96 protein-coding genes, 1 pseudogene and 2 riboswitches are annotated in these 94,849 nt (G+C 67.9%); of the genes and pseudogenes, 62 read left to right on the forward strand and 35 right to left on the reverse strand.

Going from position 1 to position 94,849, the window contains the following annotated elements; genetic code table 11:
• The first annotated feature begins 193 nt into the window (after positions 1–193).
• From ehuB to ehuA, 4 genes are read left to right on the forward strand one after another with little or no spacing between them, the layout of a single operon-like run.
• Entirely contained in the window at positions 194–1,078 is an 885-nt protein-coding gene (ehuB, locus tag AZG88_RS34830; protein ID WP_005245037.1) for an ectoine/hydroxyectoine ABC transporter substrate-binding protein EhuB, read from the forward strand.
• 22 nt (positions 1,079–1,100) lie between these two features.
• Positions 1,101–1,832, forward strand: a complete 732-nt coding sequence (gene ehuC, locus AZG88_RS34835) for an ectoine/hydroxyectoine ABC transporter permease subunit EhuC (protein ID WP_005245036.1) — start codon at positions 1,101–1,103, stop codon at positions 1,830–1,832.
• Positions 1,829–2,473 carry an ectoine/hydroxyectoine ABC transporter permease subunit EhuD gene (ehuD, locus tag AZG88_RS34840; protein WP_061700378.1) on the forward strand — a complete coding sequence of 215 codons (645 nt, stop codon included), beginning with the start codon at positions 1,829–1,831 and terminating at the stop codon, positions 2,471–2,473. Before ehuC ends, ehuD begins: the two co-directional genes overlap by 4 nt.
• A gap of 19 nt (positions 2,474–2,492) precedes the next feature.
• Complete coding sequence (gene ehuA, locus AZG88_RS34845; RefSeq protein WP_025431732.1) at positions 2,493–3,254, forward strand: ectoine/hydroxyectoine ABC transporter ATP-binding protein EhuA; 762 nt, start codon at positions 2,493–2,495, stop codon at positions 3,252–3,254.
• Positions 3,255–3,261: 7 nt separating this feature from the next.
• On the opposite strand, the gene AZG88_RS34850 is transcribed toward ehuA, so the two are convergent.
• Entirely contained in the window at positions 3,262–4,266 is a 1,005-nt protein-coding gene (locus tag AZG88_RS34850; RefSeq protein WP_005245031.1) for a bile acid:sodium symporter family protein, read from the reverse strand.
• An 83-nt stretch (positions 4,267–4,349) separates the two neighbouring features.
• On the opposite strand from AZG88_RS34850, the gene AZG88_RS34855 reads away from it, so the two are divergent.
• Positions 4,350–5,210 carry a LysR family transcriptional regulator gene (locus AZG88_RS34855; RefSeq protein ID WP_061700379.1) on the forward strand — a complete coding sequence of 287 codons (861 nt, stop codon included), beginning with the start codon at positions 4,350–4,352 and terminating at the stop codon, positions 5,208–5,210.
• A 39-nt stretch (positions 5,211–5,249) separates the two neighbouring features.
• Here the strand turns inward: AZG88_RS34855 and AZG88_RS34860 are convergent, their stop codons facing one another.
• Positions 5,250–6,824, reverse strand: a complete 1,575-nt coding sequence (locus AZG88_RS34860; RefSeq protein WP_005245028.1) for a hypothetical protein — start codon at positions 6,822–6,824, stop codon at positions 5,250–5,252.
• Positions 6,825–7,138: 314 nt separating this feature from the next.
• Between AZG88_RS34860 and AZG88_RS34865 the strand changes: the two genes are divergently transcribed.
• Positions 7,139–8,521 carry an MFS transporter gene (locus AZG88_RS34865; RefSeq protein WP_005245027.1) on the forward strand — a complete coding sequence of 461 codons (1,383 nt, stop codon included), beginning with the start codon at positions 7,139–7,141 and terminating at the stop codon, positions 8,519–8,521.
• Between the two features lie 3 nt (positions 8,522–8,524).
• Here the strand turns inward: AZG88_RS34865 and AZG88_RS34870 are convergent, their stop codons facing one another.
• On the reverse strand, positions 8,525–10,216 hold the full coding sequence (locus tag AZG88_RS34870; RefSeq protein ID WP_005245026.1) for a PucR family transcriptional regulator: 1,692 nt from the start codon (positions 10,214–10,216) through the stop codon (positions 8,525–8,527).
• 180 nt (positions 10,217–10,396) lie between these two features.
• On the opposite strand from AZG88_RS34870, the gene AZG88_RS34875 reads away from it, so the two are divergent.
• The 10 genes from AZG88_RS34875 to AZG88_RS34920 all read left to right on the forward strand — a co-directional run bounded on the left by AZG88_RS34875 (position 10,397) and on the right by AZG88_RS34920 (position 19,189).
• Positions 10,397–10,843: a GlcG/HbpS family heme-binding protein gene (locus AZG88_RS34875; RefSeq protein ID WP_005245025.1), complete on the forward strand. Its 447-nt coding sequence runs from the start codon at positions 10,397–10,399 to the stop codon at positions 10,841–10,843.
• A gap of 152 nt (positions 10,844–10,995) precedes the next feature.
• Positions 10,996–11,715 (forward strand): TenA family transcriptional regulator, encoded by a 720-nt coding sequence (locus AZG88_RS34880; RefSeq protein ID WP_005245024.1) that lies wholly within the window; start codon positions 10,996–10,998, stop codon positions 11,713–11,715.
• A gap of 68 nt (positions 11,716–11,783) precedes the next feature.
• A complete protein-coding gene (locus AZG88_RS34885; RefSeq protein WP_005245022.1) occupies positions 11,784–12,140 on the forward strand; it encodes a Rieske (2Fe-2S) protein in 357 nt (118 codons plus the stop codon).
• Positions 12,141–12,156: 16 nt separating this feature from the next.
• On the forward strand, positions 12,157–13,395 hold the full coding sequence (locus tag AZG88_RS34890) for an NAD(P)/FAD-dependent oxidoreductase (protein ID WP_005245021.1): 1,239 nt from the start codon (positions 12,157–12,159) through the stop codon (positions 13,393–13,395).
• Positions 13,392–14,834 (forward strand): aldehyde dehydrogenase family protein, encoded by a 1,443-nt coding sequence (locus AZG88_RS34895; RefSeq protein WP_061700380.1) that lies wholly within the window; start codon positions 13,392–13,394, stop codon positions 14,832–14,834. Before AZG88_RS34890 ends, AZG88_RS34895 begins: the two co-directional genes overlap by 4 nt.
• Before the next feature lie 29 nt (positions 14,835–14,863).
• Positions 14,864–15,226 (forward strand): Rieske (2Fe-2S) protein, encoded by a 363-nt coding sequence (locus AZG88_RS34900; RefSeq protein ID WP_005245019.1) that lies wholly within the window; start codon positions 14,864–14,866, stop codon positions 15,224–15,226.
• A complete protein-coding gene (locus AZG88_RS34905) occupies positions 15,223–16,815 on the forward strand; it encodes a gamma-glutamyltransferase family protein (protein ID WP_005245018.1) in 1,593 nt (530 codons plus the stop codon). The genes AZG88_RS34900 and AZG88_RS34905 overlap by 4 nt, the downstream gene beginning before the upstream one ends.
• Positions 16,808–17,248, forward strand: coding sequence for a RidA family protein (locus tag AZG88_RS34910; protein ID WP_025431734.1), 441 nt, complete (start codon positions 16,808–16,810; stop codon positions 17,246–17,248). Before AZG88_RS34905 ends, AZG88_RS34910 begins: the two co-directional genes overlap by 8 nt.
• 40 nt (positions 17,249–17,288) lie before the next feature.
• The gene (locus AZG88_RS34915) at positions 17,289–17,936 is read left to right on the forward strand and encodes a GntR family transcriptional regulator (protein ID WP_025431735.1); all 648 of its coding nucleotides are present in this window, start codon (positions 17,289–17,291) and stop codon (positions 17,934–17,936) included.
• A complete protein-coding gene (locus AZG88_RS34920) occupies positions 17,933–19,189 on the forward strand; it encodes an MFS transporter (protein WP_005245014.1) in 1,257 nt (418 codons plus the stop codon). Before AZG88_RS34915 ends, AZG88_RS34920 begins: the two co-directional genes overlap by 4 nt.
• A gap of 7 nt (positions 19,190–19,196) precedes the next feature.
• On the opposite strand, the gene AZG88_RS34925 is transcribed toward AZG88_RS34920, so the two are convergent.
• Positions 19,197–20,513 (reverse strand): M1 family metallopeptidase, encoded by a 1,317-nt coding sequence (locus tag AZG88_RS34925; protein WP_179443279.1) that lies wholly within the window; start codon positions 20,511–20,513, stop codon positions 19,197–19,199.
• Positions 20,510–24,400 carry a Pls/PosA family non-ribosomal peptide synthetase gene (locus tag AZG88_RS34930; RefSeq protein ID WP_061700381.1) on the reverse strand — a complete coding sequence of 1,297 codons (3,891 nt, stop codon included), beginning with the start codon at positions 24,398–24,400 and terminating at the stop codon, positions 20,510–20,512. The genes AZG88_RS34925 and AZG88_RS34930 overlap by 4 nt, the downstream gene beginning before the upstream one ends.
• 220 nt (positions 24,401–24,620) lie before the next feature.
• Between AZG88_RS34930 and AZG88_RS34935 the strand changes: the two genes are divergently transcribed.
• Together AZG88_RS34935 and AZG88_RS34940 are read left to right on the forward strand one after the other, a co-directional pair.
• Positions 24,621–25,322, forward strand: coding sequence for a YciI family protein (locus AZG88_RS34935; protein WP_005245010.1), 702 nt, complete (start codon positions 24,621–24,623; stop codon positions 25,320–25,322).
• The gene (locus AZG88_RS34940; RefSeq protein ID WP_061700382.1) at positions 25,322–26,557 is read left to right on the forward strand and encodes an RNA polymerase sigma factor; all 1,236 of its coding nucleotides are present in this window, start codon (positions 25,322–25,324) and stop codon (positions 26,555–26,557) included. Before AZG88_RS34935 ends, AZG88_RS34940 begins: the two co-directional genes overlap by 1 nt.
• Here AZG88_RS34940 and AZG88_RS34945 read toward each other — a convergent pair.
• From AZG88_RS34945 to AZG88_RS34960, 4 genes are read right to left on the reverse strand one after another with little or no spacing between them, the layout of a single operon-like run.
• A complete protein-coding gene (locus AZG88_RS34945; RefSeq protein ID WP_061700383.1) occupies positions 26,554–27,579 on the reverse strand; it encodes an agmatine deiminase family protein in 1,026 nt (341 codons plus the stop codon). The two genes, AZG88_RS34940 and AZG88_RS34945, sit on opposite strands and share 4 nt — an antisense overlap.
• Positions 27,576–28,574, reverse strand: a complete 999-nt coding sequence (locus AZG88_RS34950; RefSeq protein ID WP_061700384.1) for a nitrilase-related carbon-nitrogen hydrolase — start codon at positions 28,572–28,574, stop codon at positions 27,576–27,578. Before AZG88_RS34950 ends, AZG88_RS34945 begins: the two co-directional genes overlap by 4 nt.
• Before the next feature lie 2 nt (positions 28,575–28,576).
• Entirely contained in the window at positions 28,577–29,188 is a 612-nt protein-coding gene (locus tag AZG88_RS34955; protein ID WP_061700385.1) for a TetR/AcrR family transcriptional regulator, read from the reverse strand.
• A gap of 28 nt (positions 29,189–29,216) precedes the next feature.
• Positions 29,217–30,698 (reverse strand): purine-cytosine permease family protein, encoded by a 1,482-nt coding sequence (locus AZG88_RS34960; RefSeq protein ID WP_061700386.1) that lies wholly within the window; start codon positions 30,696–30,698, stop codon positions 29,217–29,219.
• A 296-nt stretch (positions 30,699–30,994) separates the two neighbouring features.
• On the opposite strand from AZG88_RS34960, the gene AZG88_RS34965 reads away from it, so the two are divergent.
• From AZG88_RS34965 to AZG88_RS34975, 4 genes are all read left to right on the forward strand, one after another.
• Entirely contained in the window at positions 30,995–32,242 is a 1,248-nt protein-coding gene (locus AZG88_RS34965) for an MCE family protein (protein ID WP_061700387.1), read from the forward strand.
• 80 nt (positions 32,243–32,322) lie between these two features.
• Positions 32,323–32,437, forward strand: a riboswitch (SAM riboswitch).
• 51 nt (positions 32,438–32,488) lie between these two features.
• Positions 32,489–33,784, forward strand: a complete 1,296-nt coding sequence (locus AZG88_RS34970; RefSeq protein ID WP_025431738.1) for an aminotransferase class V-fold PLP-dependent enzyme — start codon at positions 32,489–32,491, stop codon at positions 33,782–33,784.
• Positions 33,785–33,812: 28 nt separating this feature from the next.
• Positions 33,813–33,881 carry a putative leader peptide gene (locus tag AZG88_RS55815; protein ID WP_369325290.1) on the forward strand — a complete coding sequence of 23 codons (69 nt, stop codon included), beginning with the start codon at positions 33,813–33,815 and terminating at the stop codon, positions 33,879–33,881.
• A gap of 49 nt (positions 33,882–33,930) precedes the next feature.
• Positions 33,931–34,557 (forward strand): hypothetical protein, encoded by a 627-nt coding sequence (locus AZG88_RS34975; protein WP_005244993.1) that lies wholly within the window; start codon positions 33,931–33,933, stop codon positions 34,555–34,557.
• A gap of 5 nt (positions 34,558–34,562) precedes the next feature.
• Here the strand turns inward: AZG88_RS34975 and dszD are convergent, their stop codons facing one another.
• The 3 genes from dszD to AZG88_RS34990 form a co-directional block, all read right to left on the reverse strand.
• Positions 34,563–35,147, reverse strand: coding sequence for an NADH:FMN oxidoreductase DszD (gene dszD, locus AZG88_RS34980; protein ID WP_005244992.1), 585 nt, complete (start codon positions 35,145–35,147; stop codon positions 34,563–34,565).
• Positions 35,148–35,251: 104 nt separating this feature from the next.
• A complete protein-coding gene (locus tag AZG88_RS34985) occupies positions 35,252–35,725 on the reverse strand; it encodes a YbaK/EbsC family protein (protein WP_005244991.1) in 474 nt (157 codons plus the stop codon).
• Between the two features lie 34 nt (positions 35,726–35,759).
• On the reverse strand, positions 35,760–36,851 hold the full coding sequence (locus tag AZG88_RS34990; RefSeq protein WP_061700388.1) for a hypothetical protein: 1,092 nt from the start codon (positions 36,849–36,851) through the stop codon (positions 35,760–35,762).
• On the opposite strand from AZG88_RS34990, the gene AZG88_RS34995 reads away from it, so the two are divergent.
• Positions 36,844–37,554: a TetR/AcrR family transcriptional regulator gene (locus tag AZG88_RS34995; protein ID WP_005244989.1), complete on the forward strand. Its 711-nt coding sequence runs from the start codon at positions 36,844–36,846 to the stop codon at positions 37,552–37,554. The two genes, AZG88_RS34990 and AZG88_RS34995, sit on opposite strands and share 8 nt — an antisense overlap.
• Positions 37,555–37,556: 2 nt before the next feature.
• On the opposite strand, the gene AZG88_RS35000 is transcribed toward AZG88_RS34995, so the two are convergent.
• Complete coding sequence (locus AZG88_RS35000) at positions 37,557–38,624, reverse strand: alpha/beta fold hydrolase (protein ID WP_061700389.1); 1,068 nt, start codon at positions 38,622–38,624, stop codon at positions 37,557–37,559.
• 75 nt (positions 38,625–38,699) lie between these two features.
• Positions 38,700–40,019, reverse strand: coding sequence for a hypothetical protein (locus AZG88_RS35005; protein ID WP_061700390.1), 1,320 nt, complete (start codon positions 40,017–40,019; stop codon positions 38,700–38,702).
• Between the two features lie 82 nt (positions 40,020–40,101).
• On the opposite strand from AZG88_RS35005, the gene AZG88_RS35010 reads away from it, so the two are divergent.
• Positions 40,102–40,932: a crotonase/enoyl-CoA hydratase family protein gene (locus AZG88_RS35010; RefSeq protein WP_061700391.1), complete on the forward strand. Its 831-nt coding sequence runs from the start codon at positions 40,102–40,104 to the stop codon at positions 40,930–40,932.
• Between the two features lie 117 nt (positions 40,933–41,049).
• Positions 41,050–42,747 carry an MDR family MFS transporter gene (locus AZG88_RS35015; RefSeq protein WP_005244983.1) on the forward strand — a complete coding sequence of 566 codons (1,698 nt, stop codon included), beginning with the start codon at positions 41,050–41,052 and terminating at the stop codon, positions 42,745–42,747.
• Between the two features lie 88 nt (positions 42,748–42,835).
• Here AZG88_RS35015 and AZG88_RS35020 read toward each other — a convergent pair whose 3' ends face one another.
• Positions 42,836–43,327 (reverse strand): inorganic diphosphatase, encoded by a 492-nt coding sequence (locus AZG88_RS35020; protein WP_005244982.1) that lies wholly within the window; start codon positions 43,325–43,327, stop codon positions 42,836–42,838.
• 131 nt (positions 43,328–43,458) lie between these two features.
• Here AZG88_RS35020 and dacB point away from each other — a divergent pair, with 131 nt between their 5' ends.
• Genes dacB through hpt form a run of 4 tightly spaced genes read left to right on the forward strand, consistent with a single transcriptional unit; the run spans position 43,459 to position 47,449 of the window.
• Complete coding sequence (gene dacB / locus AZG88_RS35025) at positions 43,459–44,844, forward strand: D-alanyl-D-alanine carboxypeptidase/D-alanyl-D-alanine endopeptidase (RefSeq protein ID WP_061044544.1); 1,386 nt, start codon at positions 43,459–43,461, stop codon at positions 44,842–44,844.
• The gene (locus AZG88_RS35030; protein WP_005244978.1) at positions 44,844–45,890 is read left to right on the forward strand and encodes a zinc-dependent metalloprotease; all 1,047 of its coding nucleotides are present in this window, start codon (positions 44,844–44,846) and stop codon (positions 45,888–45,890) included. The genes dacB and AZG88_RS35030 overlap by 1 nt, the downstream gene beginning before the upstream one ends.
• A 19-nt stretch (positions 45,891–45,909) precedes the next feature.
• Complete coding sequence (gene tilS / locus AZG88_RS35035; protein ID WP_061700392.1) at positions 45,910–46,890, forward strand: tRNA lysidine(34) synthetase TilS; 981 nt, start codon at positions 45,910–45,912, stop codon at positions 46,888–46,890.
• Between the two features lie 4 nt (positions 46,891–46,894).
• On the forward strand, positions 46,895–47,449 hold the full coding sequence (hpt, locus tag AZG88_RS35040) for a hypoxanthine phosphoribosyltransferase (RefSeq protein ID WP_005244976.1): 555 nt from the start codon (positions 46,895–46,897) through the stop codon (positions 47,447–47,449).
• A 15-nt stretch (positions 47,450–47,464) separates the two neighbouring features.
• On the opposite strand, the gene AZG88_RS35045 is transcribed toward hpt, so the two are convergent.
• Positions 47,465–49,603: a serine/threonine-protein kinase gene (locus tag AZG88_RS35045; RefSeq protein ID WP_061700393.1), complete on the reverse strand. Its 2,139-nt coding sequence runs from the start codon at positions 49,601–49,603 to the stop codon at positions 47,465–47,467.
• Positions 49,604–49,767: 164 nt separating this feature from the next.
• Between AZG88_RS35045 and AZG88_RS35050 the strand changes: the two genes are divergently transcribed.
• The 18 genes from AZG88_RS35050 (at position 49,768) to AZG88_RS35135 (ending at position 68,160) form a co-directional block, all read left to right on the forward strand.
• Entirely contained in the window at positions 49,768–51,114 is a 1,347-nt protein-coding gene (locus tag AZG88_RS35050) for an amidase (protein WP_025431745.1), read from the forward strand.
• Positions 51,115–51,325: 211 nt separating this feature from the next.
• On the forward strand, positions 51,326–53,596 hold the full coding sequence (gene ftsH, locus AZG88_RS35055; RefSeq protein WP_061044542.1) for an ATP-dependent zinc metalloprotease FtsH: 2,271 nt from the start codon (positions 51,326–51,328) through the stop codon (positions 53,594–53,596).
• Positions 53,597–53,656: 60 nt separating this feature from the next.
• Complete coding sequence (gene folE / locus AZG88_RS35060; RefSeq protein WP_061700394.1) at positions 53,657–54,274, forward strand: GTP cyclohydrolase I FolE; 618 nt, start codon at positions 53,657–53,659, stop codon at positions 54,272–54,274.
• A complete protein-coding gene (gene folP, locus AZG88_RS35065) occupies positions 54,271–55,128 on the forward strand; it encodes a dihydropteroate synthase (RefSeq protein WP_005262143.1) in 858 nt (285 codons plus the stop codon). The genes folE and folP overlap by 4 nt, the downstream gene beginning before the upstream one ends.
• Positions 55,121–55,483 (forward strand): dihydroneopterin aldolase, encoded by a 363-nt coding sequence (folB, locus tag AZG88_RS35070; RefSeq protein WP_005262144.1) that lies wholly within the window; start codon positions 55,121–55,123, stop codon positions 55,481–55,483. The genes folP and folB overlap by 8 nt, the downstream gene beginning before the upstream one ends.
• Positions 55,480–55,992, forward strand: a complete 513-nt coding sequence (folK, locus tag AZG88_RS35075; protein ID WP_061700395.1) for a 2-amino-4-hydroxy-6-hydroxymethyldihydropteridine diphosphokinase — start codon at positions 55,480–55,482, stop codon at positions 55,990–55,992. Before folB ends, folK begins: the two co-directional genes overlap by 4 nt.
• Positions 55,993–56,012: 20 nt before the next feature.
• Positions 56,013–56,480: a DUF3180 domain-containing protein gene (locus tag AZG88_RS35080; protein WP_179443299.1), complete on the forward strand. Its 468-nt coding sequence runs from the start codon at positions 56,013–56,015 to the stop codon at positions 56,478–56,480.
• A gap of 70 nt (positions 56,481–56,550) precedes the next feature.
• Positions 56,551–57,537 (forward strand): DUF6779 domain-containing protein, encoded by a 987-nt coding sequence (locus AZG88_RS35085; RefSeq protein ID WP_197487986.1) that lies wholly within the window; start codon positions 56,551–56,553, stop codon positions 57,535–57,537.
• 147 nt (positions 57,538–57,684) lie between these two features.
• Complete coding sequence (locus tag AZG88_RS35090; protein ID WP_005244966.1) at positions 57,685–58,611, forward strand: Rossmann-like and DUF2520 domain-containing protein; 927 nt, start codon at positions 57,685–57,687, stop codon at positions 58,609–58,611.
• A 5-nt stretch (positions 58,612–58,616) separates the two neighbouring features.
• Complete coding sequence (panC, locus tag AZG88_RS35095; protein ID WP_025431748.1) at positions 58,617–59,552, forward strand: pantoate--beta-alanine ligase; 936 nt, start codon at positions 58,617–58,619, stop codon at positions 59,550–59,552.
• An 18-nt stretch (positions 59,553–59,570) separates the two neighbouring features.
• Entirely contained in the window at positions 59,571–60,017 is a 447-nt protein-coding gene (panD, locus tag AZG88_RS35100) for an aspartate 1-decarboxylase (protein WP_005262154.1), read from the forward strand.
• 3 nt (positions 60,018–60,020) lie between these two features.
• Positions 60,021–60,836 (forward strand): type III pantothenate kinase, encoded by an 816-nt coding sequence (locus AZG88_RS35105; protein ID WP_005244962.1) that lies wholly within the window; start codon positions 60,021–60,023, stop codon positions 60,834–60,836.
• A 122-nt stretch (positions 60,837–60,958) separates the two neighbouring features.
• Positions 60,959–61,492 carry a cysteine dioxygenase gene (locus AZG88_RS35110; RefSeq protein ID WP_005244961.1) on the forward strand — a complete coding sequence of 178 codons (534 nt, stop codon included), beginning with the start codon at positions 60,959–60,961 and terminating at the stop codon, positions 61,490–61,492.
• Positions 61,489–61,911: a rhodanese-like domain-containing protein gene (locus tag AZG88_RS35115; RefSeq protein WP_005244960.1), complete on the forward strand. Its 423-nt coding sequence runs from the start codon at positions 61,489–61,491 to the stop codon at positions 61,909–61,911. Before AZG88_RS35110 ends, AZG88_RS35115 begins: the two co-directional genes overlap by 4 nt.
• A gap of 69 nt (positions 61,912–61,980) precedes the next feature.
• The gene (gene lysS / locus AZG88_RS35120) at positions 61,981–63,492 is read left to right on the forward strand and encodes a lysine--tRNA ligase (RefSeq protein ID WP_005244958.1); all 1,512 of its coding nucleotides are present in this window, start codon (positions 61,981–61,983) and stop codon (positions 63,490–63,492) included.
• A 138-nt stretch (positions 63,493–63,630) separates the two neighbouring features.
• Positions 63,631–63,981: a histone-like nucleoid-structuring protein Lsr2 gene (locus tag AZG88_RS35125; RefSeq protein ID WP_005244957.1), complete on the forward strand. Its 351-nt coding sequence runs from the start codon at positions 63,631–63,633 to the stop codon at positions 63,979–63,981.
• Between the two features lie 100 nt (positions 63,982–64,081).
• On the forward strand, positions 64,082–65,017 hold the full coding sequence (locus tag AZG88_RS35130; RefSeq protein WP_061700397.1) for an esterase/lipase family protein: 936 nt from the start codon (positions 64,082–64,084) through the stop codon (positions 65,015–65,017).
• A 605-nt stretch (positions 65,018–65,622) separates the two neighbouring features.
• A complete protein-coding gene (locus AZG88_RS35135) occupies positions 65,623–68,160 on the forward strand; it encodes an ATP-dependent Clp protease ATP-binding subunit (protein ID WP_005244954.1) in 2,538 nt (845 codons plus the stop codon).
• A gap of 69 nt (positions 68,161–68,229) precedes the next feature.
• Here AZG88_RS35135 and AZG88_RS35140 read toward each other — a convergent pair whose 3' ends face one another.
• Complete coding sequence (locus tag AZG88_RS35140) at positions 68,230–68,811, reverse strand: TIGR03086 family metal-binding protein (protein WP_061044539.1); 582 nt, start codon at positions 68,809–68,811, stop codon at positions 68,230–68,232.
• 61 nt (positions 68,812–68,872) lie between these two features.
• Between AZG88_RS35140 and AZG88_RS35145 the strand changes: the two genes are divergently transcribed.
• Positions 68,873–69,823 (forward strand): helix-turn-helix transcriptional regulator, encoded by a 951-nt coding sequence (locus AZG88_RS35145; RefSeq protein ID WP_005244951.1) that lies wholly within the window; start codon positions 68,873–68,875, stop codon positions 69,821–69,823.
• A gap of 39 nt (positions 69,824–69,862) precedes the next feature.
• A complete protein-coding gene (locus AZG88_RS35150) occupies positions 69,863–70,300 on the forward strand; it encodes an OsmC family protein (protein WP_005244949.1) in 438 nt (145 codons plus the stop codon).
• Between the two features lie 10 nt (positions 70,301–70,310).
• Here the strand turns inward: AZG88_RS35150 and AZG88_RS35155 are convergent, their stop codons facing one another.
• From AZG88_RS35155 to AZG88_RS35175, 5 genes are read right to left on the reverse strand one after another with little or no spacing between them, the layout of a single operon-like run.
• The gene (locus AZG88_RS35155; RefSeq protein ID WP_005262166.1) at positions 70,311–70,646 is read right to left on the reverse strand and encodes an SH3-like domain-containing protein; all 336 of its coding nucleotides are present in this window, start codon (positions 70,644–70,646) and stop codon (positions 70,311–70,313) included.
• Entirely contained in the window at positions 70,643–71,332 is a 690-nt protein-coding gene (scnC, locus tag AZG88_RS35160; RefSeq protein ID WP_005244945.1) for a thiocyanate hydrolase subunit gamma, read from the reverse strand. The genes AZG88_RS35155 and scnC overlap by 4 nt, the downstream gene beginning before the upstream one ends.
• Positions 71,329–71,628 carry an SH3-like domain-containing protein gene (locus tag AZG88_RS55170; protein ID WP_025431751.1) on the reverse strand — a complete coding sequence of 100 codons (300 nt, stop codon included), beginning with the start codon at positions 71,626–71,628 and terminating at the stop codon, positions 71,329–71,331. Before AZG88_RS55170 ends, scnC begins: the two co-directional genes overlap by 4 nt.
• Complete coding sequence (locus tag AZG88_RS55175) at positions 71,625–72,068, reverse strand: SH3-like domain-containing protein (RefSeq protein ID WP_025431752.1); 444 nt, start codon at positions 72,066–72,068, stop codon at positions 71,625–71,627. The genes AZG88_RS55170 and AZG88_RS55175 overlap by 4 nt, the downstream gene beginning before the upstream one ends.
• 23 nt (positions 72,069–72,091) lie before the next feature.
• The gene (locus AZG88_RS35175) at positions 72,092–72,286 is read right to left on the reverse strand and encodes a CbtB domain-containing protein (RefSeq protein WP_005244942.1); all 195 of its coding nucleotides are present in this window, start codon (positions 72,284–72,286) and stop codon (positions 72,092–72,094) included.
• 236 nt (positions 72,287–72,522) lie between these two features.
• Here AZG88_RS35175 and AZG88_RS35180 point away from each other — a divergent pair, with 236 nt between their 5' ends.
• Positions 72,523–73,188, forward strand: coding sequence for a DsbA family oxidoreductase (locus AZG88_RS35180; protein ID WP_061700398.1), 666 nt, complete (start codon positions 72,523–72,525; stop codon positions 73,186–73,188).
• On the opposite strand, the gene AZG88_RS35185 is transcribed toward AZG88_RS35180, so the two are convergent.
• Positions 73,185–73,640, reverse strand: a complete 456-nt coding sequence (locus AZG88_RS35185; RefSeq protein WP_061700399.1) for a hypothetical protein — start codon at positions 73,638–73,640, stop codon at positions 73,185–73,187. The two genes, AZG88_RS35180 and AZG88_RS35185, sit on opposite strands and share 4 nt — an antisense overlap.
• A gap of 142 nt (positions 73,641–73,782) precedes the next feature.
• On the opposite strand from AZG88_RS35185, the gene AZG88_RS35190 reads away from it, so the two are divergent.
• The gene (locus AZG88_RS35190; RefSeq protein ID WP_061700400.1) at positions 73,783–74,724 is read left to right on the forward strand and encodes a DUF5996 family protein; all 942 of its coding nucleotides are present in this window, start codon (positions 73,783–73,785) and stop codon (positions 74,722–74,724) included.
• Positions 74,725–74,740: 16 nt separating this feature from the next.
• Here the strand turns inward: AZG88_RS35190 and AZG88_RS35195 are convergent, their stop codons facing one another.
• The 3 genes from AZG88_RS35195 to AZG88_RS35205 all read right to left on the reverse strand — a co-directional run bounded on the left by AZG88_RS35195 (position 74,741) and on the right by AZG88_RS35205 (position 76,242).
• Complete coding sequence (locus AZG88_RS35195; RefSeq protein WP_061044536.1) at positions 74,741–75,535, reverse strand: CbtA family protein; 795 nt, start codon at positions 75,533–75,535, stop codon at positions 74,741–74,743.
• Positions 75,526–75,720 carry a CbtB domain-containing protein gene (locus AZG88_RS35200; protein WP_005244930.1) on the reverse strand — a complete coding sequence of 65 codons (195 nt, stop codon included), beginning with the start codon at positions 75,718–75,720 and terminating at the stop codon, positions 75,526–75,528. The genes AZG88_RS35195 and AZG88_RS35200 overlap by 10 nt, the downstream gene beginning before the upstream one ends.
• Before the next feature lie 23 nt (positions 75,721–75,743).
• Positions 75,744–75,876, reverse strand: a riboswitch (cobalamin riboswitch).
• Positions 75,877–75,927: 51 nt separating this feature from the next.
• Complete coding sequence (locus tag AZG88_RS35205) at positions 75,928–76,242, reverse strand: antibiotic biosynthesis monooxygenase family protein (RefSeq protein ID WP_005244929.1); 315 nt, start codon at positions 76,240–76,242, stop codon at positions 75,928–75,930.
• A gap of 32 nt (positions 76,243–76,274) precedes the next feature.
• Between AZG88_RS35205 and AZG88_RS35210 the strand changes: the two genes are divergently transcribed.
• A complete protein-coding gene (locus AZG88_RS35210; protein ID WP_061700401.1) occupies positions 76,275–77,030 on the forward strand; it encodes an alpha/beta fold hydrolase in 756 nt (251 codons plus the stop codon).
• Positions 77,031–77,042: 12 nt separating this feature from the next.
• Here the strand turns inward: AZG88_RS35210 and AZG88_RS35215 are convergent, their stop codons facing one another.
• Positions 77,043–77,921 carry an A/G-specific adenine glycosylase gene (locus tag AZG88_RS35215; RefSeq protein ID WP_025431756.1) on the reverse strand — a complete coding sequence of 293 codons (879 nt, stop codon included), beginning with the start codon at positions 77,919–77,921 and terminating at the stop codon, positions 77,043–77,045.
• A gap of 100 nt (positions 77,922–78,021) precedes the next feature.
• Between AZG88_RS35215 and AZG88_RS35220 the strand changes: the two genes are divergently transcribed.
• Together AZG88_RS35220 and AZG88_RS35225 are read left to right on the forward strand one after the other, a co-directional pair.
• Complete coding sequence (locus tag AZG88_RS35220; protein ID WP_005244926.1) at positions 78,022–78,648, forward strand: carbonic anhydrase; 627 nt, start codon at positions 78,022–78,024, stop codon at positions 78,646–78,648.
• Positions 78,649–78,707: 59 nt separating this feature from the next.
• Complete coding sequence (locus AZG88_RS35225) at positions 78,708–79,466, forward strand: hypothetical protein (protein ID WP_061700402.1); 759 nt, start codon at positions 78,708–78,710, stop codon at positions 79,464–79,466.
• Here the strand turns inward: AZG88_RS35225 and AZG88_RS35230 are convergent.
• The 3 genes from AZG88_RS35230 to AZG88_RS35240 are packed head-to-tail and all read right to left on the reverse strand — an operon-like array spanning position 79,459 to position 83,326.
• Positions 79,459–80,421, reverse strand: coding sequence for an asparaginase (locus AZG88_RS35230; RefSeq protein ID WP_061700403.1), 963 nt, complete (start codon positions 80,419–80,421; stop codon positions 79,459–79,461). The genes AZG88_RS35225 and AZG88_RS35230 overlap by 8 nt on opposite strands.
• 14 nt (positions 80,422–80,435) lie before the next feature.
• The gene (locus AZG88_RS35235; RefSeq protein ID WP_061700404.1) at positions 80,436–81,881 is read right to left on the reverse strand and encodes an amino acid permease; all 1,446 of its coding nucleotides are present in this window, start codon (positions 81,879–81,881) and stop codon (positions 80,436–80,438) included.
• Entirely contained in the window at positions 81,878–83,326 is a 1,449-nt protein-coding gene (locus AZG88_RS35240) for an aspartate ammonia-lyase (RefSeq protein ID WP_025431758.1), read from the reverse strand. The genes AZG88_RS35235 and AZG88_RS35240 overlap by 4 nt, the downstream gene beginning before the upstream one ends.
• 221 nt (positions 83,327–83,547) lie before the next feature.
• Here AZG88_RS35240 and AZG88_RS35245 point away from each other — a divergent pair, with 221 nt between their 5' ends.
• Positions 83,548–84,267, forward strand: a complete 720-nt coding sequence (locus AZG88_RS35245) for a FadR/GntR family transcriptional regulator (RefSeq protein ID WP_061700405.1) — start codon at positions 83,548–83,550, stop codon at positions 84,265–84,267.
• A 15-nt stretch (positions 84,268–84,282) separates the two neighbouring features.
• Here AZG88_RS35245 and disA read toward each other — a convergent pair whose 3' ends face one another.
• On the reverse strand, positions 84,283–85,368 hold the full coding sequence (gene disA, locus AZG88_RS35250) for a DNA integrity scanning diadenylate cyclase DisA (protein WP_005244912.1): 1,086 nt from the start codon (positions 85,366–85,368) through the stop codon (positions 84,283–84,285).
• An 85-nt stretch (positions 85,369–85,453) separates the two neighbouring features.
• Between disA and AZG88_RS35255 the strand changes: the two genes are divergently transcribed.
• Entirely contained in the window at positions 85,454–86,017 is a 564-nt protein-coding gene (locus AZG88_RS35255; RefSeq protein ID WP_037179973.1) for a PaaI family thioesterase, read from the forward strand.
• Between the two features lie 20 nt (positions 86,018–86,037).
• Here the strand turns inward: AZG88_RS35255 and radA are convergent, their stop codons facing one another.
• Together radA and AZG88_RS35265 are read right to left on the reverse strand one after the other, a co-directional pair.
• Positions 86,038–87,420, reverse strand: a complete 1,383-nt coding sequence (radA, locus tag AZG88_RS35260) for a DNA repair protein RadA (RefSeq protein ID WP_005244907.1) — start codon at positions 87,418–87,420, stop codon at positions 86,038–86,040.
• A 46-nt stretch (positions 87,421–87,466) separates the two neighbouring features.
• On the reverse strand, positions 87,467–88,099 hold the full coding sequence (locus tag AZG88_RS35265) for a hypothetical protein (RefSeq protein WP_005244901.1): 633 nt from the start codon (positions 88,097–88,099) through the stop codon (positions 87,467–87,469).
• A 263-nt stretch (positions 88,100–88,362) separates the two neighbouring features.
• Between AZG88_RS35265 and carD the strand changes: the two genes are divergently transcribed.
• The 6 genes from carD (at position 88,363) to AZG88_RS35295 (ending at position 93,775) form a co-directional block, all read left to right on the forward strand.
• Positions 88,363–88,851 carry an RNA polymerase-binding transcription factor CarD gene (gene carD, locus AZG88_RS35270; RefSeq protein ID WP_005262216.1) on the forward strand — a complete coding sequence of 163 codons (489 nt, stop codon included), beginning with the start codon at positions 88,363–88,365 and terminating at the stop codon, positions 88,849–88,851.
• Between the two features lie 18 nt (positions 88,852–88,869).
• Positions 88,870–89,550 (forward strand): 2-C-methyl-D-erythritol 4-phosphate cytidylyltransferase, encoded by a 681-nt coding sequence (ispD, locus tag AZG88_RS35275; protein WP_082764796.1) that lies wholly within the window; start codon positions 88,870–88,872, stop codon positions 89,548–89,550.
• Entirely contained in the window at positions 89,550–90,026 is a 477-nt protein-coding gene (ispF, locus tag AZG88_RS35280; RefSeq protein WP_005244898.1) for a 2-C-methyl-D-erythritol 2,4-cyclodiphosphate synthase, read from the forward strand. Before ispD ends, ispF begins: the two co-directional genes overlap by 1 nt.
• An 11-nt stretch (positions 90,027–90,037) precedes the next feature.
• Positions 90,038–91,432, forward strand: a complete 1,395-nt coding sequence (gene cysS / locus AZG88_RS35285; protein ID WP_061044526.1) for a cysteine--tRNA ligase — start codon at positions 90,038–90,040, stop codon at positions 91,430–91,432.
• Positions 91,433–91,434: 2 nt separating this feature from the next.
• A complete protein-coding gene (gene rlmB / locus AZG88_RS35290; RefSeq protein WP_061700406.1) occupies positions 91,435–92,403 on the forward strand; it encodes a 23S rRNA (guanosine(2251)-2'-O)-methyltransferase RlmB in 969 nt (322 codons plus the stop codon).
• A 175-nt stretch (positions 92,404–92,578) separates the two neighbouring features.
• Positions 92,579–93,775 carry a fatty acid desaturase family protein gene (locus AZG88_RS35295; protein WP_005244895.1) on the forward strand — a complete coding sequence of 399 codons (1,197 nt, stop codon included), beginning with the start codon at positions 92,579–92,581 and terminating at the stop codon, positions 93,773–93,775.
• 4 nt (positions 93,776–93,779) lie between these two features.
• On the opposite strand, the gene AZG88_RS35300 is transcribed toward AZG88_RS35295, so the two are convergent.
• Together AZG88_RS35300 and AZG88_RS50885 are read right to left on the reverse strand one after the other, a co-directional pair.
• On the reverse strand, positions 93,780–94,661 hold the full coding sequence (locus AZG88_RS35300; protein WP_061700407.1) for a biotin-dependent carboxyltransferase family protein: 882 nt from the start codon (positions 94,659–94,661) through the stop codon (positions 93,780–93,782).
• A gap of 57 nt (positions 94,662–94,718) precedes the next feature.
• Positions 94,719–94,849 (reverse strand): annotated as a pseudogene (locus tag AZG88_RS50885) (alanine dehydrogenase); the annotation flags it as partial.

Below are 94,849 nucleotides of genomic sequence, written 5' to 3' on the forward strand. Positions count from 1 at the left end.
GGGCTTTCGGCATTCCCAGGGACTTTCGCCGACCGCAACTTGATAACGCTGCGGTAACGTCCCCTCGGTTCCCCTATGGCAGGTCCTTCGCCTGCGTAACGTGGCCCGGGCAGATCCGTTGGGATCGTGCCGTGCGGTGCGCGTCCTCCCGGATCACCCGAGGTGACGAAGGGAATCTGTGGTGACGAGCACGATGTCGAAACAACGTCCGGCGGTCAGAGCGGCTGTCGCCTTCGCAGGCATGATGGTGGCCGCCGGCTCCCTGGCGGGGTGCACGAAGACCGACACGACCAGCGGCGGATCGCTCCTCCAGCAACTGCAGGACAGCGGAACGGTGACCGTCGGCTTCGCCGGCGAGGCGCCGTACAGCTTCGAGCAGGACGGCCAGTTGACCGGCGCCACCGTGGCCCTGCACCGCGAGATCTTCAAGAACCTGGGCATCGACAACGTCGAGGGTGTGAGTACCGACTTCGGAGCGCTCATACCCGGACTGCAGGCCCGCCGCTTCGACGTCGTCAGCGCGGGTATGTCGATCCTGCCGCAGCGGTGCGAGCAGGCAGCGTTCAGTGAGCCGGAGTTCAACTACACGACCGCGCTGATGGTGCCCAAGGGCAATCCCGCGAACCTCACCGACATGCAGTCGGTGCAGCAGAGCGGGGTGCGGATGGCCGCGATGACCGGGGCGATCGAATCGGACTACGCGCAGCAGCTCGGGATCGATGCAATGCAGGTGGCGTCGCCGCAAGATGGAATGGACGCCGTCGCCAACGGGCGAGCCGATGTCTTTGCGCTCACCGGGATCTCGCTGAACTGGCTGGCGAAAAACAACCCACAGGCCCCGGTGGAGGTGACCAGCTCCTTCGTCGCCGAGATCGACGGGGTACCCCAGGTCGGTGCCGGCGGCACGGTCTTCCGTAAGGAGGACACCGAGTTGCGCGACGCCTACAACGCCGAGCTCGCCAAGATCACCTCCGACAAGGACAAGTACCTGTCCATCGTCGGACCGTTCGGATTCACCGCGGAGGAACTGCCCGATCCGAACCTGACCACCGCCAAACTCTGCGGAGGGGCCGGCTGATCGCCGTAGAGGTCTGCTGCCTGTGAAGGAGAACATCGACGCCTTCCTGGATGCGTGGCCGAGCATCCAGGAAGGCATCGTCGTCACGCTCCAACTGACGGCGGGAGGTGCCCTCCTCGCGTTCGTCCTCGCGCTCGCGCTCGGGTTGGCAGCCCGTGCGCACAACATCGTGATCAGAGGATCGGCTCGCGCGTTCATCGAATTCTTCCGGGGCACTTCGTTGTTGGTGCAGCTTTTCTGGTTGTTCTACGTGGTTCCGCTGTTCGGCTATCTCATCGACCCGGTGCTCTGCGGAATCCTTGCGCTCGGGCTGAACTACGGCGCCTACGGAGCCGAGGTGGTGCGCGGCGCGATCAACTCGGTGCCGCAATCACAATGGGAGGCGGCGACGGCACTGGACTTCAGTCACTGGCAGCGGTTGCGCCGGGTGGTCTTCCCGCAGGCCTGGGCCGAGATGATTCCACCGTTGACGAACCTCCTGATCCAGCTCCTCAAGGGCACGGCGCTCGCGAGTTATATCCTTCTGCAGGACCTGACCTTCGAGATCGACCAGCTCCGGCAGACGACCGGGAACACCCTCTTCGCGTTCGGCGTCGGGCTCGTCATCTACTTCGTCATCGGCTACGTGCTGACACTGGTGATGAACGCGCTGGAGGTGCGGGCGAAGAATCGCCTCGGCACAGGGCCGTCCCTGCGTGAGATCTTCAGCCTCGCGCCCTCCGATCCACGGGGACTGGAGGCCGCGAAGCAATGAGCGTCGAGTGGAGTTGGGACCGAGCGTTCGAGGCGTTGCCCGTGCTGCTCGAGGGTTTCAAGATCACCCTCATCGCCACCGTTCTCGGTTTCCTGATCTCTGTCGTTCTCGGACTCGTCATCGCATTGATCCGGCAGGCCGCGCCGCGATGGGTGAGTGTCCCGGTCCGCGCGATCAGTGAATTCATCCGGCTGACCCCGCTCGTCGTGCAACTTCTGTTCGTGTACTACACGTTCACCGGACTGTCGCCGCTGCAGATCGGTGTCGTCGTACTCGGAGTCCACTATTCGACGTACATGGCCGAGGTGTACCGGGCGGGTATCGAAGCAGTGCCCGTCGGCCAGTGGGAGGCCGCGCGGGCGCTGTCCATCGCGCCCACGCGGACGTGGCGGGCGATCATCCTGCCGCAGGCCATCCGTCGCGTCGTCCCCGCGCTGGGCAACTATGCGGTGTCGATGTTCAAGGACACCCCCTTCCTGTTCGCCATCACGGTGGTGGAGATGGTGACGGCTGCGCAACAGTTCGGTGCCCGGCATTTCCAATACCTCGAACCGTTGACGCTGGCGGGTGTGATCTTCCTCGTCGCCAGCTACCCGACGTCCCTGCTCATACGGCGATTGGAGAGACGTCTTGCCCGATGACGCGAGCGCAGCAACCCCGATGATCCGATTCGACGACGTCGTGAAGCAGTTCGGCGACCACGTCGTGCTCGACCACCTGGATTTTCAGGTCGCGCGCGGCGACCGGGTGACCCTGATCGGTCCGAGCGGATCGGGGAAGACGACGATCCTGCGGCTGCTCATGACGCTGGAGAAGGTGAACGAGGGTGTCATCTGGGTCGACGGGACACCGTTGACGCACGAGGAGAAGGGAAGCAAACTCGTGCCGGCGTCGGAGAAGTACGTGCGCCGGATACGACGCCGGATCGGCATGGTCTTCCAACAGTTCAACCTGTTCCCCAACATGAACGTGATCGAGAACATCACCGAAGCGCCGATCCACGTTCTCGGACTCGACAAGGCCGCGGCCGTGAAGCGGGCTCGCGAGTTGCTGGAGACGGTCGGGCTCTCGGACAAGGAGACCGCGCATCCGACGCAACTGTCCGGTGGCCAGCAGCAGCGGGTCGCGATCGCGAGGGCACTGGCCATGGACCCCGACATTCTGCTGCTCGACGAGGTCACGTCGGCGCTGGATCCGGAGTTGGTGGCGGACGTCCTCGACGTGCTGAGGAACGTCGCGCGCACCACGGACATCACGATGCTGATCGTCACGCATGAGATGCAGTTCGCGCGGGACGTGTCGAACCGGGTGATGATGTTCGACGCCGGGCGGATCGTGGAGGAAGGCGACCCGGCGACGATCTTCACCGCGCCGAAGAACGAGCGCACCAAGACCTTCCTGAAGGCCGTGCTGGCCGACTGATTCCGGGCTAGCTCGAACTGGTCGCGAGTTCCGTCTCCTCGGCTGCGGCGCGTCGGGCCAGCCGGCCCGCCATCCACGCGCACACCAGCAACTGCAGTTGGTGGAACAGCATGAGCGGCAGCACGATCAGGCCGATCGGCTGGCTGGCGAAGAGGACGGTGGCCATCGGAAGACCGGTGGCGAGGCTCTTCTTCGACCCGCAGAACGTGATCGTGATCTGATCGGCCCGGTCGAAACCGAGTCGCTTCGACCCGAACCAGGTGACGGACAGGACGATCGCGAGCAGCACCGCGCACACCGCGAGCAGAGCCAGGAGCCGGCCGGCGGACAGCGTGCCCCAGATCCCCTCGTTCATTCCCTCACTGAATGCGACGTAGACGACCAGCAGGATCGATCCCCGGTCGACGAGCTTGAGCGGTGCGCCGTGCTTCTTCACCCAGGGACCGATCCACCGCCGCACTGCCTGGCCGGCGATGAACGGGAGCAGGAGCATGACGAGGATGCCGATCGCGGAGGACGCGTCGAAGCCTGCCCCCTCGCTCGTCATCAGCAATGCGACGAGGAGTGGGGTGACGAAGATGCCGAGGATGTTGGAGAACGAGGCGCTGACGATGGCGCCGGGCACGTTGCCTCGGGCGATCGACACGAAGGCGATCGACGACTGGACGGTCGACGGCAGCAGGCAGACGTAGAGGAGGCCCAGGTACAGCGGTTGGGTCAGGATCGTCGGGACCAGCACGCGCGCAGCGATTCCGAGTAGCGGGAAGATCACGAACGTCGCCGCGAGGATGGTGACGTGCAGACGCCAGTGACGCAGACCGTGCAGCGCCTCCTGCGTGGAGAGTCGGGCGCCGTAGAGGAAGAACAGAATTCCGACGGCCACCTTCGTGGCCCAGGTGAACGCGGTCAGGGCCGTGCCGTCCGCGGGGACCAGGCTGGCGATCCCGACGGTGATCAGGATGCCGAGAATGAACGGATCGAGTCTTCTGAGCAGCGGAATCTTCGTCAGCATGGTTCGACCGTAAGGAACACGCGGATATTTCGAAAGACGATAGTTGCGTTTACTGTAATGCTGAACCGTGATAACAATGGGTGATGTTCGATCCCGTTCATCTGCGGAGCTTTCTCGCGGTCGCGCGCACCCGGAGTTTCACCGCCGCGGCCCGGCGACTGAACCTGCGGCAGTCGACGGTCAGCCAGCACGTCGGAAAGCTCGAACTGGCCGCCGGGCGCCGCCTGTTTCTGCGGGACACGCATTCGGTCGAGCTGACCGCGGACGGCTCGGTGATGGTGGGTTTCGCGACGTCGATACTCGAGCGGCACTCGGACGCCGAGCGCTACTTCACGCAATCCGGTGTGCGAGGACGCGTCCGGTTCGGGGCGTCCGAAGATCTGGTTCTGCACGAGCTTCCTCGGATTCTGGGTGAATTCCGCCGCAGCCATCCGCTCGTGGATCTCGAACTCACGGTGGCGTTGAGCGAAGTGTTGTTCCGGCAACTGCACGAAGGCCGGCTGGACCTGGTCTTCGGGAAGCGTCGCAGAGGAGACCGGCACGGCGAACTGGTGTGGACCGACCGGCTGGCGTTCTTCGCGGCACCCGACTTCGTTCCGGATGCAGAGGGGCCGGTGCCGCTGGTGGCGTATCCGCCGCCGTCGATCACGAGGGAAGCGGCGCTCGACGTCCTGGAGAAATCCGGACGCGGCGCGCGGGTGGCCTGTGTGACGGACAGTTTGAACGGGTTGCGGGCTGCCTGCCTTGCGGGTCTCGGCGTCGTGTTCCATGCGGAGACGCTGCCGCCGGCGGGGCTGGTGCCGGTGCGGATGCGCTCGCGCGACGAATGGGGGCCCAACGTCGACGTCGAATTCGTGCTGGAGGCCCGCCGGAGCGTTCTCAGCGAACCGGAGCAGGCGCTGCGTGCCGCCATCCTCGAGAATGCGGATCGACTGCGCGCGTGACCTCGGCGGGGAAACCGCCCCACCGAGGCCGCCGAGCTGTCAGAAGATGAGCACGGACAGCGCGGTGGACAGCACCAGGCCGGAGACCACGGGCACGAAACACTTCCGGGCGAGTTCGAGGACGGGCACACGGGCGAAGCCGGCCACTGCTATCAACGACGACCAGGCGACGAGCGTTCCGCCGCCGGACCAGATGTTCCCCATCTGACCGATCGCCGCCAGGGTTGCGGGGTCCATCCCGACGGCAGGCCCGAGCGCGCCCGCGAGTGAACCGGTGAGCGGCAGCCCGGTGAATCCGGAGCCCTCGAGACCCGCGATCATTCCGATGGCGAGAATGCCGAACGACGTGACGAACGCGTTCTGCGGCAGGTGGGACTGCGCGGCGTTCACCAGGTCGAAGAGCAGCGTCGGTCCGGTCGCGTCCGCGGGAAGTCCCAGAATGGCGGCGGAGAAATCACCGTTGCCGATGAAGAAGAATCCGGCGATCGGGATCACAATGCCCATGGCCTTGAACGCGAAGACCAGGCCGTCGATCAGATGCTCGGACGTCGTCTCGAGGAAGCCCTTCTTGTCGTTGGTCGCGGCCGCGGCGAACAGGATGAGCGCGGCGATCCCGCCGACCATCGCCGCCGCGTCGCCGCCCTTGAGGTCGGGCACCAGATCGGTGAACTTGCCGACCATGAGGTAGACGATGAACGCCAGATACGCGGTGGGCACGAGTACTGCGAAAGTCTTTGCGGCACGGATGCTCTTGAACGTGTCGTCGATGACCTGCCGGGCGGAGGCCGTGACGGGTTCGGCGAGGACGGCCGTCGTCGTCGGGGGAGCGGCACTCGTCGCCGCTTCGGCCGGTGCGCGATCGATCGCGCCGCCGCCGGTGGGGGTCGCACCGCCCTCGGGGGCGTCGCCGCCGGGCTTGCCGAAGTCGCTCTCCGCGCGTGACTCCCAGTCGGTGAGCAGTTCCGGTGCGGGGCGGCGCATGTGCCTGCGCTGCGTGAAGTAGGCGATGAGAAGCGCGGTGAGACCGACGATCAGGGACATCACCAGGGCGCGGTCCGCGACGACGTCCGGATCGACTCCTGCCGACTTCGCCGACAGACCCGGCGCCACCTTGATGATGTAGTCGGACGACAGCGCCATGCCCTGCCCGCAGATCGCGATCGCCATGCCGACCGCCATCGGGGGAAGGCCGGCGCGGATGGCGACGGGGATGAGGACGGCTCCGATCAACGGAACCGCGGGGGTGGGCCAGAAGAACAGCGAGATCGTGTAGGTGACGACGGCCAGGACGATGAAGCTGCTGGTACCGCCGCGCATGACGCGCCGGAACGGGGCGACCATCAACCGGTCGGCTCCCATCTGCCGGAGGGCGCCGAGCATCGCCGTCACCAACGAGATGATGAGGAAGATGTTGAACAGCTCGCGGGCGGCGACGAGGCTCGCGTTGAAAATCGACGCGAGACCGGTGACGAGGCTGTCGGAGAACACGAAGGCGGTCAGGAACGTGCCGATGACGGCGGGGACGACGATGTTCTTCCGCATGAGCATCGTCCCGAGGATGACGATGATTCCTCCGAGATACACCCAATGTGCGGCGGTGAGACTTACATCCACGGTGCGCCCCTTCGAAATAGGTACAGACTAGTGGCACTAGTCACAGTGCAGTGATACTGCGCGGGGCGTTTTCCAGGGTCAACGTCCAGAGTGCACATCGATAACCAGCGTATTTGTGCATTGTGCCCGGCATTTTTCGCCGGGATTGCTTGTTGTCACGCGCAAGTAAAGGAATGCTCGGCAGAGGCCGTTTCACGGAATCCTGTGTTCATAATTAGGCTTGCCTAACCAAATTTGGCGAGCGGGGTGCGGCAAGGGATCCCGGCGAGAACTGGCATCGCCGGAACGCGAATTCTCGAATGAAAGTGGACTCTATGAACACGGCGGTCGGTCAGGCTCAGAGTGCAACCGCGGGTGACGAACGCGGACCCGGCACGTCGCCCGCGCTGGCGGCGCTGCTCGCCGGAACGTTCGTCGGCACGGTCAGCAACAACATCGTCAACGTCCCGTTGAACTCGATCCTCACGGACTTCGACGCCGGTCTGGGCAGCGGCATCTTCGTCGTCGTCGGATTCCTCCTGACGTTCGCGGCGACGATGCCGCTGGCCGGGTGGGTCGGGGACCGGTTCGGTCGCCGGCGCGTGTACTGCGCCGCCTTGCTGGGAACCGCGGTCTGCTCGCTCGGCGCGGCGTTCGCGCCGTCCCTGCCCGTGCTCGTGATCTGGCGGTCGCTCGGCGGGATCGCCGCGGCCGCGTTCGCGCCCGCTGTCATGGGCCTGATCGCGTGGCTGTTCGGGCCCGCACGTCGGGCGCGTGCGGTCGGCGCCTGGGCGGCGGTGAACGGGATCGGTCAGGCCGTCGGTCCGTCGATGGGCGGAATCGTCAGCGACTGGTGGGGCTGGCGGTGGGCGTTCGTGCCACTGGTGCCGGTGGCGCTGATCGGGTTCGCCGCGACCCTCCGCTACATCCCGCGCTACCCCGGCAAGAAGATGCGGCTCGACGTGATCGGGGCGTTCACCGTCACGCTCGGCGCGGTTCTGCTGATCCTCGGCCTCACGACCGTCTCGATGGAGCAGGTTCCCGTCTGGGTCAGCATCGCGACGATCGGCGGCGGAGCGGTCGTCACGGCCGGGTTCGTGGTCCATTGCCGGCGGGCGGCGAACCCGTTCGTGCCCATCGACCTGGTGATCGAATCACGGTTCCTGCGTAGCGCTCTCGCCGCCTTCACCCAGATGTTCGCGCTGGGCGCGCTGTTGCTCGCGCTTCCGCTCTACCTGACGGGCTCGGGCAGTTCGACCACACAGGCGGGGCTGATGCTCTTCGTGCTGCCGGTCGTCATGACGTGCGTGGCGCCGGTCGTCGGGCGTCTCGTCGACAGGATCGGGGCCCGGGTGGTGATGCGGTCCGGTCTGGCGGTCTTGATCAGTAGTCAAGCCGCACTGGCGATCACGTTGTCCGCCGATGTCCGGAACCCGATCGCCGTCGGCGCCGTGCTCGTCGTCGCCGGAGTGGGGATCGGCATGGTCCAGACGCCCGCCGCGGCCGGTTCGACCCGATCGCCCGCGGGGGCCGTCGGAACGGGGCTGGGACTGTTCAACCTCATCCGCTTCGGAGGTTCGGCCGTGGGCGCCGCCTGGGTGGGCGTGGCCGCGCACCTGGCGGCCGATCCGTACGGACTGCTGTTCGCCGTGGCGGCACTCGTCGTGCTCGCCGGATTGGCCGGGACGTTCGCCGGCGAGAACCCGGTGGCCGTCTGAGGGTTAGTGGGTCACGATCTCGTGGTTGACGGTGTCCTGCACCTGGGAAAGCAGATCGAGACGGAGAGCCAGCCACAGGGTGAACTGGTTCTCGGGTTCCCGGATGTCCATGCCGATGAGCCGCGACGTGCGATCGAGCTTGGCGATCATCGTGTTCCGGTGGATCCGGAGGCGCCGTGCGGCCGCGTTGATGTTGCCGCCCTCTTCGAGGTAGGCGAAAAGCAACTCCTCGGTGTCGGCGTGCGAACTCGACGCCCGGAGGGGGCCGAGGACGTCACGGATGAGCCGTCGGCTCTCGTCGGTGTCGGTCGCGCGGGCGAGCACACTGAACCCGCGCAGGTCGTTGTACGCCACCGAACCGGACAGCCCGAGCCGCTGGGCGATGCCCAGAGTGATGCGGGCTTCGCGGTAGCTTTCCCCGATATCGCGGGCGCCCGCCGCGGGACGTCCGTGGGCCACCGGGATCCGCTGACCCAAACGGGTTTCGAGATCGAGCGACATGGCGTGCGCGTACTCGCTGATCTCGGATTCGACGCCGGGTGTGTCGACGGAACTCAACGAACGGATCACCACGAGCACGTCGCCGATGACGGTGACGTGAGAACGTACGCCCGGACGTGGGAGGACGCCGGCGGCGTACCGTGCCAGCCGGACCATGCTCGCGCCGGGACGTCCCGACGCCCGGTCGACGAGGCCGGGCGCGACGAACACGATGTAGTGCAGGTCCAGATCGATCTCGTGCAGCGCCGCCCGGGTGCGCAGGTCGTGGTCGTTGGCGAAGTTGCCGTGCACCAGAGCCTGGACGAAGTCGCCGCGCGCCCGCTCCTCGGCCTCGTCCACGCTCCGCTGCCGGAGCATCTCGGTGCCGATGATCGTCCCGGCCTGTTCGACGACCACCCGGTGCTGTGCGATGTCGTGCCTGCGGGGGTTCGCCCCGGGCACGACGACCACGATCCAGCCCTCGTAGCGACCGGCGAGTTGCATGGCCCCGGCGACTGCCGTCGTGGGCGCGAACAGTCCCTCCGGATGCTCCAGGCGGAACACGTGAACGTTGTGCATCCGTGCCGGTGGTGATTCCTCGAGCCGCGGCAGGGCGTCCGCGAGAGCCTCCAGCAGGGCGACGGTGCCCGTGTCCTCGGCGTCCGGGAGACCCGCATGGGCGAGGAGCCGCCCCCGGACGTCCAGAGCGACGGCGACGTCCGAGGTCAGCGTCGCCACCTCGCGGATCAGCATCGGCAGGCCCGCTCCGCGGTGCAGCAACCCCGCGAGCGACTGGTGCACCGTGAGGGCATAGCGCATCACGTGCGCTTCCTGGGTGAGTGCGCGCTCGGCGAGGAGCCGGTTGAGTGCGGTGAAACCGACGGGAAATCCCAGCTCCACGACCGTGAGTCCGGTCGGCCAGACCGTGCCCGCGGGCGCCGACCCGTCGACGAGAAGGACCCCGGCTCCCCGTGCCACCAGCGATTCGAGTTCGCGTCCGTGCGCGGACAGGGTTTCCGGCCGGGTGTACACAGCGACCTCGGCGAGGGAGTCGGGCCGGCTCATCACCTCACCCCACGGCAGGCACCACGTCACCGGGCCGCTCTGGGCGTCCGTGCCGGACAGCAGCCGGGCCGACGCGAGCAGGGGCTCTTCCAGGAGGCCGCGTAACGACAGTCGTTCGTCCTCCGCGTTCGGTGTCGTGGTGTCGTCCACTGCGGACCCTCCTCGGGTGGCATCGAAAAGTGCAGTATGGCGGAGCGCGCGCCTGCACTGCCTATGCACTATGCCCTGATTTCGCCGAGATTGCCGGATATTGTGACCATGGTTCCTCCGGCCATGCCGGTGATAGAAATCGGTGCATCACTTCCTCCCGAATACGCAACGGAGAAGACAATGCATCAGGTTCACCGAATCACGCTCGACGACGCACTCCCACTGCTCGCAGCGGGACGCGCGAAGGCAGAGGAAATCGGCGTCAAGCAGACCCTGTGCGTCTGCGACGACGGCGGTAACGTGCTCGCCCTGCACCGACTGCCGGGAGCGCGCCTCACCGGCGTCGACATCGCGATCGCCAAAGCGTTCACCGCTGCCGGCCACGAACGGGCGACGCACCTGTTCAACGAGGCTCCCGACGGTCCGGCGTTGCCCGGGAACGAAGCATTCGGCATCAGCCAGATGCTGCCGGGCAAGTTCGCGGTGTTCGTCGGCGGATTTCCCCTCGTCTTCGACGGCCAGATCGTCGGCGGCGTAGGTATCAGCGGCGGAAACGGCAAGCAGGACAAGGCAGTCGGAGCGGCGATGCTGGCCGAGTTCGAAGCCCTCGCCGCAGTACCCGGCTGAATGGCCACGATGTGCCGACAACGTGCACATCGAAACCCTTCCAACGCAGTCACTTCGACCGTGGTCGGGCAGGCCGCGAGTCGATAACGTCGAATTCACTCCAGTCGGAGCATCTCCAACCATTCTCATACTCGAGGAAGACGAGGCACATCATGACCGAACTTCTAGGCAGGGACGATTTCCGCGCAGCTCTGGAGAACGCCATCAAGGGCCGCGAGGCGAAGAACGCCTCGTTCAGCAAGGCGTGGGCCGAGGGCAAGCTCGAGAAGCACCATTTCGCGCGGTGGGCGGAGAACCACTACCACTACGTCGGCCCCTTCGCCGACTACCTCGCGAACATCTACTCGAACACCCCCGACACCTTCACCAATGCAAAGGATTTCACCCTCCAGAACATGTACGAGGAGGAACTGGCCGACATCCGGCACACCGACCTCCTCATCAAGTTCGCCGAGGCGTGCGGCACCACGAAGGAACGTGTCGAGGATCCGTCGAACATGAACGCGATCACCCGCGGTCTGCAGTCCTGGTGCTACGCGGTGTCGCAGCGTGAGCACTTCGTCGTGGCCACCGCCGCGCTCGTCGTCGGACTCGAGTCGCAGGTACCGAGCATCTACAAGAAGCAGATCATCCCTCTGCGTGAGGTGTACGGGTTCACCGAGGACGAGATCGAATTCTTCGACCTGCACATCACGTCGGACGTCGTGCACGGTGAGCGTGGATACCAGATCGTGCTCGATCACGCGGATACCCCGCAGCTGCAGCAGCGCTGCCTGCAACTCGTGCAGTGGGGAGCCGAGATGCGCTTCTCGTACACGAAGGGGCTCTACGACACGTACGTGGCAACCGACCTCGAGCTCGCGACCGCCTGACCGTGTGAAGGGAGGGGCCCGCATCGGGCCCCTCCGGACGCAGGCAACTCGCCCGACAGGAGAGAACGATGGAGACGAACTGGACCCGGCTGGTCACCGTGCGTGAGCTCGGCCGCCGCCGGAAGCTTCGCGTCGAGGTCGGGGACACCGCGGTCGCCCTGTTCCAGGCCGACGACCGGATCTACGCCTTTCGTGATCTGTGCATCCATCAGGATCGGTCACTGGCGAAAGGCACCCTGCTGCACGGGCGGGTCATCTGTCCGGGCCACCAGTGGGCGTTCGACCTCGACACCGGCTACGAGGAAGACCAGGACCTGTGCCAGCCGACCTACGCGGTGAAGGTCGAGGACGACGTCGTCTACGTGGATCTCACCCGCAGCCCCGATTACGCCGAGACCGCGACTTCGCCCGCCGAAGTCGACTGAGAGAGCGAGTGACCCCATGACGTTGAACACCATCGTCACCATCGGCGCCGGCCAGACCGCTGCCGTCGCGGCGCGCACCCTGCGGCGCCGAGGGTTCGACGGCAGGATCCTCCTCGTCGGCGACGAGCCGCACGCGCCGTATCAGCGGCCACCACTGTCCAAGGAATTCCTTGCCGGGCAGGAGGATCGCGAGTCGTTGATGCTGCTTCCCGACGCGTGGCGAGACAAGCAGAACGTCGAACTCCTCACCGGCACGACGGTGACCCGGATCGACGCGAGCGGCGGATCGGTCGAACTGTCCGACGGGCGGAGCATCGCGGCCGACGCGGTGCTCGTCGCGACCGGCGGCAGACCGCGCACGATGCCGGTGAACGGGCCTGCATCCGAACGGGTGCACTACCTGAGGACGATCGACGACGCCGAACGGCTCGCCTTCCAACTTCGTCCCGGCGTCGGTCTGGTCCTGATCGGCGGAGGCTTCGTCGGGCTCGAAATTGCCGCCACTGCACAGGCGCTGGGAGCAGAGGTGACCGTTCTCGAGGCGGACGCGGTGCCACTCGCTCGAATCGTCGGAGCCGAGATGGGCGACGTCTGCACGCGATTGCAGCGGGAGAACGGAGTCACCGTCCGCGCCGGCGTCCGGGTCGACACCGTGACGACCCGGCCGGACGGCGTGCTCATCGCCCTCGACGGCGGAGAGGTGCTTCAGGCCGACGTCGTGGTGGTGGGCATCGGGATCGTCCCCAACGTCGAGGTCGCGCAGGCCTCCGGACTGGCCGTCGACGGCGGAATCCTCGTGGATGCACAGGGGCGGACATCGATTCCACACGTCTACGCCGCCGGCGACGTGGCAGCGCGATTCTCCGACGCGGCAGGCAGGCACGTTCGCGTCGAACACTTCGACAACGCAAGCAAGCAGGGGGCGGCGACTGCGAACCTCATGCTCGGACGCGTCGGGGTGGTGGACCCCGCGCACTGGTTCTGGTCCGATCAGTTCGGCAAGAACATCCAGTTCACCGGCACCGCCCGCTACACCGACCTGGTCTTCCGCGGCAGCACCGACGACGGCGAGTTCACCGCCTTCTATCTGGACAGCGGTGTTGTGCGCGGCGCCTTCTCACTCGACCGCGGCGACGAGATCAGCGCGGCCAGAGAACTGATCGGCCGGTCGATCGCGCCGGCCCGGTTGGCGGATCAGGACGTCGACCTGTTCGACCTGATGGACGACGACGAGGAATTGGTGACGGTGTCATGATCGAGGGACTCAATTTCATTGACGGGCAGTGGGTCCCGTCATCCTCCGGAGCAACGTTCGAGCGGCGCAATCCCGCCGACCACGACGACGTGATCGGCGTGTTCCCGGATTCGACCGAGGCCGACGTGGATGCCGCCGTCAGCGCGCTGGCCAAGGTGGCGCCGCAGTGGGCCGCGACGCCCCCGGAACGCCGCGCGGCAATCCTGGAGGCCGCGGCCGCACACCTCGAGACGCGGGCAGGCGAACTCGTCGACGAACTCGTCCGCGAGGAGGGCAAGACCCGGGCCGAGGCGACCATGGAAGTCGGTCGCACACCGATGAACCTGCGCTTCTACGCCGGTGAAGCGCTCCGCACCACCGGCAGTACATACCCCACCCCGGGTGAGGGACTCGTCATCACCCTGCGCGAACCCGTCGGAATCGTCGGGGCGATCACCCCCTGGAACTTCCCGCTCAACATTCCGTCGCGCAAACTCGGACCGGCGCTGGCTGCCGGCAATGTCGTGGTGTTCAAACCGTCGGAACTCACGCCGCTGATGGGACAGCGACTGGTCGAGGCGCTGCTGGCCGGGGGACTTCCGGCCGGTGCCCTCGCCCTGGTCCAGGGTTCCGGTCGTGCCGGTGCCGCGGTCGCGGCGGACGAACGCGTCGATGCCGTGACGTTCACGGGTTCCACCCACGTGGGCCGCGCGATCCACGCGGCAGTGGGTCCGTCTCGCCGCAGTCAGCTCGAGATGGGCGGCAAGAACCCTGTGGTGGTCCTCGACGACGCCGACGTGGACAAGGCGGCCGCACTGATCGTCAAGGGCGCCTTCGGCTTGTCCGGGCAGGCGTGCACGGGCACCAGCCGGGTGATCGCGGTGGACGCGATCCACGACCGGTTGCTGGACCGCGTGGTGGAACTCGCCGAAGGGATCACCGTCGGCCCGGGCGCCGACCCGGGTGTGGGCATGGGGGCTCTCGCGAGCGCGGGGCAGCTCGCCAAGTTCCTCGAGTACGTGCAGGTTGGCCGCGACGAGGGAGCCGAACTGGTCTGTGGCGGAGTAAGTCTCGACAGTGGAAACGGCTATTTCGCCGTCCCGACCGTGTTCGCCGGTGGCAGCCCCGGCATGCGGGTGGTCACGGAAGAAGTGTTCGGGCCACTGCTGGTCTTCCTGCGGGCGTCCGGCTTCGACGAGGCGGTCGCACTCGCGAACGACACGGAATTCGGGCTCAGCGCGGGAATCGTCACCAACGACGTGACCAAGGCGCTCGCGTTCGCGGGCCGTTCCGAATCGGGTCTGGTGAAGATCAACCAGCCCACCACCGGCATGAGCATGAACGCGCCGTTCGGCGGTTACAAGGCATCGAGCACGCAGACCCACAAGGAGCAGGCGGGCGACTCGATGATGCAGTTCTACCAAGCCGAAAAGACCGTCTACCTCAGCCCTTCGGCCTGAGACCTACCTGTCGACAGAGGGAGAAGACCATGGAATTCACTCGAGTTGCGCGCTCCGGACAGGTTTCCGAAGGCATCGTGCGCCGCTTCTTCGCCGGCGAACACGAGTTCGCCGTGGCCCGCCTGAACGGGAAGGCCTACGCCACCTCCAACTACTGCACACACCTGGACTGCCTGCTCTCGTCCGGGAAACTCGTCGACGACGGCATCGGATGCTCCTGCCACGGAAGCGTATTCGATCTGGAGACCGGGGAACCCGTGTGCCCACCGGCGACGGTGGCCATCAAGACCTACCCGGTCGAGGAACGTGACGGCGAGATCTTCGTCGGCATCGACCCCGACGACACCAGTTCCATCCCGCGCCGGCGGGCCGCGCGGGGGTGCATGAAGTGAACCGTCGACCGTCCACTCTCTCCGCCGACGGCATGGTCTCGTCCAGTCATCCCGCGGCGAGCACCGTAGGTGCCCGCGTACTGGCCGACGGAGGCAACGCCATCGACGCGACGTTGGCCATGGCCGCGATGACCTGGCTGACGTTGCCGGGGCAATGCGGGATCGGCGGTGACGCGTTCGCCGTCGTCCGCGAACCGGACGGATCGGTGTGGACAATCGGGGGCAGCGGCTTCGGGCCCGACGGCGGTGACGTGGACTTCTACACCGAACGCGGGCTGCGGTCGATTCCCCTCGACGGGGCACTGGCGGTGGCGGTTCCCGGGGCGCCGGCCGCCCTCGGTGCGTTGCACGCGGGTGGCGCCACGCGCTCGCTGACGGACCTCTGGGCACCGGCCGTGCGTGCGGCGGAGAAGGGGCTTCCCTGCTCGGCCAAGACTCGCGACGACGTGCGAGAAGCGCAGACCGCGATCGCCGCCGACCCCGGACTGCGTGCGGTGTATCTCCCCGGCGGGCGGTTGCCGCAGGTCGGGGAGCTGCTGCCGCAGCGCGACCTGGCCCGGTCCATTCGTGCACTGGCGCGCGACGTGCATGGTTTCTACACCGGTTCGTTCGCTCGGCAGGCTGTCGAGGCGCTCCGCGCCGGTGGGGCGCCGTTCGGCGGGGACGAGTGGGCGGCAGGCGCCGACGTGCGACCGGAGGCCGCGATCAGCGGAAACTACGCCGGTGCTGTCGTTCACCAGACACCCCTGCCCACCCCCGGATGGATGGTGCTCCAGCAGGCGGCGCTGAACGACGGCGTCGTCGGCTTCTCCCCGTGGCTCACCGCTCCGGCCGTCGATCGCATGGCGAGAGCAGCCCGTCTGGCCTTCGAGGATCGGTTCGCGACGTGCGGTGCCGGCAACGACGGGTGGAGGGACGTGCTCCAGCCGGCCGCGATCGGGGAGGCGAGAGACCGGCTGGACGGCCGGCGGGCGTCGTCGGGCGCCTTCAGCGTCAGCGCCGGAGACACCACCTCGACCGTCGCGGTGGACTCCGACGGCCGTGCCGTCAGCTTCATCCACTCGCTCGCCTTCACGTTCGGCGCCAAGATGACCGTCCCCGGCACCGGAGTGGTGCTGAACAACCGATACGGCCGCGGGTCCTACTTGATCCCGGGACATCCCAACGCCGCGGCGCCGCGGCGTAAACCGCTGCACACCCTCAATGCGTGGGTGATCACCGATACGTCCGGGAATCTCCTGCACGTCGGGAACACCCCGGGCGGGGACGGGCAGGTGCAATGGAACATGCAACTGATCTCGCACCTGCTCGATCACGGGCTCGACCCGGCGGAGGCCGTCGCGGCACCCCGCTTCACCGTCTTCCCCGGCAGTGACGCCGATGTGGTCGGTCGCCCGGCGGAGCTGCGCTGCGAGTCCCGCATTCCGGAGGAGGTGCGCACCGAGTTGGAGCGCCTGGGTCACGACGTCGCACTGCAGGGTCCGTGGGCCGCCGGTGGAAGCGCGCAGATCATCACCCTCGACGCCGCGCGCGGCCTGCTGTCCGGCGCCGCCGACCCCCGCCAGGAAGGAATTGCACTCGGTGTCTGAGCAGGAATCCGTCGCCGCCGCCCCACGGCCACAGGGCCGCTACATTCCCGCTGTCGTGCACGACGGGATCGCGTACAGCGCCGGCATGACGCCACGCCGCGACGGGGTGCTGACGGTTACCGGCATCGTCGGACGGGACCTGGACATCCCGCGGGCCCGGGAGGCGGCCGGGGTGGCGGCGAGAAACGCGATCGCCGCCGTCGCCGCGGCTGTCGGCGGAACGGCGGCCATCTCCCGGTGCCTGCGCATGAGCGTCTTCGTCGCGTGTACCCCGGACTTCCGCGAGCTGTCCGCGGTGGCCGACGGCGCGTCGGACGTGCTGGTCGAATGCCTGGGACTCGACGCGTTGCCGGTGCGCAGCGCGATCGGCGTGTACGCCCTGCCGTCCGGCGCACCCGTGGAGATAGAGCTCACAGTGGCTGTTCGCGCATAGACCCGCACCCGCCTCCGGAGTATAAATACATCTTGTGTCTATGTTGTATTCCGCCGCGGAGCAGGCCTATCGCGAGGTCAAGGAGCTCATCCTGTCGGGCGGTCTGCCCGGCGGTGAGCTGATCAGCGAGGGCGAGATCGCCGGGCGCATGGGGCTCAGCCGTACCCCGGTGCGCGAAGCCTTCCTCCGGCTCGAGTCCGAGGGCTGGATGCGGCTGTACCCGAAGCGGGGCGCGCTCATCGTGCCCGTCGCGGACGGCGAGGCGGAACACGTGGTCGACGCCCGGCAGCTCGTCGAGACGCACAGCGTCCGGGTGCTGGCCGACCAGCCCCACGCCCGCGAACTCCTCGTCGCCCGCCTGCGCGAGAACCTCGTGGAGCAGCGGGAGATCGCCGAGCGCGGCGACGTCGCCGCCTTCAGCGCCGCCGACGCCGACTTCCATCGGATGATCGTCGAGGCGGGCGAGAATCCGCTGCTCGCGACGTTCTACTCCAGCATCCGCGAGCGTCAGCGCCGCATGACGGCACACTCGATCACCCGTGATCCGGGACAGCTGCCCAGGATCATCGCCGACCACCAGCAGCTGACCGAACTCGTCGAAGCGGGCGACGCCGCCGGGTTCGACGCCGCGGTGCTCGTCCACATGCGCCAGGTCCACGCCCTCAACCCGAGAGGAGTTGCGCGATGACCGTCGTCCGCGAATCCCCGATGGAGGTGCCGGAGGCCCTCGCGTCGCCGCGCGCCTGGCTGCTGGTGGCCGCGACCATGTTCGCGGTCGCGTGGGGCGGCAACGAATTCACGCCGCTGCTCGGCATGTACCGCGCCGATCACGGCTTCTCGCCGGTCACGGTCGATCTGTTCCTGTTCGCCTACGTTGTCGGGATCGTCCCCGCCCTGCTCCTCGGCGGACCACTCTCCGACCGACTGGGACGGCGGCCGATCCTGCTCCCGGCACCGTTCCTGACGATCGCCGGTTCCGCGCTCCTGGCCCTCGGCGCCGACTCCGCGGCGATGCTCATCGTCGGCCGCGTCCTGTGCGGTATCGCGCTCGGCCTCGGCATGGCCGTCGGTGGCAGCTGGGTGAAGGAACTGTCCTCCGCGCCGTGGGATCCCGCGGCCACGGAGGGTGTCGGTGCGCGACGGGCAGCGATGAGCCTGACCGGCGGATTCGGCCTCGGCGCGGGCGTCGCCGGCGTCCTCGCGCAGTGGGCGCCACTGCCGAGTGTCCTGTCCTACGTCGTGCACAGCGCGATCGCCGTCGCCGCTGCCGTCGCACTGTGGCGGGCCCCCGAGACCCGGGCGGCCCAGCCGGTCTCCGAACGCGTCTCGCTCGCCCGCGACCTCGCGATCCCGTCCGCCGCCCACAAGCGATTCCTGTTCGTGATCGCACCGCTCGCACCATGGGTGTTCGGTACGGCGGCCGCCGCCTACGCGGTGCTGCCGTCGCTGATGTCCGGGAACACCGGTGGGCTGCCGCTCGCGTTCTCGGCGCTCATGTGCATGGTCGGTCTCGGGGCGGGATTCGCGATCCAGGCACTCGGCCGCAAGATCGACACCCCCCGCAACGCGCGTGCCGTCGTGGTGTCACTCGTCGTCGTCCTCGCCGGAATGGGCGTCGCCGCCGTTGCCGCATCGGCGCTGACCGTTCCGCTCGCGCTCGCCGCCGCCGTCGTGCTCGGCTGCGGATACGGCATGGCCATGGTGTCGGGACTGCAGGAGATTCAGCGGATCGCAGGACCGGACGACCTGGCCGGACTGACCGCCGTCTTCTACTCGCTCACGTACCTGGGATTCGGGACGCCCGCCGTGATGGCCTATCTGTCCGAGACGTTCCCGGCGGTGACGTACCCGAGAATGTTCGTCTTCGGCACGGTCGCGGCCGCGGGCTGTCTTGCGCTCGCCCTCACGAAGTGGCGCGCGCACCTGCCGCACCCGGAGTGAGCGCAGCTCACATCGGCGGCAGAGTCTTCTCGCCGAGCCAGGAATCCCACAGCCGGCGCAGCGGCTCGTCGGTGAAGTGGGTGGCCAGGTCGGTGAATTGCTCGCTCGTGACGGTGGAGTGGCGATGGGCCAGCGTCCACTGCCGCAGCAACCCGAAGAACTTGTCGTCGCCGAGCCGGCGTCGCAAGGCGTGGAGTGTGAGAGCGCCGCGCTTGTAGACGCGGTCGTCGAACATCAGCTGCGGTCCCGGATCGGCGATCACCAGGTCCTGCGGTTTGCGGGCCAGGCCCTGATGCGCCTGCAGGGCGAGCTGGTGCGCGGAATGTCCACCGGAGTTCTCCGACCAGATCCACTCCGCGTAACAGGCGAAGCCTTCGTGCAGCCAGATGTCCCGCCACTGGCCGAGCGTCAGGCTGTTGCCGAACCACTGATGGGCCAGTTCGTGCGCCACCAGACGTTCGGACCAGCGCCGCCCGGTGCAATGGTTGGCGCCGAAAATCGACAGTCCCTGCGCCTCGAGCGGGATCTCCAGCTCGTCGTCCGTCACGACCACCGTGTAGTCGGCGAACGGGTAGGGACCGAACAACCGGGAGAACACGTCCATCATCTGAGGCTGCCGGCCGAAGTCCACGTCGAACGTCGGACGCAGCCGCGGCGGATGGACGGCGAACATGGGAACACCGCCGGAACCGAGGCTCCGGCGTTCGTACGGTCCGATCTGGATGGTGGCCAGGTAGCTCGCCATCGGCTCGGTCTGCTCGTACACCCACGTCGTCTGGCTGGCCCGAGTCTGCTTGCTGACCAGCGCACCGTTGGCCACCGTGTAATACGGCGAATCGGTCGTGATCGCGATGCGGTAACTCGCCTTCGAACTCGGGTGGTCGTCGCACGGGAACCAGGACGCCGCCCCGTTGGGCTGACTGGCGACGAGCGCGCCCTCGGACAGCTCCTCCCAGCCGACCTCGCCCCACACGCTGCGGATCGGTTTCGGCGAACCCCCGTACTGGACGGTGAGCACGAGGGCGCCGCCCGCGGGGATCGCCTGCGCAGGCGTGACGATCAGCTTGCCGTTCCGGTGTAACCACTTCGTGTTGCGGGAACCGTTGGTCGCGACCTTCGTGACGTGCAGGTTGGACGCCAGATCCAGGGCGAATCGGGATCGAGCCTCCGTGGTGACCGCGGTGATCGTGGCCTTGCCTGTCAGCCGGTTGCTGTGAACCTTATAGGTGAGGTCGAGTTCGTACCGGGACACGCGGTATCCGCGGTTGCCGTTCTGGGGGAGGTACGGGTCGACCGGCTCGTCGATCCCCTTCTCGGCCTTCACGTCGCCGCCCAGGGGGCGATCGGATTCCCCTGCCAGCGCGTGGACTGCGGCACGGTGTCGCCGCGCATGACGAGTGAGGCAGGGCCGACCGTGGCGCCTTCGCCGATCCGGGCGGCGGGCAACGCGACACAATGCGGCCCGAGGGTGGCGCCGGCTCCGAGGATGACGGTGTCCATGGACATGATCCGATCATGGAACAGGTGAGTCTGCACGACACACCCCCGTTCCACGGTCGCGCCGTCGCCCAGCGTCACCAGATCCGCCTCGGGGAGCCAATAGGTTTCACACCACACACCCTTGCCGATGGTGGCGCCGAGACCCCGCAACCAGACGTTGAGCACGGCGGTGCCGGTGGCGGCACGGGCGAACCAGGGTGCGGCGACGGTCTCCACGAAGGCGTCCGACACCTCGTTCCGCCACACGAACGAACTCCACAGCGGGTGTTCGATCTTCCCGATCCGACCCACCACCAGCCACTTCGCGATCACGGAGATCAGCCCGGCGACCGCGCCCGCGACGAGGAGGACGACACCGCTGGCCAGCGCCGCGAGCCAGAAGCCGATGTGGTGAGCCATCACCTGCAGCGCGAACAGCACGCCGAGGCCGATTCCGAACGTCACCGTCACCGGGATGAGGCGGCACGTCTCCACGACCGCACGGGCGATCTTGAGCCGGACCGGGGGACGGAACGTGCGGGAGGCGTCGGTGTCGCCGGGCGCCCTGCGGAGACGGACCGGGGGACTGCCCAGCCAGGAGGAACCGGATTTCGCCTTCGACGGCGTGGCCGAGAGCACCGCGACGAGACCGTTCTTGGGCACGCGCCGACCCGGACCGGTCATTCCGGAGTTGCCGAGGAAGGCGCGCTTGCCGACCTTCGCGTGTTCGATGTGCATCCAGCCGCCGCCGAGTTCGTAACTCGCGATCATCGTGTCGTCGGCGAGGAATGCGCCGTCCGCCACGGTGGTGAACTTCGGCAGCATGAGGACGGTCGACGCTTCCACGTTCTTGCCGATCCGGGCGCCGAGCAGCCGCAGCCATCCCGGCGTCAGGAGACTCGCATACAGCGGGAACAGGAACGTGCGGGCGGAGTCCATGAGTCGTTCGGTGGCCCACACCTGCCAGCCGATGCGACTGCGGACCGGGTGATACCCCTCGTGCAGCCCGATGGACAGCAGCCGGACGGACACGACCGTGAGGAGGGCGAATACGGCGAGGCTGACGAGCGTCGCGACGGGAAGGATCACCAGCGACTGGAGTACGGCGGATCCGATCGTGCCGGCGTCGCGGATCCACCAGCCGATGACTACGATGCCGGCGACGAGGGCGAAGATCGGCAGTCCGGCGATGAGCATCGACGTCACGCCGAACGCGGGAACCCAATAGGCCGCGCGGCGCGGGGTCTCCTCGGGCCACGGGTGGACGGCCTTGCCGACCTTGACCGCCGGTGAACCGGCCCAGTGCTGATTGGCCTTGACGCGTCCGAACACGGCGGAACCGGCCTCGACTTCGGCGTTTCGCCCGATGGTGGCGCCGGGAATCAGCGTGGACCGGGCGCCGACCGACGCACCCGGACCGATCTTGATCGCACCGATGTGGACGACGTCGCCGTCCACCCAGTGCCCGGACAGGTCGACCTCGGGTTCGATGGAGCAACCGTCGCCGAGCTCGAGCATGCCGGTGACCGGAGGGAGTGTGTGCAGGTCGACCCCCTTGCCGACCTTGGCGCCGAGCGCCCGCGCGTAGTAGAGCATCCACGGCGCGCCAGACAGGTTCGCGGCGCCGCTGGCCTCGGTCAGGCGCAGCGCCACCCACAGTCGCAGGTGTTCGCTGCCGCCTCGGGGATACGTTCCCGGCTCGAGTCCGCGCAGCAGGATCCGTGAGCCGATCACCGAGATCGCCATCCGGCCGACCGGGCTGATGAACGCGAAGAACGCGAGCAGAATCCACCACCACGACACCGTGGGCGCCCACGACACCGTCGTGAACCACGAGAAGACGTTGTTGGCGATGGCCAGCCACGTGACCCACTGCAGGCCGGTGAGCGTGGTGAGCGGAACCGTGGCCGCGATCTGCGCGAGCTGGCTCCGACGCGGAGTCGGCGTGACGATGCGGGGTTCGGCGGCGTCGATCGGCGCCAGCTCGTCGAGGTACTCCGCGAGCGAACCGAGCCGCGGATGGTCGTAGAGTTGCGCGACCGTCACTTCGGGGAACCGTTCGCGCAGTGCCGTGACCAGCTGGGCTGCCGAGAGGGATCCGCCGCCGAGCTCGAAGAAGTCGTCGTCGGAGCCCGTGATCTCGGCGCCGAGAATCGCCGTCCACAGCCCCGCGACCCAGGCCTGCGTGCCCTCGAGACCCAGTTTCTCCGCGGCGTCGTCGATACCCGGCGGGGGCCAGGGCAGGGCGTTCCGGTCGACCTTGCCCGACGTGCGGGTGGGCAGTTCGTCGACCAGGACCAACCGGGGAACCAGCGCCCCCGGCAGCTGCTCGGTGAGCGCCGCGTGCGCCGCCTTGAGGTCGAAGTCGGGGTTGGTGCTGACCAGGTAGCCGACGAGCACCTGGTGACCGGCTCCGGTCCGGCGCACGGCCGCGGCGGCGCCGCCGACGCCGGGAAGGTTCTGCAGAGCGTTGTCGACCTCGCCCAGTTCGATCCGCCTGCCGCCCAGCTTCACCTGATCGTCCGCGCGGCCCTGGAACAGCAGTCCGCGTCGGTCGAGGCGGACGAGGTCGCCGCTGCGGTAGGCGCGATCCCAGCCGAGGGTCGGCATCGGCGCGTACTTCTCGGCGTCCTTCGCGGGGTCCAGGTAGCGGGCCAGGCCGACACCACCGATCACCAGTTCGCCCACCTCGCCCTCGGGTACGGGTTCACCGGATCCGTCGACCACTGCGAGATCCCAGCCGTCCAGCGGCAGACCGATGCTGACCGGACCCCTGCCGTCCATCAGGGCGCCGCACGCCACGACGGTCGCCTCGGTGGGGCCGTACGTGTTCCACACCTCGCGTCCGTCGACGGCGAGGCGTTCCGCCAGCTCCGGTGGGCAGGCCTCGCCGCCGAAGATGAGCAGGCGCACGGCCTCGAGGGCCTCGGCGGGCCACAACGACGCGAGGGTCGGCACCGTCGAGACGATGCTGACGTCGCGCGCGACGAGCCACGGGCCCAGGTCCATGCCGCTGCGCACCAGGGACCGGGGCGCGGGCACGAGGCAGGCGCCGTGACGCCACGCCAGCCACATCTCCTCGCAGGACGCGTCGAACGCGACCGACAGTCCGGCCAGCACCCGATCGCCGGGCCGGATCGGGTCTTCCTGCAGGAACATCCGGGCTTCGGCATCCACGAACGCCGCCGCGTTGCGATGGTTCACCGCGACACCCTTGGGGGTGCCGGTGGAACCGGAGGTGAAGATGATCCAGGCGTCGTCGTCGACGGTGGGCGGGCGGGCGCTCGGCGAGTCCTCCCGGGCCGGCGCGGTGCCGGCGGTGATGCCCGACCCGGTCATCACACACCGGACCAATGCCTCACCGAACACGAGTTCGGCGCGTTCGTCGGGGTCGTCCGCGTCGACCGGCACGTAGGCGGCGCCGACGGCGAGAGTCGACAGAATGGCGACGTAGAGCGAGCAGGACCCGGACGGCATGCGGATTCCGACGCGATCGCCGGCCCCGACTCCCGACTCGGCCAGGACCTCCGCGGTCTGCCGGATCTCCTCGAGCAGTTCCTGGTAGGTGAGCGACGTCGAGCCGTCGTCGATCGCCGTGGCTTCGGGGTTCGCCTCGGCCGTCGCGAACAGGATGTCGACGAGGGTGCGCGGCGCCGGTGCGAATTCACGGCGGAGGAATTCCCGGGGTATACGGAGCGACAGGTCCGAATCCGTCGGCGACTGGAGAGACAATCCAGAATTCCTTCTCTGAGCGGGTGGTGGTGCGTACGGCTCGTTATCTCACGATCAAGTGGCCAGATGGTGAACAGTTGGTGGTTCGTAGGGCTTCGTCGTCCATTCTTCACCCGGAGGTGCCGGTTCTCTCGCCGCACGTGTCGAAGTTCGTCCCTCTTCTTCGTCGTCTGGTCAGAAGGAGCACCCGAGTTCCTTCTTTTCGAGGAAGGATGACCTCATGTACTACCTGGCATTGCTGGCGGACGAGAAGAACGCCACCGAATGGGCACCGGACAGTCCGGAGTTCGCGGTGGCCGTTGCGCGCCACGAGGCGTTCACGGAGAGAGCGGGCTCCGCGATCGTCGGAGGTGGTGCCCTGTATCCGAGCGCGGAGGCGGCGACCATTCGGAACGAGGGCGGCCGGACGCTGATCACGGACGGTCCGTTCGCGGAGACCGCGGAGGTGATCGGCGGTTACTACGTCCTCGAGGGATCGGACCTGGACGAGGTGCTGAATGTCGCGCGGCACATCCCCGAGGCGATCATCGAGTTGTGGCCGATGTTCGAGTGGATGCCCGTGACCGATCAGAAAGGCTGCTGGATGGCGCTGCTCCGCGAACCGGTGGCGGCGGCGGTGGCGCCGGGCACACCCCAGTGGGACGAGGGAATGGCCGAGCACGAGAAGTTCGGTCGGCTTGCCGGGTCCGCGGTGCGTGGCGGCGGAGCCCTCTATCCGCCGGACTCCGCGACGACGATCCGCGTTCGCGACGGGGAACTCCTTCTCACCGACGGCCCCTTCGCCGAGACAGCCGAGGTCGCGAACGGCCTGTACGTGCTCGCAGCCGACGACCGGGAGAGTGCGATCGCGTTGTCGGCGAAGATCCCGGTGACGCCGAAGGGCTGCATCGAACTCCGGCAGATCGTCGCCTACTCCGAGTAATGGACGGCGACACGCTGAGCCGCGTCTTCCGGGAGGAGTCCGGTCGGGCGCTGGCCACCGTGGCACGGATGGTCGGCGACCTGTCCCTCGCGGAAGACGCGGTGCAGGAGGCGTTCGCCGAGGCGATCCGCAGCTGGCCGGAGGCGGGTCTGCCGAAGAACCCGGGAGCCTGGATCACGACCGTCGCCCGCAACCGGGCACTGGACCGGTTGCGCCGGGAGTCGTTGCGCGGCGACAAGGAGCACGATGCGGCGCGGCTCGTTCCGCCTCCGGACGAGGAAGAGGTGTGGCCGGTGCGTGACGATCAGTTGCGGCTCATGTTCACCTGCTGCCATCCCGCGCTGTCCCCGGAGTCGCAGGTCGCGTTGACTCTCCGCCTGGTGGCCGGGCTGCGGCCGGCGGAGATCGCCCGGTTGTTTCTCGCCCCGGAACCGACCGTGTCCCAACGGCTCAGCCGTGCAAAGTCGAAGATCCGGACGGCCGGTATCCCGTTCCGGGTCCCGCCCGACCATCTGCTGCCCGAGCGCACCCCGCAGGTGCTCGCCTGCATCTATCTGGTGTTCACCGAGGGCTATTCGGCGACGTCCGGCGACACCGCGATCCGGGACGAACTCTGCGAGGAGGCGCTGCGGCTCGGCCGGTTGCTGTGTGAGCTGATGCCGGACGAGGGTGAGGCGTGGGCGCTGATGGCGCTCATGCTGTTTCACGACAGCAGGCGCGCTCAGCGAACGGACGTCGTGGGTGATCTCGTCCCCCTCGAGGAGCACGACCGTCGGCGCTGGAACCGGGCGAAGATCGAGGAAGGTGTCGTGTGCCTGCAGGCCGCACGGCGCAGGGGAGGTGGTCGGTACGGCGCGCAGGCCACGATCGCGGCCGCCCACGCGACGGCGCCGAACTGGGCGGCCACCGATTGGAACGCCGTCGTCGCCGGATACGACGAACTCGGCACGTACGGTGACTCGCCCGCCGTTCGTCTCAATCGCGCTGTCGCAGTGAGCTTCCGCGACGGCCCCGACGCCGGCCTCGCCGAGTTGGACGCGCTCGCCGGTGAGCCGAGGCTGGCGCGAACGCACACCGTGCACGCGACCCGCGCCGACCTGCTGCGCCGAGCGGGCAGGCCCGCGGAGGCGAGCGCGGAGTACCGCGCCGCGATCGGCCTGGCGGCGAACGAACCGACCCGGCGATTCCTGGCGAGGCGGCTCGCGGAAGTGGACAGCGAGAACGGTGCCCGCTAGATCCGCCCGCGAGGCTGGTGCTGGGTGATGCAGTGGATGCCGCCGCCCCGCGCGAAGATCTGCCGGGCATCGACCGTGACGACGCGGCGACCGGGGTAGACGCTCGACAGGATGTCGCGGGCGAGGGCATCGTGAGGGTCGTCGAAGCCGCACACGATGACGCCGCCGTTGACGACGAGATGATTGATGTAGCTGTAGTCGACCCAGCCCTCCTCGTCACGCAGGACCGTCGGGGCAGGCACCTCGACGATCCGCCACGGCGCACCGGAACGGTCACGGCTGTCGGACAGAACTTTCAGGATCTCGGCGGACACCTCGTGGTCGGGGTGGGATCGGTCGCGCTGGGAGTGCACGAGAGCCACACCGGGTGCGGGCAGCGCTGCGACGATGTCGACGTGCCCCTTGGTGCCGAACTTCTCGGAATCTCGCGCGAGGCCGCGGGGGAGCCAGACGACGTGCTCGGCGCCGATCGTGCGCGCGAGTTCCGCCTCGACTCCCGCCGCGTCCAGGCCGGGGTTGCGCAGCGGGTCCAGTTGCACGGTCTCGGTGACGAGCACGGTTCCGCGACCGTCGACCTGGATCCCGCCGCCCTCGTTGACCATCGACGACGGGACCGCTTGCGCACCGGACCACCCGGTGACGGCCGCCCCGATCGACCGGTCGCGATCCCAGGTGGCCCACTCCTGCTGTCCCCAGCCGTTGAACGTCCAGTCGACGGCACCGAGTCGGTCGTCCTCGTCGAGGACGAACGTGGGTCCGATGTCGCGCATCCAGGCGTCGTCGAGGGGAGCCTCGACCACATCGATGTCCGCGGACAGATACTGCCGGGCGACGTCCCGATCCGCCGGATCGACGACCATGGTGACCGGCTCGAATTCGGCGATCGTGTGGGCGACGGCCGTCCACGCGGTCCGCGCGTCGTGCGCGTCGTCCGCGGTCGCGGTCATCGAGGCCCCGAGGGGCGGGAACGCCATCCACACCCGTTCCTGCGGTTCGGTCTCGCTCGGCATCCGCCAGGTCATGACCGGGTCTCCGCGGCCGATACCGTCGTCGGAAGGCCGTAGGGGTGCTCGTGGTCCACGGGATCGGTCAGCCGGGTGTAGGTGTCCGGCCTGCGGGTGGTCAGGAACGGGAAGAGATCGAGCCAGTCCTTCCGCTGATCGAGGTCGAGATCGGCCACCAGGACCGCCTCCTCGTCGCGGGGAGCCGACACGAGCACGCGGCCGTACGGGTCGGAGATGAACGAGGAACCGTAGAAGTCGATGCCGCCCTCGTTGCCGCAGCGGTTCGGGACCACCATGAATGTGCCACTGGTGATGCCGTTTCCGACGATCACGTGCTGCCAGATCGGCTGGGTGTCGAAGGACGGGGCGCTCGGCTCCGACCCGATCGCCGTGGGGTAGACGAGGATCTCGGCGCCGCCGAGCGAATACATCCGCGCGACTTCGGGGAACCATTCGTCCCAGCACGTCGGCAAACCGAGTGCGGCACCGTCCAGTTCGGCCGGGCGGTAGACGGGGTAGGCGTCGTGGGCGGGACCGCCGCGGAAGTAGGTGTCCTCGTAGTAGCCGGCGCTGACCGGGATGTGCAGCTTGCGGGTCCGGGAGAGCAATTCACCGGACGGGGCGACGAGGATGGCGGTGTTGAAACCGAGACCGTCGGGGCCGTCGGCTCGTTCGTAGAGGGAGGCGTGGACGCAGACCCCGTGCCGGGCAGCAGCCGCGGCCGCGAAACTGTACGTGGGTCCGGTCGTGAGGTCCTCGGCTTCGCGGCCGGGGGTCCCGGTCGCGCGGGTGTCGGCGGGGTACTTCGACAACGTGAGTTCCGGCAGGAACACCACCGCAGCGCCGAGTGCGGCCGCCTCGCCGATCGCGTCGGTCAATTCGGTGCGCAATGCGTCCGCATCGGGACGCCAGCGGTGCTGCACCAGCCCGACCCGCAGCGGCGTGCGGGCAGATTCGGTGAAGCGCGCCGGTGAGGACGGCGCGGGCAGTGCGGTGATCGTGCGAATGGTCATCGTTATTCCTTCGGTCTGGATGTGATGGGAGTGTGGGGGGTGGGCTCGGACATCACGACGTCGATCGCGCCGAGCAGATGGGAGCGGGCGTCCTCGGTGGAGATCTCCTTGCAGAGCCACCGCCCGGACAGGCCTTCGACGAGGGCGGTCATCGTGACCGCGGTGGGCTGGGGGTCGAGCGAGCGGGAGATCTCGCCGGTGACCTGCGCCTGCGCGATCGCGTCGGCGATCTCCGACACCCACGCCGCGGTGGTCCGTGCGAGCGGCTCCCGCAGCGCCTCCTCGTACACGGCGGAGGCGCGTAACTCGTTCCAGGCCAACGAGTTCTCCACGACCTCGGGGCGGTCCTGGATCTCGCCGAGGAGGGAGCGGGTGAGCCGGTCGCGGGCGGAGTCGCCGGATCCCTCACCCTCGCTGCGGTAGGCGCGGGCACGGTCGTTGATGTAGTTCAGGGCGGCCTCGAGGAGGCCGATGCGATCCTTGAAGTGGTAGTACAGCAGTCCCGGCGACACGCCCGCGACCTCCGCGACATCGTTGACGCGAAGCCCGCGGATACCTCGTTGGGCAACGGCGGTGGCGCTGGCCTTCAGAATCGCATCGCGTCGCTCGCTCATCGGTGAATCTCCTTCGGTTCGTGTCGTCCTAGGACGTCGGCGCCTCGACCGGGGCCACGTGTTCGGGCCACAGTCGCAGCGCGACGAGGTAGCCGGCCACTGCGATGGCCGACGATCCGACAAGACTGACATCGACACCGTGCGCGATGTCGGCAAGGGGCCCGGAGTACAGCGACGTGTCGACGGCGAGGACGCCGAACACCGACCCGGCCGCCCACGGGAGGACGGCGCGCAGATTCCAGCCGCCGGTGAACCAGTACCGCCCGCCCTTGCGGCCCAGGTTGAAGACCTGGAGGTCGACCGCGTCGTACTGCCCTCGCCTCGCAACCAGGAAGCCGGCGACGTTGATCGCCACCCACGGCGCGGCGAAACCGTTGAGCACCAGGGTCATCGCGGTGATCGAATCGACGGCGTCGACGACGAACACGCCGATGTAGAGCAGGGCGACCGCGAGCGCCGACGTGATCAGCGTGGTGTGGACGCGGCGCAACCGGGGGATCAGCGCTTCCAGGTCGAGGCCGCTGGCGTAGACGTTGAGGACGCCCTGCCCGAGTCCTCCCGCGAGGGCGACGAGGACGATCGGCAGCACGTACCAACCGGGCGCCTCCGCCACCAGGTCGGCAACGTAGGAGTCGCTCAGCGTGGTGAAGGTCGACGCGGTGAACGATCCGAAAGCGGCGGTCAGGAACAGCCCGAAGAAGATGCCTGCCATGGTGGCCGCGACGATCGAACGGTCGCTGAACCGCGCCCGGGAGATCCGCCTGCTGTAGTCGCCGAGCGTCGGGGCGTACGACAGCGGACCGCCGACGGCGAGGACCACGGCCAGAATCCAGGTGGGCCAGAATCCGCCGAGGAGATAGTCGCCGCTGCCCGCCCCGCCGTCGAAGCGACCACCGAACGCGAGCACACCGAGCAGGAGCAGCGCGGCGACGACGGGCAGCACGAACTTCTGGAGCGCGACCACCGTGCCGTGGCCGAACAGCGCGACGGCCACGATCTCGGCGGCGATGATGCCGTAGCCGAGGGCGAGCATGCCGTTGTCGACCGGTGTGCCGAGTAGGCGGTGAGCGGCGGCGATCAGCGCGTCACCCGAGGTCCAGACCGCGATCGCGGCGTACGCGAGGGCGAAGAGCAGGGTGAGCCCCGAGCCGATCATCCGTCCGCTCACTCCGAAGTGCGCACCACTCGACACGGTGTTGTTCGTGCCGGTGCGCGGGCCCAGGAGTGACAGGGGCGCGATGAGGAGCGTGCCGAGCCCGATGCCGACCGCGCTGGCCGCGATCGCGCTGCCGAACCCGAGTCCGAACGTGATGGGGAGCCAGCCGAACACGATCACCGAGAACGCCAGGTTGCCGCCGAAGAACACGGCGAGCAGGTTGAGCGGTCGCGAATCGCGTTCCGATTCGGGGATGTATTCCACGCCGATCGTCTCGACGTGTCCGAAGCGGTCCTCCGGTGGGGAGGGGGCGGTGTCGTCGAGGGCCGTCGTCGGGTCGAGATTCGTGGACACTGCGGACCTCACATTCCGGGGCGGAGGTGACTGTCATCACGTCCTGGTGGGTACCGAAGATATTCCAAACTGAAAATTCAGTCAAGACCGGTGAGTGACGTGCGCCACCGAGCGTGGTTCGGAGTTTGCGCTGCTACGGCGACCGGACTAGATATATGTGTGACCGCTTGTCTCATGTATCCCTCTGTCATCGGAGTGCCTGTGTCTGCCGCCGCCATCAACAGTCGTTTCGCGAACCGGTGCCGGCTCGCCGCCGCGGGGACGGCGTTCGGGCTACGCGACGTCGAGGGTGGACGGTGAGGTCGCCGCTCGTCCGGTGGCAGCTGATCGGCTTCGTTCTCGTGGCCCTCATGGGCCTCGTCTACGTGGGTGCCAACTACGTGCGCCTGGGCAATCTCCTCGGATTCGGCGAATACACCGTGCACCTCGAATTGGAGACGTCGGGCGGCATCTTCACCAATGCGGAAGTCACGTACCGCGGCGTGCCGGTCGGCCGCGTCGGGGCCATGTCCCTGACCGCGGACGGCGTCGTCGTCGAACTGAGGATCGACACGAGCACGCCCGACATTCCCGCCTCCGCGAAAGCCGTCGTGGCCAACAGGTCGGCGATCGGCGAGCAGTACGTCGACCTTCAGCCTGCCACCGATCGCGGGCCGTACCTGGCGGACGGATCCCGTATCGCCGCCGTCGACACGTCGACGCCGGTTCCCGTCGAAGAATTGCTCGCCGGCACGCAGGGATTGACGGAATCCGTGCCGATCGACGCGCTCCACACCGTCGTGACGGAACTCGGGGCGGCGTTGGACGGCAAGGGCGAAGACCTTCGGTCGCTCGCGGATTCGTTGTCCGGACTGTCGGCGTCGGGCGCCGAATCGCTCGATCGAACAGTGGCTTTGGTGCGCGACGGCCGCAGCGTTCTGGGAACGCAGTCCGAACAGTCTTCGGCGATCAAGGGTTTCAGTGCCGACCTGGACTCGCTCGCGGACCGGCTGCGCAGCAGCGACCCGGACGTGCGGCGGCTGATCGACAACGGCAATCCGGCGAGCGATCAACTGGGGCAACTCGTCTCGGAGGCCGGGCCGGGTACCACGACGAACCTCGCCAACCTGTCCGCTACGGCGAAGGCGGTCTCGGTGCAGGCCACGGCCCTGCAGACCCTGTTCGTGTATCTGCCGGGGGTGGCGGCGGCGTCCTCGACCATTGCGCCCGACGACGGAACCGTGCACCTGGGTCTGGTGGCAGAGACCAACAATCCGCCGTCGTGCACCGTCGGCTACGAGGGCACCCAGGCGATCCTCCGGGAGATGAAGCGGAACGATCCGAACTTCGACGACACGCAGCAGGACTTCCCGCAGAACACTGCCGCGTCCTGTGCGGCTCCGCCGGGCAGCCTCACCGGTGTCCGCAGCGCGAACCGGATCGTGTTCGGAGACCCCGCCACCGTGCAGCCGTGGGACTCCACACCCAAGAAGGACCCGAACAAGTTGGACCTCAACCCGATTGCGAATCAGCTCGCCCCGCTCCTCGGGGTGACCCCCAACTGACGCGAGTTCTCGGCCCGGATCCAGGACCCTCCCGGGCTCCGGGTTGACAACTGCGCGTCGATCCTGCAATCTTCGAAACAGGTCACGAGTACCAGCGTCAAGCCCCGGCTTGCTGGTCGGCAACCCTCCACCGCGGCGGGGTGCTCCGGGTGACGACCAGGCTGAGGTCCATACCGGACCCGGCAAGCGCGGACTCCGAGAGGGCACCGACCCTGCGACGAGTCCCTGACTACGAGGGATGTCGTGATGACTGCTGTATTGACCGCCGACGTGTGTGTTGCCCCCCTGGCTCAGGTTTCGGGCTCCGACCTGCGGGTTCCGCTCGTCCAGGGCGGCGATTGCACCTACGTCAACTTCGACTACGCCGCCAGCGCGCCAGCGTTGGCGCAGGTGACCGACCGAATCGGGGCACTGCTCCCGACGTACTCCAGCGTGCACCGCGGCGCCGGCTACGCGTCGCGGGTGTCGACCGAATGCTACGAGAAGGCCCGCGACTCGGTCGCCCGGTTCGTCGGAGCGGGTGAGGACCAGGTGGTGGTCTTCACCCGGAACACGACCGACTCGCTGAATCTGCTCGCCGGCTGCGTCCCTGGCAGCACCGTGGTCCTCGACATCGAGCACCACGCGAACCTGCTGCCGTGGAAGAACTCTCGCGTCGTGCGGGCGGCGGACACGCTGGACGAGACCGTCCGCCTGCTCGTCGCCGAACTGTGCTCCAAGCCCACCGCCCTGCTCGCGGTGACCGGAGCGTCCAACGTGACCGGCGAGGTGCTGCCGATCGCAGCCCTCGCCGAGGTAGCGCATCGTTGCGGCGCACGGATTCTCGTCGACGCCGCTCAGCTCGCACCGCACCGCCGCATCGACGTCGAGGAGTGGGGCGTCGACTACCTCGCCTTCTCCGGGCACAAGTTGTACGCGCCCTTCGGCGCCGGCGTGCTGGTCGGCCGCCGGGACTGGCTCGACGCCGCCGAGCCCTACCTCGCAGGCGGCGGCGCGGTCCGGAACGTGACCGTCGAATCCACCCAGTGGGCGCCCGCCCCGGCCCGGCACGAGGCGGGCACCCCCAACGTGCTCGGCGCAGCAGCGCTCGCCGCCGCGTGCGATGCGCTGTCCGAGCTGGACTTCGGCACGGTGGCCGAACACGAGGCGGCGCTCACCGGCCGCCTCCTCGACGGCCTCGGCTCCGTCGACGGCCTGGAGTTCCTGCGGCTGTGGTCGGACGCCCCCGACACCGTGGGGATCGTGACGTTCACGATCGACGGGTTCGAACCGGGAGAGATCGCCGCCTACCTGTCCGCCGAACACGGAATCGGAGTTCGCGACGGGCGTTTCTGCGCCCATCCGCTGCTGGGACGCCTCGGCAGGCCCGACGGCGCCGTGCGGGTGAGTGTGGGTCTCGGAAGCTGCTCCGAGGACGTGGATCGGCTGGTCGACGCGGTGCGCACGCTGGTGGCGGGGCGCCGGAACTGGACCTACGCCAAGGAGAGCGGCCAGTGGAATCCGGTGCCGGAGACGCGTTTTTCGCGGGACGCGCTAGTATGACCGCATGGCATCGCAGGCTGGGAGCGCAATGATTGCTCACTGGTGCCGTCGGCATGTCGATCTGTGCCGAACCGCCTCGGGTATGTGTTCGAGCTGACCGTTCTTCCAGCTCCGTTTCATTCACACGTCATTCCCGAGGAACCCTTATGTCTCGAGACAATGCCTTCGTTTCCCGTCCCCTTCGCGTCGCCGTCGAACTGACCGGCTCCGGCCACCACCCGGCGGCCGAGGGTGCCCCGGGCACGCGGCCGATCAACGGTGCGGACTACTGGGTGGACCTGACCGCCGACTCGACGGATCAGCTCGACCTCACGTCGTTCCCGCCGAACGTCGTCCGGATCCGGGCGTCCGATCTGCGTGAGGCGCAGCAGGAACGCGCGCGGATCCGCGCCGAACTCGTCGCCGACGGGCGCGACCCCGACAGCGTCACCGTCCTGGTGGACCTCGAGGTGCTCATCGCCGGAGAGGCCCGCGCCGCGCGCAAGGAGCTGGCCCTCCTCGACAGCGCACTGGATGCACCGCGTGCTCCGGTGTCGTTGCAGTACATCGGAACTCCGGTCGGCCTCGCCGGGCTCATCGCCGACATCCAGGCGGCCGGCGTCGCCGACGGCGTGACCCTGCTGCCGCTGTCGCTGCCCAGGGTTCTGGAGCAGCTCGTCGACGGCACCCTCCCGTGGCTGGAGGAGCGAGGTCTCGTCACCTCCGCCGACGCCGTCGACGAAGCGCTGCGCCGCTTCGGCCTCCCCCTCCGCGAGCGGGTACTGGCGTCCTGACCAGGTCAGTTGCCGTTGTTCGCTGAACCGAGCGGAGTGGGCCGGTAGTACCGGCCCTCGTGATACAGCAGGGGAGCCGAAGCGGAATCGTCGTCTGCCTCGGCATGGACGCGGGTGACGAGGCCGATGACGAGTGTGTGATCGCCGACGGGAATCAGCTGGTCCACGATGACCCGCAACCAGCTGGGAGTTCCGTGGAGGACCGGTTCGCCGGTGTCGAGTCGCGCCCAGAGCGACTCGTCGGCGAACCTCTGGTCGGCGCTTCGGGAGAATCGCTGAGCCAGGTGCTGCTGGTGCTCCCCGAGCAGATGGATCACCAGCGAATCCGCGGAATGAAGTGCCTCGATGCTGGACGAGGTGTTCGCGATGTTGAACGACACCAACGGCGGGTCCAATGACACGGACGAGAACGAGGACGCGGTGAACCCGACCGGGCCGGACCCCGAGTCGAGAGTCACGATGGTGACGCCCGCCGGATGACGACGCAGGGCTGCGCGGTAATCCTCGGCGCAGATTCCGGGGGCGAGTTCAGGGTCGCGGGGGAGGTCCGAACCATCGACGGTTTCGGCGTTCTCGGCTCTGTCGGACAAATCATTCTCCGGGTCGGCCCGTGTGGGCACTGTGTCATTCTCGTTCACGTCACCCTTGTTCACGAGATCTGACGTCAACTATAGGGGCGTGAACCGCCCGGGATTCAGTCGACGTCGATCGCCAGGCCCGCGGTGATCCGCACCAACTCCGAGAAGGACGTGCGGAAGACCGTGTCCGGGTGCCCGGCGGCCGCCCACAGTTCCGCGTACTCGGACAGGGCGTTGTCGACGTACGTCGGAAGGTTCGTGGGATGTCCGAGCGGAGCGATACCCCCGATCGGCTGGCCGGTCGCGATCCGCACCATGTCGAGGGGCGCCCGGGTCAGATTTCCCTGCAGCCGTTTGCCCGTGTTCGCCAGATCCACCTCGTGCGCCCCCGACACGAGGAGCAGGATCGGGTCGTCGTCCAGGAGGAACACCAGCGACTTGGTGATGGCCCCGATATCGACCCCCAGCGACTCCGCCGCCTCGGCCGCGGAGTGGGTGGAGTCGGGCTGGGTCACGATCACCCCATGGTGCCCTCGCGCGATCAGAGTCTCGGCGACATGCGCGGCGTGGGGGTGCAGGGGCGTCGGCATGAACCAAGAGTAGGTCCATTCCCCCGGTACGACATCAAGAAGCGTCGTCCGACACGACATCGGAACGGGGCGTAGTCGATTCCGGCTTCCGGAGACGCCGGGCGGTGAACCCGAACAGCAGTCCGAGCCCGACCGCCGAGTAGAGCGCGAGGGCGAGCGCGGGCTGTCCGAGCCCCACGTCGTCGAAGTACACGATGCTGCGAATTCCCTCGGTGCCGGCGCCCGGGGTGATCCAGCGTCCGATGGCCGCGTAGAAGGCGGGGATGACGTTCGAACCGAACGCCCCGCCGGCGCTGGGATTGCCCAGAATGACGAAGACGGCGATCGCGAGAGGGACGGCGAGGATGCCGACCGAGGCGCGCAACCCCAGCGTGAACACGGCGGTGCCGAAGACGACGCCGGTTCCGAGGAGCCACAGCGGGAACCAGTGTCCTGCGAACGTGCCGAGCACGTGAGTGGTGATCAGGGCGCCGAGGGCGCCGGACAGCACGGCGTACCCGAGCAGGACAGCCGTGTGCGCGGACGCCTGACGCAGGGTTCGCGGGGCGCCGATGAACAGGCCGATCGCCGCCGCGAGCAGGTAGCCGCCGACCACCCAGCCGACCGCCAGATAGAAGCCGGAGAGTCCACGGTTGTCGTGCGCACCGACCGGAATTTCGTCGCGGACCGTGAACTGACGGCCCTGACTGTTCTCCACCTGGGCGACGACCGATTCGAGCGCGCTGGAGATGGAGCTGCCGCCCGCGCTCGCCGTGATCAGGGTGTCGGGGCCGACGGGGTTCACGACGAACGCACCCTGGATCTCGCGGTCGTGAAGGAGCCGCCGGGCTTCCGCGGTGTCCGAGACGACACGGGCCCGCAGCGGCCGGCCGTCGATCGCGTCGAGCCGGTCGGCGACCTGCTGGTCCGTGCCTGTGGGCAGTCCCTCCGCTGCGACGACACCGATCTCGATGTCGCGGGGCGTGGGCTGATGGAACGCGGCCACGTAGCTGAGGATGAAGCCGAGCTGGAGGAGCAGAACGCCGAAGACCAGCGCGACCATCACCTTGGGCGCGCCGTACTTCGACACCGGACTGTCGTGGTGCACGGGAGCCTGGGTGGGGGATTCGCTGTCGGTCATGGTCATCGGACGTCCTCGATCCTTGTCGATACCGTGGGTATTGAATACCCTAGGTATCGTGACTGAAGATCGTCAACGGGACAGTCGTCACACCGAATGGGCGCCCACGCCGCGTCCCGGTCGTGACGTCGTGCGTCAGCGCCTCCTCGACGCGGCGGCGGAGGAATTCGCGGAACGGGGCTTCAGCGCGGCCAGGCTCGCCGAGGTGGCGCGCCGGGCCGGGTTCACCAAGGGGGCGGTCTATTCGAACTTCGAGTCGAAGCAGGACCTGTTCGCCGAACTCTTCGCGGCACGCTCACTCGAACTGGCGGGACGGGTCCTCGCCGAGATCGCCGGCATGAACCCCTCGGACGCCGCGGGCAAAGGCGGCGAGGCCGTCGCGTCGTGGATGGTGCGCGAACCGGGCTGGTCGCTGCTGGTGCTCGAATTCGGCGTGCTCGCCGCACGCGACCCGCAGATCGCCCAGGCCTACCTGCGGGAGCGGCGGCAATTGCGGGGAAAGCTCGTCGAATTGATCGGCGAGCGCGCGCGGGAGTGGGGGGTCGACGACACGTTCGACGTCCGCACCACGGCCATCTCGCTGATGGCGCTCATCTCCGGCCTCGTGCTCGAACACTCCGTCGACCCCGAGGAAGTGGATCAGTCGACGATGGGCGCCGCGGTCACCGCACTGTTCGCGGGCGCCGTCGCCAGGGCCGGGCTGACCTGATCTCAGGCGGTCTGGGCGACGACCCCGTCGAGGAAGCCGTCTATGTGGGCCCACGTGGAGTCCTTGGCCTTCGGGCCCGCGACGAGCCCGAGGTGGCTGCCCGGCGCGGACTCGAACCGCACCGACGGAGAACCTGTGAGCACGTCCGTCGCCGCCCGGACCGACGGGATCGGCGCGATGACGTCCTCGGTGCCGCCGATCGCGAGAACCGGCACCGCGAGATCGGCCAGCGCGATCGCGCCGTTCCGGGTCTGGAAACTCCCCGCGGCGAGCGCGTTCCCGAGGATCAGCTCGGTGCAGACCTGGCGGAAGAACCGCGCGGGATAACCCGGCATGTCGGCCATGAACCGGTCGATGGACTCCATGCGTGCCAGGGTCTCGGTGTCGTGCAGGTTCCGGGCGATGAACCACGGCTTGGTGAGCTCGCGCTGCAGTGCGGTGAAACGGTAGCTCGCCTGGACCAGCGGCGCGGGCAGCCCGCCCATCGCCCGCGTCGCGGTGGTGAGGGGGCGATCGCCCGTGAACCGGCCGACCATCCGCAGCGGCGCGATCATGGTCACCGACTCGTAGTCGATCGGCGTGCCGATCGCCGTCACCGAACCGATCGGCAGATAGTTTCGGCCCGCCGCCGTGAGCAGCGACATCGTTCCCCCGAGGCTCCAGCCGATCAGGTCGACGGGTGCACCGTCGTGGAGTCGGGACACGCGATCGACCGCCGTCGGGATGAAGTCGTCGATCCAATCCTCGAACCCGAGGCCGCGGTCCGAGTAGCCCATCGTGCCGTAGTCGACGAGATACGCCGCCTTGCCCGAACTGACCAGATGCGCGGCCAGGCTCTGGCCCGGCCGGAGGTCGAAGCAGTGTGCGGGCGCCGCGAGCGGGGGCACGAGGAGGACGGGCCGGCCGCCGTCGGTCTCGGTGCTGTCGAATCGGTACAGGTCCTGATGGGGCGCCTCGTGGATGCGCGTCGACGGGGTTCGCTGGACCGGTGCGATTCCGCCGCCGAAGGACAGTCGCCAGGCGTTGCGGGTCAGCGTGTTCAGCGTCGGGTTCCAGGCGATGTCGAGCACTGATTTCCTCTCGTGGCGGCGCAGATCCTTCAGGTATCTGTGACGTCAACATACAGGTAATATCGCGGTCGTCCGTCAGCGGGAGGCGAGCAGAACCCGCAGCACCGTCGCGGGCCGGAGCAGCGCCCCCGGGCGGTCGAGAAGATGTGTCACCCGGAGGAACGCGGACCCCACGGCCGGGTCGACGGACGCCGCCCGATCGAGCCGGGACGTGTACGCATTGACCAACCGGACCCGCGCCGACCGCCGACCGGGCACGGCCGGGATCCGGAGGTCGTTGTCTACGGTGAGCGTCCACGCGGCATCGATACACCGGTTCGCCCCGCGGAGGAACCGGCGAGCGAGATGCGCGCGCCCCGACTGCAGGCAGTCCCGCAGGATCGTCGCCTCCACCGCGGCGACGCTCATGCCCTGGCCGTAGATCGGGTTGAACGAGCAGATGGCGTCCGCGAACGGCAGGTAATTCGACGGCAGATCGTCCGCGGAATAGTGCCGGCGGACGGTCCTCGGGATCCGGTAGCGCACGCCGTCGTCCACCGGCTCGGCCGTGCGCAGCGCGTCGTACATGTCCGGGGCGGGAAACGACTTCACGAAGTCGAGGAAGCCGTCCGGATCCAGCGGCGGCACGTCGTCCCCGTACCCGGCGAGAGTGACGATCCAGGTGCCGTCCTCCTGCACGCCCATGAAACCGCTGCGCGGACTCGACGGTCCCGGCGCCATCCCGATGCCGGAATCCCCGTCCAGGTGCGGCGGGTCGAGCCGGAAATGCCTCGTCGCGTAGCTGACGTCCACAGCCAGCTGCGACTCGGATGGCGGCGCGAAACCCAGCTCGCCGAGCCGGGCGACAGTCTGCGAACTGCGGCCGGACGAGTCCACGACGAGATCGGCCGGGGCGACCTCCGGTGGGACGCCGCCCCGGTGCTGCACGGTCACGCCGGTCACCCGCCCGCCGTCGACGGTGAGACCCGTGACGTCGGAACGGTCCAGTATCCGCACATTCGGCAGCGCCTCGACCCGCCTGCGCATCTGCCACTCGACGAGCGGCCTGCTCGCGAGAATGCCGGGAACCCCACTGATCTCGCGGGCCATCCGGTGCCCGTCGACGATCCACCGGATGTCGCCCAGTGCGTCGCCTGCGGTGGCGCCGAGGGCCAGGAGCTCGGACGCGAATCCCGGCAGGAGGTCCTCCATCGCGGCCTGCCCGCCGGCGAGAAGGGCGTGCACGTGCCGGGCCTGCGGCACGCACCTGCGTGGGGTGGCCGTCTCGGGCAGGACGTCGCGGTCGAGGACGACGACGCTCCGGAACGCTCCGGCGAGAGCCGCCGCGGCAAGCAGTCCCCCCATTCCGGCGCCGACGACCACGGCGTTGCCGGCCGGGGTCGTCTGGTGCGTCATGGCGGCTGTCCGTTCACAAGACGGTGCAGAGACCTCCAGGGTATTTCGCCTGACCTCGAACAGCGGTGGTTACTCTGGAGTAATGACCGAACAGAAGACCTGGAATGCGTTCACCGTCGAGCGCAAGGATCACGTCGCGCAGGTGACGCTCATCGGACCCGGAAAGGGCAACGCGATGGGCCCGGATTTCTGGAGCGAGCTCCCCGAGATCTTCGGTGAACTCGACGCCGATCCGGACGTGCGGGCCGTGGTGATCGCCGGCTCCGGCAAGAACTTCTCCTTCGGTCTCGATCTTCCCGCCATGAGCAGCAGCTTCGGTTCCGTCCTCGCCGACAAGGCGCAGGCCGGCCCGCGTACCGCGTTCCACGACATGATCAAGCGGATGCAATCCGGGATCAACGCGGTCGCCGACTGCCGCAAACCGGTGGTCGCGGCCATCCAGGGCTGGTGCATCGGCGGTGGCGTCGACCTGATCTCTGCGTGCGACATCCGCTACGCCAGCACCGACGCGAAGTTCAGCATCCGTGAGGTCAAGGTCGCGATCGTCGCCGACATGGGCAGCTTCGCCAGGCTTCCCGCCATCATCGGCGACGGCCATCTGCGGGAACTCGCGCTCACCGGCAAGGACATCGACTCCGGGCGCGCCGAGAAGATCGGTCTCGTCAACGGCGTCTTCGCGGACGCCGACGCCGTCCTCGCCGCCGCGCAGGAGACCGCGGCCGAGATCGCGGCGAACCCGCCGCTCGTCGTCCACGGCATCAAAGACGTCCTCGACCACTCCCGCGCGGCCGCCGTCGACGACAGCCTGCGCTACGTCGCCGCATGGAACGCCGCGTTCCTGCCGTCGCAGGACCTGACCGAGGCGATCACCGCCGTCTTCGAGAAGCGCGCCCCCGAATTCACAGGCGAATAGTCCGTCCGTCGGTACAGCCGCACTTCCGGAACGGGTGCGGTTGTACCGGTCGCAGAGGATTATCCGCAGGTAAAGCCCAGTTCATCAGTTGCCCGAAACCTCGCCGCGCTCGCATACTTGCGGACTACAAGTAAACGACAGCGCAGCGAGGAAACAGTGTCGAATTCGGTCGAAACGCCGGTGGCCTACACCCACCGGCAGATCCTGGCTGTACTCAGTGGGTTGATGCTCGGCATGTTCCTCGCCGCGCTCGACCAGACGATCGTGGCGACGGCGATCCGCACCATCGCCGACGACCTCGACGGGTACTCGCTGCAGGCGTGGGCCACCACCGCGTACCTCGTCACCGCCACCCTGGCGACGCCGCTCTACGGCAAACTGTCCGACATCTACGGCCGCAAGCCGTTCTTCATGTTCGCGATCACGGTGTTCGTGATCGGCTCGGTCCTGTGCACGTTCTCGACGTCGATGTACATGCTCGCGGCCTTCCGTGCGGTCCAGGGACTCGGTGCGGGCGGCCTGTTCTCGTTGGCGCTCACCATCATCGGCGACATCGTCTCCCCGCGTGAACGGGCCAAGTACCAGGGCTACTTCCTGGCCGTGTTCGGCACGTCCAGCGTCCTCGGTCCGGTCCTCGGCGGAGTGTTCGCCGGACAGGACGAGCTCCTCGGAATCGACGGCTGGCGTTGGGTTTTCCTCGTCAACGTGCCGGTGGGACTCGTCGCGCTCACGGTCGTCTCCCGGGTGCTGCACCTGCCGCGACGACCGAGCGGAAGCCGGCGGATCGACTGGTGGGGTGCGATCGCCCTCGCGGTGGGTGTGGTGCCGTTGCTCGTTGTCGCCGAACAGGGGCACAGCTGGGGATGGGAAAGCTCGAAGTCGTTGGCGTGCTATGTCATCGGCGTCATCGGCGTGCTGGCCTTCGTGCTCGTGGAACTGGCGATGAAAGACGACGCGCTCATCCCGATGCGCTTCTTCCGCAACAGCACCTTCGCGCTCGGCGTCGTGATCAGCCTCGTCGTGGGCGCCGTCATGTTCGGCGGCATCACCCTCCTACCTCAGTACCTGCAGGTGGTGAAGGGCTCGAGCCCCACCCTCGCCGGGTTCCAGATCCTGCCGATGGTCCTCGGTCTCATGGCCGGCTCGGTGGTCAGCGGTCAGATGATCTCGCGGACCGGACGGTACCGGTACTTCCCGATCCTGGGCACCGCCCTGATCGCGGTCGGCGCGTTCCTGCTGCACACGCTGGCCGCCGACACCCCGATGCCCGTCGTGATGGTGTTCATGCTGATCCTCGGCCTCGGTCTCGGAAACTTGATGCAGCCCCTCACCCTCGCCATTCAGAACGCGCTGCCCCCACAGGACATGGGGGTGTCGACCGGGGCGGCCACGTTCTTCCGGCAGATCGGCGGCACCGCCGGCGTCGCGATCTTCCTGTCGATCCTCTTCTCCCGCCTCACCCCGGCCATCGGCGAGCGGGTGACGGCCGCCGCAGGCACATCCGACTTCCGTCGAGCCGTGGCGGCAGCCGCGCAGAGCAACGACCCGGCCGAGGCCGCCATGGGCCAGGGAATGCTCAGCCCCGACCACGCCGGCGTCAGCGGAGTCCTCACGGACAGTTCGGTGATCGGGAAACTCGACGACGTGCTGGCCCTGCCCTTCCGGGAAGGATTCGCCGACGCCATCGGATCCGTCTTCCTCAGCGTGTCGATGCTCGCCGTCGTCGCCTTCGTCCTCACCGTGCTGTGGAAGGAAGTACCGCTCCGGAGCGAGTCCGGACTCCAGGCCGCAGCGCGGGGAGAAGCGGAGGAGTGAGAGACCACAACGGCGCCCACCCCCCGCGGGGGATGGACGCCGTTGCCGTGAACGTCGGGAGGCTCAGTGCCAGACGTTCGCCGCCGGCTCAGTGCCCGCCGTTGTCCTTCAGTCGCTTGAGCGAAGCCTCGACCTCGGCCTTCGCCTCGGCGAGCCCGACCCAGTCGGCTGCCTCGACGTGCTTGCCCGGCTCGAGGTCCTTGTAGTGGACGAAGAAGTGCTTGATGGCGTCCAGCTCGAACTGCGGGACGTCGCCGATGTCCTGGATGTGGTCCCAGCGCGGGTCGCCGGCCGGCACGCACAGCACCTTGTCGTCGCCGCCGGCCTCGTCGACCATCTTGAACATGCCGACGGGACGTGCCTCGACGATGACGCCGGGGAACACGGACTCGGGGAGCAGGACCAGCGCGTCCAGCGGATCGCCGTCCTCGCCGAGGGTGTTCTCGATGAAGCCGTAGTCGGCCGGGTAGCCGAACGCGGTGTAGAGGTAGCGGTCCAGTTTCACGCGACCGGTCACGTGGTCGACCTCGTACTTGTTTCGCTGACCCTTGGGGATCTCGATGGTGACGTCGAACTCCACGCCGATTCCTCGCTGTCGTGTCGATGATGATTCGGGGAGAGGATATCGGGTCGAGGATAAGGTTGGTTGTCTGACCACCCACGAATCACAGTGAAGACGGAGGCGCGTTGCCGGGCCAGGGAAAGAAGAAGATGGGCTCGTTGGCGGGACGCCACCGTCGGAACATGCGAATTCTGTTCGCGTCGGTCGTCGTCGTGGTGCTCGCGATGGCGGCTGTTCTGGTGGTCGCGGTGACGGCGAACAACGCGTCGGCGGGCCGCGGTGAACTGACGATCGCGCCCGAACCGGCACCGATCACGGCGGCCCCGCAGGTCACGCCGGTGCCGGACGACGCGCCGATGCCGACGGCGCAGGGGATCGCCGCCGCGGTCGGTCCGGCCGCCGCCAACCCCGACCTCGGCAAGTTCAGCGGAACGGTCGCCGACGCGGTCACGGGTCAGGTCCTGTGGAGCGTCAACCCGCAGACCCCGATGACCCCGGCGTCGACCACCAAGGTCCTCACCGCGGGATCCGCGCTGCTGGCGCTGCCGTCCGACCGTCGTGTGACGACGAAGGTGGTGCAGGGGGCGACTCCCGGCGAGATCGTCCTCGTCGCCGGTGGTGATCCCACTCTCACCGCGAAGCCGGTCGGGGAGAACGGCTACTACCCGGGTGCGGCGCACATCTCGCAGCTGGTCGATCAGATCCGGAACGCGGGCGTCCAGGTGACGAGCATCGTGGTCGACACCAGCATCTACTCGGGCGACACCATGGCGCAGGGGTGGTTCCCGACGGACGTCGGCGCCGGATTCATCACCCCCACCGAACCGATCATGATCGACGGCGGGCGGGCCGACCCGCTCGTGGACGAGTCGCCGCGCAGTTCGACACCCGCGCTCGACGCCGGGCGGACGCTCGCCGGTGCGCTCGGCGTCGCCCCGTCGGCGGTCACGTCGGGGGTCGCGGCGCCCGGTGCGGCTACCGTGGCGAGTGTGCAGTCCGCGCCGCTGCGCGACCGGTTGCGGCAGATGATGGAACACTCGGACAATGTGCTTGCCGAAGCGATCGGGCGGGAGGTTGCCATGAATGCCGGCGCGGAAGCATCGTTCGAGGGCGCCGTCGCGACCATCGGCCAGACGCTGACCGCGGCAGGATTCGATCTGTCGGGGTTCACCCTGCACGACGCGAGCGGGTTGTCCGTCGACGACCGCATCGCGCCGCACACACTCGACCAGGTCCTCACGGCGGCCGCGGGCGACGGCAATCCCGCCCTGCGGCCGATGCTCGACTACCTGCCGGTGGCCGGCGCCACGGGCAGCCTGTCCGACCGCTACGCGTCGGGGAACCGCACGGGCGCCGGGTGGGTGCGGGCGAAGACCGGCACCCTGTCCACGGCCAGCGCGCTCGCCGGCTACGTGGTGGACCAGAACGGGCGGGTGCTGACGTTCGCGCTGATGTCCAACGACCGCCCGCCGGAGGTCAGCCGTCCCGCACTCGACGCACTTGCCGCTGCGCTCCGCACGTGCGGGTGCCAGTGATGGCCGCCGAGGGAAACGCCTTCAGTGGTGCCGTCGACTGGAAGCTCGCAGCCAGGACGGGGGTGAAGCTCGCGCGCAGCGGACCGGTGACGTCGCGGTACACGGCCGAAACCGTGGTCGCGGAACTGGCCGACGCGTCGATGCGCGCGGAACTGCCCGTCCGGGAAGTCACCGGCCTCGCCGACGGACTTCCGGTGCCGACCGCCCAGATTCTCGACCGGGCCGGGTGGATCCACGCCGCCGCGCATTCGATGTCGCAACTCACGGGCGGCGACGCCGCTCCCGGCATGCTGCTCGGCAAGCCGGCGGGCCTTCAGGCCGGGGCGATGCTCGCGTACTTGTCGTCGGCGATCCTCGGCCAGTACGACCCGTTCACCGGCGACAACGGAACCCTGCTGCTGGTGGCGCCCAACGTGGTGTCCGTCGAGCGCACGTTGCGGGTGCGGCCCAGCGACTTCCGGCTCTGGGTGTGCCTCCACGAGGTGACGCACCGGGTGCAGTTCTCGTCGTCACCGTGGCTCACCGGGTACATGCAGGAGTCGGTGGAGACGCTCGGATCCGCCGAGGACGAGTCCGTCACCGACATGGTCGGCCGGTTGTCCTCCGCGCTGCGCGACCGCGGGCGCACAGAGCCGGACGAGTCGGGCGCACCGGGCGGCATCGTCGGGCTGCTGCGCGCCACCCAGGCGGAGCCGCAACGCGAGGCACTCGACCGTCTGCTGGTGCTCGGCACCCTCCTCGAGGGACATGCGGACCACGTGATGGATGCCGTCGGACCTGCGGTCGTGCCGTCGGTGGCCGCGATCCGGGCCGCGTTCGATCAGCGGCGCCGCCGCAAGAGCAACCCGGTGCAGCGTCTCGTCCGGGCGCTGCTCGGGATGGACGCCAAGATGGCGCAATACGTGCGCGGCAAGGCGTTCGTCGATGCCGTCGTGGACAAGGTCGGGATGGACCGGTTCAACGTCGTGTGGACCGGCCCCGACACGTTGCCCCGGCTCGCGGAGATCGACGCGCCGGACGCCTGGGTGTCCCGGGTACTGGGCTGATTCGAGAAGGGCTGAGCCGGTGACGCTGCTTCCCGAGGAGCCGGCGATCCTCGAGGTTCGTCACGCCGTGCGGCGCTGGATCGCGGCGCACGCCCCGGACGGCGAGATCGCGGTCGCGTTGTCGGGCGGTGCCGACTCACTGGCGCTGACCGCGGCGGCCGCCGCGGAGGCGCGTTCGGTGTGTGCCCTCGTCGTCGACCATCGGCTGCAGCCGGGGTCGGCCGACGTGGCCGACGAGGCCGCGGCCCGTGCCCGGGCGCTCGGCTGCGCGTCCGCCGAGGTGCTTCCCGTCGATGTGACCGGGTCGGGCGGGCTCGAGGCGGCGGCCCGGCAGGCCCGCTACCGCGCCCTCGACGCGGCGCGCGGAACCCGCCCGGTGCTGTTGGGACACACCCTCGACGACCAGGCCGAAACAGTGCTGCTGGGGTTGTCGCGCGGTTCGGGTGGTCGATCCATCTGGGGGATGAGCGCGTACGACAGCCCGTGGGGGCGACCGCTGCTGGACGTGAAACGCGCGGTGACCCGGCAGGCCTGCGCGGAACTGGCACTCAGCCCGCACGAGGATCCGCACAACGCCTCACCCGACTTCGTGCGGGTGCGGCTGCGCACCGAGGTGCTGCCGCTGCTCGAGGACGTCCTGGGCGGCGGCGTCGCCGGGGCCCTCGCCCGCACCGGGGAACACCTGCGCGAGGAAGGGGCGGTCCTCGACGCGATGGCCGCCGACGCCGAGGCGAAAGTCGTGGTGAACGGCGAAATCGACGCGGCCCTACTCGTTCTGTCGGCGCCACCCGTCCGCAGGCGGGTGCTGCGCAGCTGGCTCCTCGCAGCCGGTGCGCGCGGTCTCGGAGACAGACAATTGCGGGCCGTGGACGACCTCGTCGCACGGTGGCGGGGACAGGGACAGGTGGCGATCGGGGGCGGAACACCGGACGCGAGGTTGGTGGTCCGCCGACGACGTGGCAGGCTGAACGTCGGATTGGACGACCGACGAAGGGTTTGATCGCGTGTACGAAGGCGACATCGCATCGGTACTGATCTCCGAGGACGAGATTCGTCGACGTACCGTCGAACTGGCCGAGGAGATCGCCAAGCGCTACCCGGAGGGTGCCCCGGAAGGGGATCTGCTCCTGGTGGGTGTCCTCAAGGGCGCCATCTTCTTCATGACCGACTTCGCGCGGGCCCTTCCCATCCCCACCCAGATGGAGTTCATGGCCGTCAGCTCCTACGGGTCGTCGACGTCGTCCTCCGGCGTCGTGCGCATCCTCAAGGACCTCGACAAGGACATCGCCGGCCGGCACGTGCTGATCGTCGAGGACATCATCGACTCCGGTCTGACGCTGTCCTGGCTGATGCGCAACCTGTCGAGCCGCAACCCGGCGTCCCTCGAGGTCGTCACGCTGCTGCGCAAGCCCGACGCCATCAAGGTCGACGTCAACGTCGCGAACGTCGGCTTCGACATCCCCAACGAATTCGTCGTCGGGTACGGCCTCGACTATGCCGAGCGGTACCGCGACCTGCCGTACATCGGGACCCTCGAGCCTTCCGTCTACGGCGGCTGATCTCCCCGCTGCTCGTCAGCGGACGGGTTCGTGCGACACGGCGAGCTCCAGTGCCCGCAGGTCCTGCTCCAGTTGCCGGAACAGCCAGTACACGCCGACGAACGCGAAGATGCCGCCGACGCACAGGATGCGGACCGCGATGATCACGAGCGTGATCTCGTCGGGCGACAGGAACGTCACCCCGGCCACCCCGGCCAGCGGAACCGAGGCGGCCACCGCGAGATAGAGCGTGCTCCGGCGGTCGAGGCCCCGCAGTTTGTGCGCGTCGGCGCTGCTGGCGATGTCCTGAGGCAGCAGGGTCGGGTAGATGCAGCGCACCGCGAAGAACGCGACCACGAAGAACGGGTACGCCACCGAAACGGCACCGCACACGATCAGTGACGCGATGAAGTGCACGTACGCGCCCGGCGGAACGTTCCCCGCCGCGAGTTGCAGGGAAATCGGATAGGCGATGCCCGCGATGACCCACAACCCGAACACCACCAGCACGACGCGGTCGCCGAGCAGCAGCGTGTCGGTGCGGGCCCGGGCCAGGGTCTGGCGGTCGTACGTTTTCCCCTTGCGCAGACCACGCGGAACGAGCAGCGGATATCGGCACCAGTAGAGCAGCATGATCGCGCCCAGTGGGAACGCAATCGAATTGATCACCAATTGGATCGATTCGAACGAGTGCTGGGCCTCCGGCGTCAGATTGCTGATGATCAGCATCTTGTTGTGGTGGTAGTTGTAGGCGCCGGCGAGAGCGTTCGGCACCGCGATACCGATCACCAGAATCGGGAGCGCGAAGCGGCGCAGCCGCATGCGCCAACTGTTCGGCGGCGGATCGACGAGGTCGCGGGCCCGGGGATTCAGGCACAGGTCGAATTGCTGGGCCAGTTCGGCACCGGACGACCACCGGTCCTCCGGCTTCGGTGCCAGACACGTCAGGAGTACCCGTCGTAGCGACGGCGGGCAGTCGTAGGGCAACTGGTCGAGAAACTCCGGGTCGATGTCGCGGCTGCGGCGGTCCAGCATCGCTTCCAGTGCGACGAGCGACTCGCTCGACACCTCCTCGTCCTCGAACGGACGCCGCCCGCACATCAGCTCCCACAACATCACGCCGAGCGCGAAGATGTCGCTGCGGGTGTCGAGGTCCGCCGCCGTCCCCGGCATTCCGCGGTGACACGCCTCGAGTTGTTCCGGGGACATGTAGGCCAGGGACCCGCCGAAGTAGGCGAGCGGTGACGCCCCGGTGACGGTGTCGCTGAAACTGATGTTGAAATCGGCGAGCTTCGGCACACCCTCGGCCGTGAGCAGGATGTTGGCGGGCTTGATGTCGCGGTGCAGGACGCCGCGCTTGCCGGCGTAGTCGAGGGCTTCGGCCAGTCGCCGCCCCAGCCACGCGATCGTCTCCGGCCAGGTGAGCGACGCGATCTCGTCCCGCACACTCGAGTCGGTGGGCCTGATCTCGCCCTTCTCCCGCATCTCCTCGTCGACCACGTCCAGCAGCAGGCTGCCCGTCCGGTCTTGTTCCGGGGTGACGCGTACGCGGCGCAGAACCCGCAGCAGGGTGCCACCCGGCAGGTACTGCATGTAGAGAAGGCGCAGTTGGCGGTCCTCGAGCAACCGCTGGTCGAACACGCGCACGATGTAGTTGTGGTCGAGCTGAGCGAGGGTCTGCGGCTCGTTCCCCTTGTCGTGCGAGATCTTCACCGCGACGAGTCGCTGCATCGACCGCTGCCGTGCCAGGAACACGCGGCCGAACGCGCCGCTGCCCAGGCCCATCAGCAGATCGAAGTCGTCGACCTGCTGTCCGACCTCCACATCGTCGAGCGCCGCATTGCCCGGCGGCGTGGTGATGAGCGTGTCCGGCTGCCGGGCGGTCACGGTCGGACTGGCGGCCGCGGTCTGGTCGGCGGGTGCGGTGTGCTCAGCGGCGGCGGTCTGCTCGGCGGGTGCGGTCTGCTCGGCCGCCGCGGTGTGTTCGGCGGCGGCGGTCTGCTCGGCGGTCATCGTCCGTGCGGACATGGTTTGCTCAGCAACCACCGTCGACGGTCCGGCCGCGACCGTCGCTTCGCTGCTCTCGTGTTCGGAGTTCGTGACTCCGACGGTCCGTTCGGCAGAGTCCGATCCAGCGGCCGATCCGTCTCTGCCCGACCCGTTTCCTCTGGTCATTGCACATCGAGGGTTCTACTGGGCGGGTTCTCTGGGCACATCGAGGTTGTCTGGAGCGGTGTGAAGAGTCCCATCCAGGGACAAGCGAATGGTAACCCCGCAGACCTACTGTATCCAGCGCGAATACTCGAAATGACTGCTTCCCTGCACCATATACTCGGGTGATGGGGGACTCCCCGTTCACCTCAGCCGTCGTCGTCGCCGAGCAGGTTCGCTCGGGCGTCTCGAGCCCGATGGAGCATGTCGAGGCCGCGCTCGCGGCCATCGAAGAGCGTGAACCGAAGATTCAGGCGTTCGTCGCCGTCCTCGCCGAACAGGCCCGAGCCGACGCTCTCGCCCTCTCTCACCGGCCGGATCTGTCCACACTCCCGCTGGCAGGAGTGCCCGTCGCGATCAAGGACGTCATTTCCGTGGCCGGACTGCCGATGCGCGAGGGATCGGGTGCGACCAGTGCCGAACCGAAGGTTTCCGATCACCCGGTCGTCGCGCGACTGCGGGCGGCGGGAGCGGTGGTCGTCGGCCTGACCACCCTCCCCGAACTGGCGGTGTGGGGAACCACCGACGCGCCCGGCCACATCACCCGCAATCCGTGGAATCCGTCGCGGACCTGCGGGGGTTCGTCCGGGGGAGCGGCCGCCGCCGTCGCCGCGGGGATGGTGCCCCTGGCCCACGGGACCGACGGTCTGGGGTCGATCCGCATCCCCTCGGCGAACTGCGGAGTGTTCGGTATCAAACCGGGCAGGGGAGTGGTGCCGTCCGAACTCGGCGCCACCTCGTGGTTCGGGATGGCCGAGAACGGGCCCATCGCCACGACCGTCGACGACGCCGCTCTCATGCTGTCCGTCCTCGCCGACCGGCCCGAACTCGCGCGGATCGGTGCGTCGGAACCACTGCGGATCGCGGTGGCGGCAGGGTCGCCGACGTTCCTGGCCACGGTCGACCCGCAGTGGCGGGATGCGGCCGTGCGCGCGGGCAGGGAACTGACCGGCTCGGGCCACGACGTCGAGCCTGCGACGTTGCCGTACCCGGTCAACCTGCTTCCCGTTCTCGCCCGCTGGACCGCGGGAACGGCCGCCGACGCGAAGGGCCTCGATCTGCGGCTACTGCAGCCCCGGACGCGCAGGCACGTCGCGGTGGGCCGCGCGCTGGGCCGGTTCGTCCGCCCCGAGCAGGTGGGCAGGCTCGAAGAGTCGCTGCGCGCATTCTTCGAGAACTACGACGTGGTGATCACACCCGCTCTCGCGCAGCCGCCGCTCGCAGCGACGACGTGGAGCGAGCGGTCGTGGCTGTCGAACATCGTGGCCAACGTGCGGTACGCCCCGTTGAGCGCGCTGTGGAATCTCGTCGGGTGGCCTGCGGCGAGTGTGCCCGTCGGCACGCACTCGCACTCGGGCACCCCGCTGGCCGTGCAGATCGCGGCACCGCCCGGAGGAGAGGCCAGGATTCTGGCCCTGGCCGCTCACATCGAGCGGGTGGGCGGCGGCTGGCCGAGGGTCGCGCCCGCGCGGTGAACTCCCGCACATTCGGACCCGGATCGAGTCCGAGGGAACCGATGGGCAACCGCATGCGTTGAAAAGAAAGAGACCGCTCCCAACAGCGGTTGGCTGCTACCTGGAGTCGCCGGGGTGCCTTCGCGGTAACCTGGTTTGTCCGGTTGGCAGCCGGAAGGCGCACCCGGAAGACCCGCACTCTCGAAAGGACCGGCCATATCGGCCGACCTGTATGAACCGTAAGACTGTGTTTCGAAACCTGGCGATAGTTGCCGGCATCCTGCTGGTGATCTACGCCTTCAGCTACTTCGGCAACGACACGCGCGGATTCAAGGGTGTCGACACCTCCGTGGCGATCGCGCAGCTCGACGCGAACAACGTCGACAAGGCGCAGATCGACGACCGGGAGCAGCAGGTCCGCCTGTGGCTGAAGGACGGCAACGACGCGACCGACGGCAAGACCGAAATCCTCGCGAAGTATCCGGCATCGGCGTCCGAGCAGATCTTCAACGAGATCTCCGACAAGGGCCTTCAGAGCTACAACACCACGGTCACGCAGGAGAGCTGGCTCACGTCCATCCTGCTGTTCGTCCTGCCGATGGTGATCCTGCTCGGCATCTTCTTCTTCGTGATGAGCCGCATGCAGGGCGGTGGTCGCGGCGGCGTCATGGGCTTCGGCAAGTCGAAGGCCAAGCAGCTCAACAAGGACATGCCGAAGACCACGTTCGCCGACGTCGCGGGTGCGGACGAGGCCGTCGAAGAGCTGTACGAGATCAAGGACTTCCTGCAGAACCCGATGCGCTACCAGTCGCTGGGAGCGAAGATCCCGCGCGGTGTGCTGCTGTACGGGCCGCCCGGAACCGGTAAGACCCTCCTCGCCCGCGCCGTGGCAGGCGAGGCCGGTGTCCCGTTCTTCACGATCTCCGGTTCGGACTTCGTCGAGATGTTCGTCGGTGTGGGTGCGTCCCGCGTGCGCGACATGTTCGACCAGGCCAAGCAGAACAGCCCCTGCATCATCTTCGTCGACGAGATCGACGCCGTCGGACGCCAGCGTGGCGCCGGCCTCGGTGGCGGTCACGACGAGCGTGAGCAGACCCTCAACCAGTTGCTGGTGGAGATGGACGGTTTCGGTGACCGCACCGGCGTCATCCTCATCGCCGCCACCAACCGCCCCGACATCCTGGACCCGGCGCTGCTGCGCCCGGGCCGCTTCGACCGGCAGATCCCCGTCGGCGCCCCCGACCTCGCCGGTCGTCGCGCCATCCTGAAGGTTCACTCGCAGGGCAAGCCGATCGATCAGCACGCCGACCTCGAGGGCCTGGCCAAGCGAACCGTCGGAATGTCGGGTGCCGATCTGGCCAACGTCATCAACGAGGCCGCGCTGCTCACGGCACGCGAGAACGGCACCGTCATCACGGAGGCCGCACTCGAGGAGTCCGTCGACCGTGTCGTCGGCGGTCCCCGCCGCAAGAGCCGCATCATCAGCGAGCACGAGAAGAAGATCACCGCGTACCACGAGGGTGGGCACACGCTCGCCGCGTGGGCGATGCCCGACATCGAGCCCGTCTACAAGGTCACAATCCTCGCCCGCGGCCGCACCGGCGGTCACGCGATGACGGTGCCCGAGGACGACAAGGGCCTGATGACGCGGTCCGAGATGATCGCTCGACTCGTCATGGCGATGGGTGGCCGCGCGGCCGAGGAACTCGTGTTCCACGAGCCGACCACCGGTGCATCGTCCGACATCGACATGGCGACGAAGATCGCCCGGTCGATGGTCACCGAGTACGGCATGAGCGCCAAGCTGGGTGCGGTGCGGTACGGCCAGGAGGGCGGAGACCCGTTCTTGGGCCGGTCGATGGGTCAGCAGTCCGACTACTCCCACGAGGTCGCGCGCGAGATCGACGAAGAGGTCCGCAACCTCATCGAGGCCGCGCACACCGAGGCGTGGGCGATCCTCAACGAATACCGCGACGTGCTGGACATCCTGGCCACCGAGCTGCTCGAACGTGAGACGCTCACCCGCAAGGATCTCGAGAAGATCTTCCACAGTGTCGAGAAGCGCCCGCGCATCACCGCGTTCAACGACTTCGGCCACCGGACCCCGTCCGACAAGCCGCCGGTCAAGACGCCGCGAGAACTCGCAGTCGAGCGCGGCGAGCCGTGGCCCCAGCAGCCCGAGCCGGTGTTCGCCCAGCAGCAGTCGCAGCAGGCTCCGCAGCAGCAGCAGTACCCGCAGCCGGCACCCGCCAACGGTTACTCGCAGCCGGCACCGGCCAGGCCGCAGGGTGGGATGACGCAGCCGCGTCCGGACTACGGCGCCCCCGCGGGTTGGTCGGCTCCGGGCTGGCCGCCTCGCGATCCGGGCAACCAGAATCCTGAGGGTCAGTACTCCGGAAACCAGGGTCCGGGGAACCAGTGGAACCCACCGCACGAGCAGCGTGGCACCGGCGACGACGACGCGCAGACGAGGGCCTGGAAAGGACCGGACGGATCGAACTGATCCGCCCGACACTAGGCTGTTGCTTCGGGACGATCGGTCCCGGTACTGGAGGAGTTTCGGTTGTCGGTGAATCATCTCGATAGTGAGCCCGTGGCACTCGAGACAGGCCGGGTGTTCGATCAGCCGCGTGCCGAAGCTGCGGTGCGCGAACTGCTGATCGCGATCGGTGAAAACCCGGACCGTCCCGGACTCCGGGATACGCCCGCCCGCGTGGCGCGGTCGTACCGCGAGGTCTTCGCGGGCCTCTACACCGACCCGGACACCGTGCTGAACACGACGTTCGACGAGGGGCACCAGGAGCTGGTGCTCGTTCGCGACATTCCGTTGTACTCCACGTGTGAGCACCATCTCGTGTCGTTCCACGGGGTCGCCCACGTCGGGTACATCCCCGGTAAGACGGGCAAGGTGACCGGCCTGTCGAAGCTGGCGCGCGTGGTCGACCTCTACGCCAAGCGGCCGCAGGTGCAGGAGCGTCTGACCAGCCAGATCGCCGACGCCGTCATGCGCAAGCTCGACCCGCGGGGTGCGATCGTGGTCATCGAGGCGGAGCACCTGTGCATGGCGATGCGGGGGATCCGCAAGCCTGGTGCGAGTACCACCACCTCCGCGGTGCGTGGTCTGCTCCAGTCCAGCGCGGCCTCACGTTCCGAGGCTCTGGACCTTATTCTGCGGAAGTGACCGTGATCGAGTTGCCCGCGCCAGGCCGAACCGTGGTGATGGGCGTCCTGAACGTCACCACCGATTCCTTTTCCGACGGCGGACGTTTCCTCGATCGTGACGCGGCGCTCGCGCGCGGTCTGGAACTGAAGCGTCTCGGCGTCGACATCGTCGACGTCGGCGGCGAGTCCACCCGGCCGGGCGCGGCGCGGGTCGATCCCGACGTCGAAGCCGGTCGCGTCGCACCCGTGATCGCGGACCTGGTGGGCGAGGGCATCTGCGTCAGCGTGGACACGATGCGGGCGTCGGTCGCGGAGGTCGCGATCGAGGCGGGTGCGTCGATCATCAACGACGTCGCCGGTGGCCGTGCGGATGCCGCGATGGCATCGGTCGTCGCGGACGCCGGAGTGCCGTGGATCCTGATGCACTGGCGTTCGGCTGCCGACTACGTGCACCGCGGCACCGCCGACCACTACGAGGACGTGGTCCGTGAGGTCCGGGACGAACTGATGACCCAGGTCGACCTGGCCGTGAAGGCCGGGGTGGATCCGGGTTCCCTGGTGCTGGATCCGGGTCTCGGTTTCGCGAAGAACGCCGACCACAACTGGGCTCTGCTGAAGGCGCTGCCCGAGTTCAACGCGCTGGGATTCCCCGTCCTGATCGGCGCGTCCCGCAAGCGGTTCCTGGGTTCGCTGCTGGCGGATGCGGACGGGGAACCGCGCCCGCCCGCCGGCCGGGAGATCGCGACCGCCGTCGTCTCGGCGCTCGCCGCGACTCACGGAGCGTGGGGCGTTCGCGTGCACGACGCGCAGGGTTCTCTGGACGCCATCGCGGTCGCCGAGGCCTGGGCAAAGGGTGCAGCCGGACGTGAGTGATCGAATAGAGTTGCGCGGCTTGAAGGTTCGTGGCAATCATGGCGTGTTCGAACACGAGAAGCGGGACGGTCAGGACTTCTACGTCGACATCACCGTGTGGATGGACCTCGCCCCGGCGGCCGCGTCCGACGACCTCGACGACACCCTCGACTACGGCGGTTTGGCCGAGCGCGCGGCCGCGATCGTCGCGGGACCCTCACGGGATCTCATCGAGACCGTCGCCGCGGAGATCGCGGACGGGGTGATGACCGACCCTCGTGTCCGGCGCACCGAGGTGGTGTTGCACAAGCCGTCCGCGCCGATCCCGCTGACCTTCGCGGACGTCGCGGTGGTCGCGCACAGGTCGCGGCCATGAGTCGCGCGGTGTTGTCGATCGGGTCGAACGTCGGCGACAGCCTTGCCCATCTGCAGTCCGTTCTCGACGTTCTGGGCGACGCGGTCGTGGCGGTCTCTCCGGTGTATTCGACGGCGCCGTGGGGCGGTGTCGAGCAGCAGGACTTCCTCAACGCCGTCCTCGTCGTCGACGATCCCGCCCTCGACGGTTACGACTGGCTGCGGCGCGGGCAGGAACTCGAGACCGCCGCCGACCGGGTGCGGATCGAACGGTGGGGCCCGCGCACGCTCGACGTCGACGTCGTCACGTGCGACGACATCCGCAGCGACGACCCGGAACTGACGTTGCCGCACCCGAGAGCGCACGAGCGTGCCTTCGTGCTGATTCCGTGGCTGGACGTCGAACCCGACGCCGTGCTGCCGGTCGCCGGGACGACGACCCGGGTGGACGCGCTGCTGCCACTGCTGGGCGAAGACGAACGGGCCGGTGTGCGCCGGACGCAGCTCGTTCTGGACCGGCGGTCGCGATGAAGCCGGAACCGACGGGCACGATGAAGCCCACCCGGATCTGGGATCTGCTGTTCCTGGCCGCTCTCGCCGTCGCCGCCACCTGGATTCTGGTCCGTGTGTTCTACGGCTCGTTTCCGCCGATTCCCGTGTACGCCGGGGCGTCGCTGTACCCGGTCGCGCTGATCGAGGTCGTCCTCGCGTTCATGGTGCGATCCCGGGTCAGCAATCATCAGGTGGGCGACGGACCGCGTCAGCTGCACCCGATCACCGCCGCCCGGGTGGCGGCGCTCGCCAAGGCGTCCGCGCTCGTCGGTGCCGCGACGGCCGGGGTGTGGGGCGGCTTCCTGCTGTACCTGCTTCCGCAGCGTTCGGTGCTCCGGGCCGCGGGCTCGGACACTCCCGGCGCGTGGGTGGGCCTCGTCGCCGCACTGGCCCTCGTCGGCGCGGCACTGTGGCTGGAACACTGCTGCCGCACCCCCGACGACCCCACGGACGAGCCGGCGCATTGAGGACATGGAGGATCGCCGCAGGTCCGATGGAATGTGCGGTGCACCCTTCGCGGCCAAGTACCCTGGCACCATGACGAATCCTGGTCGCCTCAAGTCTGCGCGCCGCAACAAGCGCAGCGCGAGCCAGATGATCGTTGCGGGGTTGCTCGCCCTCGCGGTGATCGCGTCCCTCTTCCTGATCTTCAGCGACAGCGTCCAACTCCTGCGGGTGGGCCTGGTTGCCGCGCTGTGGGCTGCCACGGTCGGTGCCATCGCCATGACGAAGTACCGGCGCGAGTCGGCGCTCGACAAGGCGAAGGTCAACGACTTGCAGACCGTCTACGAGTTGCAGCTCGAGCGGGAGATCTCGGCACGGCGCGAATACGAGCTCACCGTCGAGAAGCGGGTGCGCAGCGAGGTGCGCGCCGACGCCGAAGAACTCGCGGCGCTGCGTGCCGAACTCTCGTCGCTCCGCAAGAATCTCGAGGCCCTGTTCGACGGCGCGATGCCGACCGAACGGATCGCTCTGCGGGCGGATTCGACGCGTGTGCAGGAACTCGCAGGCGGGTCGTACGGCAGCTACCAGCCTGCTGCGTCGGGCCTGTACATCCCGGGAGCAGGGCATGCCGCCGGGGCGGGGCATCAGAGCGGTTCCGCCCAGACTTCTCACCATTTCGCGAATCCGGACGACGATCCGGTCACCGCCGAGACGTCCATCGTGGAACCTGCGTACGCCGGACACACCGAACCCGAGATCGAGGTCGAACCGGAACCGGAACCGGAGCCCGAGCCGGTTGCCGAGACCCGGCCGGCACCCGAGCCTGTTGCCGAGGTCGGGCCCGAACTGGTCCCCGAGCCCGAACCGGTCCCCGAGCCCGAGCCTGTAGCGGAGTCCGAGCCCGACTCCGAGGCGGAGGCAGAGCCCGAAGCGCGGCGGGGCCGCCGACGGGCGCCCGAGGACGACGAATCGTCGGGTGCGCACTCGAACGGGCTGTCCGTCGCCGAGATCATGGCCAACATGCAGTCGGCATCCGGAACCGGCCAGAGCGCCGGAGGCAGGCGTCGCCGGGCCGAATAAGGCCGGACGCGCCCGAGGATCAACCCGCATCGTGTGAGGCATATATCACTCTGCAGGCACATGGCGGGGTGCGTTCGAGCCGGGCTATCCTCACTCGAGAACGTCTGGTACCCGCCGAGCGGGACTGGAACGAACGAGAGGACGAAGGTGACCTCTTTCGGGATCACTAATGGCCCTGCGCCTGCGAGGTTGACGGTGGGAATCGTCTCCGCCGGCCGGGTCGGTACAGCAATCGGTGCCGCGTTGGAGCGGGCAGGTCACGTCGTCGTCGCCTGCTCGGCTGTCTCCGACGCGTCACGTCACCGGGCACGGACCCGGCTTCCCGAGACCGAGATTCTGCCGGTGGCAGAGGTCGCGGCCCGCTCAGAACTGCTCGTTCTCGCCGTCCCCGACGCCGAACTGCCGTCACTGATCGCTGGGCTGGCCTCCACCAGCGCGGTGCCGAGTCGCGCGATCGTGGCTCACACCTCCGGCGCGAACGGCATCGGGATCCTCGACCCGCTCACCGAGCAGGGCGTCGTTCCGCTCGCGATTCACCCCGCGATGACGTTCACCGGGCACGACGAGGACACCGTCCGTCTCGCGTCCGCCTGTTTCGGCATCACCGCCGCCGACGACATCGGTTACGCGATCGCACAGTCGCTGGTCCTCGAGATCGGCGGCGAGCCCGTCCGGGTCCGCGAGGACATGCGGCCGCTGTACCACGCCGCTCTCGCGCACGGCAGCAACCACCTGGTGACGCTCGTCGTCGACGCCGTGGCCGCGCTGCGCGTCGCCCTCGAGGGCCAGGAATTGCTCGGCCAGGAGCTGATCGGCGACGATCCGAACGGCCTGGCCGAGCGAGTCCTCCAGCCGCTGCTCTCCGCAGCGCTCGACAACGCCCTGCGGCGTGGGCCGTCGGCACTGACCGGGCCGGTCGCGCGAGGCGATTCGGAAGCGGTTGCCACGCATCTGCGGGTACTCGAAGAGGTCGATCCGCGGATCGCGGCCGGCTACCGTGCCCTGTCTCTGAGGTCGGCGCAACGCGCCGGCGCCACACCTGAACTGCTGGAAATCCTGGAAGACCGGAGGTGAGTTCCGTGAGCGATCTGCAGGGCGGATACAAGCGCGGCGAACTGACCGTGCACCACGACCCGAACGTGCTGACCCGGGTCTCGAAGGCGCTCCGCGGTGTCGGCCGCCAGGTCGCGCTCGTGCCGACGATGGGAGCCCTCCACACGGGTCACCTGGAACTGGTGCGGCAGGCCAAGCTCACCGGCGCGGTGGTGATCGTCTCGATCTTCGTCAACCCGTTGCAGTTCGGCGCCGGCGAAGACCTCGACGCCTACCCGCGCACCCTCGACGCCGATCTCGAACTGCTGCGCGAGGCCGGAGTCGAGCTGGCGTTCGTGCCCACCGCAGCCACCATGTACCCGGCAGGACCGCGGACCACGATCCATCCCGGACCGCTGGGTGCCGAGCTGGAGGGCGCGTCCCGGCCGACACACTTCGCGGGCATGCTCACCGTCGTCGCCAAGCTGCTGCAGATCGCAGCGCCGAACGTCGCGTATTTCGGCGAGAAGGACTACCAGCAGCTGACGCTGATCCGGCAGATGGTGACCGACCTGAACTTCGACGTCCGGATCTTCGGCGTGCCCACGGTGCGTGAGCACGACGGGCTGGCACTGTCCTCGCGCAACCGCTACCTCGACGAGGCGCAGCGCAACGCGGCGACGGCACTGTCCGCGGCCCTGATCGCCGGGGCCCACGCCGCCGCCGGTGGCGCCGAGGCGATCCTGGCCACCGCGCGCGAGGTGCTGGCGTCCGTCCCGGAAGTGGAGGTCGACTACCTCGAAGTGCGGGGCGTCGATCTCGGTCCCGCCCCCGAACGAGGCGACGGCCGGCTGCTCGTCGCCGCCAAGCTCGGAACCACCCGATTGATCGACAACGTCGGTGTCGCCGTCGGCACCGGTTTCCTCGAACGCGACGCCGAACCACCGTCGGGCGCGGCCACAGACGAACTTCTTTCCCGCTAGAAGAGTAAGGACCGGAACATGTTTCGCACCATGATGAAGTCGAAGATCCACCGCGCCACCGTCACACACGCCGACCTGCACTACGTCGGCTCGGTGACGGTCGACCAGGATCTGATGGACGCCGCCGACCTCCTCGAGGGCGAGCAGGTGTGCATCGTCGACATCGACAACGGCGCGCGGCTCGAAACCTATGTGATCGCCGGCGAGCGGGGAAGTGGTGTCATCGGGATCAACGGTGCGGCAGCGCATCTGGTCAAACCCGGCGACCTCGTCATCCTCATCGCCTACGGCGTCATGAACGAGCAGGAGGTGCGCGACTACGAGCCGCGCGTCGTGTTCGTCGACGCCGCCAACTCGCCGATCGAGCTCGGTGCCGACCCGGCGCACGCGCCGGAGGGCTCCGGTCTCATCACCCCGCGCATGCTGTCGACGCTCGACGCCGAGCGCGAATCCAGTTTGGTGTAACCCATGCTCCTCACCGTCGACGTCCGGAACACGAACATCGTTCTCGGGCTGTTCACCGGTACCGGTGAACACTCGAAGTTGGTGCAGGACTGGCGGATGCGCACCGACGCGAGGATGACGGCCGACGAGCTGGCCCTCATCTTCCGGGGGCTCCTCGGCGCGCACACCGATCAGATCACCGGTGTATCCGCGCTGTCGACGGTGCCGTCGGTGCTGCGGGAGATCCGCGTGATGCTGACGCGGTACTGGGGGCACGTCCCGCACGTGCTGGTGGAACCCGGGGTGCGAACCGGTGTTCCGCTGCTCGTCGACAACCCCAAGGAGGTGGGCGCCGACCGGATCGTGAACAGTCTTGCGGCGCATCACCTCTACGACGCACCGTGCATCGTGGTCGACTTCGGGACGTCCACGTGCGTCGACGTCGTGTCCGCCAAGGGTGAGTTCCTCGGCGGCGCCATCGCGCCGGGCCTCGAGATCTCCTCGGACGCACTCGCGTCGCAGTCGGCGGCTCTGCGCAAGGTCGAACTGGTGCGTCCCCGCTCCGTCGTCGGTAAGAACACCGTCGAGTGCATGCAGTCGGGTGCGGTGTTCGGTTTCGCCGGGCTCGTCGACGGGCTGGTACGCCGCGTGCGCAAGGAACTGCCCGCCTTCTCCGGTTCCGACGTGGTGGTGATCGCGACCGGTGACCGCGCGCCGCTGATCATGCCCGAGACGGAAACCGTCGACGAGCACGAACCGGATCTCACGCTCGAAGGGCTGCGCCTGGTCTACGAGCGGAATCAGGCTCGCCGGGGGGCGCGTCGCAGCCCGCTCGAGTGACGGGTTCCCTCTTCGCGGAAGTTATGTCAGAATGGTCCCCGTGAATCTCTGCACGAGTGCTCAGGAGTGTTGTCGAGGCTGAACGCCGCCTTGACCAATTCACACTTCTGGGAGTCTCTCTCGTGCTCGCAACGTATTCTTCTGCATCTGTACCCACCCGTCTTCGCCCGGCTGACCTGCTGCGCATCACCGACCAGGGTGCTTCCGAGGTCCTCGACGGCCGCCACGACGTCCTGCTCCCGCAGAGCTGGCCCACCGACGAGCGCTGGTCGACCCGGCTCTACTCGGATGACGACGTCGACGTCTGGCTGATCAGCTGGGTTCCCGACCGGAACACCGAATTACACGACCACGCAGGCTCTTTCGGCGCGCTCACCGTTCTCAGCGGCGCGTTGTCCGAGTTCCGTTGGGCGGGTGACCGTCTGCGTCACCGCACTCTCGAGGCAGGCGATCAGGCCTCGTTCCCGCTCGGCTGGGTCCACGACGTCGTGCGGGCGCCGGACGCACCCGGGGCGGAGGTGGTGACGCCGACCCTGAGCGTGCACGCCTACTCGCCGCCGCTATCGGCCATGTCCTATTACGAGGTCACCGACCACGGCACGCTGCGCCGTACCCGGACCGAGCTCACCGATCTCCCCGAGGGTGGTTCGAAGTGAACATCGACCAGATGCTCGAAGAGGCCCGCACCCAGATCGACCGCATGTACGCATTCGAGCTGCCCGAGGCCGTGGCGCGCGGCGCGATCGTGGTGGACATCCGCCCGCAGGCGCAGCGAGCGATCGAGGGAACGCTGCCCGGTGCGCTCGCCATCGAACGCAACGTCCTCGAGTGGCGTTGCGATCCCACCAGCTCGGCGCACCTGGCGCTGGCAGTGGACCACGACGTCGAGTGGATCATCGTCTGCTCCGAGGGCTACACGTCGAGTCTCGCCGCGGCGGCGCTGCAGCAGCTGGGCCTGCACAAGGCGACCGATCTCGTCGGCGGGTACAAGGCGATCAAGGCGGCGGGACTGCTGGGCTCGCTCATCGCCACGCAGCACTGCGTGCGGGAGCTGGCCACCGTCTCGGCTCACTGACGGCGAGCCGTCTCATGACACTGACCTCTGAATAGGGGCACGGTCGGCTGTCGATTAGGCTGGTGACCCGTGAGTGAAGTAGCAGCCCAGCCAGTCGACGACACCCCCGAGCAGCTTCGGATCCGCCAGGAGAAGCGTGAGCGCATCCTCGCGGAGGGACGCGAGGCGTACCCGGTGTCGGTGGCGCGCACCCACTCGCTGGCGGAGATCCGGGCCAAGTACCCGGAACTCGAGCCCGACACGGCCACCGGTGACCAGGTCGGTGTCGTCGGCCGGGTGATCTTCGTGCGCAACACGGGCAAGTTGTGCTTCGCGACGCTGCAGGAAGGCGACGGCACCCAGCTGCAGGCGATGATCAGTCTCGCCGCTGTCGGCGAGGACGCTCTCGCGTCGTGGAAGGCCGATGTCGACCTCGGCGACTTCGTGTTCGTGCACGGTGAGGTGATCAGCTCCCGTCGCGGTGAGCTGAGCGTGATGGCCGATTCGTGGCAGATCGCGTCCAAGTCGCTCCGGCCGCTGCCCGTTGCGCACAAGGAGATGAACGAGGAGTCGCGGGTCCGGCAGCGCTACGCCGATCTGATCGTGCGCTCCGAGGCGCGGGAGAATGCGCGTAAGCGGGTGGCTGTCGTCCGTGAGCTCCGGAACGCGCTCGAGCGTCGCGGGTTCCTCGAGGTCGAGACGCCGATGCTGCAGACGGTGGCGGGCGGCGCGGCGGCCCGTCCCTTCATCACGCACTCCAATGCCCTCGATATCGATCTCTACCTCCGTATCGCGCCCGAACTGTTCCTGAAGCGGTGCGTCGTCGGCGGTATCGAGAAGGTCTTCGAGATCAACCGGAATTTCCGCAACGAGGGTGTCGACTCGACGCACTCGCCGGAATTCGCGATGCTCGAGACATACGAGGCGTACGGCACGTACGACGATTCTGCCGTCATGATCCGGGAACTCGTCCAGGAAGTGGCGCAGGCCGCTTTCGGTTCGCAGGTCGTCACTCTCGCCGACGGCACCGAATACGACTTCAGTGGTGAATGGAAGACCCTCGAGATGTACCCGTCGCTGTCGCAGGCGATCGGTGTCGAGGTCACTCCTGATTCCACCGTCGAGGAATTGCTGGCGCTCGCCGAGAAGGTGGGCCTGGAGGTCCCGAAGGACAAGGGTTACGGGCATGGGAAGCTCGTCGAGGAACTGTGGGAGCACCAGTGCGGCGACCAGTTGTTCGAGCCGACGTTCGTCCGTGATTTCCCGGTCGAGACCTCGCCGCTGACTCGTGACCACCGCAGCAAGGCCGGGGTGACGGAGAAGTGGGACCTCTACATCCGCGGGTTCGAGTTGGCCACGGGCTATTCGGAATTGGTCGATCCGGTCATCCAGCGTGAGCGGTTCGTCGATCAGGCGCGTCTCGCGTCGGCCGGCGACGACGAGGCGATGGCCCTCGACGAAGAATTCCTCGCCGCAATGGAGCAGGGAATGCCGCCGACCACCGGTACCGGAATGGGAATCGACCGTCTGCTCATGGCTTTGACGGGATTGGGAATCCGCGAAACAATCCTCTTTCCCATTGTTCGGCCTTCTACTCGCTGATTCACCAGGGTGAATTCGCGCGGATAAATTCGATCCATTCCTCGTATTCCGAATCGGAAGAACAGGGGTATGGTTACCTCCGGGTCGTAGCTCACGTTGACGATGAGACGTCGCTTCATTCGAGAGGAATTTCATCCCATGGCTAAGAAGGTCACTGTCACCCTGATCGACGATGTCGATCAAGAGGCGTCTGCCGACGAGACGGTCGAGTTCGGACTCGACGGTGTCCAGTACGAGATCGACCTTTCCTCGGAGAATGCGGCGAAATTGCGCGAGCAGCTCGACGTGTGGGTTTCCCACGCGCGCAAGGTGAGCTCGCGCAAGCGCGGCAAGGCCGTGGCGGCTCCGGCCGCCACCAAGTCTCGAGTTTCGGTCGATCGGGAACAGAGCGCCGCTATCCGGGAATGGGCGCGCAAGAACAACAAAAAGGTTTCTGCGCGCGGGCGTATCTCCGCGGAAATTATCGACGCCTACAACAAGGCGAACTGAAAGTTAGCTGGGAACAGAATTCGCTGATTCGCTACGCGACGTGACCTGGACTGTTACCGTCCCGCACTGATCCGTTAATCGGGAAGTCTGGGGGGTAGCTGTGCGGCGCTGCGTGACCGTTTCAGGGATTCTGTTCCTGGCGTTCGTGATGTGGTCCGGGGTGGCGTCCGCAGCGCCGACCTATCCGGTGCCGGATTCGTTCCTCGCCGGCGTGCCCCTCGAATTGGGAAATCCGGGCGGTTCGGCCCCGGGTTCGAACGACTGGTCCTGCCTGCCGAGTGACGCGCATCCCGAACCGGTGGTCCTCGTCCACGGCACTGGAGGCGCACGCCAGACCAACTGGGCGGTGTACGCACCACTCCTCGCGAACGAGGGCTACTGCGTGTATTCCCTCACCTACGGCAACTTCCCCGAACTGCCGTGGCCGCTCGATGCGATCGGCGGGATGACGCCCATCGACAGCGGCACCGCTCAGATCGCCACGTTCGTCGATCAGGTGCTGTCGAGCACGGGGGCCTCGAAAGTCGATCTCGTCGGACATTCCCAGGGCACCCTGCAGGCGAACAACTACGTGAAGTTCTTCGGCGGCGCAGACAAGGTCTCGAAGATCGTGTCACTGGCACCGCCGTGGCACGGTACGTACGGCAACGATCAGATCAGCGTCGGGCGGTCCATGCGGGCGCTCGGCGTCGACGACGAGGTGGCGGCAGGTTTCCCCGTCTGCGGGGCCTGCCCCGAGATGTTCCAGGGGTCCGCGTTCATCGACCGCATGCGGGCGGACGGGGTCTACGTCCCCGGCATCGAGTACACGAACATCGCCACCCGCTACGACGAACTGGTCGTCCCGTACACGAGCGGCATCGAGCCGGGCCCGAGCACCACGAACATCGTCGTCCAGGACGGTTGCGAGCAGGACTACTCCGACCACGTCGCCGTCGCCGGTTCGGCACGGGCCGCCGGATTCGTGCTCAACGCGCTCGATCCCGCCCACCCGCGCGACGTGCCGTGCCGTTTCGTCGCCCCCGTCGCGGGGTAGCCCTTTCCCGCCTCGTCGCCGGTTACCGGGGGAGTCCTGAGGAACCCGCTGGGTATCGCCGCCGACGCCGGATGGAAACGTATGGGTGGCGAACTCACAGCTCATCGACATACCCTGTCCGGACACGCAGGTCTCGCTTCCTTCGAGAAACGGGTCGCGAACTTCGCGGGCAAGAGGTTGTCGCATTTCTGCGACACCACGGTCACGACGTGCCCGCAGGGTCCCGTCCAGGAACGTCTGGATGGTGAACAACTGGAAAGAAGTGTCCATTCGAGCCAGTCCCGGCGGCTACGAAATGGTGGTCCACATCGGCATCGCGGAACCTGTTCGCTCCAGGCGTACAGCGAAGGGGAAACGATTGCCGGAGCTGGGGCGTTAAATACGGGTAAGCAGGCCTGCTCTTCCACCTAAAGGGGTGGAGGGGCAGCAGGTCGATCGGCAGCCAACTAGAGTAATAGCTGGGGTCGTGGAACCTTCGTCGGTTCGGGGCTTCTGCCCTCCGAGCAGGCGCTGGCGATCTGCTTGTAGTGCCGGAGCGAAACGCGGCGAACAGGGACGAGACACCCGGTCTCGTGACTGCACGTCGGAAAGTGTGAGGGAGAGCGATGTTCGAGAGGTTCACCGATCGCGCACGGCGCGTTGTTGTCCTGGCTCAAGAAGAAGCCAGGATGCTCAACCACAACTACATCGGTACGGAGCACATCCTGCTCGGCCTCATTCACGAGGGCGAAGGTGTCGCTGCCAAGTCGCTGGAGTCGTTGGGCATCTCCCTCGAAGGAGTGCGCAGCCAGGTCGAGGAGATCATCGGCCAGGGCCAGCAGGCCCCGTCCGGCCACATCCCCTTCACCCCGCGTGCCAAAAAAGTCCTGGAGCTCAGCCTGCGCGAGGCACTGCAGCTCGGACACAACTACATCGGCACGGAGCACATCCTGCTCGGCCTCATCCGCGAGGGTGAAGGCGTCGCAGCGCAGGTGCTGGTCAAGCTCGGTGCCGACCTCAACCGGGTGCGTCAGCAGGTCATCCAGCTGCTCTCCGGCTACCAGGGCAAGGAGCCGGCCGAGGCCGGCGGCACTCGTGGCGAGGCGGGCACCCCGTCCACGTCGCTGGTGCTCGACCAGTTCGGTCGCAACCTCACCCAGGCCGCCCTCGAAGGCAAGCTCGACCCCGTCATCGGCCGCTCGAAGGAAATCGAGCGCGTCATGCAGGTGCTGTCGCGCCGTACCAAGAACAACCCGGTGCTGATCGGCGAGCCCGGTGTCGGTAAGACCGCCGTCGTCGAGGGGCTCGCTCAGGCCATCGTCAACGGCGAGGTGCCCGAGACGCTCAAGGACAAGCAGCTGTACACGCTCGACCTCGGGTCGCTCGTGGCCGGCAGCCGTTACCGCGGTGACTTCGAAGAGCGACTGAAGAAGGTCCTCAAGGAGATCAACACCCGCGGCGACATCATTCTGTTCATCGACGAGCTGCACACCCTCGTGGGTGCAGGCGCGGCCGAGGGCGCCATCGACGCGGCCTCGATCCTCAAGCCGAAGCTCGCCCGCGGTGAGCTGCAGACCATCGGTGCCACCACCCTCGACGAGTACCGCAAGTACATCGAGAAGGACGCCGCACTGGAGCGCCGCTTCCAGCCGGTGCAGGTCGGCGAGCCGACAGTGGAACACACCATCGAGATCCTCAAGGGCCTTCGCGACCGTTACGAGGCGCACCACCGCGTGTCCATCACGGACGGTGCACTCGTCGCCGCGGCCACCCTGGCCGATCGCTACATCAACGACCGCTTCCTGCCGGACAAGGCCATCGACCTCATCGACGAGGCCGGAGCCCGGATGCGCATCCGCCGGATGACCGCACCGCCGGACCTCCGCGAGTTCGACGACAAGATCGCCGACGCCCGCCGCGAGAAGGAGTCCGCGATCGACGCGCAGGACTTCGAGAAGGCCGCGAACCTGCGCGACAAGGAGAAGACCCTCGTCGCTCAGCGTGCGGAGCGGGAGAAGCAGTGGCGTTCCGGTGACCTGGACGTCATCGCCGAGGTCGACGACGAGCAGATCGCCGAGGTCCTGGGTAACTGGACCGGCATCCCCGTGTTCAAGCTCACCGAGGAGGAGACCACGCGTCTGCTCCGCATGGAGGAGGAGCTGCACAAGCGGATCATCGGTCAGGAAGACGCGGTCAAGGCGGTCGCCAAGGCGATCCGTCGTACCCGTGCCGGCCTGAAGGACCCGAAGCGTCCGTCCGGTTCGTTCATCTTCGCCGGCCCGTCCGGTGTCGGTAAGACCGAGCTGGCCAAGTCGCTCGCCAACTTCCTGTTCGGTGAGGACGACGCACTCATCCAGATCGACATGGGCGAGTTCCACGACCGCTTCACGGCGTCGCGGCTGTTCGGTGCCCCTCCCGGCTACGTCGGCTACGAAGAGGGCGGCCAGCTCACCGAGAAGGTGCGCCGCAAGCCGTTCAGCGTGGTGCTGTTCGACGAGATCGAGAAGGCACACCAGGAGATCTACAACACGCTCCTGCAGGTGCTCGAAGACGGCCGTCTCACCGACGGTCAGGGCCGGACCGTGGACTTCAAGAACACGGTGCTCATCTTCACCTCGAACCTCGGTACCTCGGACATCTCCAAGGCTGTGGGTCTCGGCTTCACGTCCGGTAAGGGCGACGAGTCGAACTACGAGCGGATGAAGCTCAAGGTCCACGACGAGCTGAAGAAGCACTTCCGTCCCGAGTTCCTCAACCGCATCGACGACATCGTCGTGTTCCACCAGCTCACCACCGAGCAGATCGTTCAGATGGTGGACCTGATGGTGGCACGCGTCGAGGTGGCCTTGAAGAACAAGGACATGACGATGGAGGTCACCGACAAGGCCAAGTCGCTGCTGGCCAAGCGTGGCTTCGATCCGGTCCTGGGTGCGCGGCCGCTGCGTCGCACCATCCAGCGCGAGATCGAGGACCAGCTGTCGGAGAAGATCCTCTTCGGCGAGGTCGGCCCCGGTCAGATCGTGTACGTCGACGTCGAGAACTGGGACGGCGAAGGCGCGGGCGAGGACGCGAAGTTCACGTTCCGCGGCGAGACGAAGCCGGTCACGGTTCCCGACGAGGTTCCGGTCGACCTGGCCAAGTCCGGCGCAGCCGACTCGGAGTAGACAGGCAGCAATCGCACGACAACGGGCCGCCGGTGGTTTTCCACCGGCGGCCCGTTCGTGTGTGCAGGGTCAGATGCTCTTGCGTCCCGACCAGTTGGCGAGGCGCTCGGTGGGACCGGCGGTGGGGTGTGGCTCGACCACGTCCGCGAACGGCACGTGCCCGCCGCGCGTCTCCGCCGGGATCGCATGCCGTGCGACGGCGAGCATGGCCTCGGCGAGTTCCGGGCGAGTTTCGGAGGGTTGGCCGGTGGCGACGGCCAGGTCCCAGCCGTGCACGAGGGTCTCGTTGATGTAGCCCCAGATGGCGGCACGGCCGGGGACGGTGCCCCACGGCGCCGTCACCGTCGCGTCGAGCCGGCTGTCGTCGGTCCAGACGGGCCACATGCGGTCCGTGGCGGACCGGTAGGCGTCCGCGTAGCCGTCGCCGGAGATGTCGGTGACGACGAGCGGAACGGTGCTCGGGTCGCCGCCCTCACCGATCACGCGGGCACGCTCCACGGTGGCGACCAGGTGGCCGAGCAGGGTGCGGACGTCGAAGTCGGCGCACGGAGTGGATGCCGTCAGCTGGTCCTCGCGGACTTTCTCGATGAGGCCGGTCGTCCAGGTGAGGGCTTCGCGGTACAGGGGCCGGGGATCTGTCGTGTTCGTCATGAGGCAACTATCGCCGCAAAACATGACATCTCCTGTCATGTATTTCTGACAGACTTCTCCCATGCGCGCCGATCGCCTGCTCTCGCTCGTCCTCCTGCTCCGCAACCGCGGGCGCATGTCGGCGTCGGCGTTGGCCCGCGAACTCGAGGTGTCCCCGCGCACCGTGCTGCGGGACATCGACGCATTGTCCACGGCGGGGATACCGGTGTACGCCGAACGCGGCCGTGACGGCGGCTTCGAGTTGCTGCCTGGATTCACCACCGACCTCACGGGCCTGACTGTCGACGAGGCCAAGGCCCTTCTGGCGGCAGGCTCTGCGGTGACGTCGGAATCGCTGGGCATGGCACCGGCGTTCGCCTCGGCCATGCGCAAGGTGGTGGCGGCGATGCCCGACGCGCACCGGGCGGCGGCGACGAAGGTGGCGGAGCGGGTGTTCGTCACCCAGGGAACGTGGCTGACCGATCCGGAGCCGGTCGACGATCATCTCGGGCTGATCCAGCAGGCGGTGTTCGTGGGCCGGCGGCTGAGCATCCTCTACCCGTCGCGGGGCAACGATGCGGTGTGGCGCGTCATCGACCCGCAGGGCCTCATCCATGCGGCGGGACGGTGGTATCTGGTGGCGACGGACGCCGGCCGCGACCGGACGTACCGGCTCGAGCGGATCGAGGACGTCCGCGAACTCGACGAGCCGGCGCAGAGATCGGCCGACATCGACCTGGCCGCGATCTGGGAGCGTCGCCGTTCGGCGTTCCGGGCGCGCGGGACACCGGTGGTCACCGACGTTCTCGTGCGCCGTGAGCGCCGCGACGACCTGGTGGAGCGTGCCTATGCCGTCCGATCCGAGCAGTCGGTCGACGGCGACCGGGTGCGCCTGGAAGTGGTGTTCGGCGACGACTCCCACGCACGCGGGGTTCTGTGGGCGTTCGGCGAGGACGCGGAAGTGCTGGCACCGGACGCTCTGCGGGCCGCCCTGCGTTCCCGCGCGCTGCGGATGGCCACCCGGTACGAGTAGGTTCGACACGTAAACCGAAGAACCACGAGAGGATGTGGCATGCCGACACGTACCGCACGGACCGCTTGGAACGGATCGCTCGAACAGGGAAGCGGCCAGGTGGAACTCACCAGTTCCGGAGTCGCGACCTTCGACGTCTCGTTCCCCAAGCGGGCGGCCGAAGAGGCGGGTGGAACCACCAGCCCGGAGGAGCTGATCGCCGCGGCGCATTCCTCCTGCTACGCGATGCAGCTGTCCGCACTCATCGCAGAGGCAGGCGGCACCCCGCAGAGCCTCGAGGTGAAGGCGGATGTCTCACTCGGACCGGACAACCCGGGTTTCAAGCTCACCGGCATCAAGCTGACGGTCCGCGGCGAGGTGGACGGTCTCGACGCCGACGGCTTCGCGAAGGCCGCTCAGGCCGCCAAGGAGTCGTGCCCCGTCAGCAAGGCGCTCACCGGAGTCGAGATCACGCTGGACGCGGCACTCGAGTCCTGAGTCCAGTCGGCTACTGACGGTTGAACCGTGCGCGCACTTCCTCCATCTTCGCCTGGAGTTCGTCCGGGCTGATGACGCCCTTGTCCATCAACGCGTGAGCGGTGGCGACGACGGACCGGGAGCGGACGGGGAAGTCGCGGTAGACGGTTTCGCCCAGCTGGTCCTCGGTGTGGCGCCTGTCGAGATTGTCCCAGGCGCCACGCCAGGACAGGCATTCCGCGGTGGCCTGCATGCTCGATTCCCACGGGTCGGGCTTGCGGTCGAGGTCCGGTAGCGTCACGTCGTCGCGGGTCGTCTCCGGCGTCAGCGTGTTCAGGATGACGTCGTATGCCTTGTCCGTCATCATCGCGCGGTTCCTCCGTTGTCCGAGGGTGGTGTGGTCGCAGTCCAATCGACCTGCGGGACGGCGACGCCGATCATGGTGTCGCGTGTGACGATCGACGCCAGTTGTTCCTCACTCCACCCCTCGGTGCCCTCGGGGCGCATGGGCATCACCATGAACCGTGATTTCTGATTCGAATCATGCACGCGCACTTCGACATCCGACGGGAAGTGTAGACCGAACTCCGCAATCACCTCGCGGGGCCAGCGCACCAACCGGCGACGATAGTTGGGGGTGCGGTACCAGTCCGGAGACATACCGAGAACGGGCCGCGGATAGCACGAACACAACGTGCAGACGATGACGTTGTGGACCTTCGGGGTGTTCTCCAGCACGTAGAAGTAGGTGTAGTCGCTCGGCGTGCCCGATCCGGTCGGGTCGCGCCAGTCGATCCCCACTTCTTTGCAGGTTTCGGTGCCGTCGGCCAGCAGTCGCTTCTTGAACTCCGGGTCGACCCACGCTTTCGCGACCAATTTCGAACCACCCGAGGGCCCTACCGATTCGGCCCATTCGGAGAAACGGCGGTGATCCTCGCGGGAGAACAGTCCGTGTTCGATGGACAGTTCCCGAATCGCGGTCTCCAGGATCTCGAATTCGCTGACCTCCTCCGAGGCCTGGATCGGGGCGTGATCGTCGTGCGAATGCGTCATGTGTCCGCCTCTCCTGCCGGCTCGAGCCAGCGCTCGGAGCACTCGGTTTCCAACGTGTCGATCTCGAATCCGGTGTAGCGGGGCCAGAGGTCGGTCTGCCGGAAGCGGACGACGTAGAACGGCTCGGTCCGGCCGTCGTCCACGCGTCCCCACGCCTCGTCCTCGGGAATCACCCACTCCGGGCGGTGCTCGACGACGACTCCGGTGCGCCCGCGGATGAATGCCTGGGTTCGGGTGTGGAACATCGACGTCGCGTCCTTGACGGTGACCCGGTCGCCGATCTCGAATTTCGTCATGACCGGCCTCCGGTCGCGTTCCCGCCACCCGACCGGGCCCGGACCTCGTCGATCTTGGCGGAGAGTTCGTCGGGCGTGATCAGGCCCTTGTTGATGAGTGTCTTGGCGGCCACCGTGATCCACCGCGCGTAGTACGGCAACCCGAAGTACAGCGTTGCGCCCAGGTCGTTCTCGGCGCGGCGGCGCTCCTCGGAGTTCCACACACCGCGCCACCCGAGGCACTCGCACGTGACGTATGTACTCATCTCCCAGTCCTCTTCGACCTTCTCCTCGTACTTGACGGGAAGGGCGGTCTGGCCGCCGACGTCGTGGAGAACGTGTCGCAACGCGTCGAACGCGGAATTGGACAGGTAATACGGCGAATCCATCTCTGCGTGATGGACCGGGCCGTACTCCGCGACCCTGTTCGCCTGTGCTTCGAAATCTGCTGGAGAGTTCATCGCGTGCTCCGGTGGTGGTGGAACTAGTGACAGGGAACTCCCAGGAGATGGCGGCCGTCGTGCATCAATTCGTGCAGGTACATGCCACTTCGGGAGATCGCACCCTGGTCGAATCCGACCAGGTAGAGGGTGAGCAGAGCGAGCAGGACGACTCCGACGGCGATCAGCACGATTCCGAGTGACTCGACGGACTTGCTCGGTGAAGAGACGTAAACCATGGCTACTCCTGGAGGAGTTCGGGTTCCGCAACTGTCGGCCGTCGATTGTCCGGGCATCGCGACGAGCGCCCCTCACTCAGCGGCACGATCGATACGACGTTACTCTCGCCGTGTCGATCCCATCACCGTACCGTTCGGTCGAATCCGGCGTGCGGAAATGCAGCGCGGCGAACCAAGACAAACACCGTGTCGAACCCGGCGGAACAGAATGCACCGGCGATTCGTTCCACTGAACTGTGACGACACAGCAGAACACCGACGGCGACATCGAGATCGAAATCTGGTCCGACGTCGCCTGCCCCTGGTGCTACATCGGCAAGCACCGTTTCCTGGCCGCCCTCGCGGAGTTCGAGGGGCGTGACCGGGTGAACGTGGTGTGGCGGTCGTATCAGCTGTCGCCGGAGACGCCGGTGGGCGAGCGGCGCAGCGAACTCGACGCCCTGGTGGAGAGCAAGGGCATGCCTGCCGAGCAGGTCCGTCAGATGTTCGGACACGTTGCGCGCACGGCGGCCGACGAGGGGCTGAGTCTCGACTTCGACACCGTGATCGCCGCCAACACCTTCGACGCCCACCGGTTGATCCACCTGGCGGGCGACGAGCGAGATGCCGTGGTGGAGGCGCTGTTCCGCGCGCACTTCGGTGAGGGAGCCGTGATCGACGACCGCGAGGTGCTCGTCGACATCGCGTCGCGGGCCGGGCTCGACGCCGACACCGTGCGCGCCGAACTCGAGTCCGATGCCGGTGCGGACGCGGTCCGCGCCGACCTCGAGACCGCCCGTCGACTGCAGGTGTCGGCGGTGCCGTTCTTCGTCGCCAACCGCCGCGTCGCCGTGTCCGGTGCGCAGCCGAAGGACGTGTTCCTGCAGCTTCTGACGCAGGCGAGCGCGGCGCCGGTGAACTAGCGGCGCGTGACGTACCGGTTGGCGTCGGGCCGGAACATGAGTGCCACCGCCGCGATCACCGCCACGAGATGGGTGAGCCGGGCGGTCGCGATCACCGCGACGTCGAGCGTCAGACCTGCGACGGCGGACATCGGGTCGTTGCCGGCCGACAACCAGGCGAGCGGCTCCATCACGAGCGAAGCGACGCCGACGACGCCGAGACCGATCGCGAGAGTGTTCCGCGCCCACGCCCTGCCACTGCGGAATCGGGTCATGACGAACAGCACCGCGCCGTAGACGACGACGCGGACCGCGAGTTGTCCGGCGAGGCTGCCGACGTCGGGGTCCGGGCCGTCCAATGCCGTCGATGTGTGCGCGATGGCCTCGACCACGCCGGCGAACAGGGCGAGTCCGAGCAGCCAGTACGCGCGCTCGACCGTCTGCGGGACCGAGGGTGCAGTACGAGTGGTCATGTCCCCATGCTGGTATCGGCGACGTCGCGGCACATCACCCCACGGAGTGGAGTTCACCCCTACCCGGGTATCGGTGCGACGTGCTTGCCATCACCCCGGACGAGGGGCACATTGAAATGCACGTCATCGGCAGGGAGGCACTGTGCGCGAGCAGACACGACCCGGAGATGCATGGCCGGCGTTGAAGGTGGACGACTGGACGACGACGCGGGACACCCTGCACATGTGGACGCAGATAGTCGGAAAGATCCGCTTGGCCCACGCACCGTTGATCAACCACTGGTGGCAGGTCCCGCTGTACGTGAGTCCCCGCGGTCTCACGACGTCGACAGTCCCGTACGGCACCGACTGTTTCGACATCGAATTCGACTTCGCCGACCATCGACTGGTGATCCGCACGAGCACCGGCGGCACCGGGACGGTTGCCCTCGAACCGAAGTCGGTGGCCGATTTCTATGCGGAGACGATGGACACGCTGGCCGAACTGGGTGTGGCGACGACCATTCTGGCCCGGCCCAACGAGGTGGACCCCGCCGTCCCGTTCGCGGAGGACACCCAGCACTGCTCGTACGACGGTGAGTCGGTGCACCAGTTCTGGCGGCAACTCGTGCAGGCGGACCGCGTCCTGCACGAGTTCCGTTCCCATTTCATCGGGAAGGTCAGTCCCGTGCACTTCTTCTGGGGTGCGCTCGACCTGGCCTGCACCCGGTTCTCCGGGCGAACCGCACCGACTCACCCTGGGGGAGCACCGAACTGCGGAGACTGGGTGATGGTCGAGGGCTACTCGCACGAGCTGAGCAGCTGCGGTTTCTGGCCCGGCGGTGGTGTCGAAGGCGCGTTCTACGCGTACGCCTACCCGGAACCGGACGGCTTCGCCGACTACCCGGCCGGGCCCGACGGAGCGTTCTACAGCAAGGAGAACGGACAGTTCCTGCTGCCGTACGAGACCGTCCGAACCGCAGACGATCCCGATGCCGCACTGCTGAAGTTCCTGCACAGCACGTACGACGCGGCCGCCGAACGGGGTGGCTGGGACCGGGCCGCCCTGGAGGCGGACCCGGCCCGATGGGACAAATCCCGCTGACGCCCTGACAGGTGGGTCAGGCGGCGTTCGCCGACGCGGGCGTCGTGACCCGGGTGGCACGCTCCGTGAGGAACGCGAATGCCAGTCCGAGGACCAGCCACAACGTGGCCTGCGTCGCGAGGGACGACAGGCGGAACTGCCACAGAAGCACTGCGGGGAAGTCGTCGCCCACTTCGTTGACGGTGGGCAGCACGAGGTATCCGACGGTCACCACCACGAGGAAGGCGAGAACCGGCGCCGCGATCCGCACCGACAGGAACTCCTGCGCTGCGACGGCCTTCGCCGCGAAGACGGAGGCCACCACCGCGAGCAGGCCCAGCACGACTGCGGCGAGCCACAGCCAGGTGCGCTGGGTGATCGTTTCGGGGTCTCCGACAGCCGGTGGGTTGGCGGGGTACTTGAAGAACGGCACCGCCTCGATTGCCAACCAGCCCAACGTGGCCAGTGTCAGCCCGAGCAACGGCCCCGACAGCGTCGTCAGCCGACGCGCGTAATTCGCGACGACGGCGAAGATCGCTCCCAGAGCCAGGCCCGCGAGGGACGTGGCGAGGAACAGTCCGAAGCGCTGTCCGTCACGGCTGACCAGTGCTTCTTCCTCGTCGTGCGAGTGCCCGGCCGGCTCCTCTGCCTGCGTGGCGTCGTGCGAGTGGACTTCGGCTTCGGCAGCGCTGTTCGACTCTTCGATCGCGATGGCCGCATCGATGTGCGACTCACCGAGGACGAAGGCGACGCCACCGGCCAGGATGCCTGCGATCAGGCCGGCCAGCAGACCGCGGATGAGGAGTTTCGCGAAGGAATCGGTCAGTGGCATGGCAGGCCCAGGAGGTGGCGGCCGTCGTGCATCAGTTCATGCATGTACATGCCACTGCGCGAAATCGCGCCCTGGTCGAAGCCAACGAGATAGAGAGCGAGCATCGCGAACAGAACGATCGCGAAAGAGATGACGGCGAGACGGGTCGTGTCGACCGACGAGCCGGGTGCGTAGGCGAGTGCCATAGTTCCTCCTGGGATTTCGCGTCCCCTAGGTCCAGGCGATGGCCGCAGTATCTGGCTGTCGAGGTGGCTCCCGTGAAGGACTACTCCGATTTACAGTGGCGCGACCGCTCCGGGATTGCACCGGATTCCTGCCGAACCATCGCTTTGTCCTGCGAACTTTTGCACCCGGCGGGCCGTCGTGTCAATCCTCCCGCTCGGCCCTGGCTCTCAGTTCTTGTTCGCCGCCGCGACGTCGAGAACGACCTCGAACTCGAGCAGCGAAGCTCCGGACGCCACCGGCTTCTTCTGCTCACCCGCGTGTGCTTCCCGGGCCGGACCGTCGCGCCACGCCGCGAATGCCTCTTCGCTCTCCCACTGGGTGACGACGAAGTAGCGGTTCTCGCCCTTGACGGGGCGCAGAAGCTGGAATCCGAGGAAGCCGGGGGAGTTCTCCACGGCGTGCGCGCGCGCCGCGAAGCGCTTCTCGAGTTCGGGGCCCGCGCCCTCGGGGATTTCGATTGCGTTGATCTTCACCACTGCCATGCGGGCGAGATTACTCCGCTAGCGTCGGAGGGGTGGTGGGTGAGAGTGCGTTGCACGACGAGGGTGGGACGGGACAGCCGATTCTGCTGCTGCACGGGCTGATGGGCAGCGCCCGGACGTGGGGCCGGCACGTGCCGTGGTTGCGCGAGCACGGCCACGTCTTCACGTTCGACGCCGCAGGTCACGGTAGGCCCGCACCGTCGCGGTTGACGACGGAAGCGTTCGTGGAAGACCTGGCCGCCGCGGTCGCGCCCTTCACCGAGCCGTGGGTGGTGATCGGTCACTCGATGGGCGCCCTGCACGCGTGGTGCCTTGCGGCCGAACACCCAGAGAAGGTATCGGCGCTCGTGCTCGAAGACATGGCCCCCGACTTCCGGGGCCGGACCGCCGCGGACTGGGCGGCGATGATCTCGAACTGGCCGCAGCCGTTCGCGACCCGGGAAGACCTGCTCGAATTCTTCGGTCCGGTTGCCGGACAGTACTTCCTGGATTCTTTCGAGAAACGCGCCGACGGCTGGTACCTGCACGGGGACGTCGACACGTTCCGCGACATCTCCGAGGAGTGGGGCGGCAGGCACTTCTGGGACCAGTGGGCGTCGATCACGGTTCCGGCCCTGCTGATCGAGGGGGAGTTCACCATCACCCCAGACGGTCAGATGCGGACCATGGCGGAGCGGCATCCCGGCGCCGAGTACGTCCGTATCGAGCAGGCCGGGCACCTCGTCCACGACGACCAGCCGGAGCAGTACCGGAAGGTGGTCGAGGCATTCCTCGACGGGCTCGGCTGAGCCGCCCGGCGGCTAGCTTCCCTCGCCGGCCAGGGCGAAGAGGCCGTCGTCGGTCTGCTCGACGAGTCCGTCGACGAGCAGGGAGTGGAGGGCGCGGTCGCGTTGGCCCGGATCGCCCGGCCACACCTGGTCGAGCCGGACCCGTTCGACCGGGGCGGAGCTCTCACGGAGTACGGCCATGAGCTTGCCGCGCACCTGACGGTCGGTGCCTGCGAACTTCTGGACCTTCCGGCGCTCACCGGTGTGCGCCGGACGTCCGGCATCCACCCAGGCGCAGCTGGGCAGCGGGCAGCGAGCGCATTCGGGGGAGCGGGCGGTGCACACGGTGGCCCCCAGCTCCATGAGGGCCGCGGAGAACGTGGCCGCCCGTGCCCGGGTGCGGGGGAGCAGCGCGGACACGTCGGCGAGGTCACGCGTGGTCGAGGGATTTCCCGGCTCGGCGCTTCCGTGTACGGCCCTGGCGACCACCCGCCGGACGTTCGTGTCGACGACGGGGACCCGCTGTCCGTAGGCGAAGCAGGCGACGGCCCGCGCGGTGTAGGCACCGATGCCGGGCAGGCCGAGGAGAGTGTCGACGTCGCTCGGAACCACGTCGCCGTGCTCGGCGGCCAGTACTCCGGCGCACTCGTGGAGTCGCAGCGCGCGGCGCGGGTAGCCGAGCTTGCCCCACGCGCGCAGTACGTCGGCCTGACTCGACGCGGCCATGCGGGACGGGACGGGCCAGCGCTGCACCCATTCCTCCCAGATCGGGGCCACCCGGACGACGGGCGTCTGCTGCAGCATGATCTCGCTCATCAGGATGTGCCAGGCGGTGACGCCGTCGCGGCGCCACGGCAGATCCCGGGCCTGTACGTCGTACCAGTTGATCAGCGCGGAGGAGTCAACGGCCACTTCGTCCTCACAAGTCCCTTCGTTCACGGGGGAAACAGATTTTCCGCGGTCGTCACATTCCCGTCGCGACGGTGCGACACGCTCGGTGCACAATGATCCCATGCCTAATTCCAACCCCGTGTCCGCGTGGAAGGCCCTGCGTCAGGGTAACGACAGATTCGTGAGCGGCACCTCGCTCCATCCCAGCCAGGGCATCGCCGATCGCGCGAAGCTCGTCGGCGGCCAGCACCCCACGGCCGTCCTGTTCGGATGCGGAGACTCCCGCGTCGCCGCCGAGATCATCTTCGATCAGGGTCTGGGCGACATGTTCGTCGTCCGCACCGCCGGTCACGTGATCGACGACGCCGTGCTCGGGTCCATCGAGTACGCCGTCGGGGTGCTGAACGTGCCGCTCATCGTCGTGCTCGGTCACGACAGCTGCGGTGCCGTCAAGGCGACGCTCGACGCCCTCGACGACGGCAACGTGCCGCCCGGGTTCATCCGCAGCATCGTGGAACGTGTCGCGCCGTCGATCCTCATGGGACGCCGCGAGGGCCTCAGTACCGTCGACGAACTCGAGGGCCGCCACGTGGTGGAGACCGGGGCGCTGCTCATGCAGCGGTCGCGCATCATCGCGGAGAAGGTGGAGAGCGGCGCGTGCGCCATCGCGGGTGTCACGTACAAGCTGTCCGACGGCCGCACCCACCTGCAGGGCGCCGTCGGGGACATCGGTGAGCTCACGGACTGACCGCGACACGCCGCACCCGCTGAGCCGTTGCCGCGCGACGCCGAACTACCGTTGACGTCGTGCTGGAACCGAATGGACCGTTGCCCCCCGAGATTTACTGGCGCCGCAGGGCGCTGGCGATCGGCGGCGCCATCGTCGTGTTGCTGCTCGTCGTGTGGTTGATCAACTCGCTTCGTGGTGGCGGTGACTCCGAGACGGATCCGGCGGCAGCGAGTTCCTCGTTGACCACTCCTGTGTCGATTTCCCCGACAGCCTCGGGTTCGTCCACGTCCAGCGGCAGTTCGGGCGGTTCCGGTGGCGGTGGCGCCGCTGCCGCCGGCGGCGAGGCCTCCTCGGGCGCGTCCGGTTCGTCCGGGGCGTCGAGCAGCGGTGCCTCGAGTAGCGCGGCTCCCAGCGGCCAGCCGGTCGCCGCGGGACAGTGCCCGGACCAGTCGCTGGCCATCAAGGTGGCCGCCGACAAGCCGACGTACCTGGCGGGTGAGGAGCCGAGCTTCACGACGGTCGTCACCAACATCGGCACCACACCGTGCGAACGTGATCTGGGCAGCAGCCTCCAGCAGGTGCTCGTCTACACGATCGACGGTGCCGTGCGGCTGTGGTCCAACATCGACTGCTTCCCGCAGTCCGCGGCCGACGTGCGCACCCTCGCGCCCGGTGAGCAGGCTCAGTTCACCGTGAAGTGGTCGGCCAAGACCTCCGCCCCCGACTGCCTGACGCAACCGGAACCCCAGCGTGATCCGGTGGGGCCCGGTGCGTACACCGTGGTCGGCCAACTCGGTCAGCTCCGCAGCGCGCCGGAGCCGTTCAACCTCAGCTGATCCTCGGTGCGGGGTCGATGCGTGAGCGTCGATCGAATTCCTTGTCGAGGTCGGTGTGCTCGGGGTCGGCGAGCAGCGCCGCGAGAAGGATGCGGGCCTGACCTGCTCTGAGGTCGGTGGAAAACAGTGCACCCGCCGAGACGAGGTCGTGCCCGCCGCCTCCACCGCCGTAGGTGGCGGAGGTCGGGCCCTGCGGCACCCGGGTGGTGACCACGACCGGGATCCTGGCGGAGGCGCAGTCCCGGACCGCCTCGACGATCGCCGGGTTCGCGTTCCCGGATCCGAGCCCGTCGAGCACCAGTCCTTGGGCCCCGGCGGCCCGGCACGCGTCGATCTGGACGCGGTCGGCCCCGGGATAGGCGGCGACGATGTCGACGCGGGTTCCGGAGATCGGATGCCACGGCAGCGGATCGAGACTTCGCCGCGGGGTGACACCGGCAGGGTGGACGGATCGGAACGCGTCGAGTGACGTCGTGTCGACCTTCCGCGTTCCCGACGCCCGGTGCAGGGCGCCTCCGAACGCGATGAGGACACCCGCGCCGCGCAGAGCGGGATCCGATCCCGCGGCCACCGCGTCGGCCAGATTGGCCTGGGCATCGGATTCCGGGTGGTCGAACGTGCGCTGCGCACCCGTGAACACCACCGGCCGCGGGTCGGCGTGGTGGAGATCGACCAGGTACGCGGTCTCCTCCATGGTGTCGGTTCCGTGGAGCACGACCACCGCGTCGAGTTCGGGGTCGCGCAGTTCCGCGGTGACGGCGTCGCGGACCCGGTCCATGTCGGCGAACGTCATGCTCGAACTGTCCTTCGACATCACGTCGACGACACGGAGTTCCGTCCCGGTCCACGCACTGCCCAGCAGGTCCGGGCCTGCGACCACCGGTCTGCTGACACCCTGCCCGTCCCGCCTGCTGGCGATGGTGCCTCCGGTGGTGACGACGGCGACTTTCGGCACTGTTGTCCTTTCTGCTAAACGGTCGGGCGGTCCGAGGCCAGGGTGCGGATGCGGTTCCGCGCGCCGAACCAGCCGATCACCAACAGCGGGGCGATGATCGCGATGGACCCGACGGTCCAGGTTCCGACGGGGTGATCGAACGCCATCAGTATGACGACGCACGCGAGGAACGCCAGGGTCAGGAGACCGGTGTAGGGGGCGCCGAACATCCGGAAACCGGGCCGGGCAAGTTTCCCTTCCTTGGCGAATTTCCACAGTTTCAGCTGGCACAGCACGATTACGGCCCAGGCGCTGATGATCCCGAGCGCAGCGAGGTTCAGGACGATCTCGAACGCCTGCGCGGGAACGACGGCGTTGAGTCCGACGCCGAGCAGGATGACGAATCCGGTGAGGGCGATGCCGCCGTAGGGCACCCCGGCCTTGTTCATCCGGGCGGCGAACGAGGGCGCCGATCCGGCCATGGCCATCGAGTGCAGTATTCGGCCGGTGGAGTACAGGCCGGCGTTGAGCGAGGACAGCGCGGCCGTGAGCACCACGAGGTTCATGATCGCGTCGGCGCCCTGCACATCGATGGAGCCGAAGAACGTGACGAACGGGCTCTCGCCGGCGTGGTACTCGGTAAAGGGGAGCAGCAGCGACAGCAGCAGGACGGAGCCGACGTAGAATACGAGGATCCGGATGATGACCGTGTTGATCGCCTTGGGGATGACCTTCTGCGGGTTCTTCGTCTCGCCCGCAGTGGTTCCCACGAGTTCGATCGAAGCGTAGGCGAAGACGACGCCCTGGATCACCACGACGGCGGGCAGGATTCCGTTGGGGAAGAGTCCGCCGTTGTCGGTGATCATGCTGAAGCCCGACGAATGTCCTTCGATCGGCGTTCCGAACAGCACGAAGTAGATGCCGAAGCCGAGGAACGCGGCGAGGGCGACGACCTTGATGAGGGCGAACCAGAACTCCAGTTCACCGAACACCTTGACGGAGACGAGATTCAGCCCGAGGACCAGTACGACCGCGGCGAGGGCGAAGACCCATTGGTCGACGTTTCCGAGCGGTGCCCAGTACTTCTTGAAGAAGTTCATGTACAGCGCGACGGCGGTGACGTCGACGACGGCTGTCATCGCCCAGTTCATCCAGTACAGCCAGCCCGCGGCGAAGGCCATCTTCTCGCCGAAGAATTCCCGCGAGTACGACACGAACGACCCGGAGGTGGGTCGGTGCATCACGAGTTCGCCCAGGGCTCGCAGGATCAGGAAGGCGAAGAACCCGCAGAGGGCGTAGACGAGGACGAGTGCGGGGCCGGCCTGCTGGAGGCGTCCGCCCGCGCCCATGAACAGGCCGGTGCCGATCGCTCCGCCGATCGCGATCATCTGGATCTGTCTCGGGCCGAGCGCTTTCCGGTAGCCGAGGTCTTCCTCGACGAAGATGTCTGCGCCGGAGGTGTCGTCCTTCTCGATCGTCACGAGACCACCTCCGCGGCAGCGGCGACGGGTGTCTGCCGTGGCGAACCGGACGCTCTCAAGTTGGCGAGATGCTCTGGGCTGAGGAGGCGGTCGAGTTCTTCACGGTCGAGCAGACCGGCCTCGATCACGAGGTCGGCGACCCGGCGGCCGGAGACCAGCGCTTCCTGTGCGATCCGGGTCGAGGCGGTGTAGCCGATGTACGGATTGAGCGCGGTGACGAGTCCGATGGAGTCCTCGACCCGGGCACGCAGCAGATCGGTGTTGGCCGTGATGCCGAGGACACAGCGGTCGGCCAGGATCCGGCAGGCGGCGCCGAGGTGGCGCATCCCCTCGGACAGGGAGTGCACGATGATGGGTTCGAACGCATTGAGCTGGAGCTGCCCGGATTCGGCGGCCATCGTGATGGTGACGTCGTTGCCGATGACCTCGTAGGCCACCTGGTTGAGGACTTCGGGGATCACCGGATTGACCTTGCCGGGCATGATCGACGAACCGGCCTGTACCGGTGGGAGATTGATCTCGTTCAGGCCCGCGCGCGGCCCCGACGACAGCAGGCGGAGGTCGTTGCACACCTTGGACAACTTGACCGCGATCCGCTTGAGCACGCCCGAGAGGTGGACGAACTGACCGACGTCCTGGGTTGCCTCGACCAGGTCGGTGGCCAGGACGAGGGGGAATCCGGTGAGTTCCCGCAGCGTGTCGCACGCTGCCTCGGCGTAGCCCGCGGGGGCGTTCAGGCCCGTGCCGATCGCGGTGGCGCCGAGGTTGATCTCGTGGACGAGGAGAGCGGCCTCGTCGAGGCGGGTGCGGTCCTCGTCGATCATCACCGAGTACGTGGCGAATTCCTGGCCGAGCGTCATCGGCACCGCGTCCTGGAGTTGGGTGCGCCCCATCTTCACGGTGTCGGCGAACTCGACCGCCTTGGTCGCGAAGGCCTCCTGCAGGACGCGCATCGCATCCAGCAGGTCGTCGATCGCGAAGATCGTCGCGATGTTGACCGCGGTGGGGTAGACGTCGTTGGTCGACTGGCTGAGGTTCACGTGCTCGTTGGGATGGAGCTCCGCGTACTCCCCGCGCCCGTGGCCGAGGATCTCGAGTGCCCGGTTGGCGATCACCTCGTTGGCGTTCATGTTGGTCGACGTCCCGGCGCCGCCCTGGATGACGTCGACGACGAACTGCTCGTGCCAGCGGCCGTCGACGATCTCCCGGCACGCCTCCCCGATGGCGTCGGCCCGGCGGTGGTCGAGGATCCCGAGTTTCTCGTTGGCGCTCGCCGCGGCCCATTTGACGTAGGCGAGCCCGCGAATCAGATAGGGGTTGGTGGAGATCGGCCGGCCGGTGATGGGGAAGTTCTCCACGGCCCGCAGCGTGTGGATTCCCCAGTAGGAATCCGCAGGCACTTGGCGGTCGCCGAGCAGATCGTGTTCTGTTCGCGTTTCGAGCACTTGATCATTCCTCACGGGGATTCGCGCGAGCCGTTGCTCTGCACGGATGCGGCGGATGGAGTCTGCTTCTCGAAGAGGGTAGATTTCTCGGTCGAGCCACCCGGCTATCCACCTGCCAGGCTGTCAGACAGGTGCAATTGTTACCGCGCTCACTCGCAGGCGTCAACCCCCGGCGGTGCCTCGGATTGACGTTGCCGCCGGCGCGTGAGCAGAATATCCACATGAACCTGTCAGACAGCTGGGCAGCCAGGCGCCCCGTCACGGCGCGGGTCAGTGCCGCGGAGGCGGTCCTCGCGGACCTTCGCGACGCGATCACGTCGGGTGAACTGACGGTCGGCGAACGACTTCCCTCCGAAGCGTCCCTCGCCGCGCGGCACGGGGTCAGCAGGTCGGTGATCCGGGAGGCCCTGCGGTCCTGCCATGCGCTCGGACTCACGGAGACGAAGTCGGGCCTCGGAACGTTCGTCGTCAGCGATTCGATCGCCCGCGACCTCGACTTCGGGAACTATGCGGCCAACGAACTCGTCGAGGCGCGTCCGCACGTGGAGATACCCGCCGCCGGATGGGCGGCGCAGCGGCACACCGTCGAGGACCTGGCCGCCCTGCGCGGCCTCGTGGACCAGATGCGGGACGAGGACGATCCCCTCGTGTGGGTGTCCCTGGATGCGCAGTTCCACGCGTTCATCGCCAGGACGAGCCGGAACCGCGTGTTCGAATCCGTGATCGTCGACATCCGCGAGGCACTCACCCGGCAGTCCGAAACGCTGAATCTCGTTGCGGGGCGGCAGCAGAAGTCGAACGACGAGCACGACCGGATCGTGGAGGGCATCGCCTCCGGAAGTTACGACAAGGCCGCCCGCGCCATGGCCGAACACCTGGATGCCGTCCGGGTCGCACTGGAATCCGTGGTCGGAGATGCCGGCCCGGACCGCCGACGGTAACGGCGGGAACTAGCCCTAGTCGTACGGGCCCGAGATCGACGTCTCGGCGAGCCGGGACAGGCCCTCACGGATGTGCCGGGCCCACAGCCCACCGATCCCCTCCACCGACTGCAGGTCGGCGGCTGTCGCGGCCAGCAGTGACTGCAGCGTCCCGAACGAGCCGACGAGCCGGTGAATCTGGTTGAACTGCAGTCGGGGAACGCGGGTGAGGACGCGGTAGCCGCGAGGGCTCATCGGGGCCTCGAGCGCTTCGATGGTGCCCGGGTAGCCGAACGCGCGGGCCAACGTCGTGAGGTCGAGAAGGTCTGCGTCCGTGATCCTGTCGAGCGCGGAGAGGGACTTCTCGACGTCGTCGGCGGGCGCCGGGCCGGTGCCGGCCAGATAGTCGCGCACGATGAGTTCTCGCGCCACGTCGTTGTCGCCGACGAGTTCCTCGAGTTGCAGTGCGAGCTGACGCCCGTCCGTGCCGAGCTCGAGCACGTCCTGCTCGATCTCGACGGACACGCGGCGCACCATCTCCAACCGCTGTACCACGGTCAGGGCGTCGCGGAGCGTGACGAAATCCTCGATCTCGACCACCGACAGCTGGCGGGTCACCTCGTCGAGCCGCGCCTTGTACCGCTCGAGGGTGGCCACCGCCTGATTGGCACGCGACAGGATCGTGGCGGACCCGTCGATGACGTGCCGGATGCCGCCGACGTACACGCTGACGATGCTCATCGACTGGCTGACCGACACCACGGGGTACCCGGTCTGCATGGCCGTCCGCTCGGCGGCACGGTGACGCGTGCCGGACTCGACGGTCGGGATCTTGTGGTCGGGGACCAGCTGGACGTTGGCGCGCACGATGCGGGACCCGTCGGTGGACAGAACCACGGCGCCGTCCATCTTCGACAGCTCACGCAGGCGGGTCGGCGCGAACTCCACGTCGAGCTCGAAGCCGCCGTCGCAGATCTCTTCCATCTGCTCGTCGTAGCCGAGGACGATCAGGGCGCCCGTGCGACCGCGCAGAATGCGTTCCAGGCCGTCGCGAAGTGCTGTTCCGGGAGCCAGCCGGGCTATCGTTTCGCGCAGCGCAGACGACGACTCGGCATCGTTCATCGCGCAATACTCCCGCTGAGGTAGACGTCACTTGTCGGGGACCGTCGCGGAAACACGTCCGGACCCGCGTTTAGATTACCTATCCATGAGTAGTACCTGGACTTTGCCCGACGACCTGACCCTGCCCGCACCGGTCGGCAGTTTCCCCGCCGCAGGTCAGCCCGTGCCGCAGCACTGGTCACGGTGCTTCGGGTGCGGCGACCAGTCTCCTGCCGGGATGTCGATGAGCTTCACGGCCGGGGAGGGGCTCGACGTGTGGGGCCGGCTCGAGGTGGCCCCTCGCTACCAGGGCGGTCCGGGAGTGATCCACGGCGGCATCCTCTCGACCGCGTTCGACGAGGCGCTGGGCATGGTGTGCCGATCGATCGTCGACGGACCGGTGGTCACGGGTCATCTGGAGATCGACTTCGCCAAGCCCATCCCGCTGGGTTCCGTCCTCGAATTCCACGCGCGCATCGACGGATCGATCCGCCGCAAGGTGTACGCGAGCGCCGAGGCGCGCATCGTCGAGGGGCCGACTGCCGATCCCGACGTGGTCGTGGCGACGTCGCGGGGGCTGTTCCTCACCGTGACGGCCGAGCACTTCGAGAAGACCAAGGACTTCGTCGACGGTGTGCCGGAGCGCCCGTTCGGCACGTCGTCGATCTGAGCGTCACCGCGATCCGAGCGTCACCGCAGTGACGCGATGGCTGCCCCCAGGTTCCCGACCTCGGTGACCTTCATGCCCTTCGGAGCCGCCCCGGAGTCGAGGGGAACGATCGCGCGGGTGAATCCGAGGCGGTAGGCCTCGGCGAGCCTGCGCCCGACGCCGGGTACCCGGCGAACCTCACCGGCCAGTCCCACTTCGCCGAGGATCACCAGTCCGTCCGGAACGGGCTTGTCCCTGACCGCGGACGCGACGGCGAGGGCCAACGCGAGATCGGCGGAGGGCTCGGTCATCCGCATTCCGCCGACGGTGGCCGCGTAGACGTCGTTCTTCGCGATCGGCACCCCGCACCGGCGGTCGAGCACGGCCAGCACCATGGCCACGCGGGCGCTGTCGAGCCCGCTCACGGCACGCCGGGGTGCCGGCATGGATGTGGCGGCCACGAGAGCCTGCACCTCACCGAGGAGGGGCCGTTTGCCGTCCATCATGACGGTGACTGCGGTTCCGGGAACGGCCTCGGCACGGTGATGGAGGAACAGTCCGGACGGGTCGCTGATGCCGGCGATGCCGTCTTCCCGCAGTTCGAAGCAACCGACCTCGTCGGCGGCGCCGAAACGGTTCTTGACGCCGCGCACCATCCGCAGCGTGGAGTGTTTGTCGCCCTCGAAGTGCAGCACCACGTCGACGAGATGCTCGAGCGACCGCGGTCCGGCGACCGCACCGTCCTTGGTGACGTGGCCGATGAGGAGCACCGGCACGCCGCTGGCCTTCGCGAGGGAGGTGAGGGCGCTGGTGACGGCCTTCACCTGGGTGACTCCGCCGACCACGCCGTCGACGTCCGCGGCCAGCATGGTCTGCACGGAGTCGACGATCAGCAGGGTGGGGCGCACCTGCTCCACGTGACCGAGGATGGTCGCGAGGTCGGATTCGGCGGCGAGATAGACCCGCTCGTGGACGGCACCCGTGCGGTCGGCACGCAGCCGCACCTGTCCGGCGGATTCCTCACCGGTGACGTAGAGGGAGCGGTCGTCCGGGCCGCGGCGGGCCCACTGGTGGACCACCTCGAGGAGCAGGGTCGACTTGCCGACGCCGGGTTCGCCGGCGAGGAGAACGACGGAACCGGGTACCACGCCGCCGCCGAGCACACGGTCGAGTTCGTCGATGCCCGTGGGCTTGGCGCGGGTGGACGTGCTGTCGATCCGCGTGATCGGAGTGGCCGGGGTGGACGGAAGTACCGCTCCGGCCCCGGCTTTCGCGAGCGAGGCACCGGGGCGGCTGGCGACGGACGCGACGATCGGGGCCTCGTCCATCGATCCCCAGCTACCGCACTCGGGACACCGGCCGACCCATTTGGGAACGGTGCACTGGCACGACGAGCAGCGGAAGCTGGTTTTGAGTTTGGCCACCGGGCCAGCCTAGGTATCGGGTCCGACAGCGGACCCGGTCCGGCTGTTAGTGTCCGCCGCCCTCGGCTTCGGATCCGGGGGACGTGTCGGAGACGTGGCGCTCGGTCTCGTGGCCCGCGTCGACGGGAACGGACACGGTGACGTCTCCGGCCTTCTCGAACGCGAACGTGACGGGGACGGTGAGGCCCGGGCGGACGCCTTCCTTCAGGCCGTCCAGGGTGACGAGGACGACGTCGATCGGTGCGTCGGCACCTTCGTCCGTCTGGCCGGCGGCGTCGGCGCTCGCTTCGGCGTCCTCGCCCGGCTGGCCGGCGACGAGCGCGGTCTGCGGCGCGATCTCGAGGCCGCCCGCCTTGTCGCCGAGGGTGACGGACTGCGCGAAGTCGGTGCTGATCCGGGTCAGCTTGTCCGGGGTGTCCTCGTTGTTGTTGATCGCGATGAACGAGAGGACGGCGTTGCCGCCCGGCTCGAGGCTGTACTCGGCGGAGTTGGGGTAGACCACGTGCACGTTCCGCAGGGCGATCGACCCGACGTCCGCGCTGTTGCCGTTGACCGCGGCGACCTGACTCGACGTCTGAGTGATCTGGCCCGCGCTGCAGGCGGACAGCACGAGTGCTGCGCCGGCAGCGAGAGCGACGGCGGTAGCGACTCGGCGAGTCGACTTGTCGAGAGCAGTCACGAGTTGTCCTCCGGTGTCAGGTTCGCACTTCAACTAGGCAGAGTAGTAGTTCGTCCGCGTGGCCTGCTCGCTGGGTACTCACAATGGTTGTCTGCGTGCGGTTTCGGCGCTGGAGAACCGCCCGATCGGGGTGTCCGGAATGCACGTATCGGGGACCCTGTCAACCCCTACGGTCAGGCCATGATGCCCCTGACCTGCACCGTTGATGAGACCAGGTTCCGGACACGTGTTAAACTCGAATGATCGAAAGGGGCACGGGACAGATGATTTTTAAGGTCGGAGACACCGTCGTATACCCCCATCACGGTGCGGCGCTGATCGAAGCAATTGAAACCCGCACCATCAAGGGTGAGCAGAAGGAATATCTCGTTCTCAAGGTTGCTCAGGGCGATCTCACCGTACGGGTTCCCGCAGACAACGCAGAGTACGTGGGCGTACGCGACGTCGTCGGCCAGGAAGGTCTCGACAAGGTCTTCCAGGTACTGCGGGCACCGCACACCGAAGAACCCACCAACTGGTCGCGCCGCTACAAGGCGAATCTCGAAAAGCTCGCGTCGGGTGACGTCAACAAGGTCGCGGAGGTCGTTCGGGACCTGTGGCGTCGTGAGCAGGATCGCGGCCTGTCCGCAGGAGAGAAGCGCATGCTCGCGAAGGCGCGGCAGATTCTTGTCGGCGAACTCGCACTGGCCGAAGGCACCGACAGCGACAAGGCCGAGACCATCCTCGACGAGGTCCTCGCGGCCGCGTCCTAGACAGTCGCGATACCCACAGTGGCCGAGGGAAATGGTCCTGTAGTCGCACTGGTTCCCGCCGCAGGTCAGGGAGTGCGTTTGGGCGAGAACAAGCCCAAGGCATTCGTTGATCTGGGTGGGACGACCATGCTTACACGCGCGGTCGACGGGCTCCTGCAGTCGGGGGCTGTCGACCGCGTCGTCGTGATCGTTCCGGAGGAGCTCGTCGAGTCGACGCGAAACCTCCTCCCCGGTGAAGTCACCGTCGTCGCCGGCGGAAGCGAGCGGACCGATTCGGTTCGCGCCGGACTCGCCGTCGCGGACGACGCCGAATACGTGCTCGTGCACGACGCCGCCCGAGCGCTCACACCACCGTCGCTCATCGCGCGGGTGGTCGCGGAGCTGCGGTGCGGCCGCAGCGCGGTCATCCCCGTCCTCCCGGTGGCGGACACCATCAAGACCGTCGACGTTCTCGGCGCGGTCACCGGCACCCCCGAACGGTCCGAACTGCGGGCCGTACAGACGCCGCAGGGTTTCACCGCGGAACTGCTCCGGCGCGCCTACGACGCCGCCGACGGCATCGCCACGGACGACGCCGGCCTGGTGGAGCGCCTCGGGGAACGGGTCCGCAGCATCGTCGGAGAACCCACAGCATTCAAGATCACCACGCCGCTGGACCTCGTGCTGGCCCGCGCGCTGGTGGAAGAGGGAGCGCACTAGTGCGAGTCGGAATCGGGACGGACGTCCACCCGATCGAGCAGGGACGGCCGTGCTGGATGGCCGGCCTGCTCTTCGAGGACGAGAACGGCTGCGCGGGTCATTCCGACGGCGACGTGGCCGTTCACGCACTCTGCGACGCCCTGCTCTCCGCCGCCGGACTCGGCGATCTCGGCTCCGTCTTCGGAACCGGCAGACCCGAATGGTCCGGGGTGAGCGGTGCCGCGATGCTCGCCGAGGTACGCCGCCTCCTCGAAGAGGACGACTTCGGTGTCGCCAACGCCGCGGTCCAGGTGATCGGGAACCGGCCGAAGATCGGCCCGCGCCGAAACGAGGCGCAGAAGGTGCTGAGCGACATTCTGGGCGCGCCGGTTTCGGTGTCCGCGACCACCACGGACGGGCTCGGCCTCACCGGGCGCGGCGAGGGGATCGCCGCCATGGCCACCGCGTTGGTCATTCCCGATCGAAGCGCCAGGTAGGATCGCTGGTCGTGACCCTGCGCCTATTCGACACCGAGACGCGGGCCATGCGTGACTTCGTTCCGCTGGCCCCTGGACACGCATCGGTGTACCTGTGTGGCGCCACGGTGCAGGGCGACCCCCATATCGGCCACGTACGCAGCGGCGTCGCATTCGACGTGCTGCGACGCTGGCTGCTCGCCCACGACTACGACGTGGCATTCGTCCGCAACGTCACGGACATCGAAGACAAGATCCTGAACAAGGCCGCGGAGGCGGGCAGGCCGTGGTGGGAGTGGGCCGCCACGTTCGAGCGGTCCTTCACGTGGGCCTATCAGCAGCTGGGTGTGCTGCCGCCGTCCGTCGAGCCGCGAGCCACCGGCCACATCACGCAGATGGTCGAGATGATGCAGCGCCTCATCGACAACGGCCACGCGTACGCGGCGGGCGGGGACGTCTACTTCGACGTCCGCAGCTACCCGCGGTACGGCAGCCTGTCCGGGCACAAGCTCGACGACGTGCACCAGGGCGAGAGCGCCGGCGAATGCAAGCGCGATCCCCGCGACTTCACGCTGTGGAAGGCGGAGAAGCCGGGCGAGCCGTCGTGGCCGACGCCGTGGGGCCGGGGCCGGCCGGGCTGGCACCTCGAGTGCTCCGCGATGGCCGAGTTCTATCTCGGGGCGGCGTTCGACATCCACTGCGGTGGCCTGGACCTGGTGTTCCCGCACCACGAGAACGAGATCGCGCAGGCCAAGTGCTCCGGCGACGACTTTGCGCAGTACTGGCTGCACAACGGGTGGGTCACCATGGGTGGCGAGAAGATGTCGAAGTCGCTCGGCAACGTTCTCTCGGTGCCGAACGTGTTGAAAAAGGTTCGGCCGCAAGAGCTTCGCTACTACCTGGGCAGTGCCCACTACCGGTCGATGCTCGAGTACTCCGACACTGCGCTCGACGAGGGGGCCGCGGCGTTCCGCCGGATCGAGTCGTTCGTCATGCGCACGCAGGAGCGTGCCGGTGAGGTGCCGGTCGGTCGGTGGACCGAGGCGTTCGCTCGCGCGCTCGACGACGATCTCGCCGTCCCCGCCGCGCTCGCCGAGGTGCACGGCAAGGTCCGCGAGGGCAACATCGCCCTCGACGGCGGAGATCTCGAGGGTGCGCGCGGGATCGCGTCGCAGGTCCGGGCCATGCTCGGAATCCTCGGCGTCGACCCGCTGGACGAGCACTGGACTCAGGAGACCGCGGATGCGTCCGCGGCAACCGATGCCCTGGACGTTCTGGTCCGGGCCGAACTCGAGCGCAGGCAGAGTGCCCGCGCCGAGAAGAACTGGGCTGTGGCCGACGAGGTGCGTGACCGTCTCATCCGGGCGGGCATCGAGGTCACCGATACCCCCAACGGGCCCGAGTGGTCTCTCAAGGCAGGACAGTAGTAATGGCTGGAAATTCGAGTAGGCGCGGAGCCATCCGCAAGGCCGGTACCAAGAAGGGGCAGGTCGCCGGTTCCGGTGGCCAGCGCCGCAAGGGACTGGAAGGCCGCGGCGCCACCCCGCCCGCGGAAGCCCGCACCAAGCACCCCGCCGCCAAGCGCGCCGCCCGCGCGTCCAGGGAAGCCGACAAGCAGCCCGGCCGCGGTCGTCAGACCGCCGGACGCAAGGTGCTCGACGGCCCCGAGAATGTGCTCGGTCGCAACCCCGTCGTCGAGTGTCTGCGCGCCGGCGTCCCCGCGACCGCGCTGTACGTGGCGGTCGGGACCGAGAGCGACGATCGCCTCAAGGAATCCGTTCAGCGGGCGGCCGACGCGGGCATCTCCATTCTCGAGGTTCCCCGGACCGATCTCGACCGGCTCAGCGCCAACGGCATGCACCAGGGCATCGCGTTGCAGGTGCCGCCGTACCGCTACGCGCACCCCGACGACCTGATCGCGGAAGCCCGCAAGCATCAGGAGGCGCCGCTGCTCGTGGCTCTCGACAACATCACCGATCCCCGCAACCTCGGTGCCGTCGTGCGTTCGGTGGCCGCGTTCGGTGGTCACGGTGTGGTGATCCCGGAGCGCCGCAGTGCGTCGGTCACCGCGGTCGCGTGGCGGACGAGCGCCGGCGCGGCAGCCCGCCTGCCGATCGCTCGCGCCACCAATCTCACTCGCACGCTGAAGGATTGGGCGTCCAAGGGCGTCCAGGTGGTCGGTCTCGATGCGGGTGGCGACACCACCCTCGACGAGTTCGACGGCAGCGGCCCCGTGGTGGTCGTGGTCGGCTCGGAGGGCAAGGGCCTGTCGCGCCTGGTCCGCGAGAACTGCGACGCCATCCTCAGCATCCCGATGGCGGGCCCCGTCGAATCGCTCAACGCGTCCGTCGCCGCGGGTGTCGTGCTCGCCGACATCGCCCGTCGTCGCCGCGGCTAGGCCTCCCGGACCCAGCGAACAGCAGGTCGTCGTCGGGCAAGCCCGCACGGTCGGTAGCGGGCTGAGGGCGCCGCTGTCAACACTGTCGGCACCTACCGTAGACCTACAGTGTTGACAGGCTGCTACCAGCGGCGTTCACTGAGGTCATCAGTGACGGTGAGGTTGGAGGCCGGTCATGGCAATCACCGATATCAAGGAATACGCGCACCTCACCCAGCAGGATGTCGAGGCGCTCGGATTCGAACTCGACGCACTACGCCGCGACGTCGCGGAGTCCCTCGGGTCGAAGGACGCGACGTACATCCGCCGCACCATCGCGTTCCAGCGAGTGCTCGACGGACTCGCCCGACTGATGATCCACGGCAGCCGGTCGTCCACGGGCGTGGTCCTCGGGACGACGGCACTGGGTGTGGCCAAGAGCGTCGAGAACATGGAGATCGGCCACAACGTCTCGCACGGGCAGTGGGACTGGATGAACGATCCCGAGATCCACTCGAGCACCTGGGAGTGGGATCAGGTGGGGCCGTCGTCGCAGTGGAAGTATGCGCACAACTTCCGTCACCACAAGTACACCAACGTGCTCGGAATGGACGAGGACGTCGGGTTCGGCGTCATGCGCGTCACTCGCGATCAGGAATGGCGTCCGATCCACCTGGTGCAGCCGATTCAGAACCTTCTGCTCGCGGCGTCGTTCGAATGGGGCATCGCGCTCCACGACCTGCTTCCGCCCAGTGCCGAAGACAAGGCGAGTCGGCGTCTGCGTCCACCGGTGCGAGATCTGCTCGGCAAGATCGCGCGGCAGATGGGCAAGGACTACGTGCTGTTCCCGGTTCTCAGCGGACGGCGGTGGCGACGAACGCTGAAGGCGAATCTCGTTGCCAACCTGCTGCGGAACGTATGGTCGTACGTCGTGATCTTCTGCGGGCACTTCCCCGACGGAGCCGAGAAGTTCACGCTCGCGGAACTCGAGGACGAAAGCCGGGCCGAGTGGTATCTCCGACAGATGCTCGGCACCGCGAACTTCCGGGCAGGCGCCGTCATGGCCTTCATGAGCGGCAACCTGTGCTATCAGATCGAGCACCATCTCTTCCCCGACATTCCCAGCAATCGGTACGCCGAGATCTCGACCGCGGTGCGCGGCCTGTGCGAGAAGTACGACCTGCCGTACACCACCGGTTCGCTTGCGCGGCAGTACCTTCTGACGCTGCGCACCATTCACAAACTGGCGCTGCCCAACCGATTCCTCCGGGCGACGTCGGACGACGCGCCGGAGACGGCCTCGGAAGCGAAGTTCCGTGGGCGGTCGGCGCTCGGAGCCGATCCCGTGACCGGACGGCTTCGCGGGCTCCGGACCGCGCTGGCAGCGAGGTAGGCCGTCACCGCGGAATGGTCGACGCCACCATGCGGTGGAAGCGGACCCGGTGCCCGGGTCGCAATTGTGCGGCCACCGCAAGATCGGCCTCGGCGACCACGGCGATCACCGGATAGCCGCCGGTCACCGGATGATCGGCGAGGAACAGGATGGGCTGACCGTTGGGCGGCACCTGCAGCGCCCCCGCGACCATGGCCTCGCTCGGCATCTCCTCCGTCACGGCGCGGTGCAACGGTCCCGGACCCTCGAGCCGCGCCCCGACGCGATTGGTGTCGGAGCTGACCGTCCACGTCTCGCGGAGAAGGGCCTCGACGGACGCAGGGGTGAACCAGTCGTCCCGTGGCCCGAGCCGGACGCGCATCATCAGCGGATCCTCGGGGGCGGCCGGTGGGGGGATGATCTCGTCCGCAGGCCAGTCGCCGGAATCCGCACCGACCAGCAGCCGATCACCCTCGGCGACGGGATCGGGGCCGATCCCCGACAGAGTGTCGGTGGACCGGCTCCCCATCACCGCGGGCACGTCGAAACCTCCGCGCACCGCAACATAGCTGCGAAGCCCGTCCGGCGCGAACGCGATCTCCAGCAGGTCGCCGGTGTTCAGGTGCAGCATCGTGTAGTCGGGCCGGGGTTCGGAATTGACGGTGACGGGATTGCGGGCGCCCGTGACGGCGACGGAGACGGTCCCGGCCGCACGCACCGCGAGCCCACCGAGCGTGACCTCCAGCGTGGCTGCGTCGGAATGGTTGCCCACCAACCGGTTTGCGCTGTCGTGCGCTTCGCGGTCGGCGGCACCCGACTCGCCGACGCCGATCGACGCGTAACCGGGGCGGCCCCGATCCTGCACGGTGGTGAAGGGTCCGGTGCGCACGACCTCGAGCCAAGCCATCGTTCGATTGTCCCGCATCCGCAGGTCCGCCGGATACGCTCTCGTCGGATCAGTCGCTCAGGAGACTGCGGTGTAGCCGTGGGCGGCAGCGACTTCGGCGGAGAGCAGCTGTCCGTCGTGGGTGGACAGGCCCTCGGCGAGTCCGGGGACGGTCGCGATGGCGTCTTGCCAGCCGTTGTCGGCGAGGG

This window comes from Rhodococcus sp. LB1, assembly GCF_001583455.1.
GTDB lineage: Bacteria > Actinomycetota > Actinomycetes > Mycobacteriales > Mycobacteriaceae > Rhodococcus_F > Rhodococcus_F opacus.

Coding starts and splice junctions, on each gene's coding strand:
- AZG88_RS34955 (WP_061700385.1), bottom strand. CDS start 29,188: ATGAGCGAGCGACGCGATGCGATTCTGAAGGCCAGCGCCACCGCCGTT.
- folK (WP_061700395.1), top strand. CDS start 55,480: ATGAGTCGCGCGGTGTTGTCGATCGGGTCGAACGTCGGCGACAGCCTT.
- AZG88_RS35255 (WP_037179973.1), top strand. CDS start 85,454: ATGAGTAGTACCTGGACTTTGCCCGACGACCTGACCCTGCCCGCACCG.
- ftsH (WP_061044542.1), top strand. CDS start 51,326: ATGAACCGTAAGACTGTGTTTCGAAACCTGGCGATAGTTGCCGGCATC.
- AZG88_RS35155 (WP_005262166.1), bottom strand. CDS start 70,646: ATGATGACGGACAAGGCATACGACGTCATCCTGAACACGCTGACGCCG.
- AZG88_RS35245 (WP_061700405.1), top strand. CDS start 83,548: ATGAACCTGTCAGACAGCTGGGCAGCCAGGCGCCCCGTCACGGCGCGG.
- AZG88_RS34945 (WP_061700383.1), bottom strand. CDS start 27,579: ATGACCTGGCGGATGCCGAGCGAGACCGAACCGCAGGAACGGGTGTGG.
- AZG88_RS34900 (WP_005245019.1), top strand. CDS start 14,864: ATGGAATTCACTCGAGTTGCGCGCTCCGGACAGGTTTCCGAAGGCATC.
- dacB (WP_061044544.1), top strand. CDS start 43,459: ATGGGCTCGTTGGCGGGACGCCACCGTCGGAACATGCGAATTCTGTTC.
- AZG88_RS35085 (WP_197487986.1), top strand. CDS start 56,551: ATGACGAATCCTGGTCGCCTCAAGTCTGCGCGCCGCAACAAGCGCAGC.
- ehuD (WP_061700378.1), top strand. CDS start 1,829: ATGAGCGTCGAGTGGAGTTGGGACCGAGCGTTCGAGGCGTTGCCCGTG.
- AZG88_RS34975 (WP_005244993.1), top strand. CDS start 33,931: ATGTCTCGAGACAATGCCTTCGTTTCCCGTCCCCTTCGCGTCGCCGTC.
- AZG88_RS34985 (WP_005244991.1), bottom strand. CDS start 35,725: ATGCCGACGCCCCTGCACCCCCACGCCGCGCATGTCGCCGAGACTCTG.
- AZG88_RS35300 (WP_061700407.1), bottom strand. CDS start 94,661: ATGGCTTGGCTCGAGGTCGTGCGCACCGGACCCTTCACCACCGTGCAG.
- AZG88_RS34865 (WP_005245027.1), top strand. CDS start 7,139: ATGAACACGGCGGTCGGTCAGGCTCAGAGTGCAACCGCGGGTGACGAA.
- AZG88_RS35200 (WP_005244930.1), bottom strand. CDS start 75,720: ATGGCACTCGCCTACGCACCCGGCTCGTCGGTCGACACGACCCGTCTC.
- scnC (WP_005244945.1), bottom strand. CDS start 71,332: ATGACGCATTCGCACGACGATCACGCCCCGATCCAGGCCTCGGAGGAG.
- AZG88_RS34950 (WP_061700384.1), bottom strand. CDS start 28,574: ATGACCATTCGCACGATCACCGCACTGCCCGCGCCGTCCTCACCGGCG.
- AZG88_RS35135 (WP_005244954.1), top strand. CDS start 65,623: ATGTTCGAGAGGTTCACCGATCGCGCACGGCGCGTTGTTGTCCTGGCT.
- AZG88_RS35005 (WP_061700390.1), bottom strand. CDS start 40,019: ATGACGCACCAGACGACCCCGGCCGGCAACGCCGTGGTCGTCGGCGCC.
- AZG88_RS35105 (WP_005244962.1), top strand. CDS start 60,021: ATGCTCCTCACCGTCGACGTCCGGAACACGAACATCGTTCTCGGGCTG.
- AZG88_RS35140 (WP_061044539.1), bottom strand. CDS start 68,811: ATGACGAACACGACAGATCCCCGGCCCCTGTACCGCGAAGCCCTCACC.
- AZG88_RS34935 (WP_005245010.1), top strand. CDS start 24,621: ATGTACTACCTGGCATTGCTGGCGGACGAGAAGAACGCCACCGAATGG.
- disA (WP_005244912.1), bottom strand. CDS start 85,368: ATGAACGATGCCGAGTCGTCGTCTGCGCTGCGCGAAACGATAGCCCGG.
- AZG88_RS34915 (WP_025431735.1), top strand. CDS start 17,289: ATGTTGTATTCCGCCGCGGAGCAGGCCTATCGCGAGGTCAAGGAGCTC.
- AZG88_RS34990 (WP_061700388.1), bottom strand. CDS start 36,851: ATGACCATGACCGACAGCGAATCCCCCACCCAGGCTCCCGTGCACCAC.
- AZG88_RS35295 (WP_005244895.1), top strand. CDS start 92,579: ATGGCAATCACCGATATCAAGGAATACGCGCACCTCACCCAGCAGGAT.
- panD (WP_005262154.1), top strand. CDS start 59,571: ATGTTTCGCACCATGATGAAGTCGAAGATCCACCGCGCCACCGTCACA.
- AZG88_RS34995 (WP_005244989.1), top strand. CDS start 36,844: ATGGTCATCGGACGTCCTCGATCCTTGTCGATACCGTGGGTATTGAAT.
- AZG88_RS35080 (WP_179443299.1), top strand. CDS start 56,013: ATGAAGCCCACCCGGATCTGGGATCTGCTGTTCCTGGCCGCTCTCGCC.
- AZG88_RS34885 (WP_005245022.1), top strand. CDS start 11,784: ATGGAGACGAACTGGACCCGGCTGGTCACCGTGCGTGAGCTCGGCCGC.
- AZG88_RS35045 (WP_061700393.1), bottom strand. CDS start 49,603: ATGACCAGAGGAAACGGGTCGGGCAGAGACGGATCGGCCGCTGGATCG.
- AZG88_RS35195 (WP_061044536.1), bottom strand. CDS start 75,535: ATGCCACTGACCGATTCCTTCGCGAAACTCCTCATCCGCGGTCTGCTG.
- AZG88_RS34850 (WP_005245031.1), bottom strand. CDS start 4,266: ATGCTGACGAAGATTCCGCTGCTCAGAAGACTCGATCCGTTCATTCTC.
- AZG88_RS35145 (WP_005244951.1), top strand. CDS start 68,873: ATGCGCGCCGATCGCCTGCTCTCGCTCGTCCTCCTGCTCCGCAACCGC.
- ehuA (WP_025431732.1), top strand. CDS start 2,493: ATGATCCGATTCGACGACGTCGTGAAGCAGTTCGGCGACCACGTCGTG.
- AZG88_RS35205 (WP_005244929.1), bottom strand. CDS start 76,242: ATGGCAGTGGTGAAGATCAACGCAATCGAAATCCCCGAGGGCGCGGGC.
- AZG88_RS55170 (WP_025431751.1), bottom strand. CDS start 71,628: ATGACGAAATTCGAGATCGGCGACCGGGTCACCGTCAAGGACGCGACG.
- AZG88_RS34895 (WP_061700380.1), top strand. CDS start 13,392: ATGATCGAGGGACTCAATTTCATTGACGGGCAGTGGGTCCCGTCATCC.
- AZG88_RS35010 (WP_061700391.1), top strand. CDS start 40,102: ATGACCGAACAGAAGACCTGGAATGCGTTCACCGTCGAGCGCAAGGAT.
- AZG88_RS34920 (WP_005245014.1), top strand. CDS start 17,933: ATGACCGTCGTCCGCGAATCCCCGATGGAGGTGCCGGAGGCCCTCGCG.
- AZG88_RS55175 (WP_025431752.1), bottom strand. CDS start 72,068: ATGAACTCTCCAGCAGATTTCGAAGCACAGGCGAACAGGGTCGCGGAG.
- rlmB (WP_061700406.1), top strand. CDS start 91,435: ATGGCTGGAAATTCGAGTAGGCGCGGAGCCATCCGCAAGGCCGGTACC.
- AZG88_RS35125 (WP_005244957.1), top strand. CDS start 63,631: ATGGCTAAGAAGGTCACTGTCACCCTGATCGACGATGTCGATCAAGAG.
- AZG88_RS34970 (WP_025431738.1), top strand. CDS start 32,489: ATGACTGCTGTATTGACCGCCGACGTGTGTGTTGCCCCCCTGGCTCAG.
- ehuB (WP_005245037.1), top strand. CDS start 194: ATGTCGAAACAACGTCCGGCGGTCAGAGCGGCTGTCGCCTTCGCAGGC.
- AZG88_RS34890 (WP_005245021.1), top strand. CDS start 12,157: ATGACGTTGAACACCATCGTCACCATCGGCGCCGGCCAGACCGCTGCC.
- AZG88_RS35150 (WP_005244949.1), top strand. CDS start 69,863: ATGCCGACACGTACCGCACGGACCGCTTGGAACGGATCGCTCGAACAG.
- AZG88_RS35030 (WP_005244978.1), top strand. CDS start 44,844: ATGGCCGCCGAGGGAAACGCCTTCAGTGGTGCCGTCGACTGGAAGCTC.
- AZG88_RS34940 (WP_061700382.1), top strand. CDS start 25,322: ATGGACGGCGACACGCTGAGCCGCGTCTTCCGGGAGGAGTCCGGTCGG.
- AZG88_RS34855 (WP_061700379.1), top strand. CDS start 4,350: ATGTTCGATCCCGTTCATCTGCGGAGCTTTCTCGCGGTCGCGCGCACC.
- AZG88_RS35220 (WP_005244926.1), top strand. CDS start 78,022: ATGCCTAATTCCAACCCCGTGTCCGCGTGGAAGGCCCTGCGTCAGGGT.
- AZG88_RS34875 (WP_005245025.1), top strand. CDS start 10,397: ATGCATCAGGTTCACCGAATCACGCTCGACGACGCACTCCCACTGCTC.
- AZG88_RS35050 (WP_025431745.1), top strand. CDS start 49,768: ATGGGGGACTCCCCGTTCACCTCAGCCGTCGTCGTCGCCGAGCAGGTT.
- carD (WP_005262216.1), top strand. CDS start 88,363: ATGATTTTTAAGGTCGGAGACACCGTCGTATACCCCCATCACGGTGCG.
- AZG88_RS34880 (WP_005245024.1), top strand. CDS start 10,996: ATGACCGAACTTCTAGGCAGGGACGATTTCCGCGCAGCTCTGGAGAAC.
- AZG88_RS35185 (WP_061700399.1), bottom strand. CDS start 73,640: ATGACCACTCGTACTGCACCCTCGGTCCCGCAGACGGTCGAGCGCGCG.
- AZG88_RS35175 (WP_005244942.1), bottom strand. CDS start 72,286: ATGGTTTACGTCTCTTCACCGAGCAAGTCCGTCGAGTCACTCGGAATC.